General features: G+C 59.0%; 111 protein-coding genes, 1 tRNA gene and 3 pseudogenes (2 of these 115 running past the window's edge). 86 read left to right on the top strand and 29 right to left on the bottom strand.

The window, feature by feature from the left end; genetic code table 11:
* From recB to ACWJJK_RS18335, 6 genes are all read left to right on the top strand, one after another.
* Positions 1-2,307: the 3' portion of an exodeoxyribonuclease V subunit beta gene (gene recB / locus ACWJJK_RS18310; RefSeq protein WP_156879657.1), read on the top strand. It extends 1,359 nt beyond the left edge of the window; 2,307 of the gene's 3,666 nt are visible here — the last part of the coding sequence; its start codon lies off the left edge, out of view; the stop codon is at positions 2,305-2,307.
* Positions 2,308-2,421: 114 nt separating this feature from the next.
* The gene (gene recD / locus ACWJJK_RS18315; RefSeq protein WP_156879658.1) at positions 2,422-4,293 is read left to right on the top strand and encodes an exodeoxyribonuclease V subunit alpha; all 1,872 of its coding nucleotides are present in this window, start codon (positions 2,422-2,424) and stop codon (positions 4,291-4,293) included.
* A 140-nt stretch (positions 4,294-4,433) separates the two neighbouring features.
* Positions 4,434-5,048 carry a methylthioribulose 1-phosphate dehydratase gene (locus tag ACWJJK_RS18320; RefSeq protein ID WP_240506964.1) on the top strand — a complete coding sequence of 205 codons (615 nt, stop codon included), beginning with the start codon at positions 4,434-4,436 and terminating at the stop codon, positions 5,046-5,048.
* Entirely contained in the window at positions 5,045-5,605 is a 561-nt protein-coding gene (locus ACWJJK_RS18325) for a 1,2-dihydroxy-3-keto-5-methylthiopentene dioxygenase (protein WP_077730340.1), read from the top strand. The genes ACWJJK_RS18320 and ACWJJK_RS18325 overlap by 4 nt, the downstream gene beginning before the upstream one ends.
* On the top strand, positions 5,602-6,282 hold the full coding sequence (gene mtnC, locus ACWJJK_RS18330) for an acireductone synthase (RefSeq protein ID WP_086134257.1): 681 nt from the start codon (positions 5,602-5,604) through the stop codon (positions 6,280-6,282). Before ACWJJK_RS18325 ends, mtnC begins: the two co-directional genes overlap by 4 nt.
* 382 nt (positions 6,283-6,664) lie before the next feature.
* On the top strand, positions 6,665-7,168 hold the full coding sequence (locus ACWJJK_RS18335; protein ID WP_240502509.1) for a YcbK family protein: 504 nt from the start codon (positions 6,665-6,667) through the stop codon (positions 7,166-7,168).
* Positions 7,169-7,238: 70 nt separating this feature from the next.
* On the opposite strand, the gene ACWJJK_RS18340 is transcribed toward ACWJJK_RS18335, so the two are convergent.
* Positions 7,239-8,942, bottom strand: a complete 1,704-nt coding sequence (locus tag ACWJJK_RS18340) for a L,D-transpeptidase family protein (protein WP_454128348.1) — start codon at positions 8,940-8,942, stop codon at positions 7,239-7,241.
* Between the two features lie 222 nt (positions 8,943-9,164).
* Here ACWJJK_RS18340 and ACWJJK_RS18345 point away from each other — a divergent pair, with 222 nt between their 5' ends.
* The 9 genes from ACWJJK_RS18345 to lysS all read left to right on the top strand — a co-directional run bounded on the left by ACWJJK_RS18345 (position 9,165) and on the right by lysS (position 18,103).
* Entirely contained in the window at positions 9,165-9,626 is a 462-nt protein-coding gene (locus ACWJJK_RS18345) for an SUF system Fe-S cluster assembly regulator (protein WP_077730336.1), read from the top strand.
* Positions 9,627-9,644: 18 nt separating this feature from the next.
* Entirely contained in the window at positions 9,645-11,090 is a 1,446-nt protein-coding gene (gene sufB, locus ACWJJK_RS18350; protein WP_086134254.1) for a Fe-S cluster assembly protein SufB, read from the top strand.
* 47 nt (positions 11,091-11,137) lie between these two features.
* Positions 11,138-11,896 (top strand): Fe-S cluster assembly ATPase SufC, encoded by a 759-nt coding sequence (gene sufC / locus ACWJJK_RS18355; protein ID WP_156879660.1) that lies wholly within the window; start codon positions 11,138-11,140, stop codon positions 11,894-11,896.
* A 1-nt stretch (position 11,897) separates the two neighbouring features.
* Positions 11,898-13,217, top strand: a complete 1,320-nt coding sequence (gene sufD, locus ACWJJK_RS18360) for a Fe-S cluster assembly protein SufD (protein WP_077730333.1) — start codon at positions 11,898-11,900, stop codon at positions 13,215-13,217.
* A complete protein-coding gene (locus tag ACWJJK_RS18365) occupies positions 13,214-14,527 on the top strand; it encodes a SufS family cysteine desulfurase (RefSeq protein ID WP_434111596.1) in 1,314 nt (437 codons plus the stop codon). The genes sufD and ACWJJK_RS18365 overlap by 4 nt, the downstream gene beginning before the upstream one ends.
* Positions 14,527-14,982: a Fe-S cluster assembly sulfur transfer protein SufU gene (gene sufU / locus ACWJJK_RS18370; protein ID WP_077730332.1), complete on the top strand. Its 456-nt coding sequence runs from the start codon at positions 14,527-14,529 to the stop codon at positions 14,980-14,982. The genes ACWJJK_RS18365 and sufU overlap by 1 nt, the downstream gene beginning before the upstream one ends.
* Positions 14,983-14,997: 15 nt before the next feature.
* Complete coding sequence (locus ACWJJK_RS18375) at positions 14,998-15,318, top strand: non-heme iron oxygenase ferredoxin subunit (protein ID WP_156879661.1); 321 nt, start codon at positions 14,998-15,000, stop codon at positions 15,316-15,318.
* A gap of 94 nt (positions 15,319-15,412) precedes the next feature.
* Positions 15,413-16,511 (top strand): peptide chain release factor 2 gene (gene prfB / locus ACWJJK_RS18380; protein ID WP_156879662.1). Its coding sequence is split into 2 segments (ribosomal slippage): positions 15,413-15,487 and positions 15,489-16,511, totalling 1,098 coding nucleotides; the frame shifts between segments, so codons are not numbered across the junction.
* 101 nt (positions 16,512-16,612) lie between these two features.
* Positions 16,613-18,103, top strand: a complete 1,491-nt coding sequence (lysS, locus tag ACWJJK_RS18385; RefSeq protein WP_156879663.1) for a lysine--tRNA ligase — start codon at positions 16,613-16,615, stop codon at positions 18,101-18,103.
* A 74-nt stretch (positions 18,104-18,177) separates the two neighbouring features.
* On the opposite strand, the gene ACWJJK_RS18390 is transcribed toward lysS, so the two are convergent.
* From ACWJJK_RS18390 to ACWJJK_RS18405, 4 genes are all read right to left on the bottom strand, one after another.
* Positions 18,178-19,050 (bottom strand): substrate-binding domain-containing protein, encoded by an 873-nt coding sequence (locus tag ACWJJK_RS18390; RefSeq protein WP_077730328.1) that lies wholly within the window; start codon positions 19,048-19,050, stop codon positions 18,178-18,180.
* A 138-nt stretch (positions 19,051-19,188) separates the two neighbouring features.
* Entirely contained in the window at positions 19,189-21,054 is a 1,866-nt protein-coding gene (locus tag ACWJJK_RS18395; protein WP_077730327.1) for a methanol/ethanol family PQQ-dependent dehydrogenase, read from the bottom strand.
* A 295-nt stretch (positions 21,055-21,349) separates the two neighbouring features.
* A complete protein-coding gene (gene fdhF, locus ACWJJK_RS18400; protein WP_086134250.1) occupies positions 21,350-24,127 on the bottom strand; it encodes a formate dehydrogenase subunit alpha in 2,778 nt (925 codons plus the stop codon).
* A 27-nt stretch (positions 24,128-24,154) separates the two neighbouring features.
* A complete protein-coding gene (locus tag ACWJJK_RS18405) occupies positions 24,155-25,852 on the bottom strand; it encodes an NAD(P)H-dependent oxidoreductase subunit E (RefSeq protein ID WP_454128349.1) in 1,698 nt (565 codons plus the stop codon).
* A 202-nt stretch (positions 25,853-26,054) separates the two neighbouring features.
* Here ACWJJK_RS18405 and ACWJJK_RS18410 point away from each other — a divergent pair, with 202 nt between their 5' ends.
* From ACWJJK_RS18410 to ACWJJK_RS18420, 3 genes are read left to right on the top strand one after another with little or no spacing between them, the layout of a single operon-like run.
* Complete coding sequence (locus ACWJJK_RS18410; protein WP_077730325.1) at positions 26,055-26,960, top strand: LysR family transcriptional regulator; 906 nt, start codon at positions 26,055-26,057, stop codon at positions 26,958-26,960.
* Positions 26,960-27,889, top strand: a complete 930-nt coding sequence (locus tag ACWJJK_RS18415) for a quinoprotein relay system zinc metallohydrolase 2 (protein WP_077730324.1) — start codon at positions 26,960-26,962, stop codon at positions 27,887-27,889. Before ACWJJK_RS18410 ends, ACWJJK_RS18415 begins: the two co-directional genes overlap by 1 nt.
* A gap of 31 nt (positions 27,890-27,920) precedes the next feature.
* On the top strand, positions 27,921-28,739 hold the full coding sequence (locus tag ACWJJK_RS18420; RefSeq protein WP_077730323.1) for a quinoprotein dehydrogenase-associated SoxYZ-like carrier: 819 nt from the start codon (positions 27,921-27,923) through the stop codon (positions 28,737-28,739).
* A gap of 63 nt (positions 28,740-28,802) precedes the next feature.
* On the opposite strand, the gene glgX is transcribed toward ACWJJK_RS18420, so the two are convergent.
* The gene (glgX, locus tag ACWJJK_RS18425) at positions 28,803-30,974 is read right to left on the bottom strand and encodes a glycogen debranching protein GlgX (protein WP_434101832.1); all 2,172 of its coding nucleotides are present in this window, start codon (positions 30,972-30,974) and stop codon (positions 28,803-28,805) included.
* A gap of 281 nt (positions 30,975-31,255) precedes the next feature.
* Between glgX and ACWJJK_RS18430 the strand changes: the two genes are divergently transcribed.
* The 7 genes from ACWJJK_RS18430 to tadA all read left to right on the top strand — a co-directional run bounded on the left by ACWJJK_RS18430 (position 31,256) and on the right by tadA (position 40,082).
* Complete coding sequence (locus ACWJJK_RS18430; protein WP_139841078.1) at positions 31,256-31,486, top strand: hypothetical protein; 231 nt, start codon at positions 31,256-31,258, stop codon at positions 31,484-31,486.
* 294 nt (positions 31,487-31,780) lie between these two features.
* Entirely contained in the window at positions 31,781-32,560 is a 780-nt protein-coding gene (gene amoC, locus ACWJJK_RS18435; protein ID WP_156879665.1) for a bacterial ammonia monooxygenase, subunit AmoC, read from the top strand.
* Between the two features lie 709 nt (positions 32,561-33,269).
* Positions 33,270-35,417: a YgiQ family radical SAM protein gene (locus tag ACWJJK_RS18440; protein ID WP_454128350.1), complete on the top strand. Its 2,148-nt coding sequence runs from the start codon at positions 33,270-33,272 to the stop codon at positions 35,415-35,417.
* A gap of 31 nt (positions 35,418-35,448) precedes the next feature.
* On the top strand, positions 35,449-36,450 hold the full coding sequence (locus tag ACWJJK_RS18445) for a hypothetical protein (RefSeq protein WP_077730319.1): 1,002 nt from the start codon (positions 35,449-35,451) through the stop codon (positions 36,448-36,450).
* A gap of 107 nt (positions 36,451-36,557) precedes the next feature.
* The gene (guaB, locus tag ACWJJK_RS18450; RefSeq protein WP_086134245.1) at positions 36,558-38,021 is read left to right on the top strand and encodes an IMP dehydrogenase; all 1,464 of its coding nucleotides are present in this window, start codon (positions 36,558-36,560) and stop codon (positions 38,019-38,021) included.
* Positions 38,022-38,041: 20 nt separating this feature from the next.
* On the top strand, positions 38,042-39,619 hold the full coding sequence (gene guaA, locus ACWJJK_RS18455) for a glutamine-hydrolyzing GMP synthase (protein ID WP_454128351.1): 1,578 nt from the start codon (positions 38,042-38,044) through the stop codon (positions 39,617-39,619).
* Positions 39,620-39,629: 10 nt separating this feature from the next.
* Positions 39,630-40,082 (top strand): tRNA adenosine(34) deaminase TadA, encoded by a 453-nt coding sequence (gene tadA / locus ACWJJK_RS18460; protein WP_077730316.1) that lies wholly within the window; start codon positions 39,630-39,632, stop codon positions 40,080-40,082.
* Here tadA and mltF read toward each other — a convergent pair.
* A complete protein-coding gene (mltF, locus tag ACWJJK_RS18465; RefSeq protein ID WP_454129054.1) occupies positions 40,079-41,527 on the bottom strand; it encodes a membrane-bound lytic murein transglycosylase MltF in 1,449 nt (482 codons plus the stop codon). The genes tadA and mltF overlap by 4 nt on opposite strands.
* Before the next feature lie 154 nt (positions 41,528-41,681).
* Here mltF and ACWJJK_RS18470 point away from each other — a divergent pair.
* A tRNA-Ser gene (locus ACWJJK_RS18470) sits at positions 41,682-41,774 on the top strand.
* Positions 41,775-41,841: 67 nt separating this feature from the next.
* On the opposite strand, the gene ACWJJK_RS18475 is transcribed toward ACWJJK_RS18470, so the two are convergent.
* Both ACWJJK_RS18475 and ACWJJK_RS18480 read right to left on the bottom strand, forming a co-directional pair.
* Positions 41,842-42,108 (bottom strand): helix-turn-helix transcriptional regulator, encoded by a 267-nt coding sequence (locus ACWJJK_RS18475; protein WP_139841076.1) that lies wholly within the window; start codon positions 42,106-42,108, stop codon positions 41,842-41,844.
* Between the two features lie 412 nt (positions 42,109-42,520).
* On the bottom strand, positions 42,521-42,649 hold the full coding sequence (locus tag ACWJJK_RS18480) for a hypothetical protein (RefSeq protein ID WP_276205391.1): 129 nt from the start codon (positions 42,647-42,649) through the stop codon (positions 42,521-42,523).
* Positions 42,650-42,802: 153 nt separating this feature from the next.
* Between ACWJJK_RS18480 and ACWJJK_RS18485 the strand changes: the two genes are divergently transcribed.
* Both ACWJJK_RS18485 and ACWJJK_RS18490 read left to right on the top strand, forming a co-directional pair.
* Positions 42,803-43,093 (top strand): nucleotidyltransferase family protein, encoded by a 291-nt coding sequence (locus tag ACWJJK_RS18485; protein ID WP_077730313.1) that lies wholly within the window; start codon positions 42,803-42,805, stop codon positions 43,091-43,093.
* A complete protein-coding gene (locus tag ACWJJK_RS18490; protein ID WP_086134241.1) occupies positions 43,090-43,470 on the top strand; it encodes a HepT-like ribonuclease domain-containing protein in 381 nt (126 codons plus the stop codon). The genes ACWJJK_RS18485 and ACWJJK_RS18490 overlap by 4 nt, the downstream gene beginning before the upstream one ends.
* A gap of 159 nt (positions 43,471-43,629) precedes the next feature.
* Here ACWJJK_RS18490 and ACWJJK_RS18495 read toward each other — a convergent pair whose 3' ends face one another.
* Entirely contained in the window at positions 43,630-44,139 is a 510-nt protein-coding gene (locus ACWJJK_RS18495) for a GNAT family N-acetyltransferase (RefSeq protein ID WP_156879668.1), read from the bottom strand.
* Positions 44,126-44,419, bottom strand: a complete 294-nt coding sequence (locus tag ACWJJK_RS18500; protein ID WP_347258819.1) for a type II toxin-antitoxin system TacA family antitoxin — start codon at positions 44,417-44,419, stop codon at positions 44,126-44,128. The genes ACWJJK_RS18495 and ACWJJK_RS18500 overlap by 14 nt, the downstream gene beginning before the upstream one ends.
* Positions 44,420-44,675: 256 nt before the next feature.
* On the opposite strand from ACWJJK_RS18500, the gene ssb reads away from it, so the two are divergent.
* Genes ssb through ACWJJK_RS18520 form a run of 4 tightly spaced genes read left to right on the top strand, consistent with a single transcriptional unit; the run spans position 44,676 to position 46,810 of the window.
* Positions 44,676-45,083: a single-stranded DNA-binding protein gene (gene ssb / locus ACWJJK_RS18505; RefSeq protein WP_156879670.1), complete on the top strand. Its 408-nt coding sequence runs from the start codon at positions 44,676-44,678 to the stop codon at positions 45,081-45,083.
* 11 nt (positions 45,084-45,094) lie between these two features.
* The gene (locus ACWJJK_RS18510) at positions 45,095-45,877 is read left to right on the top strand and encodes a PH domain-containing protein (protein WP_156879671.1); all 783 of its coding nucleotides are present in this window, start codon (positions 45,095-45,097) and stop codon (positions 45,875-45,877) included.
* Positions 45,877-46,392 carry a hypothetical protein gene (locus ACWJJK_RS18515; protein WP_156879672.1) on the top strand — a complete coding sequence of 172 codons (516 nt, stop codon included), beginning with the start codon at positions 45,877-45,879 and terminating at the stop codon, positions 46,390-46,392. Before ACWJJK_RS18510 ends, ACWJJK_RS18515 begins: the two co-directional genes overlap by 1 nt.
* On the top strand, positions 46,370-46,810 hold the full coding sequence (locus ACWJJK_RS18520) for a hypothetical protein (protein ID WP_156879673.1): 441 nt from the start codon (positions 46,370-46,372) through the stop codon (positions 46,808-46,810). Before ACWJJK_RS18515 ends, ACWJJK_RS18520 begins: the two co-directional genes overlap by 23 nt.
* A 28-nt stretch (positions 46,811-46,838) precedes the next feature.
* On the opposite strand, the gene ACWJJK_RS18525 is transcribed toward ACWJJK_RS18520, so the two are convergent.
* Entirely contained in the window at positions 46,839-47,093 is a 255-nt protein-coding gene (locus ACWJJK_RS18525; protein WP_434132094.1) for a hypothetical protein, read from the bottom strand.
* A 25-nt stretch (positions 47,094-47,118) separates the two neighbouring features.
* Here ACWJJK_RS18525 and ACWJJK_RS18530 point away from each other — a divergent pair, with 25 nt between their 5' ends.
* The 3 genes from ACWJJK_RS18530 (at position 47,119) to ACWJJK_RS18540 (ending at position 48,897) form a co-directional block, all read left to right on the top strand.
* Positions 47,119-47,283, top strand: a complete 165-nt coding sequence (locus tag ACWJJK_RS18530) for a DUF3262 family protein (RefSeq protein ID WP_434132456.1) — start codon at positions 47,119-47,121, stop codon at positions 47,281-47,283.
* A gap of 392 nt (positions 47,284-47,675) precedes the next feature.
* Complete coding sequence (locus ACWJJK_RS18535) at positions 47,676-48,107, top strand: STY4534 family ICE replication protein (RefSeq protein WP_156879675.1); 432 nt, start codon at positions 47,676-47,678, stop codon at positions 48,105-48,107.
* Between the two features lie 76 nt (positions 48,108-48,183).
* Positions 48,184-48,897, top strand: coding sequence for a DUF3275 family protein (locus ACWJJK_RS18540; RefSeq protein ID WP_156879676.1), 714 nt, complete (start codon positions 48,184-48,186; stop codon positions 48,895-48,897).
* Between the two features lie 8 nt (positions 48,898-48,905).
* Here ACWJJK_RS18540 and ACWJJK_RS18545 read toward each other — a convergent pair whose 3' ends face one another.
* The 8 genes and pseudogenes from ACWJJK_RS18545 to ACWJJK_RS18580 form a co-directional block, all read right to left on the bottom strand.
* Positions 48,906-50,399, bottom strand: coding sequence for a hypothetical protein (locus ACWJJK_RS18545; RefSeq protein WP_077732649.1), 1,494 nt, complete (start codon positions 50,397-50,399; stop codon positions 48,906-48,908).
* 431 nt (positions 50,400-50,830) lie between these two features.
* Positions 50,831-51,096: pseudogene (locus ACWJJK_RS18550) on the bottom strand (integrase core domain-containing protein); the annotation flags it as partial.
* 220 nt (positions 51,097-51,316) lie between these two features.
* On the bottom strand, positions 51,317-51,892 hold the full coding sequence (locus ACWJJK_RS18555; protein ID WP_454128352.1) for a transposase: 576 nt from the start codon (positions 51,890-51,892) through the stop codon (positions 51,317-51,319).
* 62 nt (positions 51,893-51,954) lie between these two features.
* The gene (locus ACWJJK_RS18560) at positions 51,955-52,548 is read right to left on the bottom strand and encodes a GNAT family N-acetyltransferase (protein WP_086134234.1); all 594 of its coding nucleotides are present in this window, start codon (positions 52,546-52,548) and stop codon (positions 51,955-51,957) included.
* 37 nt (positions 52,549-52,585) lie between these two features.
* On the bottom strand, positions 52,586-53,248 hold the full coding sequence (locus ACWJJK_RS18565; RefSeq protein ID WP_077732647.1) for a DJ-1/PfpI family protein: 663 nt from the start codon (positions 53,246-53,248) through the stop codon (positions 52,586-52,588).
* Between the two features lie 191 nt (positions 53,249-53,439).
* A complete protein-coding gene (locus ACWJJK_RS18570; RefSeq protein WP_077732646.1) occupies positions 53,440-54,327 on the bottom strand; it encodes a DMT family transporter in 888 nt (295 codons plus the stop codon).
* Between the two features lie 84 nt (positions 54,328-54,411).
* The gene (locus ACWJJK_RS18575; protein WP_156879678.1) at positions 54,412-55,059 is read right to left on the bottom strand and encodes an HAD-IA family hydrolase; all 648 of its coding nucleotides are present in this window, start codon (positions 55,057-55,059) and stop codon (positions 54,412-54,414) included.
* Between the two features lie 11 nt (positions 55,060-55,070).
* Positions 55,071-55,583: a GNAT family N-acetyltransferase gene (locus tag ACWJJK_RS18580; RefSeq protein WP_156879679.1), complete on the bottom strand. Its 513-nt coding sequence runs from the start codon at positions 55,581-55,583 to the stop codon at positions 55,071-55,073.
* Between the two features lie 344 nt (positions 55,584-55,927).
* On the opposite strand from ACWJJK_RS18580, the gene ACWJJK_RS18585 reads away from it, so the two are divergent.
* The 3 genes from ACWJJK_RS18585 (at position 55,928) to ACWJJK_RS18595 (ending at position 57,236) form a co-directional block, all read left to right on the top strand.
* A complete protein-coding gene (locus ACWJJK_RS18585; RefSeq protein ID WP_454128353.1) occupies positions 55,928-56,077 on the top strand; it encodes a hypothetical protein in 150 nt (49 codons plus the stop codon).
* A gap of 594 nt (positions 56,078-56,671) precedes the next feature.
* On the top strand, positions 56,672-56,923 hold the full coding sequence (locus tag ACWJJK_RS18590; RefSeq protein ID WP_240502665.1) for a type II toxin -antitoxin system TacA 1-like antitoxin: 252 nt from the start codon (positions 56,672-56,674) through the stop codon (positions 56,921-56,923).
* 4 nt (positions 56,924-56,927) lie between these two features.
* On the top strand, positions 56,928-57,236 hold the full coding sequence (locus ACWJJK_RS18595) for a type II toxin-antitoxin system RelE/ParE family toxin (protein WP_454128354.1): 309 nt from the start codon (positions 56,928-56,930) through the stop codon (positions 57,234-57,236).
* A gap of 799 nt (positions 57,237-58,035) precedes the next feature.
* On the opposite strand, the gene ACWJJK_RS18600 is transcribed toward ACWJJK_RS18595, so the two are convergent.
* From ACWJJK_RS18600 to ACWJJK_RS18625, 6 genes are all read right to left on the bottom strand, one after another.
* The gene (locus ACWJJK_RS18600) at positions 58,036-59,478 is read right to left on the bottom strand and encodes an efflux transporter outer membrane subunit (protein WP_454128355.1); all 1,443 of its coding nucleotides are present in this window, start codon (positions 59,476-59,478) and stop codon (positions 58,036-58,038) included.
* Positions 59,479-59,544: 66 nt separating this feature from the next.
* Positions 59,545-60,666, bottom strand: a complete 1,122-nt coding sequence (locus ACWJJK_RS18605) for an ABC transporter permease (protein ID WP_454128356.1) — start codon at positions 60,664-60,666, stop codon at positions 59,545-59,547.
* Between the two features lie 7 nt (positions 60,667-60,673).
* Positions 60,674-61,195, bottom strand: a complete 522-nt coding sequence (locus tag ACWJJK_RS18610; RefSeq protein WP_454128357.1) for an ABC transporter permease — start codon at positions 61,193-61,195, stop codon at positions 60,674-60,676.
* Positions 61,189-61,791: an ABC transporter permease gene (locus ACWJJK_RS18615; RefSeq protein ID WP_454128358.1), complete on the bottom strand. Its 603-nt coding sequence runs from the start codon at positions 61,789-61,791 to the stop codon at positions 61,189-61,191. The genes ACWJJK_RS18610 and ACWJJK_RS18615 overlap by 7 nt, the downstream gene beginning before the upstream one ends.
* The gene (locus ACWJJK_RS18620; RefSeq protein ID WP_454128359.1) at positions 61,788-63,551 is read right to left on the bottom strand and encodes an ATP-binding cassette domain-containing protein; all 1,764 of its coding nucleotides are present in this window, start codon (positions 63,549-63,551) and stop codon (positions 61,788-61,790) included. The genes ACWJJK_RS18615 and ACWJJK_RS18620 overlap by 4 nt, the downstream gene beginning before the upstream one ends.
* Positions 63,548-64,567, bottom strand: coding sequence for an efflux RND transporter periplasmic adaptor subunit (locus ACWJJK_RS18625; protein WP_086134265.1), 1,020 nt, complete (start codon positions 64,565-64,567; stop codon positions 63,548-63,550). Before ACWJJK_RS18625 ends, ACWJJK_RS18620 begins: the two co-directional genes overlap by 4 nt.
* Positions 64,568-64,663: 96 nt before the next feature.
* Between ACWJJK_RS18625 and ACWJJK_RS18630 the strand changes: the two genes are divergently transcribed.
* A complete protein-coding gene (locus tag ACWJJK_RS18630; protein WP_156879684.1) occupies positions 64,664-65,404 on the top strand; it encodes a CerR family C-terminal domain-containing protein in 741 nt (246 codons plus the stop codon).
* Positions 65,405-65,454: 50 nt separating this feature from the next.
* On the opposite strand, the gene ACWJJK_RS18635 is transcribed toward ACWJJK_RS18630, so the two are convergent.
* A complete protein-coding gene (locus ACWJJK_RS18635) occupies positions 65,455-65,922 on the bottom strand; it encodes a hypothetical protein (protein ID WP_454128360.1) in 468 nt (155 codons plus the stop codon).
* Positions 65,923-66,566: 644 nt separating this feature from the next.
* Between ACWJJK_RS18635 and ACWJJK_RS18640 the strand changes: the two genes are divergently transcribed.
* The 9 genes from ACWJJK_RS18640 (at position 66,567) to ACWJJK_RS18680 (ending at position 76,489) form a co-directional block, all read left to right on the top strand.
* On the top strand, positions 66,567-67,022 hold the full coding sequence (locus tag ACWJJK_RS18640; protein WP_454128361.1) for an RHS repeat domain-containing protein: 456 nt from the start codon (positions 66,567-66,569) through the stop codon (positions 67,020-67,022).
* 1 nt (position 67,023) lies between these two features.
* Positions 67,024-72,612 carry an RHS repeat domain-containing protein gene (locus ACWJJK_RS18645; protein ID WP_156879686.1) on the top strand — a complete coding sequence of 1,863 codons (5,589 nt, stop codon included), beginning with the start codon at positions 67,024-67,026 and terminating at the stop codon, positions 72,610-72,612.
* 5 nt (positions 72,613-72,617) lie between these two features.
* Positions 72,618-73,301, top strand: coding sequence for a hypothetical protein (locus ACWJJK_RS18650; protein ID WP_454128362.1), 684 nt, complete (start codon positions 72,618-72,620; stop codon positions 73,299-73,301).
* A 181-nt stretch (positions 73,302-73,482) separates the two neighbouring features.
* A complete protein-coding gene (locus tag ACWJJK_RS18655; protein WP_086134223.1) occupies positions 73,483-73,914 on the top strand; it encodes an RHS repeat-associated core domain-containing protein in 432 nt (143 codons plus the stop codon).
* A gap of 49 nt (positions 73,915-73,963) precedes the next feature.
* On the top strand, positions 73,964-74,332 hold the full coding sequence (locus tag ACWJJK_RS18660; protein ID WP_139841072.1) for a hypothetical protein: 369 nt from the start codon (positions 73,964-73,966) through the stop codon (positions 74,330-74,332).
* Positions 74,329-74,571, top strand: a complete 243-nt coding sequence (locus ACWJJK_RS18665) for a hypothetical protein (protein WP_139841071.1) — start codon at positions 74,329-74,331, stop codon at positions 74,569-74,571. Before ACWJJK_RS18660 ends, ACWJJK_RS18665 begins: the two co-directional genes overlap by 4 nt.
* 33 nt (positions 74,572-74,604) lie before the next feature.
* Positions 74,605-75,120 carry a hypothetical protein gene (locus ACWJJK_RS18670; protein WP_454128363.1) on the top strand — a complete coding sequence of 172 codons (516 nt, stop codon included), beginning with the start codon at positions 74,605-74,607 and terminating at the stop codon, positions 75,118-75,120.
* Positions 75,121-75,378: 258 nt separating this feature from the next.
* Positions 75,379-75,882, top strand: a complete 504-nt coding sequence (gene xrtM / locus ACWJJK_RS18675) for an exosortase family protein XrtM (protein ID WP_454128364.1) — start codon at positions 75,379-75,381, stop codon at positions 75,880-75,882.
* On the top strand, positions 75,869-76,489 hold the full coding sequence (locus ACWJJK_RS18680; RefSeq protein WP_454128365.1) for a hypothetical protein: 621 nt from the start codon (positions 75,869-75,871) through the stop codon (positions 76,487-76,489). The genes xrtM and ACWJJK_RS18680 overlap by 14 nt, the downstream gene beginning before the upstream one ends.
* Positions 76,490-76,618: 129 nt before the next feature.
* Here ACWJJK_RS18680 and ACWJJK_RS18685 read toward each other — a convergent pair whose 3' ends face one another.
* Positions 76,619-76,921: a TOTE conflict system archaeo-eukaryotic primase domain-containing protein gene (locus ACWJJK_RS18685; protein WP_454128366.1), complete on the bottom strand. Its 303-nt coding sequence runs from the start codon at positions 76,919-76,921 to the stop codon at positions 76,619-76,621.
* A 49-nt stretch (positions 76,922-76,970) separates the two neighbouring features.
* Between ACWJJK_RS18685 and ACWJJK_RS18690 the strand changes: the two genes are divergently transcribed.
* The 3 genes from ACWJJK_RS18690 (at position 76,971) to ACWJJK_RS18700 (ending at position 82,716) form a co-directional block, all read left to right on the top strand.
* Positions 76,971-78,143 carry an ATP-binding protein gene (locus ACWJJK_RS18690; protein ID WP_077732626.1) on the top strand — a complete coding sequence of 391 codons (1,173 nt, stop codon included), beginning with the start codon at positions 76,971-76,973 and terminating at the stop codon, positions 78,141-78,143.
* Positions 78,144-78,721: 578 nt separating this feature from the next.
* A complete protein-coding gene (locus tag ACWJJK_RS18695) occupies positions 78,722-80,167 on the top strand; it encodes a 3' terminal RNA ribose 2'-O-methyltransferase Hen1 (protein ID WP_156879688.1) in 1,446 nt (481 codons plus the stop codon).
* Complete coding sequence (locus ACWJJK_RS18700) at positions 80,164-82,716, top strand: polynucleotide kinase-phosphatase (protein WP_156879689.1); 2,553 nt, start codon at positions 80,164-80,166, stop codon at positions 82,714-82,716. The genes ACWJJK_RS18695 and ACWJJK_RS18700 overlap by 4 nt, the downstream gene beginning before the upstream one ends.
* Positions 82,717-82,914: 198 nt before the next feature.
* On the opposite strand, the gene ACWJJK_RS18705 is transcribed toward ACWJJK_RS18700, so the two are convergent.
* Positions 82,915-83,121, bottom strand: a complete 207-nt coding sequence (locus tag ACWJJK_RS18705) for a ribbon-helix-helix protein, CopG family (protein WP_077732441.1) — start codon at positions 83,119-83,121, stop codon at positions 82,915-82,917.
* Between the two features lie 269 nt (positions 83,122-83,390).
* Between ACWJJK_RS18705 and pilL2 the strand changes: the two genes are divergently transcribed.
* From pilL2 to ACWJJK_RS18880, 35 genes and pseudogenes are all read left to right on the top strand, one after another.
* Positions 83,391-83,930, top strand: coding sequence for a PFGI-1 class ICE element type IV pilus protein PilL2 (gene pilL2 / locus ACWJJK_RS18710; RefSeq protein ID WP_454128367.1), 540 nt, complete (start codon positions 83,391-83,393; stop codon positions 83,928-83,930).
* A complete protein-coding gene (locus tag ACWJJK_RS18715) occupies positions 83,930-84,331 on the top strand; it encodes a cation diffusion facilitator family transporter (RefSeq protein WP_077732439.1) in 402 nt (133 codons plus the stop codon). The genes pilL2 and ACWJJK_RS18715 overlap by 1 nt, the downstream gene beginning before the upstream one ends.
* A 338-nt stretch (positions 84,332-84,669) precedes the next feature.
* Complete coding sequence (locus tag ACWJJK_RS18720; protein WP_454128368.1) at positions 84,670-85,125, top strand: GTP-binding protein; 456 nt, start codon at positions 84,670-84,672, stop codon at positions 85,123-85,125.
* Positions 85,122-85,904 carry a ZIP family metal transporter gene (locus ACWJJK_RS18725; protein WP_077732437.1) on the top strand — a complete coding sequence of 261 codons (783 nt, stop codon included), beginning with the start codon at positions 85,122-85,124 and terminating at the stop codon, positions 85,902-85,904. Before ACWJJK_RS18720 ends, ACWJJK_RS18725 begins: the two co-directional genes overlap by 4 nt.
* 9 nt (positions 85,905-85,913) lie before the next feature.
* Complete coding sequence (locus ACWJJK_RS18730) at positions 85,914-86,585, top strand: DUF1826 domain-containing protein (protein ID WP_077732436.1); 672 nt, start codon at positions 85,914-85,916, stop codon at positions 86,583-86,585.
* A 10-nt stretch (positions 86,586-86,595) separates the two neighbouring features.
* Positions 86,596-88,272, top strand: a complete 1,677-nt coding sequence (locus tag ACWJJK_RS18735; protein ID WP_077732435.1) for a formylmethanofuran dehydrogenase subunit A — start codon at positions 86,596-86,598, stop codon at positions 88,270-88,272.
* Positions 88,263-88,394, top strand: a pseudogene (locus tag ACWJJK_RS18740) (GTP-binding protein); the annotation flags it as partial. The gene ACWJJK_RS18735 and the pseudogene ACWJJK_RS18740, both read left to right, overlap by 10 nt.
* A 362-nt stretch (positions 88,395-88,756) precedes the next feature.
* Positions 88,757-89,542 (top strand): CobW family GTP-binding protein, encoded by a 786-nt coding sequence (locus ACWJJK_RS18745; RefSeq protein WP_276205420.1) that lies wholly within the window; start codon positions 88,757-88,759, stop codon positions 89,540-89,542.
* Positions 89,543-89,563: 21 nt separating this feature from the next.
* Positions 89,564-89,998 carry a 6-carboxytetrahydropterin synthase QueD gene (queD, locus tag ACWJJK_RS18750; RefSeq protein WP_454128369.1) on the top strand — a complete coding sequence of 145 codons (435 nt, stop codon included), beginning with the start codon at positions 89,564-89,566 and terminating at the stop codon, positions 89,996-89,998.
* A complete protein-coding gene (gene folE2, locus ACWJJK_RS18755) occupies positions 89,995-90,819 on the top strand; it encodes a GTP cyclohydrolase FolE2 (RefSeq protein ID WP_077732431.1) in 825 nt (274 codons plus the stop codon). Before queD ends, folE2 begins: the two co-directional genes overlap by 4 nt.
* Positions 90,816-92,165 carry a CobW family GTP-binding protein gene (locus tag ACWJJK_RS18760; protein WP_077732430.1) on the top strand — a complete coding sequence of 450 codons (1,350 nt, stop codon included), beginning with the start codon at positions 90,816-90,818 and terminating at the stop codon, positions 92,163-92,165. The genes folE2 and ACWJJK_RS18760 overlap by 4 nt, the downstream gene beginning before the upstream one ends.
* On the top strand, positions 92,153-93,184 hold the full coding sequence (locus ACWJJK_RS18765) for a WD40 domain-containing protein (protein ID WP_077732429.1): 1,032 nt from the start codon (positions 92,153-92,155) through the stop codon (positions 93,182-93,184). The genes ACWJJK_RS18760 and ACWJJK_RS18765 overlap by 13 nt, the downstream gene beginning before the upstream one ends.
* 304 nt (positions 93,185-93,488) lie before the next feature.
* Positions 93,489-93,881, top strand: coding sequence for a DUF3147 family protein (locus ACWJJK_RS18770; RefSeq protein WP_240502649.1), 393 nt, complete (start codon positions 93,489-93,491; stop codon positions 93,879-93,881).
* A gap of 74 nt (positions 93,882-93,955) precedes the next feature.
* Positions 93,956-94,891 (top strand): chromate resistance protein ChrB domain-containing protein, encoded by a 936-nt coding sequence (locus ACWJJK_RS18775; protein ID WP_077732428.1) that lies wholly within the window; start codon positions 93,956-93,958, stop codon positions 94,889-94,891.
* Complete coding sequence (locus tag ACWJJK_RS18780) at positions 94,888-96,168, top strand: chromate transporter (RefSeq protein ID WP_077732427.1); 1,281 nt, start codon at positions 94,888-94,890, stop codon at positions 96,166-96,168. The genes ACWJJK_RS18775 and ACWJJK_RS18780 overlap by 4 nt, the downstream gene beginning before the upstream one ends.
* Positions 96,165-96,356 (top strand): hypothetical protein, encoded by a 192-nt coding sequence (locus tag ACWJJK_RS18785; protein ID WP_077732426.1) that lies wholly within the window; start codon positions 96,165-96,167, stop codon positions 96,354-96,356. The genes ACWJJK_RS18780 and ACWJJK_RS18785 overlap by 4 nt, the downstream gene beginning before the upstream one ends.
* A gap of 12 nt (positions 96,357-96,368) precedes the next feature.
* A complete protein-coding gene (locus ACWJJK_RS18790; RefSeq protein WP_077732425.1) occupies positions 96,369-97,946 on the top strand; it encodes an ABC transporter permease in 1,578 nt (525 codons plus the stop codon).
* Positions 97,865-98,704, top strand: coding sequence for an ABC transporter ATP-binding protein (locus tag ACWJJK_RS18795; protein WP_240502648.1), 840 nt, complete (start codon positions 97,865-97,867; stop codon positions 98,702-98,704). The genes ACWJJK_RS18790 and ACWJJK_RS18795 overlap by 82 nt, the downstream gene beginning before the upstream one ends.
* Before the next feature lie 219 nt (positions 98,705-98,923).
* On the top strand, positions 98,924-99,361 hold the full coding sequence (locus tag ACWJJK_RS18800; protein ID WP_077732423.1) for a chromate resistance protein ChrB domain-containing protein: 438 nt from the start codon (positions 98,924-98,926) through the stop codon (positions 99,359-99,361).
* A gap of 20 nt (positions 99,362-99,381) precedes the next feature.
* Complete coding sequence (locus ACWJJK_RS18805) at positions 99,382-100,305, top strand: DUF1259 domain-containing protein (protein ID WP_454128370.1); 924 nt, start codon at positions 99,382-99,384, stop codon at positions 100,303-100,305.
* Positions 100,306-100,307: 2 nt separating this feature from the next.
* Complete coding sequence (locus tag ACWJJK_RS18810) at positions 100,308-100,994, top strand: family 16 glycoside hydrolase (protein ID WP_205780883.1); 687 nt, start codon at positions 100,308-100,310, stop codon at positions 100,992-100,994.
* Between the two features lie 3 nt (positions 100,995-100,997).
* Entirely contained in the window at positions 100,998-101,756 is a 759-nt protein-coding gene (locus ACWJJK_RS18815) for a transporter (protein WP_086134205.1), read from the top strand.
* 10 nt (positions 101,757-101,766) lie between these two features.
* Positions 101,767-102,768 carry an extracellular solute-binding protein gene (locus ACWJJK_RS18820; RefSeq protein ID WP_143735296.1) on the top strand — a complete coding sequence of 334 codons (1,002 nt, stop codon included), beginning with the start codon at positions 101,767-101,769 and terminating at the stop codon, positions 102,766-102,768.
* Between the two features lie 871 nt (positions 102,769-103,639).
* Positions 103,640-104,575: a type IV toxin-antitoxin system AbiEi family antitoxin gene (locus ACWJJK_RS18825; RefSeq protein ID WP_454128371.1), complete on the top strand. Its 936-nt coding sequence runs from the start codon at positions 103,640-103,642 to the stop codon at positions 104,573-104,575.
* The gene (locus ACWJJK_RS18830) at positions 104,553-105,242 is read left to right on the top strand and encodes a nucleotidyl transferase AbiEii/AbiGii toxin family protein (RefSeq protein ID WP_077732418.1); all 690 of its coding nucleotides are present in this window, start codon (positions 104,553-104,555) and stop codon (positions 105,240-105,242) included. The genes ACWJJK_RS18825 and ACWJJK_RS18830 overlap by 23 nt, the downstream gene beginning before the upstream one ends.
* A gap of 208 nt (positions 105,243-105,450) precedes the next feature.
* Positions 105,451-105,809 (top strand): annotated as a pseudogene (locus ACWJJK_RS18835) (transposase); the annotation flags it as partial.
* 681 nt (positions 105,810-106,490) lie between these two features.
* Positions 106,491-107,717 carry a methyl-accepting chemotaxis protein gene (locus ACWJJK_RS18840; protein ID WP_156879703.1) on the top strand — a complete coding sequence of 409 codons (1,227 nt, stop codon included), beginning with the start codon at positions 106,491-106,493 and terminating at the stop codon, positions 107,715-107,717.
* An 18-nt stretch (positions 107,718-107,735) separates the two neighbouring features.
* Positions 107,736-108,104, top strand: coding sequence for a response regulator (locus tag ACWJJK_RS18845; protein ID WP_086134199.1), 369 nt, complete (start codon positions 107,736-107,738; stop codon positions 108,102-108,104).
* 13 nt (positions 108,105-108,117) lie between these two features.
* Positions 108,118-108,453, top strand: a complete 336-nt coding sequence (locus ACWJJK_RS18850; RefSeq protein WP_086134198.1) for an STAS domain-containing protein — start codon at positions 108,118-108,120, stop codon at positions 108,451-108,453.
* A complete protein-coding gene (locus ACWJJK_RS18855) occupies positions 108,450-110,612 on the top strand; it encodes a chemotaxis protein CheA (protein WP_454128372.1) in 2,163 nt (720 codons plus the stop codon). The genes ACWJJK_RS18850 and ACWJJK_RS18855 overlap by 4 nt, the downstream gene beginning before the upstream one ends.
* Before the next feature lie 107 nt (positions 110,613-110,719).
* Positions 110,720-112,351 carry a methyl-accepting chemotaxis protein gene (locus ACWJJK_RS18860; protein WP_156879706.1) on the top strand — a complete coding sequence of 544 codons (1,632 nt, stop codon included), beginning with the start codon at positions 110,720-110,722 and terminating at the stop codon, positions 112,349-112,351.
* A 29-nt stretch (positions 112,352-112,380) separates the two neighbouring features.
* Entirely contained in the window at positions 112,381-112,923 is a 543-nt protein-coding gene (locus tag ACWJJK_RS18865; RefSeq protein WP_077732410.1) for a chemotaxis protein CheW, read from the top strand.
* A gap of 106 nt (positions 112,924-113,029) precedes the next feature.
* Complete coding sequence (locus tag ACWJJK_RS18870; RefSeq protein WP_454128373.1) at positions 113,030-113,836, top strand: CheR family methyltransferase; 807 nt, start codon at positions 113,030-113,032, stop codon at positions 113,834-113,836.
* A 41-nt stretch (positions 113,837-113,877) separates the two neighbouring features.
* Entirely contained in the window at positions 113,878-114,369 is a 492-nt protein-coding gene (locus ACWJJK_RS18875; protein WP_454128374.1) for a chemotaxis protein CheD, read from the top strand.
* A protein-coding gene (locus ACWJJK_RS18880; RefSeq protein WP_454128375.1) for a protein-glutamate methylesterase/protein-glutamine glutaminase crosses the window boundary here: on the top strand, positions 114,366-114,989 show its 5' portion. Its footprint extends 450 nt past the window's final position; only the first 624 of its 1,074 coding nucleotides appear in the window; the start codon lies at positions 114,366-114,368; the stop codon falls past the right edge of the window. Before ACWJJK_RS18875 ends, ACWJJK_RS18880 begins: the two co-directional genes overlap by 4 nt.

A 114,989-nucleotide genomic window follows, 5' to 3' on the forward strand; every position in this document is an offset into this window, starting at 1 on the left:
GCGCGGAGCAACGAAGGCATCACCCGCCGCACGCTGAAGACCAATCAGCGCTCCGAGCGCGATCTCATCGCCGCGGTCAATGCCTTGTTCGTCGGCCATCCGAAGCCTTTCCTGCTCGACGAGATCCCCTATCCGGAGGTAAGGCCCGCCGCACGGCAGCGTGCAGTATTGGATATCGAAGACGACGGCGAGGAGCCGTTCCGCTTTCTTTTGCTGCCGCCGGAGCAAGACGACAAAGGAAAGGAAAAGCCCTATTCGAAAGGCGCGGCAAGCCGGTTGACCGCCTCGGCGACCGCCTTCGAAATCGCCCGGCTGCTCAACGCCGCAAGCGAGGGCAAGGCGCGCCTGGGCGAGCGAAGCCTCGACGGGGGCGACATCGCTGTACTGGTCTCCACCCACGTCCAGGCGCGCTTGATCGAGGACGCGCTGTCGGCCTGCGGCATACCCAGCGTGCGCCAGGGGCAGGAGAACGTGTTCTCGACTCCCGAAGCGGCGGAACTCGAACGGATCTTGCAGGCGGTCGCCCAGCCCGGGCGGGAGCCGCTGATCAAGGCCGCGCTGGCGACGGAACTCATGAATCATACTGCCAACGCGATATTGGAACTGCAAAAGGACGAGAATGCTTGGGAAGCGATCTTCGACCGCTTCCAGACCTATCATCACGTCTGGCTGAGCGAAGGCTTCATGCCGATGTTCCGCCGCTGGTTCGAAGACGCCCGCATCACCGATCATTTGCCGCAATTCCGAGACGGCGAGCGGCGGCTGACCAATCTCCTGCACTTGGCCGAACTGCTGCAGGTAGAGAGCCGCAAAAAATCGAGTATCGATACGCTGCTGGGCTGGTTCGGCCGCGCTATCCGGAGTCCCTCTAAGAACGACGAAACTGCGCTGTTGCGACTGGAAAGCGACGCCAAGCGCGTGAAGATCGTGACCATACACACCAGCAAGGGGCTCGAATACCCGATCGTATTCTGTCCGTTTCTCTGGGACGGACGGCTGCGGCAGCGAAAGGCTCAGTCGGTGCTTCTGCACGCCGACGGCGAATCGGTACTGGACCTCGGCTCGGCGAAGCTGGAGGAAAACCGCCGTCAGGCCGTTCAGGAAGAAATGTCGGAAAATCTGCGTCTTCTTTACGTGGCGCTCACGCGCGCCGTTTACCGCTGCTATGTCGTCTGGGGCAATGTCCGGAACGGGCGGGACAAAAGCGAAGGCTTTCACTCGACCGCCATGGCCTGGCTGCTGCACGGCGGCTCGACGGCGCCGGAGGACGATCCGCTGGCGGCATTGGAGACAAGACTGCTGGAAGCCGATACCGGGTTTATCGCCGCCGACATCCGCGGCCTCGCGAAACGGGCGCCCGGCTGCGTTAGCCTAGGCTCCGTCGAAACCCGTCCGGTCCGCTACCGCGGCTCGGAACGGGAGGACGATTCAACCCTGGCCGTTCGCCCCTTCCGGCGTCCGCCGCTTTACCCGAACTGGCGCATGAGCAGCTTTTCGGCCCTGACCACCGGGCGGCACAGCGAAGCGCCGGATTACGACGTTCTGCCGGAATCCGAGTTACCGGAAGCGCCGGGCGATTCGATATTCGCCTTTCCGCGTGGCGCTCGGGCCGGATCTTGCCTGCACGCGATTCTGGAGGAGTGGGATTTTGCCTGCCGGGATTCCGAACGGCTAGCCGAACTCGTCCGCCGCAAATTGAAAGCTCACGGCATCGGAGATGGCTGGACGCCGACCGTACGGCAGACCATCGAAACCGCCCTCGAAACACCGCTCGACGACAGCGGGCTCAAGCTGTCCGATGTGCCGGAAGAAAAGCGCCTGGTCGAAATGGAATTCACTTATGCGTTGCGGGGGGGCGATTCCGAAGCTTTGCGGAAACTTCTCGCCGATCCGCGATTTCAACGCGACCGCCGCTATGCCGAAGCCGCCCGGCTGCTCGACTTCAAGCATATCGAAGGCTATATGAAAGGCTTTATCGATCTGGTGTTTGAAGCGTCCGGCCGCTATTACCTGCTCGACTGGAAATCCAACTGGCTCGGCAACACCCAGGCCGATTACGCTCCGGACCGCCTCGCCGCCGCCATGGCGCGCGAGCATTATTATCTCCAGTTCCTCATCTACACCGTCGCCCTGCACCGATATCTCAAGCAAAGGCTGCCGAGCTACGACTATGAAACCCATTTTGGCGGAGCGTATTACCTATTTCTGAGGGGTATTGGGCCGCAGAGAAAAACCGGAATCTTTTGGGACAGGCCGACTGAGGCATTGATCGAGGCTTTGGACAGCCTCTTGATGGGGACGTCGTAGCGCAAAACTGCGGCTCGACAACACCCCCGTCTAGTCGCTTGGCCAACGCCGATACTGTTCATAAAGAAAAATACGGCGAAAATAGGCCATCTCCCCATTTCGAATAATAAGGTCATGAACTCCGAAGCCCGCGCTGCCTCGTTGCGTTCTTCCGCACGTTCCTTACCGGCCGCACCGGCCTCGGCCGCCCAGAAACTCTTGAAGCTTTCGACGCTCGGAAAGCAGTTCGCCACTTACTTGGGCCGGCTCGACGGCAATCCCGACGAAGCGGTCATCTGGGCGGCACAGCTGGCTTACCAGGCCGTCGCGGAAGGTCATATCTGTATTCGTCTGTGCGACTATGCCGGCTCCGAGGTAGCCCCCGACGACGGCGAGGGCATCGTTACGCTGCCCGGTCTCGCCGATTGGCTGGCGCTGCTCCGAAAGTCCAAGCTGGTCGGGGCTCCCGGCAGCTTCGCGCCGCTCATCCTCGACGCGGACAACCGCCTCTATCTGACGCGTTACTGGCATTACGAGAAGACATTGGCGGACAACTTGATATCTCTCGCAGAGAGCCCATGCCCGGAAATCGATTTGGCCGAGCTTCGCGCCGAACTGGACCGGCTTTTCGCGCACAACACCGAGGTGCCCGATCGGCAGAAGCTGGCTGCGGCCGTGGCGACGTTGCGGCGGTTCTGCGTCATCTCCGGAGGCCCCGGAACGGGAAAGACCTCTACCGTGGTTCGCATACTCGCCGCACTCCAATCCCAGGCCGGAGAAAAGCCGCTGCGCATCGCGCTGAGCGCGCCCACCGGCAAAGCGGCGGCGCGGCTTCAGGAATCCATACGCGAACAGAAAGCGAAACTGCCGGTGCCGCAAGCCGTACTCGACGCTCTCCCCGAAACCGCCTCCACGTTGCATCGGCTGCTGGGCACCAAGCCCGACTCCGTTTACTTTCGCCATAACCGGAAAAATCCGCTGCCGCTGGACGTATTGGTGGTGGATGAGGCATCGATGATCGACCTGGCGCTGATGGCCAAGCTGATCGACGCCTTGCCGAAAGGCGCGCGGCTGATTTTGCTGGGGGACAAGGATCAATTGGCGTCGGTGGAACCCGGCGCGGTGTTCGGCGATCTGTGCGAATCGTCCGGCTACAGCCCGGCATTTTGCGATCAACTTTACGCAGCCTCGGGTGTCAAGATTCCGTCGGGCGATCTGTTCACACCGGCCCTGTCCGATTGTATCGCGCTCCTCACCCACAGCCATCGCTTCGGGTCGGAGAGCGGCATCGGCCAATTGGCGCGAATGATCAATGCCGGGCGCGCGAAAGAAGCGGTCGCGTTGCTCGCCGGCGGCCGCCACCCCGAGATTCATTGGGAGCGGACACGGGTCGGCGGAGTGGATTTGGTCCGAAGGATGGAAGGCGGCTATCGAGCTTTCTTCGAAGCCGTCGACTCGGGCGACGAAGCAAAGGACGTTCTGCGCCTTTTCGGCCGTTTTCGGGTACTGACCGCTCATCGGGAAGGCGATAGCGGAGCGGCGGGCATAAACCGCAGGTTCGAGGAACAACTTTACGTGCAACGGCGATTGCGCCGGGGAAGCCGATGGTATCCCGGTCGTCCGGTGATCGTGACCCGCAACGATTACGACCTCCGGCTGTTCAACGGCGATATCGGCATCGCGCTGGAAACCGGCGCAGGACTTCGGGTCTTTTTCGAGGATGCGGACGGCCACATCCGGGGATTTTCGCCGACACGCCTTCCCGAACACGAAACCGTGTACGCCATGACCGTTCACAAAAGCCAGGGTTCCGAATTCGACGAGATCGTGCTGGCGCTACCGGACCTTGAAAGCCCGGTACTGGACCGCCCGTTGATTTACACGGCCGTTACCCGAGCGCGGCATCGAGCGGAAATACACGGCTCGCAGAAAATTCTGGAAGACGCCATCAAGCGCGTTCCCGGACGATTCTCCGGACTTCGCGAGCGGCTTTGGACCTGTATTTAGCCCACATTTCTCATACCCCTTCGTCGCGAACTCGGGCTGCGAAGCAGATTTTCTCAACAATCTCTGAGAAATCTTCCGGATTGAGCCGGCCCATCGGGACGACTACAATGGCGAGCTTTGCTGCACGGCAGACATCATCCATGCACGACGAATTCCAGCAGCGCGCCAGCGAACTGATCGAAGCGGGGCGCTATATTCACGGCAGGGGGTGGGCCCCCGCAACCAGCGGAAACTTTTCCGCCCGGCTCGGCGACGGGCGCATCGCCATCACCGTATCCGGACGCCACAAAGGCGAACTGACCCCCGACGACATCATGCTGATCGATGCCGACGGCCGATCGCTGGACGGAAAAAAACCCTCCGCCGAAACCTTGCTGCATACCTCGATCTATCGCCGCTATCCGGATGTCGGTGCCGTGCTGCACCCGCATACGCCGAGCGCCACCTTGCTTTCGCGATTCTTTCGCGACGAACTGGTGCTGGAGAACTACGAACTGCTGAAAGCCCTGCCGGGAATCGACACGCATGAAACTCGAATCGTTATCCCGATATTCCCCAATGATCAGAACATTCCGCGGCTGGCGCTGAAAGTGGACGAATACATCGAACTCCATGGCAACATCTACGGTTATGTAATCGCAGGTCACGGATTTTATACCTGGGGAGCCTCGGTGAAGGACGCTCTGCGTCATGTCGACGCGCTGGAATTTTTATTTGATATCGAGAGTCGCTTACACGGAGTAAGAACGCCATGAGCTTACTGACCATTCATCCCGAAAATCGGCCGGAAAATGCCGAGGTGATCCGAGAACCGGAAACCATCGCCACGAAGCTTTGGGAAATCGGTGTGCTGTTCGAGCGCTGGACCGCCGACCAGGAACTGTCTCCCGACGCCGATCAGGAGTCCATTATCGCGGCCTATCGTCCATCCATCGATCGGCTGATCGACCGCTACGAATTTCGCTCGGTCGACGTCATCAGCGTACGCCCGGACCATCCGCAGAAGGCGGAACTGCGCACCAAGTTTCTCAGCGAACATACTCACGACGATTTCGAGGTGCGTTTCTTCGTCGATGGAAAAGGTCTCTTTTATCTGCATCCCAACGACAAGGTATACGTGCTGCTGTGCGAGCAAGGCGACCTCATCAGCGTCCCGGCGCATGTCAAGCACTGGTTCGACATGGGCGAGAATCCGAATCTGAAGGCAATCCGCTTATTCACTTCTCCAGAAGGCTGGGTCGCTCGATTCACCGGCGCCAATATTGCCGACACCTTTCCCAAACTCGAACAATTTTTGACCCAGTACGTATGATTAGCGCGATTTTGACTGACATCGAGGGAACTACATCATCGATATCCTTTGTCAAAGATGTATTGTTCCCCTACTCCCGCGAGCGTATGATGAGTTTCGTCGCTCATCATGCCGATAATCCGGATGTAGCGAAGCTGTTCGACGAGGTGCGTTCACTCTGCGGAATGGAGTTGAGCACGGTACAAGTCGCAGAACAGCTGATTCGCTGGATCGATGAGGATCGAAAGTCACCGCCCCTCAAAGCATTGCAGGGGATGATATGGGAAGAGGGATACCGCAAACGGGATTATTGCGGTCACATCTATGAGGACGCCGTGCGCAAGCTAAGGGAATGGAAAGCTCAGGGCATCGATCTCTATGTATTTTCCTCGGGATCCGTCCACGCCCAAAAACTCCTGTTCGGACACACCGAATACGGCGATTTGACGCCGCTGTTTTCCGGTTATTTCGACACTCGGATCGGCCCCAAGCAAGATGCCGATTCCTACCGGGAGATTGCTCGGCAGATTGGCTTGCCGCCCGCCTCCATCCTGTTCCTCTCGGACGTTGAAGGGGAATTGGACGCTGCAAAATCCGCCGGTTTTTTGACGTGCCAGTTGGTTCGTGAAAGCACTGATTCGGGTCGGACTGCCCATGATCGGGCAGCGGATTTTGATGCCATCAATATTTCTTTATGAGAAAAGAAGCATTTAACGACCAGACCGGGACAGTATCGACAGAGCCGCCGAGCTTTGAATCACAGGCACTTAGCGGCTACTCACGAATGGCGCGATTTATGCTTTAAATGAGGAGGTAGTTTTAAAGCTTGATTCCGTAAGGCACGAAAAGTAAAGTTCGCGTTTTTCGGTGGGCGGGTTGCCGTTCACCCGGGCATCGACGAGTTCCCCGCCTCCGCGCATTGGTGGCGGAGAAGGGACTACGGAGAATTCTTCGATGCCTATGCGAAGACCTTATTTAAAAAAGGGAACTTAGCATATGAGCACTAACACAAATTCTCATAATAGGCATCGAATATCCGACGCCAGCATATCCCGGCGAGCATTTTTGACGCGTGCCGGAATGGCTGCTGTCGGAGCTTTGCTTTTACCCTCGACCGATGCGCTTGCGAAAATCTTCAGTAAAGATCGCAAGCTCTCATTTCATAATTTAAATACCGGCGAAGAACTGACGCTCCTTTGTAGCCCGCAACAGTATTACGACCGCCGAACTTTGAGGCAGTTCAACTATTTTCTGCGGGACCATCGTACAGATAGCGTCCATCCGATGGATTCCGGCCTGATCGATTTGCTCTATGCGGTTTCGGTATTCACCGGGAGCCGCGGCACGTTTCAGGTGGTCTCGGGATACCGTTCTCCGGAAACGAACCGGATGCTGCGCAAGACCAGCCATGGCGTGGCCGAACACAGCCTGCACATGGAAGGCAAGGCGATCGATATTCGCATGAGCGATATCAGTACGCGCACGATCCAGAAGGCAGCGCTCGCCCTACAACAGGGCGGCGTCGGCTATTACCGCCGCTCCGATTTCGTTCATTTGGATACCGGCAGAGTTCGTTCCTGGTAGCCTTGCCCGATAATAGATTCAGCGCTCCAAATCCGATTTAGAGCGCTCTCTCCGCTCGCTCCCCTCCTCGTCATGAGGGGTAAGGGAAGCCCTTCGCTAGCAGGTCGCTGAGAATCAGGTCGTGGCCGTAGATGTCATCGTAAAAGCTCACGGTGCCTGACTCGTCCGCCAACACCGTCGAATAGAAGATGTAAACCGGTACGGCCTGCTTCAAGGTGACGGTTTTCGGCTTGTCTCTAGTCATGGCCGATTCGATCCGTTCGCGGGTCCATTCACCCTGGTCTGCCAGAATGAATTCCGCCAGAGCAACCGGATCTTCCACTCGGATACAGCCGTGGCTGAAATCGCGCCTGGCTTTCTTGAACAATCCCTTGGACGGTGTACTGTGCAGATAGATGTTATTGTGGTTAGGGAACGCGAACTTGACCAAACCCAAGGCGTTTTTAGGGCCCGGCTTCTGCCGCAACTTGAGAGTACCAGTCGTCAGCATCTCGATATTTCTGAAGCTTGGCTCATAAACGGGCGCATTCGGCGAGAAATTCGGGACCAGCTCCAGGCTGTTCTTCGCCAAGTATCCGGGGTTACTGAGAATTTGCGGCAGCATTTCCTTGACCGTGATCTTGTACGGCAGATTCCAGTACGGCCGAAAGACGATATACGTCATATCCGAGTGAAAGACGGGCGTATGACGTCCGTCGACGGACTCCCCGACGATGACGTTCATCTGAAGATCGGACGTTCCGAAAGCGGAGCCGTTTCGAAAACCGAACAGCTGGAATGACGGAATGTTGACGACAAGATAGTTGCCGCGGATTTGTTCGGGCAACCAGCGAAGACGCTCCAGCCCGAGCTGAATTTGCCGCAATCGGTCGGCCAGCGGGAAATTGAGCTGATTCAGCGTACCTTTTCCGATAATGCCGTCCGCCGTCAACCCGTGGCGCTGCTGAAAACTCTTGACCGCTTGCGCAAGCTCGGGTCCGTAAACCGGGGAGCCGGCGGAACCCTGTTTGATTTCGTTCAAATCCCCAAGAGCGAGCAACAAATGTCTCAGCGCCGGCACATCCTTATGGCGATCTCCCGGACTGAATTTCGCCGGAAAAGAAAACTGGACCGGGGTCATTTCCTTTGCTAACCGCTGATACTGAGGCAGCGCCGCCTTGAGCCGCTCATAGATAGGAAACTTGGGCTCCAAAGCATCGATCATCGCCGCCGGTTGCTGGCTCTGAGCGATTTTCTGAATCAGATTCGGCAGATCCACCCTCTTGGGCTCGACGTTGAGTCCGTAATCGATGTTATTCGGATTGATGCGCCCGACATACAGATTCGATACGTAACGCATGGCCACGAGGCTCAGAGCCACATCAAAGGAAGCGACTTCCCGCGGATTTGCGGCCGTCGTATCGAACTCGCTCAACCACTTGCCCAACAGCTCGGCGTCATAATCCGCAGCGTTCAACCCTTTGCTGTCCGCCTCCGCCAAGCTCGCCACCAGCGTCTCTGCCTGCGGCGTCGGCCTTCCTTCGTTCAGCCATAAAGGCGTAAGGCCGTTCTGGTAATACAACTGCTCCAGTTGCGCCTTGTAGTCGGGAAACTTGCCCCAGCGCAGCTTGGGATGCGTACCCTCCTTGAGAAGACTTTGTATGTGGACGGCGGGCGTATCCGGGATGAGCTCAGGAGCTTCGGCCTGAACGGCGGACGCAGCAACGGTGCCGAGAGCTAAAACGGTTACAGCAAACTGAAAAAAAATCCCCAAGGTTGGGCAAACTTTGTTCATCTCATTTTTTCCTTGCTGGCAATAAAAGTGCCTTAATGGCGCAATTACGTGCGGGTTCGCAACAGTATAACGCCGAATGATGGCGCCTTGAGCTCCAACATTGTGCAACCGCAATCTGTATATCCTTCGAGGTCCAGAAAACAGCCGGGTTCAACAAAAGCCTACTACTTTACTTGGGATTTATATAGGACTAAAATGGTCCTTAATTAGAAAGGTAGCGCCATGCTTCGCATCAGCAAACTAACCGATTACGCCATCATCGTTCTGGGACATATGGCCGGAGAACCCGAACGCACTTATGCCGCGACCGATTTGGCCGATTCGACCGGAGTCGCGATCCCGACGGTGAGCAAGATTCTGAAGAGTTTGACCAAGGCCGACATCCTCAAATCCACGCGCGGCGCCAAAGGCGGATATCAGTTGACCCGATCGCCGGACAAGACCAGCGTGGCGACTATCATTTACGCCCTCGAAGGACCGATCGCCTTGACAGAATGCGGCCTCGACCACGATCAGTGCCAGCAGTCGTCGTCATGCCAGATTCGTGGCCATTGGGGCGTCATCAACCGGGCGATCCGAACCGCCCTGGAGTCGGTCAGCCTGGCCGATATGGTCATGCCCTTGACTAAAGCGTCCGAGGAAATCCATATCCCGGTCAGCACCCTTCACTATCAGCCGAGATAAAGGCGCGGAGTAAACATCATGTCTGCGACAGCGAAAACCCTGGATAAACTCATCAAAAAGGACTATGCGCCGGGCTTCGTCACCGACCTGGAGGCGGATACCCTTCCACCCGGCCTCAACGAGGACGTGATACGCGCCATCTCGGCCAAAAAGAACGAGCCCGAGTTCATGCTCGAATGGCGGCTGGAAGCCTACCGTCACTGGCTGAACATGGAAGAGCCGACGTGGGCTTTCGTCCACTATGGACCGGTCGATTATCAGGCCATCAGCTACTACTCGGCGCCGAAGTCCCAGGAACAGCCGAAGAGCCTGGACGAGGTGGACCCGAAGCTGCTGGAAACCTACAACAAGCTCGGCATCCCGCTTTACGAGCAGGAAAGGCTGGCCGGCGTAGCCATCGACGCCGTGTTCGACAGCGTATCGGTGGCGACGACTTTCAAGGAAAAGCTGGCGGCAGCGGGCGTGATTTTCTGCTCCATGTCGGAAGCGATCCAGAATCATCCCGACCTGGTGCGCCAATACCTCGGCAGCGTAGTGCCGCCCGGCGACAACTTCTTCGCGGCGCTCAACTCGGCGGTGTTCTCCGACGGCTCATTCGTCTACATCCCGAAAGGCGTGCGCTGCCCGATGGAGCTGTCCACCTATTTCCGCATCAACGCCGCGAAAACGGGCCAGTTCGAACGCACCCTCATCATTGCCGAAGATAGCAGCTACGTCAGCTATCTCGAAGGCTGCACCGCCCCGATGCGGGATGAAAACCAGCTGCATGCCGCGGTGGTGGAATTGGTGGCCCTGGACAACGCGGAGATCAAATATTCGACCGTGCAGAACTGGTATCCCGGCGACGAGGAAGGCCGCGGCGGCATCTACAACTTCGTCACCAAGCGTGGCGACTGCCGGGGCCGCAAATCCAAGATTTCCTGGACCCAGGTCGAAACCGGCTCTGCCATCACCTGGAAATACCCGAGCTGCATCCTGCGCGGAGACGAATCGGTGGGCGAGTTCTATTCGGTTGCGGTAACCAATCATTGCCAGCAGGCCGACACCGGCACCAAGATGATCCATCTCGGCAAGAACACCAAGAGCACCATCATTTCCAAGGGGATTTCCGCCGGCCGCGCCCAGAACAGCTATCGCGGACTGGTGAAGATTCTGAAAAGCGCCGAGAATGCGCGCAATTACACCCAGTGCGACTCGCTGCTGATCGGCGATCGTTGCGGCGCGCATACCTTCCCCTACATCGAGGTCAAGCAACCCACGGCTCAGGTGGAACACGAAGCCAGCACCTCCAAGATCAGCGAGGACCAGCTGTTCTTCTGCATGCAGCGTGGCCTGTCCGCCGAGGACGCGGTATCGATGATCGTGAACGGCTTCTGCAAGCAAGTGTTCAAGGAGCTGCCCATGGAATTCGCCGTGGAAGCCCAGGCGCTCTTGGGAATCAGTTTGGAAGGCAGCGTAGGCTAGTATCCCGGTCGATCCATCCAACAGAATAAACCTCAGGTAAGTCAGTTATGCTCAAAATCGAGAATCTCCACGTCCGGGTCGACGACAAACCCATCCTCAAAGGCATCAGCCTGGACATCAGGCCCGGCGAGGTCCATGCCATCATGGGACCGAACGGCTCCGGCAAGAGCACGCTGTCCCACGTGCTGGCCGGTCGCGCGGGTTATGAAGTCACCGATGGAACCGTGAGCTATCTCGGTCGGAATCTTCTGGAGATGAAACCCGAGGAGCGCGCCCGTGAAGGCGTTTTTCTCGCCTTTCAATACCCGGTGGAAATCGCCGGCGTCAGCAATATTTATCTCTTGAAGGCCGCCCTGAACGCCATCCGCAAACATCGGGGCCTGAGCGAAGTCGACGCCATGGACTTCCTGAAACTGGTCAAGGAGAAGATCAAGGCAGTAAATCTGGACGAGCAGTTCCTATACCGCGGCGTCAACGAAGGCTTCTCCGGCGGCGAAAAGAAGCGCAACGAAATCCTCCAGATGGCGGTGCTCGAACCGAGCCTGTGCATTCTCGACGAAACCGACTCCGGGCTCGACATCGACGCGCTCAAGCTGGTGGCGGACGGCGTGAATGCCCTGCGTTCGGCGGATCGCTCCTTCATCCTGGTCACCCATTACCAGCGCCTGCTGAACTACATCAAGCCGGATCACGTTCACGTGCTCGCCCACGGCCGGATCATGAAATCGGGCGACGCCAGCCTGGCGCTGGAACTGGAAAAGAAAGGCTACGGCTGGGTCGATCAACTGACGTCTGCGGGTGCCTGACATGAGCGCAGCTCAGCACTACGTCGAACACTATCGCGAATTGGCATCGAAGCTGCCGGGCGAGCATCTGCCGTGGCTGCGCCGGCTGCGGGAAGAGGCCCAAAGCCGCTTCTCCGCCAGCGGCTTTCCCTCGCCGCGCGAGGAAGAGTGGAAGTACACCAATGTCGCCACCCTGGAGAAGAAGCTGTTCGTGCCGACTGTGGGCGCGCCCGCAGGCGCGACGGATACGAACGCTCTGGCGCGGCTCCGTCTGGAAGGTGCGTGGTTGCTGGTCTTCGTCGACGGCGTTTATTCCGCCGAACATTCCGTGACTGCCAACCTTCCCGAGGGCGTAATCGCGACATCTCTGGCCAACGCGCTGGAACAGTATCCCGATCTGATCGAGGGCTTACTCAACCAAGTGGTTCCGGAAGTAGCTCACGGCTTTATCGCCTTCACCACCGCGTATTTCAGAGACGGCGCATTCGTGCACATCCCGGCCGGCAAGGTTCTGGACAGACCCTTGCAGGTGATCCATTTCTCGACACGCCCGGACGGACTGTCTGTGACCCGCAATCTCGTCGCGCTGGAGCAGAATGCCGAAGCCAGCCTCGTTGAAACGTATGCGGGTATCGGAGACTCAAGCTATCTCACGGCCTCGGTCACCGAAATCTCGGTGGGCGAGAATGCGGGATTCGACCATTACAAGCTTCAGAGCGAGACCGCCAAGAGCTATCACTTCGGCGGCATTTACGCGCGAGAGGCGCGCTCGGCCCGACTCCGCCAGCATCATCTTGCTTTCGGCGGCCTTTTGGCTCGTACCGAGATTCACGCTCAATTGGGCCATGCGGCGGAGTGCGAACTGGACGGACTGTTCCTCGCGACCGGACGGCGGCATCTGGACACCCAGACCCTGATCCATCACCGGGCACCCTGCGGCACCAGCCGCGAAACCTACCGCGGCATCGCCGGGGATCGCGCGCGGGGCGTCTTTGCAGGGCGCATCGTCGTTCACCCGGAAGCCCAGAAAACCGACGCCGAAATGAGCAACCGCAACCTGCTCTTGTCGGAAGACGCCGAGATCGACAGCAAGCCGCAGCTGGAAATTCACGCGGACGACGTGAAATGCGCTCACGGCGTGACGGTAGGGCAACTCGATCCGGAGGCCATTTTTTACCTCGAATCGCGCGGCGTGGATGAACCGACGGCGCGCAATATGCTCACCTTCGCCTTTGCCAATGAAATGGTCGAAAAGATACGGTTAAGCAGTCTCAAAAGACTGGTTCAAAGCGAACTGTTGTCTTTTCTGCCGCAATCCGACATCCGAAAGGATTGGCTATGAACAAGGTTTCCGCTTCCCAAGCCGTTATGACACAGAATCCAGCACATTCCGCTCCAAGCGCGGCCAGCCTGAAAACTCGGCCGAACTCGGTCGGTTATAACGTCGCGAAACTTCGCGAGGACTTTCCGATTCTCCGCCAAACGGTGAACGGTAAACCGCTGGTCTATCTAGATAACGCCGCCACCACGCAAAAGCCCACAGCAGTTATCGATTGCATCCGCCGGGTTTACGAGAACGACTACTCCAATGTTCACCGCGGCGTGCATACCCTGAGCCAGCGCTCGACCGATCTCTTCGAAGGTGCGCGCGAGAAGCTACAGCAGTTTCTCAATGCCAAGCACAGCCACGAAATCGTGTTCGTGCGGGGCACCACCGAAGCCATCAATCTGGTTGCCCAAAGTTTCGGCCGCAGCACCTTGAAAGAAGGCGACGAAATCCTCATCACCGCCATGGAGCATCACTCCAACATCGTCCCCTGGCAGATGCTGTGCGAACAAACCGGCGCAAAGCTGAAGGTCGCTCCGATCGGCCGAACCGGCGAACTTCTGCTGGACGAATTCGAGCAACTCCTGTCGCCGCGCACCCGGCTGGTCTCGGTCTGCCACATGTCCAATGCGCTGGGAACGATCAACCCGGTCAAAGCCATCATCGAATTGGCCCATAGCCGGGACATTCCGGTGCTTCTCGACGGCGCGCAGGCGGCGCCTCACATGGCGGTGGACGTCCAGGACCTGGACTGCGACTTCTACGCCCTGTCCGGGCACAAGCTGTACGGTCCGACCGGCATCGGCATTCTCTACGGCAAGGAAAAATGGCTCGAGGCGATGCCGCCTTATCAGGGCGGCGGCGACATGATCCGCCGCGTCACTTTCGATAAAACCGAGTACAACACCCTGCCTTTCAAGTTCGAAGCGGGCACGCCGAACATCGTGGACGCGATCGCCCTGGGCACGGCGGTGGAATATCTCGAGACCATAGGCATGGATGCCATCGCCGAGTACGAGAACCGGCTGTTGCAATACGCCGCGGAACGGGCCCTCGAAATTCCGCAATTGACTATCGTCGGCACCGCAGAACGGAAAGGCGCCATCCTGTCGTTTACGCTGGAGCGCATACACCCCCACGACATCGGCACGATTCTGGATCACCTCGGCATCGCCATCCGGGCAGGACACCATTGCGCCATGCCGGTGATGGACTTCTTCGGCGTGCCCGCGACCGCCCGCGCCTCCTTCGGGCTCTACAATACCTTCGAGGAAATCGATATCCTGGTGGACGGTATTCGAAAAGTCATCGAGGTGTTCGGCTAATGCTGGATCAGATCAGGGATCTCTATCAGGAAGTCGTATTCGACCATAACCGCAACCCGCGCAATTTCCGGGTGATGGAAGACGCCAACCGCAAGATCGAGGGGTTCAACCCCTTGTGCGGCGACAAGATCACGCTTTACGTCAAAGTCAACGCCGGCGTAATCGAGGACGTGAGCTTCCAAGGCTCGGGCTGCGCCATTTCGACGGCCTCGGCCTCGCTCATGACCGAAATCGTCAAAGGCCACACCGAGGACGAGGCCCAGCACTTGTTCGATCTGTTCCATCGCATCACCACCGGCAAGAACGACGACGCCGTGAACCTGGAAGAAATCGGCAAACTGGCGGTCCTGTCGGGCGTACGCGCCTACCCGGCCCGGGTGAAATGCGCCACCCTGGCCTGGCATTCGTTGCAAGCGGCTCTCAAGAACGAAGCCGACACCGTCAGTACCGAATAAAGAGAGAGTCGTTTCATGTCCGACTGGATCGATGTCGCCCGTGAAGGCAGTCTTCAAAACGGCGAGCATGTCGTCGTGGATGTCGACGGAACCGACGTCGCCGTATTCATGATCGACGGCGAGTATTATGCCGTCGAGGATGTCTGTACCCACGATGGCGCCGAGATCGCGAGCGGCCGGCTGGAAGGCTGCGAAATCGTCTGCCCTCGCCATGGCGCCCGCTTCTGCCTAAAGACCGGCAAAGTCCTCAAGCCCCCGGCCTATGAGGACCTCCCGTGCTTTCCGGTCCGCATCGCAAACGGCATGATTCAGGTGCGAGACAAGCGCTGGGACTGATGCCGAGTTGAGCCGAACGCTTCCGCTCGTTTTTCTTCTCGCTCATCTGTAGTACTATCGCGGTTTTTTCGCCGGATACTGAAAACCATTCACCATGCGCGAACTCAATCCCCTCTACAACCAAATCAAAGACTTGAAGAGCCGCCAGGCAGCTCTTAGGGGGTATCTTTGACTTCGATACCAAACGGGAGCGGCTGGACGAAGTTTTAAAGGAACTGGAAGACCCGAAAATCTGGGATGATCCCGAAAGAGCCCAAAATCTGGGGCGCGAACGGACGCAACTCGAGTCGGTCGTCAATAACCTGGTCAGCATCGAACAAGGTGTGAACGACACCGAGGAACTCCTCGAACTGGCGGTGGAAGAAGACGACGAAGCGACCGTGGACACCGTGGCTACCGATCTCGAACGCTTCGAAAAGCTGGTAGCCGATCTCGAATTCCGCCGCATGTTCGCCGGCGAAATGGACCCGAACAATGCCTTCCTCGACATTCAGGCGGGGTCCGGCGGCACCGAGGCCCAGGACTGGGCGGAAATGCTGGAACGCATGTATCTTCGCTGGGGCGAACGCCGCGGCTTCAGGACCGAACTGATCGAAGAGTCGCCCGGTGACGTTGCCGGCATCAAGAGCGCCACCATCCGCTTCGAGGGCGAATATGCCTACGGCTGGCTGCGAACCGAAACCGGCGTCCACCGTCTGGTGCGAAAATCGCCGTTCGACTCCGGCAATCGTCGGCATACCTCGTTCTCCTCGGTATTCGTTTCGCCCGAAGTGGACGACACGATCGATATCGAAATCAATCCGGCCGATCTCCGCACCGACGTATACCGGGCCAGCGGCGCCGGCGGACAGCACGTCAACCGAACCGAATCCGCCGTGCGCATCACGCACGTTCCCAGCGGCATCGTGGTACAGTGCCAGACCGAACGGTCCCAGCACGCCAACCGCGACCGGTGCATGAAACAGCTTCGGGCGAAGCTCTACGAGATGGAGATGCTGAAGCGCAACGCGGAAAAGCAAAAACTGGAAGATTCCAAGTCCGACATCGGCTGGGGCAGCCAGATTCGCTCGTACGTACTGGACCAATCAAGGATCAAGGATTTGCGCACCGGGGTCGAAACCGGCAACCCGCAAGCCGTGCTGGACGGCGATCTGGACATGTTCATCGAAGCCAGCTTGAAAAGCGGCCTGTGAGGCTTAAAGGCGGTCGGAGTATGCCCGGCCCGCCGCAAACAGCCTGGTTTACTCCGCTCAAGCGGAGCTTTCCCTGAAACATTTTCGTAACAAGAAACGGTATGACCGAACAACTCGACGAAAACAAACTCATCGCTCAGAGGCGGGAAAAACTGACTGAATTGCGTCGGAGCGGCATTGCCTTCCCCAACGATTTCCGGCGCAACACACTGGTACAGGCACTTCATGACCAATACGGGGACGAGGATGGCGCCATCCTCGAAACGCGCAACATCCGGGTGAAAGCCGCCGGGCGACTGATGGGCAAGCGACTGATGGGCAAGGCGAGCTTTGCCCATATTCAGGACATGTCCGGCCGCATTCAGATTTTCCTGCAGAAGGATGCCCTGCCGGAAGGCGAATATGAAGCCTTCAAGCACTGGGACATCGGCGATATCATCGGCGTCGAGGGAACGGCGTTTCGAACCAAGACCGGCGAGCTGTCCATACGAGCCACGGGCATTCGCCTTCTTACCAAATCACTGCGCCCCTTGCCGGAGAAATTTCACGGCCTAACGGACGAAGAAACCCGCCACCGGCAGCGCTATGTCGACCTCGTCATGAATGAGGATTCGCGGCGAGTGTTCAAGATGCGCAGCACCATCGTTCAGTTTATTCGGCAGTTTCTGCTCGAGCGGGACTTTCTCGAAGTGGAAACCCCGATGATGCAAGTGATTCCGGGAGGAGCTCGGGCCAAGCCGTTCATCACCCATCACAACGCACTCGATATGGATTTGTATCTTCGTATCGCGCCGGAGCTTTACCTGAAGCGCCTCGTCGTCGGCGGGTTCGAAAAGGTTTTCGAGATCAACCGCAGCTTCCGCAACGAAGGATTGTCCACCAAGCACAATCCGGAGTTCACGATGCTGGAGTTCTATCAGGCCTATGCAGACTACCGGGACTTGATGGACTTGTCCGAGGAAATGCTGCGCGGCCTAGCCGTTAAGCTCTTCGGAAGCGCCACCGTCGTACACGAGAGTCAAAGTTACGATTTGGCGCAGCCGTTCGAACGGCTGACCGTACTCGAATCGATTCTTCGCTACAATCCGGACCTGACGGCTGAGGATCTCGCCGATCGCGATCGGGCGGCCCAAGTTGCGGAGCGCCTGGGTTATCTCGTCACCCCGGGCGATGGTCTAGGCAAACTCCAGACCGAGATTTTCGAGAAAACCGTAGAGCATCGACTGATGGGTCCGGTATTCATCACGGAATATCCCACCGAAACATCGCCCCTCGCCCGCCGCAACGATCAGAATGCATTCGTGACCGATCGATTCGAGCTGTTCATCGGAGGACGGGAAATCGCCAATGGCTTCTCGGAGCTGAACGACCCGGAAGATCAAGCGGAGCGGTTCAAAAAACAGGTTGCAGACAAGGATGCCGGGGACGAAGAAGCGATGCACTACGATGCGGACTATATCCGCGCTTTGGAATACGGGCTGCCGCCGACCGCGGGCGAGGGCATCGGCATAGACCGGTTAGTAATGTTCTTCACCGATTCGCCCTCGATCCGCGACGTCATTCTCTTCCCGCACATGCGGCGAGAAAGCTGAAAAACCCCGGTTTACCGGAACCGCCATAACGAGGCAGGGGCAAGGCTCCACCGCCCTGCCCCTCCCGCCATATCTTATTTTTTTCTTTTATTTGCCGCTTCGATCAGGTTTCCATTCTGATCGACCAAGGGCACGCGATACTCGTGTAGTAACGCTTCGATCTTCTTCGCGTTTCGTTCGATCAAAGAGTTCAACTCCTCTTTCCGCTCCTTGTCGGGAAAGCGGACGGCCATCGAGATAGGGAAGTCGAATTTGACCGACTCTTCCGACTTCATGGGTATCATCCCGAAAGCCCCGGGTTTCCCTTGAGTGACGAGGTAACCGGCGATCGGCCCCCAAACGATGACCATATCGATTTTCCCTTCAGAGAAATCCTTCGCAAGAATCTGAGCGGTATTGACCGACGCATCTCCCGACATGCTTTGATAAGGTATCCCTTGATCGGCGAGTTGATGATTGAATAGCCAGGTTGTGCCTGGCGCTCCATCGAACATGGCGATGCGCAGCTTGCTCTTCCGTTCGTCCGGAAGACGTTCAAGATCTTCGGGCGATTTGATGTCGTCCCAGCCGCGATTTTTCCGGTAAACCAAGGCATACGTCGAACGGTAATAAGGCTTGGTGGTCGCGGCGAGCTCATATCCGGTAGGCACGCCCATCACCACGTCGCACTTGTATTCGTCGGAGTCCGGCAATTGCGCTTTTAAAGTATTCCGAATGAAGCCGATCCGCTGCGGGAACCAGGTGTATTCGACTTTTTTTCCCAACTCCTTAGCGAACAGCTCGGCAATTTTGTTCTCGAAACCATGACCGTTCTTATCTGAGAAAGGTGGATTGTTCGGGTCTGCGCAAACCTTGAAAGCATCTTTATCCGCTTGAGCCACGGAAAAAGGCATCAACAATGACGCCAAAAGCACCACTGCCCGACGGGTATCGCACCTAACGGTCATGAAGGACTCCTTTATAGCTTGAACAAACGTCTTTAAGACCAAGAGTAAACGTAAAAATTCGGCATTCAAAACCACTACAAAAAGAACGCCCCGGCTGACGAATCAGCCAGGGCGTACTATACAACTAACGCTTTAGATTTATTTGTTAGGCAGAGCGAATACGGTGAATACGCCGCCCAGTTTGGTGTAGTTACTGAGGCTACGGTATGCGCCTACAGCACCCAACCCTTCGCTTTCGCCTTCGAGGCCAGCGGCCATACCGATACCGGCCCAGCCACCGAGACCCGACATAACGCCGACATACTGCTTGCCTTTGTAGCTCCAGGTGTTGACGTTGCCGATGATGCCCGACGGGGTCTTGAACTTGTAAAGTTCTTGGCCGGTCTTGGCGTCAACCGCTTTCAAGTAGCCTTCCAAGGTGCCGTAGAACACGACATCGCCAGCGGTTGCAACCGCGCCACTCCATACGGAGAACGGTTCGTCCTTAGCCCAAACGATCTTGCCGGTCGTCGGATCCCAGGCGGTGAATACGCCGAGGTTATGCGAACCGTTCTTCTCGCCGGTCTTGGCGTCAACACCGGCCGGGAACATGGTGAGAGTCGCGCCGACATACGGCTGACCTGCCGTGTACTCGACTTCGAAAGGCTCGTAGTTCATGCACACGTGGTTGCCCGGAATATAGACCAAATTGGTCCGGGGCGAGAACGCGATCGGCTGCTGGTCCTTGCTACCCAGAGCGGCCGGGCAGATCCCTGTGGTGTTGTGGTCGGGACCGCCCTTGTGCGTGCTGTATTGGTCGACCACCTGCGGACGGCCGGTCTTCATGTCGACGTGGCTGGCCCAGTTGACGGCCTTGTCGAATTTCTCGGCAACCAGAAGCTCGCCGGTTTCACGGTCGAGCGTATAGCCGAAACCGTTACGATCGAAGTGGACGATCAACTTGTCGTGCTCCTTGCCGTTCTTGTCGGTCATTTTCAGATCGATCAAGGGCGTCTCATTGATGCCGTCATAGTCCCATTCGTCGTGCGGGGTCATCTGATAAACCCACTTGGCCACGCCGGTATCCGCATCGCGAGCCCAGAGGGTCATCGACCATTTGTTGTCGCCGGGACGCTGACTCGGATTCCAGGTACCGGGGTTGCCGGAGCCGTAGTAGACCAGATTGAGTTTCGGATCGTAGCTGTACCAGCCCCAGGTGGTGCCACCGCCGAGCTTCCACTGATCGCCTTCCCAGGTTTTCACGCTGGAGTCCTTGCCGACCGGCGCCATTTTGCCGTCGGTCCAGGTCATGGTCTTTTCCGGATCGACCTTGATGTCGGAATCCGGACCCATGCTGTAGGCTTTCCAAGCCAAGGTACCGTCTTTGATGTTGTAAGCCGCGAGGAAACCGCGCACACCAAACTCGCCGCCGGCGATACCGGTGATGACCTTATCCTTTACCACCAGCGGAGCGTTGGTGCTGGTCATGCCGAGCTTGGGTTCGCCGTTCTTGGTCTTCCACACCACTTTGCCGGTCTTGGCGTCCAAGGCAACCAGCGTAGCGTCACCCTGAGCCAGGAAGATCTTGCCGTCGCCGTACGCGAGACCACGGTTTACCACGTCGCAGCACATGACCGAGATAACCTGGTTGGGATCGACATCCTTATCGGGTGAGTAAGAGTACTCCCAGATTACGGACTGAGTGCCTTGATCCAGCGCATAAACCTTGTGCGGGTAAGGCGTCTGAATATAGATCACATCATTGATGACGAGAGGGCCACCTTCGTGACCACGCAGCATGCCGGTCGAGAAAGTCCAGACAGGCTGAAGATCCTTTACGTTCTTATTATTGATCTGGTCCAGCGCGCTGTAGCGCATGCCATAGTAATCCCCGCCCCAACTCGCGAAGTTCTTGGGGTCCTTCGTGAGGGCTTCGACTTCGGTATTGGCTTGGGAAATCCCCGGGGCTGCCAGCAACGATGCGACCGACGTTGCGACCAGCCAACTTTTCACGGGTTTTTTCATCTCTTTTCCTCCTCGTATTCTGTATACACAGAGTACGTTTTGTTAACGATAAGTTACCCTAAAAACAATAGGACGGATTTTATGTTGCGTAAGGAAACATTCCCTAAGGTACTCGTGGAAATTCCCCGACAAGCCCGTCTGCGTGCGTAAGTTGAAGTATTTCGGATTAAAAGTCAATAATGCAAGAACTGCTGCGAAGCCCGGCACAGCACGGTTAGACGGGTTTTTTGGGCAACACGCAAGAAAGCCCTGACGACAAATCCGCCGTCAGGGCTGCCCTAGATCAATCTATCGATTAACTGATCCGTTCGGACAACTTGCCGCCGGGTGTAACTTTGACGGCGCAGAACTTGAATTCAGGTATTTTACCGTAGGGATCCAACGCCTCGTTGGTGATCAGATTGGCCGAGGCTTCGTTGTAACAGAAGGCCATGAATAAGCTTCCCGGCTGCAACCCAGTATCGACCCTCGCATAGGCGGAGATCTTGCCGCGCCTCGATTCGATGGTAATCAATTCGCCTGGCTTGCCGCCCAAGGCTTCCAAGTCGAGCGGATGAATCGAGACAACCGGATCGGGCTCGATCGCATCCAGAACGCTCGCATGCCGGGTCATACTGCCGGTATGCCAGTGCTCGAGCTGCCGGCCGGTAATGAAGACAAACGGATAGTCATTGTCGGGCAGTTCGTTCGCGCGGCTGAATACCGCAGGAACGAACAATCCCTTGCCGCCCTTGCGCGGAAACTCATCCACAAAAATGACCGGTTCACCGGGATCACCCTCTTGCTCGCACGGGTAGATGACGGAGTCGTCCCGCTCCAGCCGGTCCCAGGTAATACCGGCGATGCTGCCCATCGCCTGGCGCATTTCGTTGAACACATCCTTAGGGCCGGAGTAATTCCAGTCCAACCCCATACGCCGCGCGATTTCCTGAATGATCCACCAGTCCTGTCGAGCGTCGCCCGGCGGGTCGATGGCTTGCCGTCCCAACTGAACACGGCGATCCGTATTGGTAAAGGTCCCGGTCTTTTCTGGGAAAGCCGAGGCCGGCAGAATCACGTCGGCGAAGCCGGCCGTTTCGGTCAGGAAGATGTCCTGCACCACGCAGTGCTCCAGCATCGCCAAGGCTTCGCGGGCGTGGTTCTGATTGGGATCGGACATGGCCGGGTTTTCACCCTCGATATAGAGACCGTTCAGCTTGCCATCATGGATGGCATGGATGATTTCGACCACGGTAAGGCCTGGCTTGGGGTCGAGTTGAGTACTCCACAGCTTTTCGAACTTTGCGCGGACTTCGGCATCGCCGACCGGCTGATAATCCGGATAGACCATGGGGATAAGCCCCACATCGGACGCACCCTGCACGTTGTTTTGTCCGCGCAGCGGATGCAAACCGGTGCCCGGACGGCCGATCTGGCCGGTCATCAGAGCGAGAGAGATCAAGCAACGGGCATTGTCGGTACCGTGGACGTGCTGGGACACCCCCATTCCCCAGAGGATCATCGCCGCCTTGGACTTGGCATAAAGACGAGCCACCTCCTTGATGGTTTCCGCTGGGATGCCGCACACGGGAGCCATCAGGTCAGGATTGTAGTCCTTCAGGTGCTCTCTCAGCTGTTCGAAGCCTTCGGTGTGCTTTCGGATGTATTCCTCGTTGTATAGGCCTTCCGCAACGATGGTATGCATGATCGCGTTGAGCAAGGCCACGTCGGTATCCGGACGGAACTGCAGCGAATAGGTCGCGAAGCGACAAATTTCCGTGCGGATCGGATCCATCACGATGAGCTTGGTGCCGTTCCGCACTGCATTCTTGAACCACGTGGCCGCAACCGGGTGATTGACCGTGGGATTGGACCCGATGAGGACGATGACCTCGGCCTTCGCGACATCTTCCACCGGATTCGATACCGCGCCGGAACCGATGCACTCCAGCAAAGCCGCAACCGACGAGGCATGACACAAGCGGGTGCAATGATCGACGTTATTGGTGCCGAAGCCGGTACGCACCAGTTTCTGGAACAAATAAGCCTCTTCGTTGCTGCCTTTGGCCGAGCCAAAGCCGGCCAAAGCTTGGGGGCCCTTCTCGTCACGAATCTTGCGGAGTCCGGAAGCGGCGAAATCCAGTGCTTCCTCCCAGGTCGCCTCACGGAAGACCTGCTCGATGTCCTTAGGATCGAGCAGTTCCGTGGTCTTCGCCACGCCTTCCTTGCGGATCAGAGGCTTGGTCAGGCGCAAGGGATTGTGGACGTAATCGAAACCGAACCGACCCTTGACGCAGAGACGGCTGTGATTGGTATCGCCGTCGCGTCCATCGACGTAAAGGATCTTGTTGTCCTTGACGTTGAAGGTCAGAAGACACCCGACGCCGCAGTAAGGGCAGGTGGAATCGATCTTCTTGTCGGGTTCGACCAGGCCGACATTCTTGGACGGCATCAAGGCACCGGTCGGGCACGCCTGCACGCATTCACCGCAGGCCACGCAGGTACTCTCGCCCATCGGGTCGTCCTGATCGAAAACGATCTTGGAGTGATGCCCGCGGAACGCGTAGCCGATCACGTCATTCATCTGCTCTTCGCGGCAGGCCCGCACGCAACGCGTGCACTGGATGCAGGCGTCCAGATTCACGGCGATGGCGGGGTGCGAAAAATCGGGAGCCGGCTGCCCTCGACCGGGGAATCGAGGGTTCCCGACCTCCAGCTTGTCTGCCCAGAAATCCAGCTCGGAATGAGGGTTATAAGGCGATTTGCCTTGCTCCGGCATATCGGAGAGCAGAAGCTCCAGCACCAGCTTTTGAGAAGTGCGAGCCCTCTCGCTCGTGCTCGATACATCCATCCCTTCCTGCGGATAACGGCAACAGGACGGCGCCAGGACACGTTCGCCCTTGATCTCCACCACGCAGGCGCGACAATTGCCGTCCGGCCGGTAGCCGTCTTTGTAACACAGATGCGGGATCTCCTTACCCTGCCGCTTGGCCGCCTGAAGGATAGTTTCGCCTTCGAAAGCCTGAATGTCTTCGCCGTCGAGCTTGAATCCGACGGTCTTCGCTGTCTTTAAATCTTTGGGATTGGCAACCATATCTCGTTCCTACGGATTTCAGCTCGCTTACTTTTCAAGCTCTTGGGGGAAATACTTGAACACGCACTGCAAGGGATTTGCCGCCGCCTGACCAAGGCCGCAGATGGATGCATCGGTCATCACCTTGGAGATGTCGTCCAGCAAGGGCTTGTCCCATTGGTCCTTTTGCATGAGCCTGACCGCCTTGCCGGTACCGACCCGGCAAGGCGTGCATTGACCGCACGATTCTTCCTCGAAAAACTTCATGGCGTTGATCGCCATCGCCTTGGCGCTGTCCTGGTTGGACAGGATGACGACGGCAGCGGAGCCGATAAAACAGCCGTACTGATTCAAGGTGTCGAAATCCAGCGGAATATCGCCCATGGATGCCGGCAGAATTCCGCCGGAAGCGCCGCCGGGGAAGTAGCCGTAGAACTCGTGTCCCGGCAGCATGCCGCCGCAGTATTCGTCGATCAGCTCGCGCACGGTGATACCGGCGGGGGCCAGATGAACTCCCGGTTTCTGCACGCGCCCGCTGACCGAGAACGAACGCAATCCTTTACGGCCGTGCCGCCCGAACGAAGAGAACCACTCGGGTCCCTTCTCCAGAATGTCGCGCACCCAGAACACCGTCTCCATGTTGTGCTCCAGCGTGGGACGGCCGAACAAACCGACTTCGGCAACGAAGGGAGGACGGAGCCGCGGCATGCCGCGCTTGCCCTCGATGGATTCGATCATTGCCGACTCCTCGCCACAGATGTAGGCGCCGGCCCCCCGCCGTAGATGAATCGGCGGAATCAGGTGTGTTGCGGAAGGCGGATTGCTCTGCAGCTTGGCCAGTTCTTCGGTAAGAATCTTGCGGCAGGCGGCATACTCGTCGCGAAGATAGATATAGATCTCGCTGATGTCGACCGCCCACGCGGCGATCAGCATACCTTCGAGAAAACGGTGAGGATCGCTTTCCAGGTAATGGCGATCCTTGAAAGTGCCCGGCTCGCCCTCGTCGATGTTCACTGCCATGAGCCTCGGCCCCGGATAGCTACTGACGATCCGCCACTTGCGTCCCGCCGGAAAACCGGCGCCGCCAAGACCGCGCAAACCGGAATGCTCCATGGCATTAATCGCCCACTCGCGGTTGCGCTTGCCTTCGATGCATGCCTTCAGGGTTTGGTATCCGCCCTGAGCGATATACTGGGAATAATCGATGTAAGCCGGGACCTCGGCTTCGACCGCCCTGCTGACAACCGCCTGCTGTACTGTTTCTTCGTTGGCATTATCGATCGGATTTTGCCCCACCACGGCAACCGGCGCATGCTGGCAACGTCCGACGCATGGTGCCGGAATCACGCGGACCCCTTCTCCCAGCCCTTTTTGAAGTGCTTCCAGCAACGGCTTGGCACCGGCCATTTCACAGGAAACCGACTCGCAAACGCGCACCGTCAAGGGCGGCGGAGGCGTCTCGTTCTCTTTGACCACATCGAAATGATGGTAGAAGGTAGCGACCTCATACACCTCGGCTGGAGAAAGCTTCATCTCATGGGCCAAGGCAACGACATGTTTTGCGGAAATATACTTGTAGGCATCCTGAATCTTATGCAGATGCTCGATCAGCAAATCCCGGCGACGCGGCGCTTCGCCGAGCAAGGCACGAATCTCCTCCAAGGCCTTGAGGTCGATCAGGCGCCCCTTGGGCGCCATCCTCTTATTTTTCTTGACTTTCTTAAAAGCAACCGGAGCTGTGGTCATACGGTGCATACCTTTAATATAGTGCTTCGGAAACAGCCGTTCTCGGGCCCAGCGCCCTCAACATCGGCAGAAACAACGCGTTCTAGCGGGTAGTCGAATCGGTGTACGCGACTGTAGCGGATGGGTCCATCAAATTCAAATCGATATTCATGAATTTTCCATTACTTTTCATGATGTTACGCATATTTATGCAGAATCATGTATGAACTTGCAGTCTCTCCTGACCTTTGCGATCGTGGCAAAGCTGAAAAGCATCACTCGAGCCGCTGAACAGCTGAATCTAGGCCAACCGGCCGTCTCCGGGCAGCTGAAGTTACTTCAGGATGCCGTCGGAGAACCGCTGTACGAGCGAGTCGGCCATCAAATCGTTTTGACACCGGCAGGCCAAGGTCTACTCGAATACGCCGAACGCATGGAACGCGACTATCGCGAGGCGAAGGACTACATCCGCCGCTTACAGCAGGTCAACGTCGGAACCTTGCGCATCGGCTCGACGATGACCATCGCCAGCTATTACCTACCCGAATACGTCGTGAGACTCCAAACCGACTACCCCGGCGTGCATGTGTATATCAATACCGGCAATACCCAAGAAATCGTGCAAAATCTTCCGGAGTTGGATTTGGCTTTCATCGAAGGCCCGGTCGCGACCGAGCAGTTATCCGCGCCATTCCGCATGCTGCCGTGGAAAGAGGACGAAATCGTGCTGATCGTCCCCCAGAATCATGAAATCGCGGAAATTTATCCGGAGGCCGTTCCTCTCGATGTTTTTACCCGCTACCAAATCATCTGGCGCGAACCGGGATCGGGTGCGAGGCAAGTCGTCGAAACCGCGTTGGCCGAAGCGCATATTACGGCGCCGGTCAATATCGAGGTGATGGGCGTCGCGGGCGTGAAAGAGTCTGTCCGGGCCGGACTCGGTATCGGTTTTGCATCCATTCAGGCCATGCGCCATGAAAATAACAGCTTGGTATCACGGCGGATCAACCCGCCCGATGGCCTCCGCTGGCAGTTGAACATCATCGCGCCCGAAGCGAAAATGCGGTCGCGGGCCAGCCGCGCTTTGCTCGATCTATTGATCGCCAACGAAAAAGACACAAGACCTTAATGAAAGTTCCAGTTATTGCGCTCATCCTGTCGCTCACCGCGCTAAACGCCCCCGCCCAGACCGACATCCCCAAACTCTCGCTTCAGCAGGTCGCGCCGGGCATTTACGTTCACCAGGGCGTCCACGAACTGCCGGATAGCCACAACCGCGGCGAGATCGCAAATATCGGCTTCATAGTCGGCCAGCGTTGCGTGGCGGTGATTGATACCGGGGGCAGCCCGGAGCAAGGCCATGCCTTGAGAAGCGCCATCGAATCCATCACCACGACTCCGATCTGCTACGTCATCAACACCCACGTCCATCCGGATCACATCTACGGCAATATCGCATTCAAACAGCCCGGCGTCAGTTTCATCGGCCATCACAAGCTTGCCGAAGCCATGGCGATGCGCGCGCCCTTTTATCAAGAAAAGGCCGAGCGCGATCTCGGCTTCAGTTTAAAGATCGAGAACTTCGTGCCGCCCGATCATTCGGTTCGGGACACGCTCGTGCTAGAGCTCGGCGCCAGAACGCTGCTTTTGAGGGCACACAAGACATCCCACACCGACAACGATCTCAGCATTTACGACGCTCAAACCAAGACCCTTTGGCTTGCCGATCTCCTGTTCATGGGGCATTTACCCGTGGTTGACGGAAGCCTCAATGGCTGGCTCGCGACGATCGAGCAACTCAAAACGATCGATGCCAAGCTGGCAATACCGGGACACGGCCCGGTTTCGGCCGATTGGCCTGGAGCATTGGAGCCCGAGGAGCGCTATCTCAAGACTTTGCAGTCCGAGATCAGAGCGTTCATCAAAGATGACAAAACCATGGAGGATGCCATGGAGAACGTCGATTTATCGGTCCGCGATGACTGGCAACTGTTCGACGAGTTCCATAAGAGGAATATTTCCACTGCATTCGCCGAACTGGAGTGGGAAGACGACTAAATCCCCGAACACTTACCCGGAGAGTAACTCAATGAAACAATTGATAGCGTTAAACAAAGGTCTATGGTTAGCCTTGGCCTACTTACTAGCAGTAACCGGCTCCGCGTTCGCCGCCGGCGAGGAAGAAGCGGCCTGGAACGGCGGACTCAGACAAAAATTTTTCGGCGACCGCGCAATCGAAGAGGGCAACCAAATCATCGAATTGACCGCCCCTTATCGCGCAGAAGATCCGGCCTTGGTACCGATCCAGATCAACAGCAAGATTCCGCAGACCAAGGATCGATACATCAAGACCGTGACCTTGATCATCGACAACAACCCGGTTCCATTCTCCGCCAACTTCCACTTCACACCGGAAAGCGGAAAAGCCGACCTGGCCATGCGGGTACGCGTCAACGCCTACACCCATATTCGCGCCATCGCCGAGACCAACGACGGCAAGCTCCATATGAACAAAGTGTTCGTCAAAGCGAGCGGCGGCTGCTCGGCCCCCATAGGCACCGATCTTGAGGCAGCCATGGCACGCATGGGCAAGATGAAGTTCAAGCTGGACAATGAAAAAGCAGCCTTGCAACAGCCGAATTTGGCTCAACTGCTCATCAGTCATCCGAACATCACCGGCCTGCAGATGGATCAATTGACCCGGATGATCAAGCCGGCTCACTTCGTGGAAGAACTAAAAGTCAGCTTCAACGACAAACCGGTTCTCACGGCACAGACCGATATCGCCATCAGCGCCGACCCGAATTTCCGCTTCTATTTCGTGCCGGAAACGGCCGGAGAGTTGAAAGCCGAAATTCGAGACAATAAAGGAAATCAGTTTTCGGCCACTCAAACGGTAACGCCGTGAATGTTTCGTACATGTCTTAGAAACGCAAGACGGCCGGGACAGCCGGCCGTTTTCATTTTCAGACTAGCGATTACGCTCCGCAAGCAACACGATCATACTGCGCTCCTCGATCCGAATGGATGAGTTTCCGCCGAACGGGATGCCGTCGCCCGGCCGGCAAATATCGAAAGGCGGCGCGGCACTGGTATCGATCACCCTAAGCCAAGCCGAATCGTGCGGCAGATCCGGCAGTACGAAGTTTGTCGCATAGGTCAGCGGATTGAAGAGCAGACAAAGGTCTTGCCCTCCTTCTTTTTCCGCATAAATCCGACATCCCACCGCGCTCTCCGAATGCCAGTCGGGAACCTGCCCGGACGGATTGAACCAGCTCACGTCTTCTGGCCTATAGAACCTTTCCGACGACAGAACCGGGTGACGCGCGCGAAAGGCAATCATATTCCGCACGAATTCGAAGAATTCTTGATTCCGCGCCAGCAACCTCCAGTCGTACCAGGAAATCTCGTTGTCCTGGCAATAAGCGTTGTTGTTGCCTAGTTGAGTGCGACAGAACTCATCTCCGCCCAAAATCATCGGCACCCCGCGGGAAACGAAAAGCGTGGCGATGAAGTTCTTCATCTGCCTGAGCCGAATTCGATTGATGATCGGATCGTCGGTCGGACCTTCCACGCCGTAGTTGGCGCTGTGATTATCGTTCGAACCGTCCCGATTCTCTTCGCCATTGGCCAGATTGTGTTTGTACTCGTAGCTCACCAGATCGTTCAGCGTAAACCCGTCGTGACAGGTCACGAAGTTGATGCTGTTAACCGTCGCCTTCCCGCTATGCTCGTAAAGATCGGCGCTGCCGCATAATCGGCTGGCAAAAGCTCCGGCCGTGCCGAGATCGCCGCGCCAGTAGCGCCGCACGTCGTCACGATATTGGCCGTTCCACTCCGACCAGCGCTCTCCGGGAAAACGTCCGACCAAGTAGGCGCCGCCCGCATCCCAAGCCTCGGCGATCAGCTTTACGTCGCGCAGAATCGGGTCCTCGGCAATCTGCTCCAAGAGCGGCGCGTTGGCCACCAGATGGCCGTTGCGGTCTCGCCCCAAAATAGAGGCCAGATCGAAGCGGAAACCGTCCACGTGCATCTCCACGACCCAATACCGCAGACAGTCGAGAATGTAGTTGCGAACCACGGGATGGTTGCAGTTCATGGTATTGCCGCAACCGGAGAAATTCTTGTAGCGACTTTTATCGTCTTCCAGCAAGTAATAAATGCTGTTGTCCAGACCGCGGAAGTTGAGCGTCGGTCCGGTTTCATCGCCTTCCGCCGTGTGGTTGAACACAACATCGAGCAGCACCTCGATTCCGGCTTTGTGCAGGGCTTTGACCATCGTCTTGAATTCGTCGACCTGACAGCCGGGATACAGACGACTGCCATACCCCTCGAAAGGCGCGAAAAAAGCGATAGTGTTGTAGCCCCAGTAATTGCGGAGCCTCTCTCGGGTCAGAGGATTAACCGCGGTAACCTCATTAGGATTGAACTCCTGCAAAGGCATTAGCTCAACGGCCGTGATCCCGATCCGTTTGAAGTACGAAATTTTTTCGATAAGACCAAGATAACTGCCCGGCGACCTGACGCCGGACGATGGGTGCACCGTCAAACCGCGTACATGCGTTTCGTAAATCACCAGGCTAGACCATGGATGATAAAGTGGTCGATCGTCCTCCCAGTCAAAGCCGTTGCCGGTAACAAGATTTTTGGCGGCCACCGGGTTTTCTCGCTCGGAATCAGCGAGCGCAGTTGGTTTGGCATGAGGAGAAAAACCGGCAAAATTCCACTGTAGCGGCGTGGCAAGCGCCGTCGCGTATGGATCCAGCAGCATTTTCGTCGAATCGAAACGATGTCCTTGTTCAGGTGCAAAAGGCCCATCGACGCGAAAGGCGTAAACTAGATTCCTTCCTGCCCCCAGGACACAGATATGCCACATGTCGCCGGTCTTATGATGTTGCGAATCGAGCTCGATGACTTGAAACGGCTTGCTGGCATGCACATCTTCGAACAAAAGCAACCAAACGCGGGTCGCATGCCGACTAAACAGGGAGAAATTCACCCCGCCTTTGTGCAAATGAACTCCATGCGGAATAGGAGATCCCGCCGAATAGGAATAACGGGGCTTCATAGAGGGAATAACTGTGGTCGCATGATTGACGGATTTCATAAAACACGGATCGACGGTCTTGCGGTGGACTTGCATCAGTACCAATAGCTGCGCCGGTACTACCGCCTCGCCGATCAAGCGCCTCCCTTCTCATGGCTGGCTTATGAATGAGCCACAAACAATCCGCTTTACATTAGGCCGATCTTATCATCCTGATCACGGAACGAAAAACCCGCCCACTTCCGCATAATGGACAAACCGAATACGCAAAGTACACGAGTCGAGCCCGTCGCCACGCTGGCAGATCACCTCTTTTAGCTTGTTTTTCAAACGGTACTTGGATTTACGAACTTGCGGAAGATGGCGACGGCACCGTATTGACCATCACTGAACGAGAAAACATCCATAGCCCGCTGGCTCGATTCTTCGAACGCTTCGTGATCAGCTACTACGGTGTCATGGACGTCTATCTGATTGCCGCTGGTGATAAAGCTGGGCGACCCAGCCAGACCCCGCAACATCTCAGCGTAAAAATCGACGATCCGAGCCTGTCAGCCCGATCCGATCGGCACCAAATCCTGCCATCAACTTCGTCGAAAAATAATTGACACATCCTAGTTGACATCACTTATAAGCCGAGCATACAGTATTGACTCGATACCATTGGCTGCGGTTGGGCGTTCCGACAAACCTGCCGTACGCCGAAAAGTATCGGGATAGGCCCTGTATTTAGGGTTTCGAAGGGCTTCTCCGTATTTTCAACGCAGAAGCCGCACAGTTAAAAATTTCTTCCTACGGATCGGAATTTTTTTGTGCAGCTTTACTCTAAATCGGGGTCAGAGATGTCACGTACGTACTCTGGCATTCATTGGTAATTAACAACAAGCAATGGAGGTAAAACTATGGCTGCTACAACAGCAGGTGGCGTGGAAGCAAAAGAGCAACCCTTACTTAACGTAAAGTGGCTGACTTTTGCGTTCATGCTGTACACGGTCTTTTATTTTTGGGTTCGGTGGTATGAAGGGGTCTACGGCTGGTCTGCCGGTCTGGATTCGTTCGCACCGGAATTCGAGACGTACTGGATGAACTTCCTGTACACCGAAATCGTACTGGAAGTGGTCACCGCCTCGATTCTGTGGGGCTACCTGTGGAAGACCCGTGACCGCAACCTGGCGGCACTGGCGCCGCGGGAAGAACTGCGCCGGAACATGACGCACCTGATTTGGCTGTTTGCGTATGCATGGGCCATTTACTGGGGTGCGAGCTACTTCACCGAGCAGGACGGCACCTGGCACCAGACGATTGTTCGCGACACCGACTTCACGCCGTCGCACATCATCGAGTTCTACCTGAGCTATCCGATCTACATCATCACGGGTGGTGGCGCGTTCCTGTATGCGCATACCCGCCTGCCGCACTTCTCGACGTCGAAAGGCTTGTCGCTGGCGTACCTGATTCTGTGGACCGGTCCGTTCATGATTCTGCCGAACGTCGGCTTGAACGAATGGGGTCACACCTTCTGGTTTATGGAAGAGTTGTTCGTAGCGCCCTTGCACTACGGCTTCGTGATCTTCGGCTGGCTGGCATTGGCCATCATGGGCGTGTTGCTGCAGGTGTTTGCGAGCATCTCGAACCTGATCGGCAAAGACCTCTGCCCGGATATACCACCGGCACAACGCTAACGGCGTCTTAGCTTAGTTTTCTAAGCACTGTTTGCGTCTACAGCCACTGCCTGGAGCCACGCTCTCAGGCAGTGGCTTTTTAATGCGTGAAGGAAATAAGCATTGATTACGTATTCTTAACAATTTATTTGCTTATATTAAATTCGCTTGCTAGGATTTTCTTGAGCACGCATTCAGTAGGCGTTTTGCGGATCTCTACTTTACCGCCACTCTACCGATCGATGCCGCATGGTACACTGCCCCCGCTTGCTGGATGCCATCTATCTATGAGCAAATTGCAAAATACATCTAAGCGTCTTCTTCGAGTCGTCGTCGGTGGACGTTGGGGTGTGTTTGCTTGGAGCCTATCCGGAGCAAGCGCGCTAGCCGTTGTTCTTTGGGGGCTCAAAGCCGTCGCTATTCCTTTATTGATGCTTAAAACGGCATCATGGGGCATCTGGGGACTGGGCGTTATCCGCGAATCCAAGGCACGCGCGCCATTAAGACCTTAGCCTCTTCCTTAGAAACCATTCGATTTTCGTTACAGGCTTCGCCCATCTTTCGTTCTTGGATTTTTGTGAACGAAAAGCCGGCCGATCGGCTTTTTAGCGCCTAAGGCGGGATTTTCGCGTTAGAATCCCCAGTTGAATTCTCAGGTACTGTACGGGGAGTCGTGCTCTCGATTCTCTCCTGTTCGATTCCTTTCATTTGTCTTCTTCGCTAGTTCGCGATGAACATTACTCCCGATCTTTTTTCTTACCGAAAATACTGGGCCAAGCGCTTCGGAACAGCACCGCAACTCCCCATGAGCCGCGGCGACATGGACGCCTTGGGCTGGGACTCGTGCGACATCATTATTGTAACGGGCGATGCTTACGTGGATCACCCAAGCTTCGGCATGGCGATCATCGGCCGGCTGCTGGAGGCTCAGGGCTTTCGAGTCGGCATTATCGCGCAGCCGGATTGGACATCCGCCGACGATTTTCGAGAACTCGGCAAGCCCAACCTGTTTTTCGGCGTCACCGGCGGCAACATGGATTCCATGGTCAATCGCTACACGTCGGACCGCCGCGTCCGTTCGAACGACGCTTACACACCCGACGGAGCCCCCGACAGACGCCCGGACCGTTGTGTCACTGTCTATTCGCAGCGGTGCCGAGAAGCCTTCAAGGATGTGCCGATCGTTTTGGGCGGGATCGAGGCGAGCCTCCGCCGGATCGCCCATTACGATTATTGGTCCGACACAGTGCGCCGCTCGGTTTTGCTCGATGCCAAGGGGGATCTTCTCGTATACGGCAACGGCGAACGCCAGGTGGTGGAGATCGCCCACAGGCTTGCAGCGGGAGAATCCATCGACCAATTGACCGATATTCGCGGAACCGCGTTCATCCGCAAACAGACACCCGCAGGATGGACCGAGCTCGACTCCACATCCGTGGATGCGCCTGGAAATCAGGCTCCCAAACTGAATCCTTATCACGGGGAATCACCCGGATGTACGAAGGAAACTTCCGGCAGTAAGTCCGAAGCGCTGATCCGCCTGACCAAACGCCGAACTTCCGGCGATCGATTGGTCATCCGCCTGCCGGCATATGAAGCGGTCAAAGCCGATCCCGTCCTCTATGCTCATGCCTCGCGCGTTTTGCACCAGGAGACCAATCCCGGTAACGCTCGGGCGCTCGTGCAGCGACACGGGGACCGCGACGTCTGGATCAACCCGCCGCCCATTCCGCTCGGCACCAAGGAGATGGACGGCGTCTACGGCCTGCCCTATTCGCGCCTTCCCCACAAGTCTTACGGAACCGGCAAGATTCCCGCGTTCGAGATGATCCAGCATTCGGTGACCATCATGCGCGGCTGTTTCGGCGGCTGCACCTTCTGCTCGATCACGGAACACGAAGGGCGCATTATTCAAAGCCGTTCGGAAGACTCGATCATCCGGGAAATAGAGACCATTCGCGATACCTCGCCGGCCTTTACCGGAGTCATCTCCGATATTGGCGGACCGACCGCGAACATGTACCGGCTCGCCTGCAAGGACAAAGCGATCGAAGCTGCCTGCCGCCGGCCGTCCTGCGTATACCCCGGCATCTGTAAAAACCTGAATACCGACCACACGGCGCTAATCCGGCTTTACCGCCGCGCCCGAGCACTGCCGGGCATCAAGAAGATCTTGATTGCCTCGGGATTGCGATATGACCTCGCCGTGACTTCGCCTGAATATGTCAAAGAACTCGCAGCCCATCATGTCGGCGGTTATTTGAAGATCGCGCCGGAGCACACCGAACCGGGCCCCTTGTCCAAGATGCTGAAACCGGGCATCGGCACTTACGACCGGTTCAAGGCTTTGTTCGACAAATACTCGAAGGAGGCCGGAAAGGAGCAATACTTGATCCCCTACTTCATCGCCGCCCATCCGGGTACCACCGACGAAGACATGCTGAATCTCGCACTTTGGCTCAAGCGCAATGGATTTCGGGCCGATCAGGTTCAGGCCTTCCTCCCCTCCCCCATGGCCACCGCAACCGCCATGTATCATTCCGGAAAGAACCCGCTGCACCGCGTCACACGCACCAGCGAAACGGTGTTTGTTCCCAAGAATCTTAAGCAAAGGCGCCTGCACAAGGCTTTCCTCCGATACCACGACCCCAACAACTGGCCGATGCTCCGGGAAGCCCTGAAACGCATGGGACGCGCAGACCTGATCGGAAACGGCAAGCATCATCTGGTACCGACATGGCAGCCCGAAGGCATCGGAAATCAACATGAAGGCACTCGAATCGCCCGCAAGGCGCTGCCGTTCCGAACCCAGCACACCGACCTGCCGACGACCAAGACAAAGACACCGCGCAAATCGAGACGGATGAGCAAATCTTAACGAATCACCGATACAACTGGACTTTTACTTTATGGAAAAACAACCCCGTTTTTCCTTAAGATTCGAACTACTTGACCTGCCCGAGAAAACTCAAAAATCAAAAACCACCTTGGAGGAAGAGATGCCGGACCTCAATTTGCTGGCCGCGACGCGGACCATTGAAAAATCAATGCCGTTCGTCCTTTATCGACTGCTGGCATGCTTAGCGATAGCGTTTGCCTATGTCTTTATGACGGCGGCCGGTGCCGGTACCGCTATCGGTCTGGGTTCCTTGAGCCAGAATCCAACCGCATTCGCTTCGGCCGGGGCCGTCGCCGGATTCATCGGATGTGCGTTTTTAATGTATAAGCTTCGCGCAACCTTTCTTTATCACATCAAGGCGGGAAATCTGGCTTTGTTGGCCGAGCAGTCCAAGGGACAATCCATTCCGGAAGGCAAAGCCCAGATCGATTATGCGAAACAGCTCGTAGCACGGCGCTTTCCCAGCGCTTCCGGATTGATGGAACTGGATCTCTCCGTTAAGGAAACCCTGCAAAAACTTCCGGAAACCTATTTAGGTCCCGCTCTAGACAAGATGAACAATCCGAGACTCTCCCAAGCGTTAACCTGGATCGCGGGTCGGATTTTTTCCGCCAACGATCTAGCGATTTTGGCTTGGCTTTTCTTCACGAATACGGCCGATCCTTGGCGCTCGGCTCGAAATGCGCTGGCGGCTCACATTCAGCACTTTTCGGCACTGTTCAAGAACCGTCTTTACTTGAGCCTTTTTGAGCTCTTGGGCTTTGCAGTCGCTTTTGCGGTACTTTTGATCCCGATCAAGAACATCGCCGGCGCGCTGCCCGTATCCGTCGGCCTGTGGCAATACGTGTTTACCGCCGCGTTCGCCTGGACTCTGAAAGCCGCATTTTTTGAGCCCATAGCACAGGCTGCCATGGCACAGACCGTTTTCGCGTTGATTGGACAGGGAATCGATCCCGATTCGGAAATGGAGCTCAACCGAAGAGCCCCTGTGTTTTCGCAACACTCACATTAGAACCACACCGCGAGGTATTCGAGCTCCATCTTCAAACCTAGACCTGATATTGCAACATATAGATATCTACAATAGAATCTGTAAATTTTAGTTGGCGGGAGCAAACCATGCATGTCGTTCAAGAAGCGCTCACATTCGACGATGTCCTCCTTATTCCTGCTCACTCGGCCGTACTGCCGCGCGACGTCAGCTTAAAAACCCAACTTACCCGCAATATCAGCCTCAATATTCCTCTGCTATCCGCGGCCATGGACACGGTAACCGAATCCCGCCTGGCCATTACCATGGCCCAAGAGGGCGGAATCGGCATCATCCATAAGAACATGACGGTCGACCGTCAAGCCTATGAGGTTCAAAGCGTCAAGAAGTACGAAAGCGGGGTAATCAAAGAGCCGATCACGGTTTCTCCGAATACCACTATTCGCGAAGTCATGGAATTGACCCGCTCGAGAAGAATTTCCGGCGTGCCCGTTGTGGACGGTGAAAATCTCGTGGGCATCGTCACCAGCCGCGACCTGCGGTTCGAAACCCGCTACGACGAGCCGGTCACCAAGGCCATGACGCCAAAGGAAAAGCTGGTCACGGTGCAGGAAGGCGCCAGCAAGGAGGAAGCCATCCACCTCCTCCATAAACACCGGATCGAAAAAGTGCTGGTCGTTAACAACGACTTTCAGCTTCGGGGACTGATTACTGTCAAAGATATCCAAAAGGCCAAAGACTATCCGCAGGCGTGTAAAGACGAGCAGGAGCGCCTTCGTGTTGGCGCCGCCGTCGGCACCGGTCCCGGCACCGAAGAGCGAGTAGCCGCGCTGGTCGAAGCCGGCGTCGACGTCATAGTAGTCGACACGGCTCACGGACACTCCCAAGGCGTTTTGGACCGCGTGCGCTGGGTCAAGCAGAACTTCAAGCAAGTGCAGGTGATCGGCGGAAACATCGCCACCGGCGAAGCGGCAAGAGATTTGGTCAAGGCGGGAGCGGATGCGGTAAAAGTAGGCATCGGCCCCGGTTCCATCTGCACCACCCGCATCGTGGCCGGCGTAGGCATCCCGCAGGTAACGGCCGTGGCCAATGTCGCGGAAGCGCTCAAGGGATCCGGGATTCCTCTCATTGCTGACGGCGGTATCCGTTATTCCGGCGATGTAGCCAAGGCATTGGCCGCGGGCGCCTACTCGATCATGATCGGTGGACTGTTCGCCGGCACCGAAGAAGCCCCCGGCGAAGTGGAGCTGTACCAGGGGCGGTCATATAAATCCTATCGAGGAATGGGCTCGTTAGGCGCCATGGCCCAGCAGCAGGGTTCGAGCGATCGCTACTTCCAGGAAAGCACCGATGCCGAAAAGCTCGTCCCCGAGGGCATCGAAGGCCGTGTCCCCTATAAAGGCAGCCTGATCGCCATCATTCACCAACTGATCGGGGGCGTACGTTCGGCCATGGGCTACACGGGTTGCGACACCATCGAAGCCATGCGCAACAATGCCCGCTTCGTTCGAGTCACTACCGCCGGGGTTCGGGAAAGCCACGTACACGACGTGACGATTACCAAGGAAGCACCCAATTACTGGCTCGATTAGAAAGGCAAACGTACCTGTCCATGGCATTAAATATCCATTCCCAAAAAGTTTTAATTCTCGATTTCGGATCGCAATACACACAATTGATCGCACGCCGCATCCGGGAGATCGGCGTGTATTGCGAGATTCATCCGTACGATTGCAGCGAGCAATTCATTCGCGAGTATCAGCCTCAGGGCATCGTTCTCTCGGGAGGGCCGGAAACCGTCACACTGGCGGACACTCCCCGCGCCCCCGCCATCGTGTTCGATCTGGGCGTGCCGGTACTCGGCATCTGCTACGGCATGCAAACCATGGCCGAGCAGCTGGGCGGCCGAGTGGAAGCCTGCACCCACCGCGAGTTCGGTTATGCGCAGATTCGCGCCCACGGCCACTCCCGCCTGTTATACGACATCGAAGACCACACGACGCCGGAAGGTTACGGTCTGCTCGATGTTTGGATGAGCCATGGCGATCAGGTAACGGCATTACCGGCCGGCTTCAAACTTATCGCCTCTACCGAAAGCGCCCCCATTGCGGGCATGGCCGACGACGCACGCGGCTACTACGGCCTCCAGTTTCATCCGGAAGTGACCCATACCCGGCAGGGGAAGCGCATCCTCGAACGTTTTCTGCTGGATATTTGCGGCTGCGAAGCCCTATGGACGCCGCGTAATATCATCGAGGACAGTTTGCAGAACATTCGCGCCAAAGTAGGGAGCGACCGGGTGGTTCTCGGGCTTTCCGGCGGCGTGGACTCCTCGGTTGTCGCGGCACTCCTGCACAAAGCCATCGGCGATCGCCTCACCTGCGTATTCGTCGATACCGGACTCCTGCGCCTCGACGAAGGCGACCAAGTCATGACCACCTTTGCTCAGCATATGGGCGTCCAAGTCATTCGGGTTGATGCCGAGGACAGATTCCTGCAAGGGCTCGAAGGCGTCGACGATCCGGAACAAAAGCGAAAAATTATTGGAAGACTGTTTGTCGAAATCTTCGACGAAGAGGCAGGCAAAATCACCGATGCCCGCTGGCTGGCACAGGGCACGATTTACCCGGACGTCATCGAATCCGCCGGCTCCAAGACCGGAAAAGCCCACGTCATCAAATCCCATCACAACGTAGGCGGCCTGCCGGAAAACATGAATCTCAAGCTGGTCGAACCGTTGCGGGAATTGTTCAAGGACGAGGTCCGACAGATCGGATTGGAACTCGGCCTGCCCTATGAAATGGTCTATCGCCACCCGTTTCCCGGCCCCGGCCTGGGTGTGCGCATTCTGGGTGAAGTCAAGAAGGACTATGCCGATTTGCTGCGCCGCGCCGATGCCATCTTTATCGAAGAGCTTCGCCGGCACGAACTGTATGACAAGGTCAGCCAGGCCTTCGCAGTATTTCTGCCGGTCAAATCGGTCGGCGTCATGGGCGACGGACGCCGCTACGATTTCGTCGTCGCGCTGCGCGCCGTTGAAACGATAGACTTTATGACCGCCCGCTGGGCGCATCTGCCTTACGACTTTCTCGATCTCGTCTCTCGCCGGATCATCAACGAAGTACCCGGTATATCAAGGGTAACCTACGACATCTCGGGCAAACCGCCGGCCACCATTGAGTGGGAATGATCCCCTGTCCATGGCTCCCAGCGACGAAGACTGGATGCGCCATGCCCTGGCGCTTGCCGAACAGGCCGGCGACATGGGCGAAGTGCCGGTGGGCGCAGTGCTGGTCAAGGACAATGCATTGATCGCCGAAGGCCGGAACTGCCCGATCGGCACGAACGATCCTACCGCTCACGCCGAGATCATGGCGCTTCGGGCGGCCGGCGCGAATCTTGGTAACTATCGGCTGGTCGATACCGTTCTTTATGTGACGCTGGAGCCTTGCGTGATGTGCATGGGCGCCATCATTCACGCCCGGGTGAAACGGATTGTGTTCGGCGCCCCGGATCCCACGCGAGGCGCCGTTTGCAGCGCGTTGCAGCTAGCCGATACCGAGTTCCTCAATCATAAGGTCGCATATCAGGGCGGCGTCTTGAAGGAGGAGTGCGGCACCCTCCTCAAGCGCTTTTTTCAGGAACGACGCTAAACGCCCTCGGCCCGGGACTTTTCCGGTCCCATCGCCATCTTGCCGGTTGCATTTTCCTCGGTGAGCCAAACCAGCAGATCGTAGTACCGGCGTATGCTGTTCACATAATGAACGGCCACGGCGCCACGCGCTTTACCGTACTTGGTTTTGCGATACCAATTCGGTTTCCCGAGCAGAGGCAACACTTTCTTGATTTCGATCCATTTGTCGGGATCGCCACCGCGCCGCGCAACCAGATTCCGGGCATCCTCGATGTGGCCATAACCCAGGTTATAGGCCGCCAAGGCAAACCAGGTACGATCCGGGTCTTCGATCTGCGACGGAATGTTAGCCAAAGTCTGCCGAAGATAAGACGCGCCGCCCAAAATGCTTTGGACCGGATTAAATCGATCAGTTACTTTCAGCTCCTTGGCGGTGACGCCGGTCAACATCATCATGCCGCGCACACCTTCGGCGGAGACGGCCGTGCTGCGCCATTTCGATTCCTGATAAGCAATGGCCGCCAAAAGGCGCCAATCGATGTCATAACGTCTGCCCGCCTGCACGAACCATCGCTTGAATTTGGGCAGACGGGTCAAATAATCGCGACGTAGAGAACTGTCCAAAGCCACGTCGAATGCTTCCGCGTGGCCGTAATAACGATCGATCAACTGATCCAGTGTCTTGTTTTCCTTGATCTCCCGAAAAAACCGAACGGTCTCGTCATATAGGCTGGAATCTTCGGACATGGGCAAAGCCCAGGCTAGCTCCCGGGTTTTGCCGATATCGAAGGCGACTTGCAGCTTCGGATAATAGCGCCGCATGATCAGTGCTTGATCCGAATTGGCGACGGTGTAATCGACCAACCCTTCACTGACGAGAAACAGAAGTTCGTGAACGTCCTGATCGAAATTGATTTGCCAATTAAGGTCTCGATAGTTGCGCTTCAGCGCTTTGAGAGTGTTGACATGGCTGGTACCCGCCGAAACCTCCAACACGCCTCCGGCCAAATCGGCGATGCTGTTCGGGCGCGGACGGCCGTCACTGTACAAGACTTGTTCGGTAAGAACGCGGTAAGGCGGTGCAAAGCGTAGTTTCTTTTTCCTTACCACATCGATAAGCAGCCCTGCTGCCGCTATATCCGCGCCTCCGTCATCAAGAGTCTGGATTGCCTGCTTAGCCGAATCCGACACTATAAATTTCACTTTGACATCGAGGCGCCTGGCGAATAGCTCGGCCAAGTCATGCTCCAGACCAACCGCTCCATTGACACTTTCATAGTAAGTGGAAGGCCCGTACCGGGTTACGACCCGCAGTTCACCGGATTGCTTGATCCGTTCCAACTGGGTTAAAGGCCGGGATGTTTCTTGAGTACACCCCGAGAAAGAAGCCGTGAAGAAGAGATAAGCGAGGAAACGGAAAACGTTGGATTGCTTTAATGCTGATTTTTTTTGTCGCCCCCTTATGAATTTGTTTTTATCGTCTACATTTTTCGCATGATCTAAACTTCGGCCCAAGGTGTCTTTCAGGTTTAGGCCGAAGGGCATGACTTCAGACAAATTCATGTCCCCCACCATTTAGTTCTCAACAAGAGTGTCGTATCATATCAGCCTTTTCCGGGGAGAGGTACCGAAGCGGTCATAACGGCGCCGACTCGAAATCGGATGGTCGGGGAAACCCGGCACGAGGGTTCGAATCCCTCCCTCTCCGCCAAATCAATAAGTTACGACTAGTTTCGTAGCCCACCGCAGTTCTCATCCCATCGCCGTAGTGCATGACGTTACACGCCTTGGGAGGCTCTCGAAGCTATCCATGCCTCCACTTCCGCCCGGTTCAGGCGCACGCAACGAGGCCCCAAACGGATCATTCTGGGGAATCGACACCCTAAATAGCCTCGAATCGCTTGCGGTACGTCTTCCTTGGACTTCTTTCCTTGTGCAATTTGCTGATCATAATCGCCGGCCTGAATCATTCTGTAGACCGTTGCGCGACTCACGGAGATGATCTTTGCGGCATCTGTAATGGTTACCAATGCTTTTTCGCTCATTACGGTCCTCTCAAATTCGTCCAAACGATAATGGAAGTCAGACTTGATTGAACGCAGTTTCCTGATTTATGAAATTCAGCCTGCCTACATTGCACAACGCTTCAAAAACAGTGGCGACGGGAAAGGTTGTCAAATTTGCGATCAACTTGCGCTTTCTTTAATGCAGCATACCGGGACTCCTAAGGGGATGGGCATACATTCGAATCGTATCCGGGGCGCCAATTGAATTATTAATCAGGCCCGTAAATACCCTCCTGGTATTTCGGGCCGCCGCCCAGGTCGGTTACACGCCCGGCCTGGGCTCACGCGGCTTGTCGCCGCGCCGGGGCATCCCTGCCCCGGATTAACCCGGCCTATAAATATAGGCCGGGTTAATAACCCCTCGCGTCCACACTTAATTCGATGTGCCGGTTCACAGTTTGGCGATGGCTGCCGTGGGTAACCACAAGGTGAGCGGGGCATCGGGGAATCGTTCGAATTCGAAACGCTCATAATAGCGCCTGGCGTGCTCGTGCTTGGCATCGACCACAACGCCGACCATGCCGATTTCCTCCGAGAGACGGAGACACCGGGACAGCGCGTCGGCCAATAGCAGTTCGCCCGAGTCCCGCTTTGCTGTTCTCGAAAATCGTTCTTGAAATGCTATTATCGGTTTCTTACCGTCTCAACGAGTTGAGATAAGGAAAGGTGTCACATGCGACCATCCGTTGCGCTCAACCTCAAACGAAGCGCCATCCGCGAAGCGGCGAGCCGCTTCCGCGCGGCGAACCCGCGCGTCTTCGGCTCGGTACTGCACGGCACCGACCGGGACGGCAGCGACCTCGATCTGTTGGTGGATGCATTACCCGGCGCGACGTTGTTCGATCTGGGCGGTTTGCAGGACGAGCTGGAAGCGCTGCTCGGCGTCCATGTTGATCTCTTGACCCCGGCCGACCTGCCGCCGAAGGTCCGAGCCAAGGTGCTCGCGGAAGCCCAGCCGGTATGAGCGAGAGCCGCCTGCCCGACTACCTCGACCACATGCGGCAGGCCGCGACGGATGCGTGCAGCTTCGTCGAAGGCTTGAGTAAAGATGACTTTCTGGCGGACAAGCGCACCCAGCAGGCCGTCATCATGAGCCTCATCATCATCGGTGAAGCCGCTACGAAGGTAATGGACGGCTACGCCGAGTTTGCGAACACGCACGCCGAGGTGCCTTGGCGCAGCATGCGCGGCATGCGTAACCGCATCGCCCACGGCTACTTCGACATCAACCTCGACATGGTGTGGGACACGGTGCAAACGGCGCTGCCGGGGCTGCTGAAGCAACTATCCGCCGTGCGCCAGGATGCCGACGACGAAAACCGCTATGGGATCGAACCATGACGGACACCATGAACACATCCAGTATCGAGGCGTTGGCCAGCGCCTGGGCGCGGATCGCCAATGAGCACGGATGAGATCATGCCCTAACCCGCGGCGAAGATTGACAGGGTATAGGTCGATACTAACCCCTCGCGTCCACACTTAATTCGATGTGCCGGTTCACAGTTTGGCAATGGCTGCCGTGGGTAACCACAAGGTGAGCGGGGCATCGGGGAATCGTTCGAATTCGAAACGCTCATAATAGCGCCTGGCGTGCTCATGCTTGGCATCGACCACAACGCCGACCATGCCGATTTCCTCCGAGAGACGGAGACACCGGGACAGCGCGTCGGCCAATAGCAGTTCGCCCAAGCCCCGATTTTGATAGCGATGGTCGACCGCCAGCCGGGCCAAACGAGCTACTGGCAATGGGTAATTCGGAAAGCGGGATTGATACCGGGACGGCAACTGATCCTTGCGAATGCCCGATAGGGCCAGACTGTAATAACCGAGAATCGCAGCACCGTTGACGGCGACGTAGGTTCGGCTGACCTTGGTTTCGGCATGTTGACGCGCAAAGCGTTTGAGATAGCCGTCCAGTTCCGGGTCGCCGCAGGTAAAGCTTCGCCGATCATGATGGACGTGAAGCGCCTCGATCGCTTCCGGTAGAAAACCGTCACGAGGATTCACGTTCGGATTGCCATTCACGATGCCGTTGCATGGCGGCCGACAATTTCGGGCGGGGCTTGTCGGTATGGTCCAGAGCCGTAAAGAAAGCCTCCCAGTCACGCGGCGACAGCGTCATCAATTCCGCCTCGCTGAGAACTTGTTTGGCGCGCTCCTGCGCGGCGCCCAGTAGAAAGGCACTCACGGAAACGCCGGCCGTGGCTGCGGCGCGAACGATCAGTGCCTTGATTTCGGGCGAGGTCCTGAGGTCAATGCGCTCGTAGGGTGTGGTCGCAGTAGGCATGGCGGTCTCAATCATTGATACGGAAATTATACGGATCGAGTTTATATGACCTCGGAACTTCCAACAAGGTTCCGTACAGATGCCGTATTGGCACATATCGCTTTCAACCTCCTTCACGACCGCCTTGATACATTGAAACCGGCTCAAGAAGCGGAAACCGGTCACCGGCGAATGATCGGTTTTGGGTGGTCATCGGGCGAAAAATCGGGCATCTATGGCTCATTGCAAACAGCGGCATTTCTCAGGAGTCCAGGGCATGAGCAATCAGTTCTCCGGCGTCGGCAACCTCGGTCAGGCACCCGTGCTTCGCACCGTCCAAGTCGATGGCGAGGACCGGTCGGTGGCGGATCTGCGCGTCTACTTCGATCGCAGCGTTCCGCAAGACGATGGTTCCTTCGAGGACGAGGGCGGATTCTGGCTCAGCGTCAGCGTGTGGGGAGCCCGTGCAGAATCGGCGGTCAAAGTGCTCCGCAAAGGCGCCCGGATTCAGGTCGATGGCCAGCTGCGGGAGGAATCCTGGGAGGACGCCGAGGGCGCCGAGCATCGCGAATTACGGCTGACGGCCAGTCGCATCGGCATCGACCCGGTATGCATCGAATCCATCACGTATCGGCCGCGTACCGGTGCGCCCACCGAGATGCCCAGTGATCCCGGCGAAGAGTAACGGGAATCCCGATGCGGATCGGCGACGCCATCTACAACCTCGACGGCCTGCCGTTCCGTTCATTCGGCCTCGCGACCCGCATGCGCGAATTGCTGTCGGGCGAATCGGGAAGGTGCTATGCGGTGGAAAGTTGTCCTGACGGCGGTTTCATTCTTCGGCGCGAGCCGGAGTTTCCGCGTGCCGAAGCCGTTTCGGCACGCCGATCAAACGAACCGACGGCGCAAGCCGCGCGTCCTGGCGGGTTGTTGCAGCGAACCGAGAGGCACTCGATGAAGGTGGGTTCGGAAAAAAGAGCCACACGAGTATTCCGACCCGCCGTGGTGCGAGCGAATGCCGCTTGGCTGCCGGTATTGGGCATCGGCGTGCTGCTGGCGTTTATGCCGCACCGCCTGCTGAGTTCCCTCCTGGCCTTATTGCCGATCGATCCTTCGGTGCTGAACACCGGGCTGACTTGGACGCTCAACGGCTTGACACTCATGGGTGGTTTCCTGTCCGGCGCCCTGCTCTTCTGGCTGTGGACCGAATGGCTGTCGGCCGCCTATGTGGTTTCCGAGACCGGGGTCGAAGCCCGCGAAGGCCTGGTTGCCCGCGATACCGTGGGCTTACGGTTTCAGGACATCCGCTCGATCACCCTCAGACAATCCTGGTTCGAGCGTCTGGTGAACATCGGCACCTTGGAATTGACTTCGGCGGGCACCGACGGCAGACCCGTGCGGTTCGTCGATATCGCGTGGCCGGGACGCGTGAAGGTCTTGATCCAAAATCGCATGAACCGCGTTGAAGGAGATGATTGATGAGGATTCGGCACATCGAATGGCTGTTCGCATTGGTTTCCCTGTCCAACGCGGCGATGGCCAATGCGGCGGTGGATGAGCGCGTGAACCTGCTGCCGACCGAACAGGAATTGGCCCGGCGCGACGCCTGTCCAGGGGGCGGCGTCTTGCGCTACGCCGGGGATCCGCCGTATGCCGGTTTGCCCTGGCACCTGATCGAGTCGGTCCCCGCGATCGGCCGACAACACGCCGTGCTCACCCGGAACGAGGCACCGTGGATCCGAAAGCTCAGCGGTCCCTCGCGTCCGGTACGCATTTTCGAACATGACGGGGTAAACGTTGTCCTGTTCGATCTGTGCAGGCCGCACCGCTGCGACGCCGAATCCCTGTACGGCGTCATTGTCTTGCCGTCCCTGGATTACGGGCTGGTTCTCAGTGAACAGGGCCGCTCGCGTCGGTTGGGATCGCATAGGCCGGTCACCGATGCGGCTCTGGCCTGCGCGAAATCGATCGATGAGCGTCGCCGAGGGCCGTGACGTGGGCGTAAACCGCCATCTTTGTCCGAAAGTCTGGCGCACGGCGTTGGTCACATTAGCGGTTATGTCAGGCATCGTTTTGGCGGCAGGGAACTATGCCGATTATCTGGGCCACCTGGCGAGGGTGGAGTCCGGAAACAACCCCGGTGCCCGCAATGATTACGGGTATTTGGGTCTCTACCAGATGGGCGAGCAGGCCTTGGCAGAAGCCGGCTATTACCGGCCCGACGGCACCGCGAGGAACGACTGGCGGGGAAGCTGGACCGGGAAGGACGGCGTCCGGAATACGGCCGATTTCCTGAGCCGCCCTTCGGTGCAGACTCAGGCGGTGACCGCCTACAGAGTGCCGCCCAGTGGTCGCAGATCAAGAACCTGGATCTCGACGGCTATCTGGGACAAACGGTCGGCGGCGTCCTGATCACACCATCAGGCCTGCTCGCCGGCGCTCACCTGGTCGGCGTCGGCGGGCTGCGCCGCTTCCTGAGTTCGGGCGGAACCGGCTCGGTCCGGGATGGCAACGGAACATCGATCGCCACGTATCTTTCGGCTTTGGGCGGATTCGATGTCTCGGTGGTCACAGGCGTGTCCGGCGGACCATCCACCGGCTCGGCCACACCCGCACCGGGGGCTACGATCGGGATAACCCCGTCGACCCACGCACCGCTTTCGCCCTCGGCGGCATTCTCCAGCGGTTCCGGCATCGGCCTCGGAGCGGTAAAGGCCTTGGTGCTACAGACGCTGGCCGTGGGCTTGTTGCTGTGCACCGCCTGGGTGAGTCTGATGCAATACATCGGCTGGCGCCGCGAGCGGCTGTCGCTGATGCAGGTCCAGACCCATATCGTCAAGGCGACGGTATTAATGATGCTCGTATTGTTCGTGGCCTTGGCCTAGAAGCTGGTAAAAACCGTCACGAGCGCCGGCAGGACAAGGCGCGAAGGGCGAAAAACCGGAGTGTACATAGAGTACATGACTACTTCTCCGGGAGAGAAGTAGGACGCGCGAAAGCGCGCCTGTTCGGGTGAAAAACAAGGAAGTTTTTCATCAGCATTTTGAGCCCTGGAGCAACGCAGTCATGGCGGCGCGCAGTAGGTTTTCGGCAGCTTCTGGAGGAGTTTCAACCGTGGCGACTGCGGCTTAGTCGCACCCTTCACCATCGCGGGCCTGCTCGAACGATGGTCGTTCCTTCGGGAGCGCCGCAGGCATCTTCTACCTTCTCCGGGGGAACCCATACCCCGGTCGGGTCGGGATTTCTCCGGTTCATTCATGCCAATAGGAGAAACACCATGAACCCACCTGACGAGAAATACTTCGACCTTCATATCACCGGCGTCGGCTATCTGAACCGCGTGCGCGAGGTACCGATCAGACGCGGCCAGCCGTTTCTGGCGGTCGAGGTATCCGCTATGCACGGCGCGGCGGATGCCGTCGAATATACCCACTTCGATTGCCGGGTGAACGGCCAGGACGCACAAGCAGTCGTCTGCCAATTGATGCCGGCCATCCAGGCGCGCCAGGCTGTGCTGGTCGGTTTCAGGCTGGGCGATCTCTATGCCGAGACCTTTACCTACGAGAAAGGCGAGAAGGCCGGCCAGACCGGCGTCAGCCTGAAGGCCCGGCTGCTCTATATCGCCTGGGCCAAGGTCGACGGTCAGCCGGTCTATCAGGCGCCCGTCAGGAGCCAAGCGTCCGCTCACTCCGAGCCGACGGCAGCGTAAGCCGTTTTCATCCACCCGACGGGGGCAGTCCGTCGCGGGGCTGCCTCCGTTTTTCATTCAACCGGAGGCTATCCCCATGATCAAACTCAGCGGAACCCTGTACATTCGCGCCATCCATGGCCGTAACGGCACCTTTTCCGTCGGACGGCTGGTGACCGAGATCGGCGAATTCGCCGTCAAGGATACCTTGCTGGACCAGTACGACGAGGGCCGCTACGAAGGTGAGTTCGGCGTCTCCCGGATCTATCCGACCAATTATCTGGCCGGCGGACGGCTGGTCGTCGAGGTCCGTGCCACGCTGGCAACCATGGCCCTGGCGGCCATCGACGAATTGCCGGCCGAGCAGCAATCGCCCCTGCCGGAGCCCGATCCCATCGATCTGGAACCGCGGGCCGAAGCCACCGCGACGAGCTTTCGCGTGCCGGTGGAAGAAACATGTGCATCGGGCGCGAGCGCTGATGAAACCTTGGATAGCCCGGATTCGCCGCCTGATCAGGAGGCGGACGAACGGCTGTTCGGCGTTCTTTGGCCGCTCGGCGCGACGGTGAAACTCGATACCACGGTCGACGTGCCCGGTTTCGGCAACAGAAGGACGGGGCAGGACCACAGACTACTTCCCAAAAAGCCAGCGTCGGGGCGTCGGGTTGATGCCGTTGTTAGGCGCAGTCGTGGCTGTGGCGATGTACTCCGCCCAAGAACTCTGGAAAAGTCGCCGCTGGAGCCGCATGGACACTTGCGTTGCAGGAACAAGCTGTTGAGTGAGGGCAAATCCCTAGCTCGCTCTGGGTAGCATGGCTTTCATGGCCCTGTCGCTTTCTGGCTGGCCGCCCCTGTTCCGGCCGTGGGCGGCTTAGCGCCGGGGCACAAAATCGTCTGTGGTCCGCGCAGCGTGGTGGGATCGAGCAGCAGGTCGACGGAGGCGTCGAGCCCCGCGACGACCTCCGGCGTGGGTTGAATCCGCTTCAGCTCCGCATCGACCGCCTTCGTGCTCGACGGCACCTTGAGTCCCGCGACGGCCTTCGGGTCCCCGACCGCGGCGAGCAGGGCCGACAGCTTCTTCGCCAGTGGCGGGATCTTCGGATCCGCCTTGCCGTAGTGCCGCACAATCTGGTCGAACAGCGATTTCTGTTGATACATGCCGAACGCGCTGGCGAAGAACTCGTCCGCGTTGTCCCAAGGATGTCCGCCGCCGCCAGCCCACAGGGTGTCGGCGACCATCACCAGCCCCGCCGGATGGGTCGTGGTCTTGCCGTCGTCCTTCAGCGGAGGCAGGTGCTTCGCATCGAACGGTGCGCTGGGGAGCGAAACCGGCGCGGTGTTCTGCAGCTCGAGGAAGAGCTCGGCCACTCCCTTGGCCAGCAGGTCGGGCGCGCCCTTGGGGACGCGGTCGCCAAGGTGGAAGGCGAAGATCCCGTGCGAGCCCTCGTGGGCAATGGTTCCCTCCCAGGAATCCTCCTGCTTGATCACCAGCACGCCCTGGCCTCCGAACACGCGGAATGCGCTGTTCGCGCCCTTCGAGATGGCGATCACGCTGGTCCTCAGCGAGTAGGTGCTGTCCGTGATCTTGCCGTTGAGCACGGCGGCCTGCTTTGCGGCGGCTCGCATCCGCTTGACCAGCGTCGGGATCGGCGCCGGATCGTGCTTGCCGCAGTGGTAGGTCTGCGATTCCGGCGCCTTCGTGATCCCGAGGTCCTTGTAGCTCAGGAAGATGCGCGCGGCGACCCCTCCCTCCGTCACTTCGCCGATGATGGCGTCGTTGCCGATCCAGACCCTGTCCCACGGCGTATACTTCTGCGGCGGGAAGGCCAGCAGCGCGGGCGCGGGTGGCAACGCAACGGGAAGCAGCGCCGCGCCCGTCTCCGCTTGGGTCGCGAGCCGCTCGGCCCGCAGGCGCGCCTCCGGTGCATCGCTGACGGGCGCGATGCGCTGATGCAGCCGGTGGAAGGCTTCGTGACGCAGCATCCGGAGTTGCTCCCGCGGCGGCATGAACAGACCGGCGGGACCGAGGTTTATTTCGCCGTTCCTTGTCCATGCGGGTGTCGCGGCGGGCAAGGTGGTGGGTATGCGCGCGCTGATGCGGAGGGGTGGGTGGTCCAGTTCCCCGGGAGCAGTGCCGATGCCGGAATGCACCCGCAGCCTTGAAAAGCCGTAGCCGAAGCGCTGGATACCTGGTGGCGCGCCGATAACGACGGAGTGCGCTGCCGTTGCCATCACCCGATCGGCAATCCGGTCCGCTTCCTGGTCGTATACGTCTTCTGGAGTCTTAACCGTCAGTTTTGTCTGTGTCTTCATGGGCACTTTAGCGTATACGGGTATCCGGCTGAAATCGTGACCGAAGCGGGCAATTTTGGTAGTAGTCGAGTCTCCTTCGACATTCACCGTATTTGGTTCTAACCGCCGCTGTACGGCTTGATTCCCGATCGCGCGCTGCAGAAGGAGGATATGATGCTCATGATGATGCGGCCCAAGTATTGTCTTCCGAGGCCGGGCAAGGCTTGAGGATGCCGGCTTTTGAGCTTGATTCTGTTTTTGTGCAAAGGCTCGCATACTTCACCTTCTCTTCAGTTGCAGCCTGCAGTCTAACGAAGCTGTGGAAAAACCTGCTTTTTGTTGCCTTATGAGCCCGGCTTCGATTTTTTGAAATGATGGGCTCGAACTGGAAATCAGCGGTGGCCCCGGTTTTCTGGACAGAATTTTCCCGATCCTAAGTGGGCTTCTGCGGTTTAGGCTGCCTGTTGAATGGGCAGCGGATCGAAGTACACGCTATCGGGGGTCTTGCCGTCAAGCGATGAATGGGTCGACGTTCGTTGTAGAACTTGAAATACCGCTGCAAGCCTTCTCGTGCCTGGGAAACCGTGTCGTAAGCATGCAAGCGGACCTCCTCATATTTCACGCTTTTCCACAGCCGTTCGACGAACACGTTGTCGACCCAGCGGCCTTTGCCACCCATGCTGATCCGAATGCCGTGGTCTTGGATGAGATCGACGAACTCCGCATTCCCGAGCGATGGCTTTCATCGCATAATCGCCGGTGAGATAGGCCAGCGCCATGCCGGTGCGCGGATCGTCGGCCTATTCCGTTCGATAATGCGCCAAGGGCTTCGCCAACGGCCGCCGTTGCATGCGGGGGATTTCATCCAGCGGCTGATCCGGCGCAAATCTGGATTGCATGCGCTCGATGGATTCAGGGCTACCCCGATAAATCTGGCCTTACAGATGATCCCAAATGCTCGGCAAGCCAACGCCAGCCCGCACAAAATCAATATACCCCGCGATTGCACGCTTGCGTTGCCGGCCAAACTGGCCCAGTAGCCAATGGGTTTGCAACCAGGCGGGCGAGGGCGCCAAGCCGACCATGGCCGCATAACTGCTCCACGGCCAATCCCCGACATCGCCGACCATCCCGGCACGCACGGGATTCAGCACGACATAACGCGCCAACGCCAGCAGATAGCTGTTCTTCTCCACCAGAATCGCCTGGTATCGCCCCTGAAAAACATGCCCGACGCGCCCGTGCGTTCGGTTTACCGTTTGCGTATAAACCCCGTTGAGCTGGCGCATGCCTCGGGCGAGATTGCCCTCCGGCGTTTCAATCACCAGATGATAGTGATTGGACATCAGGCAATAAGCATGACAAACCCCGTTGAACCGCGCGCAAACCTGCCCCAGCAACGCCAGCCAAGCCTCGCGGTCGATATCGGAAAAATAAATGTCCTCGCGCCTATCGCCACGGGACGTGATGTGATGGAGGCCGCCGGATAACTCGATGCGGAGAGGTCTTGCCATGGGGGGAGATGACAGGGTGTGGGCGTGGAAGACCTGACCCCGGTGGTGCCCGAAAGCGGTAGTTAGGCTCTTTTGCCTTTCTCTTCAATTTCTTGCCTGCTGGCGGCCTTCCTGAAGCACGCAGCGTGAAGCCTGTACAGTACATGGGGCCTGAGCATGCTGTCATCATGCATGTCCGGATGCTCGAATTCGCGGCTATACTGCATGCCAAGACGCTCCATGACCCGGCGAGACCGCCGATTGCCCACGGTGGTGAAGGCAACAACCTCGGGCAGGCCGAGCCTCAGGAATGCTATCTGCAGCGCACCATGGGCGGCCTCGGATGCGTACCCTCGGCCCCAGTGGGTTACTGAAAGCCGCCAACCAACTTCTACACACGGCGAGAATGGCAATGCCGGGGCTGGCACATGCAGTCCGACGAAGCCGATAAAAGGTTCACCGCCTTTAACCTCGACAGCCCAGAATCCCCAGCCACGCAGTTCAATGAGCGAGCGGATCTTATCCGCCATCTCGTCACTCTCCCGACGCTCCAAAGGTTTGGGAAAGAACTTCATCACTTGCGGATCGGCATTGATGGCGGCAAAAGGTTCAAGATCACTTTCCCGCCACTGCCGCAAACGAAGCCGCTTAGTCTCGAATTCGATCAGTTCCGCCATGACAGGGGCCAAACCTTCTTGGTGCCTAACGCCAAGCTCAGCCGCGGAAGGCTGCGTCGCGCCCTGACGCCGGCTGGAGCATTGTGTTATGCGATTCGCTTACCTTCGCAGCCTCAATGGATGACTTAATGAGCTCCTCAAAAATGCGGGCCTGCCCTGCCGGAACGAGCTGCCTATGTATCTCGCGCCGCTTGGATTCATCACACAAACGTTCAGCCAACCACCCGGTCAGATATAGCGCCGATAAGCACCCGCCCGCCGTAGCAATATTGCCTTCCACTACCAGCGCTTTGTCTTGAACATCGACACCCATAGCCACAAGACCCGGCTTAGCATCTGGATGCGTTGTCGCTTTGATACCTTTCAATAAACCAAGTCGGGATAAAATGAACGAACCTGCGCAGACCGAGCCGATGAGTTGTTTTTGTGGATTCAATTTGAAGGAAGACACAAATTCTTCATCTTCCAATGCGGCTGGCACACCCTTATAACCACTAACAAACAAAACCACGTCAGAGGCATTTGCCTCTGATACATGGCCATCGGTTTTTACCGTCATACCCAGCGTAGACGTGTGGGTGCTTTTTGTTCCAAGAACTCTTACCTTCCAGTCTGTTCTTGTCCGTCCCAGGATGTCTCTCATTAAGAAAAAATCGATATCCGTAAACTCATCAAAGATGACAATCGAAATTTGATACACAATTCATCCCTCCTCCTGATGATGAATTTCCAATTAATTCCTGTAGCACTGTAGATCAATCACTTGCGCTGATCTGTGCTTGCTGAAAATCGCCTTTTAATTACCGAAGCAATAATGCCAACGTAAGCCGCAAGGCCCGAACGGCGTAGCCATAGAGGGCTTGTCGGCTTGACGCACTCGTTAGAGCAAAATCAGGCTCGTGGTTGCGGAATGGGCTCTAGCGGCTTAATTTTCTTCCGCTCCCGATGCAGGTTGATAAAGTTGCCTGCCAGTATCAAGCCCGCGCCCAAAACCAAATACTCATCTACACGCTCACCGTAAAGCGCGTAGCCAACCAGAGCTATGAGTGGTAAGCGCAGGAAATCTAAGGGCACCACTACCGAGGCATCCGCCAGGGAAAGTGCCCGCACCATGCAGTAGTGCGCACTGAGCCCGGTAATGCCGACCACGATGAGCCAAGGCCAATGTGCTGCTGCAGGGGTAACCCAAGTAAACACCGCTGGCACCAAACCTAGAGGCAACTGAATCAACATCATGTAAAAGAGAATGCACAGCGGTGTATCTCGCCCCGCCAGCTTCTTGGTCAGCGTATGAGACAGTCCATACGCAAAGGCGCCGGCCAGCATTACAAGCGCCGCCGGATGAACGACCGACCAGCCGGGACGAAGGATAACCAAAACACCGGCGATGCCTAGAACAACCGCCAGCCCCCGACTCGGGGAGATACGCTCACCCAGCAGTAGTGCCGCGAATACCACCGTCCAGAGCGGCACGGTGAACTCAATGGCAAACACCGCCGCCAGCGGAACAAACGCAATGGCATAGAACCAACCGAACTGCCCACAAAAGTGAACGAAGTTCCGCCCGAGATGTATTCTAACGTTCCGAAACGAGACCTGCGTCCAACCGACTCTAGTGAGTATGGCCGAGATAACAGCCAAGCCGATGAGGCTGCGGATGGCAAGAAGTTGGAACGTGCCAAAGTTCGCGGAAAGTTCGCGTACCGCAACGGCCATCGCGGAAAATGAGAGTAAAGCGCCAACCATCCAGGTGGCAGCAACAACTACTGGGTGGCGCATAGGCGTAACTCCTCCTTTCCGGCTGTAAACCGAAGTTTAGCGGGCACGCCGGCGCCAGCCGCTGTGTTCCGCTCGAACCCCAGGTTAGACGCCCTGCGATGCAGCATCGATGAGCCTAGGAAGGTCAGCCATACGGCCAACGACTGCATGAGACTGTCCGAACATTTCGCTGTATTGTGACCCAGGCAAGTAGTGGATCGCCGTCATTCCAGCGGCTGCCGCAGCTTGTAGGCCGACAGGGCTGTCTTCGACGACGATGCACTGATTGGGAGAGTATCCCATTGACCGTGCTGCGTGGAGAAACAGCCCCGGATCCGGTTTCCACGAACCCACCTCATAGGAACTGAACACATGGTCGCCGAAGTATCTCGAAAGGCCGCTTGAAAGCAGGGCTTCGGCGATTTTGGTCGGAGGGCCGCTGGACGCAACGCACTTGGGATAGCTGAGCGTCTCAAGCATCTCGATAGTGCCGGGTGTAGGGCGCAGGTCGATCCGGAAAAGCTCGCTGACTCGAGCGCGATAGGTCGCCTCGAAATTCGGAGGTAGCGGTCGACCGATGCGAGCCCCAAGATCAGCGAGTATCAGCGCCAGTTTCGTCCCCCGGTATCGTTCGACCATTGACTCGAGGGTTTCACCGATCTCAGGCAGCAGATCCAAGAACGCTTGATTACACAGGCCCTCGCTATCCACCAGCGTGCCGTCAAGGTCAAAAATGATGCAAAGGCGAGACATCTTTCTGGCGCCTATCGCCCCGCTTCAGCCGCCGACGTCGGCTGCAAGCGGTTGTTGGGCGAGATATCCTTAATCATAGGGATGCAGTCTAGTGATATACCTCGTGGAGAGACATAGGTAGCAATCTCATCTCCTTTAAAACCGCATGCTCGATAAAACGCCGCGGCGTTTAACGTCGACTCCAAATTTAACGTCTCCAACCCATGGCTTAAGGCGATCTCCTCAAGGAATGTGACAATCCCCCTTCCTATGCCCTTTCTCATGTGGTTTGGATGGACAAATACGGCGTCAATTTTTCCGGTATCGATATTGATCATGCCCGTGCCAACCACTTGGTGGTGATACTTCGCCACGTAGAAATGTTTCTCGACGTGATCTATGAAATCCTCCGTTAACATACCACCAGTCCACACTTTTAGGGCATCGCCGGAATAGTGGCCAGCACATTGATTGAGGATGGCAGTATTCCTTATCTCCCAGGCCGCCCGAGCATCCTCCCGTTTTGCCTTCTCGATGCTTAACATCGGTCTCTCCTTTATGCCCACCAAACAATTAAACGGTTTTTGTTTATCATCCGTTACGGTGTACCACACGTCCCCTGCCTGACAAAGTATCCTTTATTTTCTTGATCTATCCTTCTGTCTATCTTCCTATTCGGCAATATAGGCTGACCTGGTCAAGTAGCAGCGGACACCCCACTCAACAACCACCTTTCCGAATCATGCTGCCGGTCATGCCATACGCCTGTAGCAGGCCCCGAAACACCCGGCTGGCATATTGCACGCCCGGTTGGGAATGATGCAGCAGTTGGCCGCGCGGCGGTTGCCGGCGCCACAGCGCCATCCGAAGCGCGTCAGCGGGCATGGCGATGCAACGCAGTGCCCGCGAGCGATTGGCCATCCTCGTGGGAGTCAGTCTCTTAGCCGACGATGTGGGAGGGGCTGCGGCCACAGTGATGACCACCTGCCTCAAAGATCCGGTCACCCACGCGCGAGCGCAGACTATAGAACAGGGGTAAAGCATGGCGAAAAAGCCAGGCCTGAACAGGGCGAACGTTGTCCCGTTTCGGTCGGGAACGGCGCGCCGCGCACGGGCGCCGCTGAAGGGTCCACGCCTGGTCTGGCCCACGCGCACCGATGCGATCGCGGCGGTCGCGCCTATCGCTCGGGCGGGGCGGATGACGTGAACCGGCGCTCGCGCGGTCGCTTGGGTCCTCTCTCTGCCGTATCACGCCGTCATGCTCGTGTAGGTCGGCATCCTCCGGGTGATCGAGTTCTTCGGCGCGATGATCTTTGTCACGGTGATCTTGATGCTCGGCTGGCTGTTGATTCAAATGGTCCGCGATTACCTGGCCGGCACTTAAGGCCTGCGGTCTCTCATCGCTCGCGATCGGGAAACTTGTCGCATGCTAAATTCAGTGCTGGCGTAGAGGCGTATTGGGTCTCGATGTGTGCCGGCAAGCGGCTTAAGAGGCCCTCGATAGGCACCTGGCGCGGATCCGCCGGAAAACGGGCGGCGGATTGCTCAGGAATAATCTAAACAACAAATGTTCATTTGTGCTAATGTTGTTTATCACGCTAAGCTAGACAGTGCCTTAATCCAGCAGGAGGACATGATGCGTTTATCGATTGAAGTGACCCCGGAACAACATCAACGGCTCAAGGCTGTGGCGGCTTTGCGCGGTCAGAGCATCAAGGATTATGTTCTGGAGCGCGTGTTACCGGATATCGCGGCAGCGGATGAAGACGAAGCGCTTCGCCAGTTGGAAGCCTTCCTGGAACCACGGATCAAGGCTGCGAAAGACGCCGCCGTCCACAAATCGGTCGAACAGATCTTCGAGGAAATCCATCGGGAAGCGCGGTAAGGGAATGCTCCCTTATGAATTAACCGCCCCCGCTGAGGAAGACCTCAGGGAGATTGCCCATTACACGCTAGAGCAATGGGGTCGAGGACAAGCCCTACGCTATGCCGGGCTGCTGGACAAGCATCTTCGGGAGATCGCCGCCCGGACCGTGCCTTCGCGCAGCTTTTCCGAGCGGTATCCCCAGGTCAGGGTGAGCCGCTGTGAACACCACTATATTTTTTATATCCATCCGGAAGAAAAACCACCGCGCATTATTGCCGTCCTGCATGAGCGGATGGAGATGCTGACCCGGCTTAAAAGCCGGCTGGGATGATCGTCCCTTAACTGAAATCGCGCGGATTGCAGTCCCAGCGCTTTATGGGGCCGGTGCAGAAAACGGAAAAACCTGTACGCCAAGGGTCAATGCCGTTAAGTTAAGCCGTCATTCCAATCGCAAACGGTCGTTCTGGGAGCGCCAGAACGCCCCTTCCGGCAGGGATTGCTCACCCCATCCCTGGGGTTCGTCCTACGGACCGTGCTCCGCACGTCCAAATTTGCTCCTGGCAAATTTGTGCCGGACAAATCGGCAGGGCGAGGCGCAATGCGGCGAGCGGGCAGGCCAGGGAAGGACTGCCCAGGACTCGCGAGCGAAGCGGGACGGCGTAGCGCGGCGAGGCCGATTTGCACGCGAAGCGCCCGTAGGGTGCCGCACAGGGACTGTGCGGCATGAATCCAGTGCACAAGGACGTGAGAGGCCTTTGCCGTCCTTGGCGTCTGGACCCCGGCAATCCAATCGCAAACGGTGTCTTCGGGAAGGGCGTGGCCGGCGCTCCCGGCCAGGCCGTTTGCGATTGGAGCACCGAAGCCACCCTTCCCTGCCGGGGTGACGTCATTCGTCTTAACTTAACGGCATTGACGCCAAGGGTACGGGGTGTCAGGTTGAAGCTTAGAGCACACGTCGGGCATATCAGAAAAGGCTTAAATCGACTCTACTCTGACGCATCTAAGCCGGCTGGTCTGACGCCAGGTTGAGGTTAAGCTCAGCCGGACATGCCGAGCTGATAAAGAACCACCGGCCAGCAAAATGCGTTACCCTACCCCTCTCGAGCCAGGCGCGCCGATGACTCACAAACTCATGATTTCTTGCCGTCGGCAGCAACCAGCGGCGGCGTGGCGTTAGCCCCGCCTCCCAGAGATTTGTACAGAGAAATCAGATTAACGGCAGTGAGGGCTCGTGAATTAGCGAGTTCACTTTCCACCGCATACAGGGCGCGTTGTGCAACCAGCACGTCCAGCAGGGAAATGACGCCGGCTTCGAAGCGCAGTTGGGATAAACGCACCGCCTCTTGCTGGTCCTCCACCGCGCGTGCCAGCGTTTGACGTCGGATCTCTTCCTTGAGATAGCGGGTCAGCGCGGTTTCGGTTTCCTTGAGCGCCTCCAGCACACCCTTTTCGTAAGCAAAATAGGCTTCCCGTTGTTTGGCCTCGGCCAGCTTGATTCCTGCCTTGATGCGGCCAAAGTTGAGCAAGGGCTGCACAAGGTTGGCGGCGTTGCCATGGGAAAACGCCGCGGACTTGAACAAACTTTCGATATCGGTATTTCGCAATCCCAGAAACGCCGACAGCGAGATTTTCGGAAACAGCTCCGCGATAGCCGCCCCCTGCATCGCCGTAGCGGCCGCCAACTGGCGCTCGGCGGCGCGCAGGTCAGGCCGATGGCGGATGGTATCGGCGGGCGAAGCGAGCATGGCTTGCCCCGGTGCTTCGGGAAAGGGACCGGGCGCATCCAGCTCGGCGGCCAGCGCACCGGGCTGCTGGCCCGCCAGCGCTTCCAATTGACGCAGGGCAGCGGTCTTGCCGGCTTCCAGGGTGGGAATCTGCGCCTCGGTGGTCTCCGCTTGGGCTTTGGCGCGCACCACATCATGGCGGGTTCCGATGCCCTCTTGCAGCAGCCTTTCGGTCTGCGCCAGGGTCTGCCGCATACTGTCCAGGTTCGATCGGGTGATGGCCAGCAGGGCCTGAGCGTTGCGGTAGTCGATGTAACTACGCGCCAGCTCGGAGCTTAACGTCACCAGGGATTGAGCGTATTGGTCACCGGCCGCTTCCAGCTCCGCCGAGGCCGCCTCGAGGCGCCTTTGCTGGCGTCCGAACAGATCGATTTCCCACAAGGCATCGAAGCCGATCTCGAACAGGTTGTAGCGTATGCCCGGCCTCAGGCCGGGCATCGGGTTATCTTGGCGCTGCACGCCCCCCGTCACATCGACCGACGGAAACAGTTCTGCGCGGGTGCTGCTCCGTTCGGCTCGGGCCTGTTCGATTCGGGCCAGTGCGATTTTCACGTCGAGATTGCGCGCCAAAGCTCGATCCATGAGGCGATCCAGTTCGTAATCGCCGAAGGCTCGCCACCATGCCTTCAAATTTTCCGGTTTGGCCCATAGCAGATCGGCGCCGATCTTCTCATCTGCGTGCCATCGATCCGGAACGGCCGGAACAGGCGCCCGATAATCTGGACCTACCGTGCATGCCGCCAGGCTCATTGCGAATAGTGACAGTGAAAATTGGAGCTTGGTGTTCAATGTCGTTGTGTATCTGTTGTGCGTTTTTTCATCCAGACCATCGCCTGCCGTTCTACTGTGTCCGCACTAAGCCAGCTTGTTGCGGAACATCCAGGCGGCGATGGGCAGCGTCACGGCCGCAATCATCAGAAGTGCCAGCATTTCGGGCAGCAGCTGGACGATGCCGGCACCCTCCAGATAGATCTGGCGCGTCATGCTGATGGCATAACGGAGCGGGTTCACGGCGGTAAGGTATTGGAGTGCGTCCGGCATGGTCATCACCGGCGTGGTCAAGCCGGACAGCAGCATGAACGGCATCATCACCACGAGCGTACCGATCATGGCCTGCTGCATGTTTCGGGCGATGGAGGAGAGGAACAAGCCGATCCCGACCGATGCCGCCAGGAACTCGGCAAGGCTCAGGTAAAGCACGAAGTAGGAGCCCGCAAAGGGAATTTGGAACCATAGCTGGGCGACCAGCAGGATCGAGGTGGCCTGAATCAGCCCGACGATCATCGACGGCAATGCCTTGCCGACCATGATCTCGTAGGGACGGAAAGGCGTCACCAGCAATTGCTCGAAAGTGCCTGCCTCCCGTTCGCGAGCCACCGACATGGCGGTCAGGCTCATCGTCATCATCATGGTGATCGTCCCGATCAACGAGGGAATCATGATCCACTGTGTCTCAAGGTTGGGGTTATACCACGCCCGGGGCGTCACCTTGATGCCGGGCGGCGGCGTAACGCCGTTCTCCTGGCGCCACCTCTGCACGAAGTTCGCGGCCAGGGTGCTCACATACCCTTGCGCGGTTCCGGCGGTGTTGGTGTTGCGCCCGTCGGCGATCGCCTGGACCTTGGCGGTACCATCCGCCATCAATTGGCGCTCGAAGTCCCGGTCGATGATCACCGCGAGGACAGCGCGGCGATCCGTGATCGGGTCGGCAATGTCGGAAGCGTTTTGCAGCGTGGCGATACGATCGAAAGTGCCCGAACCATCGAGGGTGGCGATGAAGGCCCGCGACGCCGCACTGTGATCGCGATCGAGCAACACATAGGGGCCATGGTTCAGATCGTAACTGGCGGCGTAGCCAAAAATCAGGCACTGCAAAATGGGCGGCACGAACACCGTGACCCGGCTCTTGCGATCTTTCAGGATCGCCAGAAGCTCCTTGCGGATGAGGGCGAGGATGCGAAATAAGGAGTCGGTCATGGCAACCTCAGTCGATGCGCTTGCGGGTCGCCTTGGCGGCCATGCCGGCGAGGACGAGCGCGTTGGGCAGGATGATGGGCCACACGTCCCCGGCCAGAAACAGGGTCTGCAGCGAACTGACGAAATAGCGGGCCGGAAAGATGCTGGTCACGATCTGGGCGCCCCAGGGCATGCTGCGGATGTCGAAGATGAAGCCCGACAGCAGGGTCGCTGGCAGGAAGGTCACCAGAAAGGTGATCTGGCTGGCGAGAAATTGGCTCTTGGTCGCCGACGAAATCACCAGTCCCATACCGAGCGCCACCAGCAGGTAGAGCGAGGAGACCAGCGCCAGCAGCCAAAGCGACCCACGCAAGGGGACGGCGAACAAAAACTGGCTGCCGGCAACCGCAAGGGCGAGCCCGAACATGCCCATGACGAAATAGGGCACGGTTTTGCTCAGCAGGATTTCGACGGGACGAACGGGGGTCGCGAACAGCGCCTCGAAGGTGCCGCGCTCCCATTCCCGGGCGATGACCAGAGAGGTCAGCAAGGCTCCGTGATCAGGACGATCAGGCCCGGAACCAGGAACCAGGAACTCTCGTTGGCCTCGTTGAACCACAGCCGGCCCTCGATGGCGATAGCAGAGCCGCCTGCAGCGGCGCGGCCTTCGGCGATCTCGCGAGCCAGCCAGGTCGCTACCGCGCCCCTTGCGTAACTGATCGCGATGCGGGCGGTGTTGGCGTCCGTCGCGTTGACCGCCACCAACAGATCGGCTTCGCCGCGCGCCACATCCCGTGCGAAATGGGGCGGAAAGCGAACGACGGCGCTGACTTGATGCTCGGTCATCAGCCTCGCCGCCTCGGCCATGGTATTGACCGGGTGTACCCGGAAATAGCTCGAAAGGCTCAGCGCCGCGCTGACGGCGGAGGTCTCTTCGGAAGCGTGCTCGACGACGACTGCGACGGGGAGATGCTTGAGATCGAAGGAAAGCCCGTAGCCGAACAGGATCAACATCACGATCGGCAGGACGACGCCGATGGCGATGGCGATGGCGCTGGGGTCCCGGAGGATCTGCCAGGTTTCCTTGCGGATCAATGCCCATACCCGCCGGGCACGGCTTCGCGCCATCAGCTCCTGGCCGGTCATTGCGCCGCCTTCCCTACGCTGTGCCGGGATTGCTCGACGATGGCAATAAAGGCATCCTCCATGGTGGGCAGCTGCCCACTTCGGGGCTCCCCCTGGGCGCGGATCGCCGCCGGCGAGCCTTCCGCCAGGGCGATGCCGCCATCCATGATGATCACACGGTCGCAATATTCGGCCTCTTCCATGAAGTGGGTCGTGACGACGACGGTCACCCCCTGTTCCGACAGGGCCGTGATCCGGCCCCAAAACTCGCGGCGAGCCAGAGGATCGGCACCGCTGGTCGCCTCATCCAGAAACAGGATTTCCGGTTCATGCAGCAGCGCCGTGGCCATCGCCAGCCGCTGTTTGTACCCCCCCGGCAGCTTTCCGCTCGGCAAGGCCGACATCGGGCCGAGATCGAACTGGTCTTTCGCCCAGGCGATGCGGTCGCGTTTTCTGGAACCGCGCAGACCATAGGCGCTCGCGAAGAAATCCAGGTTCTCATCCACGGAAAGGTCGCCGTAGAGCGAGAATTTCTGAGCGACGTAGCCCAGTTTCGCCCGTGCCTCGGCACGGGCGGTCCTCAAATCGGCCCCCGCTACCCGGAGGCGCCCGCCAGTGGCCGGGATCAGCCCGCATAGCATGCGGAAGGTGGTGCTCTTGCCCGCCCCGTTCGGCCCCAACAGTCCGTAGATTTCCCCGCGCCGTACCTGAAAGGACACATGGTTCACGGCGACGAAGTCGCCGAAGGTCCGAACCAGATCGAGAACTTCCACGGAAGGAACGCCGACCGCCTCGCTGGGACGGCGGCCCAGCGTGATGGATGGGGAATGGATCTCGCCGACCGCGGCTCGGAACAGCGCCATGAAGCCGTCTTCGAAGCGCGGGGCTGCGGGTTCAAACTCGAGGCCGCCCTCTCCGCCATCATCTTGAGGGGCGCGCGACGAGCGGGTAACGACCCGAACCTTCCCCGCCTCGGGTACGGCGTCCGCCACACCTGGATGCTTGAACAGGCGTGCCTGCAGAGAGCGGGCCGTGGAGCCCTCGGAGGAGGTGGCGAAAAACACGCGCCCTTCCGCCCGAGAGGTGATCTCCTCCGGTGTCCCTTCCGCGAGCACTTTGCCTTGATGCAGGACCACGGCATGGTCGCAGAACGCGGCCTCGTCGAGATAGGAAGTGCTGACGATGACCGTCAACGCCTCCTCACGCACCAGACGCCGCACGATTTCCCACAACTCTCGGCGGGACAACGGGTCGACGCCCACGGTCGGTTCGTCCAGCAACAACAGGTCGGGCGGACGGACCAAAGTGCAGGCGAGGCCCAGTTTCTGTTTCATGCCGCCGGAGAGCGCTCCCGCCAAGCGACCGGTGAACGGGCCGAGGGCGGTCATCTGCAGCAGGCGGGGATAGACCGCCATGCGCGCCGCTGGGCTGATGCCGTGCAGTTCGGCATACAGATCCAGATTTTGCTGGACGGTCAGATCTTCGTAGAGGCCGAACCGCTGGGGCATATAGCCGATGCGGTCCTGTATGGCCTGCGGGTCGGACGAGGCGTCGATGCCCCGAACCCGTACCGTTCCACTGTCGGCGAAAACCAGGCCGGCGAGCATCCGCAGGAGGGTCGTCTTGCCGCCTCCGTCGGGACCGACCAGCGCAGTGAGGGTCTTATGCCGTGCCGCAAAGGAAACGTCGTCGATGGCCTTGACGGTCTCGCCCGTTTCACGCTGGAATGTCTTGTGAACCCCGCGAATTTCCACCGGATGCATCAGGCCTTGCAGGCTCATTGCCGTGCCCGGTCGCGGGCAGGTCCGTCTGCATCCGGCGGAATCTTCACTGTTGCCGGCATGCCCAGGCGCAACACGTTCTGGGGATCTTCGACGAACACCCGGATTTCGTAAACCAGGCTGGCGCGCAGGTCTTCGGTCTGCACCGTTTTCGGCGTGAACTCCGCGACCGGCGAGATGAAGCCGACCCAACCCTCGAGCGGATGATCGGGAAGACTGTCGACCAGGATTTTCGCGCGGGATCCGGAATGCACACGCCCGAGCTCCGGCTCGGGAACGTACGCCCGCACCCATTTTGTCCCGATGGTGGCCAACGAGAACACCGGTTTCGTCGGGGACGCCATCTCTCCCGGCTCCATCAGCCGCGACTGGATCACGGCGTCGAAGGGCGCCCGCAACTCGGCGTCGGCCAATTGCCGGCGAATCAGTGCCAGCTGCGCCTCGTAGCCCTTGAGCTGGGCTTCGGCCTGGGCGATGTCTTCCAGGCGTGGTCCGATGACCGCGAGCCTGAGTGCCTTCTCAGTAACCTCCACCTTCGCGGCCGCCACATCGGCGGCCGACTTTGCCGCATCGAAATCCTGCTTGCTGATGGCCGCACTCGACACCAGATTTTTCCGCCGCCGGTAGAGAGCCTTGGCGTTGTCGGCGTCTGCCTTGGCGGATACCAGGTTCGCCCGAGCCTGTTCGATCTCCTCCGGCCTGCTGCCGTTTCGGAGGCGCTCCACGACCGCTTTCTGAGCATCTACCGCGGACTCGATCTGGATCGATTGGGGCACCAGCCGGCTGGTATCCATGCGGGCCAGCACCTGCCCTTTGCGGACCACATCGCCTTCTTCCGCTAGGATCTCGGTGATTCGCTCGGTTCCATTAAACGGTACGGAGGCTTGGCGAAAGTCGATGTTGCCGTACACGGTCAGCAAGCCCTCTGCGGAAGGGCGATGGATATGCCACCATCCGCCGCCTAGAGTTACCAGGATGAGAGCTGTCGGAATGATGATGCGAGCTTTCGTGTTCATGGCATAAGAATGGGTGCAGCCACCACTTTTGTCAAATTCGAATTTGAAATTTAAATTTACGTTCATAAGACATGCTTTTCCCGGTATGCTCTTTCCATGAAACAAGAGAAGCGAAATCGAAAATTGCCCGGTCACCGGGACGATGGCGTAGCCACAAGGTGGCAGATCCTCGAGGCTGCAGGCGAGGTATTTGCCGAAAAAGGGGTTGCCTACGCCACCGGCAAGGAAATCGCCGAACGAGCAGGAGTCAATTCGGCAGCGGTGAATTACTACTTCCGCGGCATAGATGGCCTTTACGCCGAAGTCCTAGTGGAGGCCCATCACCGGTTGATGGATTTGGAGTTCCTGAAGAAGATCTCCGAAGCCCCGGGGCGTCCGGAAGACAAGCTGAGCGTCTTCATCGACGGCATGCTACGGGCGGTTCTTGGTCCGATGTCTTCCAACTGGGCCCTGCGCGTGCTGGGTCGGGAAATACTCCACCCCTCCACCGCGTTTCCAATCCTCCTGGAGAGGGAACTCCTCCCCAAAATGCAAATCGCCACCGCGTTCATCAGCGAGATTCTAGGGGTACCTCCCGACCACCCTGCGGTCGCGCGCAGCAGACTCGCCATCATCGCGCCGTTCGCCCTGCTTCTGCTCGGGAGCTCAAAAATGCTGGAACACGCGGCACCACAAGAGGCTATCGCCAATCAACCGGACGCTGCCATTGAGCACTTCAAACGATTCTTCATGGGCGGGCTGGCCCAAATAGCCTCCGACCTTGCGCGTGAGAAGGCAGGAAACGGTGATGATGTAGCCAAGCGACCTCAGGGGGCGCCGGGACGTTCGGCGCACTGATCCAGGTCAACTACCAACATCCCCCGCTGAGTAAGCGTTGTTCGTCTCCCTCAGCCTTGTAGGGCCGGCATCACCACCTGCTGCACGATCGCGCTCCCTTCGGGGGTGCTCCAGTTGCCCGCAAGTTCCGCGATCACCTGGTTCGTGCTGGACAGCGTGACGCCGTTCTTCTCCATGCGGCGCAGAGCCATGTCGTCGCCGATCTGGCTCGGCGAACCGCCGGCATCGGCGATGACCTGAACCTCATAGCCCTCGCGTACCAGGCTCAATGCCGGGAAGACCGTGCACACATCGTTGTGACGCCGGCGATGATGAATTTCTTGCGTCCGGTCGCCTTGACGGCCGCCGCGAAGTTTTCGTCGTCCATCGCGTTGACGATGCCGACGCGCTTGATGCGGGCGGCGAATTCGGCCGGCAGAATCGACTCTAACTGTAGTGACCTGCAATGGAAAACCCGAGAACCTGCAATCCATCCGGCTGGCCTGCAATCCTTCGCCGCGGACCGGGATTATTTGCAAATATGATTGCCTCGACTGGCGGACACAATCATCAAAAGATGGGAGTGGTAACGGCCACGACCAGCCCGTGGGCCATCAGATACACAGGCTACTTCTAGGAAAGAGCGACGTATTCCCATGTGCGGAAGCCAAAACGCCTGGGAAAAATCAGTGAACTATGTCACAGCAATGGATGTGAATATTCACCATCCACTGACACAACCCTGTAACGCGGCGACTTTTAAGATCGCCTTTAGCGGTGAATTTGGCGCAATTGCGGGTGACGGACGCAACCGAACGGTGGGAACCGTACGAGCGCCGTCCGCCGCGGTTCAACGGACAAGGGGTATCGGCCGGAGGGGTCAACCCCGGTAACGATATCGCCGCCTTCGTCGACCGGCGATTCACACAAAACTTAAACGATGCGTTTTATGGGGGGTTGGGCCTAGTCGCCCTTGTTTTGCCATGGCGCCTCGAAATACCGGTTCAAAAACTTAAGGTAAGGCGTTATGGAACGAGACACGCGCGCAACGCGTCACTCCTCTTCAGGGCCCGAACGGCGATCTCACCGAATCGTCCTGGCCTTCAATCCCCAGTGCCGGTCCACGGATCGCCACCGGAACCTTCGGTTAGCGCTGTGCGCGGGTCTCCTGTCAGGGCTGGCCTTGCCGAGCGTTCGTGCCGTCGAAATCAACTATGCCTATGACGACCTCAACCGGCTCGTGAGCGCAACCCGGTCCGACGGCCCGGCGCTGGCCTTCCAGTACGACGAGGCCGGCAACTTTACCAGCCAGGGGGTCAGCAACAGCCCGGACACCGACGGCGATCTGATCGCCAACTTCGCCGACCCGGACGACGACGGCGACGGCATGCCCGACGCCTGGGAAGCGCAGTACGGTTTCAACCCGCTCGATCCCGCCGATGCGGCGCAGGATGCCGACGGCGACGGGATCACCAACCTGGCTGAATATCAGGGCAATACCGATCCCTTGCAAAACCAGCAAAACTCGGGCACCGCCCATGCGAGCGTGCCCGCGGTGCCGGCCGAGGGTTTGCTCCTGATGGCCGTGGCGCTGTGGCGCATCGCCGCCCGACTGAACCAGAAAAACCGGGGCCTTTGACATGAAGCCGGAAACAAGAAGAAGCGGGGTGGCCCCGATGGCCCTCTGGGTGCCGTTCGTGGCGTTCGTCACATTGGCTGGGCTGGTCTCGGCAGAGCCTTTCGCCGCGCCCGAGGGCTGGATCGACCAGCGCGCCAAGCTCGTCTCGCCGGAATCGGCCGAACGCGTGGTCGCAAAACGCGAACAGACCCTGGCGCAGGAGCGCGACCGGCAGGCTGAGCGGCAACACCTATTGGGCGCGACCGCCGCGCCCCGCGCGGCCGCGGAGATCACCGCGGCGGCGGAGGGCCTGGTGCCGGCCGCCACCGAGTTCAGCCAGCTGGCGGCGGCCCTGGACAACGATCCGCGCCGCATTTACCAGTTCGTCCGCAATCATTTCGCCTACGTGCCGTATTACGGCGCGCTGAAAGGCCCCTACCTCACGCTGAAGGAACGCAGCGGCAACGATTTCGACCAGGCCGCCCTGCTGGTGGCGCTGCTCCGGGCCGCCGGGTTCACCGCCCAGTTCCAGTACGGCAGCATGACCATCCCGGTGTCGGCCGCCGATGGCCTGGACCTGGCCCATTGGCTGGGCACCGAGGCCAATGCCGGTGTGATCGGCACGATGATCGCCACCGGCGGCATTCCGGCCGTCAACCACGGGACCAGCTTCACGCTGGATCGGGTCTGGGTGGTGGCGACGATCAACGGCAACACGGTCGCCCTGGACCCGGCGTTCAAACCGAGCGACAAGCTGGCGGGCATCGATCTGGCGGCCGCCATGGGCTACGACCCGGCGGCGTTACTGAGCGCGGCCGGCGGCATCACCGGCAGCCATTCCATCCAGAGCCTCGATGCCGGCGCCCTCGACAACGCGCTGAATACGCTGACCACGCAACTGGCCGCGCAGCTCCAGCAAAACTACCCTAATGCGCGGGTCCGCGACATCGCCGGCGGTTTGGGCATCCTCCCGGACGACAGCGCCAGCCTGCCGGCTGCGCTGCCGTTTCCCGGCACCCCGACTCAAGCCGCCTGGACCGACATTCCCTCCGGCTACATCCACACCGTCCGCCTGCAACACGGCGGCCTCGATACGACGCTGAACATCCCCGAGATCGCCGGGAAAAAACTGAGTCTCAGCTATGCCGGCGACAGTGCCACGATCGATCCGCCGCCGGCCGGCGCGACCGATTTCGGCACGGTGGCGCCGGGCCAGGACGGGCCGACGTTTACCTGGACGCCCGGCAATCCCAATTCGGTGGTCATCCAGGTCACCAGCACGATCACCGGCACCGGCGCCGGCGCCTTCCAATTCGTTTCGGGCGGCGGCACGCAGAACATTCCGGCCAACGGCAGCGTCCAGGTCAAGGTCAAGTTCACCGGCGTCGGCCAGAGCGCGGGCCGCAAGAATGCCAGCCTGACCTTCAACTATACCTACCAGGGGAATTCCATCGGCTCGCAGACCGTGGCCTTGACCGGCGCCGTGGTCAGTACCCCCGTGGCCGAGCTGTATCTCGACGACACCCTGCTGCTGTCCGAGGGCACGCCCTCCGGCGACCTGACCCATCTGACCCTGACCGTCGACCACCCCTACAGCGCCAGCGTCAGCAACCCGTGCTTCACGGGTGCCCGTTTCGCGGACCAATGCGCGACCTTCACGTTGAAACGGACCGGCGCCTACGTGCTGGCCTCGGCCTTCGGCGGCGACCGCGACAGCAGCCTTTTGGCCGAGCGGCAACGCTACCTCGACCAGCTCACCCTGCACGGGGCGGCGAACGGCTCGCGCGAGGTGCTCTCGGAAACCCTCAACGTCATCGGCCTCGGCTGGATGCAGCAGACCCAGCTGGCGTCCGATCTGCTCGGCGCCGTGAGCGACCACCGGATCCTTCAGCATCACCGCTTCGGCATCGTCGGCCAGGAGGACGGCTACTTCATAGACGTCAAGGCCCAGTTCTCCCCGGTCCTGCCGCAAAGCAGCACCGCCGTATCGGGCGCCTTCCAGGCATCCGGCCTGATCGCCAGCGCGCTGGAACACGGCGTGCTGGAGCAATCGCAGGGCGCCGCGCAGGCGGCCCTGTCCACGGTCAAGATCTTCGCCCTCAACAACCAGAGCGGGCAGAAGTTCTTTCTGGCCAACAGCGGCAATTTCGGCAGTATTCAAGGCCAACTGAGCGGCTACAGCGCCAACGATCTCGCCGACCTGCAAACGGCCGTCAACGCCGGCGCCACGCTGATTCTGCCGCAAAACGGCCAGGTGGCGCTCAACGCCTGGCACGGCAAGGGCTACATCGATTACCGCGTGAGTGGCAGCCAGCGGAGCCTCGGGATGATCATCGGCGGCGGCCTGCAGGGCGGCTACGGCTCCTTTCTGGGGCCCGTGAGCACGCCGGCGGCGCAGGCGAGTTACGCCCCGGTGCAGGTGCCGCCGGGGAACGTCCCGACCCCCAAGGGCGCCGATCCGGTCGATCTGGGCTCGGGCGCCTACCTCAACCAGGCCGCGGATCTCCGCCTGGGCGGTGCAGGCGCGCGCGGCCTGAGCCTGGCCCGCTACTACAACAGCCAGCAGGTCAATCAGGCGAGCGCCGGCCTCGGCCGTGGCTGGACCCACGGCTATCATCTCCGCCTCAGCCGGCACAGCGACGTCAAGACTGCCCTGGGCCTCAGGAGCCCCCGGGATGCCGCCGCCCTCATCGTCGCCGCGGTTGTGACCCGCGACCTGATGGCGCCCACCCAGCCGAGTCTTCAAGCCTGGACCGTTGGCGCCCTGGTCGCGCAGTGGGCCACCGATCAACTCTTGGACACCAGCGTCAGCGTGCGTCTCGGCGACCGATCCTTGAGCTACCGGCAGCTGCCGGACGGCAGCTACGTGGCGCCGCCGGGCGTCACCACCCAGCTGGTCCAGCTGGCCGACGGCACCTTTGAACTCAGGGAGCGCTTCGGCACCGTGCTGGCCTTCGACGCTCAAAACCGAATCCAGCGGCTGACCGACGTCGACGGCAATACCTTAAGCTTCACCTATGACGGCAACGATCGGCTGACCCAGGTCAAGGACGCTTACAACCGCACCTTGACCCTGACCTACACGAACGGCCGGCTCACCCAGGTGGCCGACAACCAGGGCCGGAGCGTCAGCTACAGCTACACCGGCGACGACCTGACCCAATTCCGCGATGCCGAGAACCAGCTGTGGCAATACGGCTATGACGCCAATCACCAGATTGTGACGGTGACCGATCCGGTCAACAGCGTCATCGTCAGCAACGTCTACGACGACCACCACCGGGTCATCCAGCAGACCTCTCCGCGGCAGACCGGCTCCGCGCTGTACAAACTCCACTACACCGGCCTGTCATCGTCGGAGGAAGACCCCGAGGGCCATCGCACCACCTACACCTACGACGACACCGGCCGCACGATCGCCGTCGAAAACGCCCTGGGCCAGATCGCGAGGACCCAATACGACGGCCAGGCTCACGTCGTCCAACAGACCGATCCCCTGGGCCAGGTCACCCAGCACGGCTACGACGGCCAGCACAACCGGGTCCAGTCCGTCAACGCCCTGAACCAGGCCACCGGCTTCACCTACGATGCCCAGCAGCGCCTGATCCGGGTCACCGACGCCCTGGGCCACGCGGCCGAGATCGACTATGACGCCGAGCACCACCCCATCGCCGCGCGCAACGCCTTGGGCCAAGAGACTACTACGGCCTATACCGCGGCCGGCTTGGTACAAAGCCGCACCGACGCCAAGAACGCCGTCACCCACTACACCTACGACGGCAACGGCCATCCGGCCACCGCGAAGACCGGCACGCATCCTGCTGTCGCCACCCAGTACGACGCCATCGGCCGGCTCTTAAGCCTCACCGACCCGGCCGGGGCCGTCACCCAATTCCAGTACGACAAACGGAGTCTGCTCATCCAGCGCACCGATCCCTTAGGGAAGCTCAACACCTCGGGGTACGACAACGCCGGGCGTCTCAATAGCCACACCGACCGCAACGGCGATACCGTCACGACGAGCTACACCCCAAGCGGCCAGCTCGCCCAGATCGTCTACCCCGGCAACCAGACGGTCAGCTTCACCTATGACGCGCTGGACCGCCTGACCGGCATGACCGATCCGAGCGGGACGACCAGCAACACCTATGATGCCGCCGGCCGCCTCACCGCCCACACCGATCCCAACGGCTTCGAGGTCCGGTACGGTTACGACGACGCCGGCAACCTCACCCGGCTCACCTATCCCGGCAACCAGACCGTGAGCTACACCTACGATGCCCTGAACCGGCTGCAGACCGTCACCCTCGACGGGCTCAACCAGACCGAAAGCTACACCTACGATGCCGCCGGCCGGCTGACCCAAGTCAGCCGTTTCAACGGCAGCCAGACGACCTACGGCTACGACGCTGCCGACCGCCTGACCCAGCTGACCCACACCGCCAACGGCCAGACCCTGGCTCAATACCAATACACCCTCGACGCCAACGGCAACCGCACGAAGGCCCTGGTGACCGAACCCAGGCTCCCGGAACAGCTCATCAATCTCACCCGGACCTACAGCTACAACACGCCGAAGACCCGGCTGACCGGCACCCAGCTCGACGGCGCCGCCACCCCCTACAGCTACGACTTTGAGGGCCAGCTGCAAAGCAACGGCGCGACCACCTTCAGCTTCGACCCCGCCCAGCGCCTGACCGGCCGCGGCACCACGAGCTACACCTACGACGGGGTCGGCAACCGGATCCGGGCGACGCGGAACGGCACCGTCACGAAATACGTCTACGACGCCGCGGGCAATCTCCTCGCCGAAGCCGACCAAAGCAACACCATCAAACGGTACTACATCCACGGCCTGGGGCTCGCCGCGCTGGTCGACGCCCAAACCAACGCCCTTTACGTCTATCACTTCGACGGCACCGGGCACACGGTGGCGCTGACCAACGCCAGCCAACAGACGGTCAACACCTATGCCTACGATCCTTACGGCCGCTTGATGGCGACGACCGAGACCGTTCCTCAGCCGTTCCAGTACGCGGGGCAGGTCGGGGTGATGGCCGAGGGCCAGAACCTGTACTACATGCGGGCGCGGTATTACGATGCCAGTGTTGGGCGGTTTATCTCGGAAGACCCCATCGGCTTCGACGGCGGACTCAACCTGTATGCCTATGTCGGGGGGAATCCGATCAGCCTGGTGGATCCGACTGGGCTTGTCACAGTTGACAATACTTTCGAGGCTCTTAGTTACTACCTAACTGGAAACGGAGCCCCGGCCGATTTAGGGCAGAATACCCAAACGCTAATAAAAAATAGCCCTGAGCAACTTTACCGTTTGAACAGGATACAAACAGGAGCAACTTCTAGTTTATCTGGGAACTATCAGGTTGATATGACATGGTCGGTATATCACGTAGGAAAAACGCCCGTAGATTATAATACCGTATGTAGCGGCAATTCCTGCACCACAACTTTTACAGCGGGCGTTAGAGATGGTTTTTGGGATCCTACGCAATTCTCATCCGATGGAGCTGGTCCTCGTGGGGAGTTTGGAACCCCATACGCCTATGTCCCGTTTTCCTGGCAGGATACCTACAAAAATCCATATAAGTAGAGACGATGATAATTTTCTATCTAGTAATCGCAATCATAATCAGCTTTGCACTGTTCGGTTGCGTTTTTTTTTCAGGAAAGATTGCAAGATTTTATTTTATAGGCATTATTGCGCTACTTGGCTATATCGTCTCGCTAGAAAATCGGGCGGCATATTGTGGTTTAACGTGGTCATATTCGCCCGTGCCGGCGCTACCATATGGCGTTAAACCTGATTGGGAAAACGGGGTTATTTGGCTTGTAGATTCTGACGGCTTTGGATTGCTTACTCCATATTTAGGATTGTCTCCGCGGGATCCACGACTGCCCTCTCCATCTGAGTATAAGTTGAAAACTCTAAACGGGGAGGAAGTAAGAGTGAACAGAATTCTGGCATATAGCTATGATCCCGCCAGGGTTTATGTCAAAGTCGCGACAAGTCATCCTTCAGTTGAATACGCCATAATAGATCAGCCGAATCCAACTAGAAATAAGATTAGGTTATTTAGTGAAAGCGAACTTACCGAGTACTTGGACGGCTTCTTCCCTAATGATATATCTTGGATTTTTGTTGGCACTAAGGATTGTGGGTCTGTCAATTTTCAGAGATTTATTGCCTATTTTGCCGTAGTAGCTTTTGGTTTATATGGCTTGCAAACAATTAGGCCAAAGACCAAAAATACAGCCCCTAAAAACGACCGCATGCCGTAGCCAACGCGTTATACAGAACTAACCACAACCCCGAGATGATCATCGGCGGCGGCTTACAGGACAGCTACGGCTTTTACCACCTGATCGGCCCGAGGTACCACAAGCTTACACCTACGACGGGATCGGCAATCGGATCAAGGCAACAAGGAATGGCACCGTCACGAAATACGTCTACGACGCGGTGGGCAATCTTTTGGCCGAAGCCAACGCCAGCAACCAGATCACCCGGTATTACATCTATGGGCTGGGTCTGACGGCGCTGATCGAGGCCCAAACCAACGCCCTTTACGTCTACCACTTCGACGGCACCGGGCACACCGTGGCGCTCACCGACGCCAGCCAAGAGACGGTCAACACCTACGCCTACGACCCCTACGGCCGGCTGATGGCGCAGACCGAAACGGTTCCACAGCCGTTCCAATACGCCGGCCAGGTCGGGGTGATGGCCGAGGGCCAGAACCTGTACTACATGCGGGCGCGGTATTACGATGCCAGTGTCGGGCGGTTCATCTCGGAAGACCCCATCGGCTTCGAGGGCGGACTGAACCTGTATGCCTATGTCGGGGGGGAATCCGATTACCTTGGTGGATCCGAGCGGACTCAGTCCCACTGAAGGAGCGCGCATATCGCAAGCCCAAATCGTTCAGTTTCAACAGGAGGCGTTGGACATTGCGATTGGCTTTGCCTTACCGACAAGTAAGGTTGGCAATTTACTTAACGGGCTGGCAAAGGGGATAGTAGCTAAGACTGGATTGAAGGTAGAGGGCTTTACAGGACATGGGGTTGATCGTGCAATAGGAAATGGTAGTGACCGAGCAGGGGTTTCGCCACAGGGAATCTTGGATGCATTGAAAAACCCATTGAAGATCGGTGATGTGAAAATCGATCAACTAGGTCGGCAAAGTCAACGGTTTATAGGTGAGATGGGTGAAGTTGTTGTCAACCCACAGACAGGAAAAATAATATCTGTTAATCCAACATCTACGAGCAAAGCTGCTCGACTAAGAAGTCAGTTAGAGAGTTCCCCATGATTTCGCTAAGCTGCGAAGATGTTCGATATATGCTTGCAACGCTCGAACTAACACCTGAATTGCGTCAAGTATTAGAGCAACTGTCGGTGGAAGGAGGGGCAGTAAGTGAGGAGCAAGCAGACGAATTAAGGGATAGATGTAACGATAAGCTTGATGTCTGCGGTTACGATGAGAACTACGATCTGAATCAAGACGGTAAAAAGCTTGAGGCTTTGGTAGATAAGCTCTACGTTGGTTAAGAACGCGGGCATAACCCCTGCTGGAGCACTCCGATGACTTTGTCTAAAGCACTAGAGGCGGATCGGAACGGGCAGATTGAACGAGCTGCGGATGAATACGAAAGCGCGTTAGCTCACGATGCCAATGATTTAGTCGCAATAGTAAATCTTTTAGTGCTTTATTGGCAGTCAACCGACTATGGGTTTTCTTTGGCTCATCGGCTGTCTCAGCCCTTCATTGCAAATGCGGGCACTCGCCTGGCTCAGCTTCTAAACATAGCAAGGGAGCGATTCCCCGAGCGCCCCGAGGTGTTATTTTGGACGAGGTATATTGCCTGGGCTGATCGGGGTGATGCATTTGAGCTGGACGAATGTCGAGTATTGCTCAAGCGATATCCAGATTACCTTGAACCAGCAATGGCGCTTTTTTCGTTAAGCCAAGGCAAAGAAGCAGCTGATATGGCAATCGAACTGTTAAACCGGTGCCGTGCTGATAATACAACCCGATCTAGCTACGTTGTATCGGTTATCGAGGGTGTATTAAAGCGGAGGAAATTCACGCAGGTGTGAGTTCGATAGCGTCCATCGCCGTATTAAAGCAACTAACCGGACGGCGTTAACCTTGAGCCATCGGACGAGCCTCTACAACACTCTGTTCTGGGCAATCCCGATGTGGATCCAGCATTTGCTGGCTTTACGCAACCGCATCGATGATTCCACCCCTGCGGAGTGCCAGTTCGCCGGTGACATCTGCGACGCCATTCAGGCTCCCGATCCATTTCTTCTTAGAGTCTTGCCATGACAACGCTTCGGTCTCACGAACGTTCAATGTATACGCCCGGGTGGCTTCAACTGTTGCTCTTCCTCGGATGGTATGGAGCATTTCACTATGCCTATTTCCAGATACCCGATGACGTGTTCAGAGAGTTGTATCACCGGGGGTTGGGTACGCTTTGCGCGGACCTGATCAATCTGCTCGCGCCCATGGAACGGGTGTCGGCGGTTCAGAATCGGCTGGTGTCACCACAGGCCGACCTGGAAATCGTCCGCGGCTGCGACGGCGCGGGCGCGTTGTTTCTGCTGATCTCGGCCATATTGGCTTTCCCTTCGACGATCACGCGCAAATGGATCGGGATCGGCTTGGGCGTTTCGTTGATGTACGCCCTCAACCTGATCCGGATCAGCGGGCTGTATTTCGTCATCGCCCATTATCGCGACTGGTTCCAGTTGATCCACACCTATCTCGCGCCGACCTTGATCATCGTGATCGGTTGCCTGTTCTTCGCCGGGTGGGCAGCGGGCGCCTTGCGATCCGCCGATGCACCGCGCTGATTGGCTCAAGCTCTCCGCGAAAGCCGTGGCGGCCTGGCTCGGATTGTCGGCCTTGGGAATCTACGTCAGCGCACCCTTGGCGGAACTGATGTTGCCGCTGTTCCGGTTCGTCATCCTGTCGGTTGCCCCCGAATACGCGCCGTCGCTCAAACTGGTCGCGGACAATTACGATGTTCTCATCCAGCTCGAGGCCTGGCTGTTGCAGCCGCTGCCTCTGGGAGGCGGCCAGCAGATTCCGGCGGGCTTAGAGCTGACGACGGGAACCCATCTGATGCATACCCTGGTCCCGGTGGTCATCGAAGGGTCCATTCTGATGGCCTGGCCCACGCGGCGCTGGGTCGAACGCGCAGTGTTGCTGGTATTGGGCGTGCCGACATCGATATTCGTCGTCGGCCTCACGGGCCCTTTTGTATTGCTGGGAACGCTGGAAATCCAGCTTCAGGACATGGCGCAGCAGGCCCATGTGGTGCGCAATGAACCCCTGACGTTGACGTGGATGATCTTTAACGAAATGGGTGGACGTTGGATGCTAGCCATAACCGCGGCCATCTTGTGCCTACAAGTACAAAGGGGACTATTCGGCAAAGTTGGGCACTCCACAGCGTAAGCGGCGGGTTTCCCTTTAATTTCCGGTCCATACACGGTCTCTCAAGAAATTTACTCGACTGTATCCTAAGGGCGCGTACTGCTCGCTCGAGTTTGAAGGAAGGGGACATTCGTGAACGACCGGTATCGGTCAAGACGAATGGTCGTTGAGGCCAAATTTCAGACGGTGAGAGCAACCTCTGTTTCTGGCCGTATAGGGCACTTCGGTGGCTATCGGAAATCCATCTGAACTCATGCTTGGCTCTATCGAGGCGGGCGCCGACGCGATTTTCAGTTCATTGCGATGCACCAGGATCGAGGTATTGTTGCCGAAGCCGCCTTTCGGCATGGTGTCCCGGTTGGGAAAGAACCGGTCGTAGGAGGCGAGTTTGAGTTGTTGGGGACTAGAAAGCGGCTTCGATCCAACTGATCTCGTCAGATCATGGCTCGCCAATAATTTATCAATCCTTGTATATCATCCACATGATGGATAATATGCAAGGATGATTGCTCGCCGTATTCTGCCCATCGTAAGAGAAGCCCTGAGCGACCAGGCCGCCGTCGCCTTGATAGGCCCCCGCCAGGTCGGCAAGACCACCTTGGCCTTGACCCTGGCGCAGGAGCGTCCTTCCGTCTACCTGGATCTGGAGTCACGGGAAGACCGCGCCAAACTGACCGATCCGGAATTATTCCTGCGAAACGTCCGGGACCGCATGGTTGTTCTGGACGAGATCCATCGAATGCCGGATTTGTTCCAGAGCCTGCGCGGACTGATCGATGAGGGACGCCGCAGCGGCTATCGAACCGGGCGCTTCCTGATTCTGGGGTCTGCCTCCCTGAGCTTGCTCCGCCAATCCGGCGAGAGCTTGGCGGGCCGGATCGCTTACGTCAATATGGGGCCATTCGATATTCTGGAAACCTCGGCCGGCAATGGCGAAGACGTCGCTCGGTTATGGGTGCGGGGTGGATTTCCCAACAGCTTTCTCGCGGCGGACGATCGGAAAAGCTTGCGTTGGCGCAGGGATTTCATCCGTTCCTATCTGGAGCGGGAAATTCCGCTATTCGGTCCACGGGTACCGGCGGAGACCCTCGAGCGCCTGTGGACGATGTTGGCCTATGAGCAGGGCGACCTGTTGAATGCCTCGCGCCTTGCCACCTCCCTGATGATCAGCGCGCAAACCGTAACACGCTACATCGATTTACTGGTCGATCTGTTACTGATCCGCCGCCTGCGGCCGTTCCACGCCAATCTCGGCAAACGCCTGGTCAAGTCCCCAAAGGTGTATCTTCGAGACAGCGGCATAGCCCATGCCCTGCTGGGGTTGACGGACTATAACGCGCTCAGTGGCCATCCCGCTGTTGGCGCGAGTTGGGAAGGTTTTGTCATCGAAAATCTGCTCGCGGCTGCACCGGAGCAAACACTGCCAAGCTTTTACCGCACCGCCGTCGGCGCCGAGATCGATCTGCTACTGGAGATGCCGGGCCAAGGCCTGTGGGCTATCGAAATCAAGCGAGGTCTGTCTCCAAAGTTGGAAAAAGGCTTCCAGATCGCCTGCGATGATCTGCGGCCGGATCGACGTATTGTCGTGTATGGAGGTAGCGACCGCTATCCCATCAAGGCGGATGTTGAAGTGATCGGGCTCAGAGCTTTGGTGGAAATGCTCGCGGCACTTTGAGGCTCACGGCCCACGTCCCTGCCAATTTGCGCCGAACGCTCGCTTTCGGCCGAGGACTTGCCCAATGGTGCGCGGATACCTATGACCGCTCGGAAGCCGCCATTGGGTCCACGTATCGTCGAACCGCAGGGGTTGGCACGAAGCACTCGCTCGGCCTCAAAGGAAGCGGACGCTCATGAATAAGCGGTATTGAGCGAGCCGAATGGCTGCTTCGGCCGAACTGCCGCCGGACAGATATATAGCGCGCCCAATGATTGCTTAACGGCCATTTCTACCGTTCGCGTTTGAGCATCAGCCAGCTAGAATGTCGACTTCATGAAGCCCTGTTCGAATTGTAAATTTGGTCAAGGTCGGACCTCAACGATCCAAATCTGAGTGACAGTTGTAAAAGGCATACCTGCCTTTCAAGTGGCCCTTAATCTGTCGCCCCCCCCGTGAAACCTCGTTCTGCACTTTCGCGTGCTAAACTCAAATCGCTGACTCCATCGTTACACGGATGATACGGTCGATTTTGGCGTCGACGTTTTCTGCTTCCGCCCTGATGGATGTGATCATGCCCCTCACCATGGAAGCTCTTCATGCTCCTGACCCTCACCAACACCCAGTCGCCCGCAACGGATCTGGGATTTCTGCTGCATAAGCATCCGGACAGGGTGCAGACGTTTTCCCTCAGCTTCGGCGAGGCCCACGTGTTTTATCCAGAGGCATCACCCGACCGCTGCACCGCGTGCTTGTTGGTGGCGGTCGATCCGGTGGAGCTGGTGCGGGGCAAGACGCAGGCAAGCCGCGGGCTGCTGGACCAATACGTCAACGATCGCCCCTATACCGCTTCTTCATTCCTGTCGGTGGCCATCGGCGAGGTGTATTCCTCGGCCTTGCAGGGCCGCTGCAATGCCCGGCCGAACCTGGTGGAGCAACGGTTATCGCTGAATGTAAAGCTGCCTGCCGTATCGGTCCGGGGAGAAACCGGATTGATTCACGCTCTATTCGAGCCGCTCGGCTATGAGGCGGAAGCGACCCGATTGCCCCTCGACGAACATTTCCCGGAGTGGGGGGACAGTCCTTATGTGGCGCTGACCCTTGCCGCCTGCACGACCGTCAAGAACGTCCTGTCGCATTTGTATGTGCTGCTGCCGGTCCTGGACGACACGAAGCATTACTGGGTCGGTCAGGATGAGCTGGAAAAACTGCTGCGCCATGGTGCAAGCTGGCTGGCCACGCACCCGGAGAAGGAACTGATCGCCCGCCGCTATCTGCGTCACCAGCGCAGCCTGGCTCTGGAAGCCCTTTCCCGACTCGATGTGCCCGAAGAGGACGACGGCATCGAACCGAATGGTCCGGTCACGGAGGTTGGAAATATGGCGGTGAACGATATGGCCTTCATCACTTCGGAAGAGGCGGCGGTCGAGTCCCCCCTGTCCCTCAATGAGGCTCGTATTCGCGCCGTGTTGGAGGTTCTGCATGCTGCCGAAGCAGAGTCCGTGGTCGATTTGGGATGTGGCGAGGCGAAGTTGCTATCCCGGTTGTTGAAGGACAGTCGCATCGGCCGACTGGTCGGCCTCGACGTGTCGATCCGCGCGTTGGAAATCGCCGCGAAGCGTCTGAACCTGGACCGGTTGCCGCCGCGGGTACGGGATCGGATTACGCTGCTTCACGGCGGGCTGACTTACCGAGATGCGCGCATCGAAGGGTTCGATGCCGCCTTGGCCATCGAAGTGATCGAGCACTTGGACTTGGGGCGTCTGGCAGCTTTCGAGAAAGTGCTGTTCGGCTGTGCCCGGCCGCGCATCGCCATCGTGACCACGCCTAACGTGGAATACAACATCCGCTACGAAACCCTCCCGGCGGGACGATTGCGCCATCACGACCATCGGTTCGAGTGGACGCCGACGGAGTTCCAGTCCTGGGGCCGGCGCGTGGCCGACCATCATGGCTATCAAGTGCGTTTCCAACCTATCGGCGAGATCGACCCCGAGTTGGGTGCACCGACGCAAATGGCTGTGTTCGAGCGGGAGGCGGCATGAAGATCACGCTTCCCGAATTGTCCCTGGTGGTGTTGATCGGTCCAAGCGGATCCGGCAAATCCACCTTCGCCCGGAAGCATTTTCTGTCCACCGAGGTGATTTCATCGGATTACTGCCGGGGTTTGGTGGCCGACGATGAAAACGACCAGTCGGCGACCGGCGATGCCTTCGACATCCTTCATTACGTGGTCGGCAAACGCCTGAAAAGGGGACGTCTCGCGGTCGTGGACGCCACCAACGTCCGGGCCGAGGATCGCAAGCCCCTGGTGGTGCTCGCTAGGGAATACCACTGCTTGCCCGTGGCCATCGTCATGGACATGCAGGAGCATGTCTGCCATGAGCGCAACGCCGAACGGCCGGACCGGTCGTTCGGTCCCCACGTCGTCCGCAATCAGGCCGCCGCCCTGAACCGCTCGCTGCGCGGATTGGAACGGGAAGGCTTCCGCTACGTGTACCGGCTGCGCACTCCGGAAGAGGCCGACAGCGTGGAGATTCACCGTCAACCCCTGTGGAACAACCGCAAGACCGAGACGGGACCGTTCGACATCATCGGCGACGTGCATGGCTGTTACGACGAACTGGTGCAGCTGCTCACCCGCTTGGGTTACGAAGTGCGCCGCGACGGCGACAATATCGCCGTATTTCATCCGCAAGGACGCAAGCTGGTTTTTGTCGGAGATCTGGTGGATCGCGGCCCCAACATCCCCGACGTATTGCGGTTGGCGATGGGGGCGGTGGAAAACGGCAACGGCTACTGCGTAGTCGGCAATCACGACTTGAAGCTGGCCAGGGCGTTGCGCGGCCGTCAGGTCCAGAAGACCCATGGCCTGGCTGAATCGCTGGCACAACTGGAAAGCGAAACTCCGGAATTCCGGGACACGGTCGCAAAATTCCTGGACGGCCTGGTCAGCCATTACGTATTTGACGGGGGCAAGCTGGCGGTTGCCCACGCCGGTCTTCCCGAAACCATGCACGGCCGTGGGTCCGGCAAGGTTCGCGAGTTCGCCCTGTACGGCGAGACCACCGGCGAAACCGACGAATATGGACTACCCGTCCGTTACAACTGGGCAGCCGATTACCGCGGACGTGCCGCCGTGGTGTACGGGCATACACCGGTACCGCGCGCCGAATGGTTCAACAACACCTTGTGCCTGGACACCGGGTGCGTGTTCGGCGGCGAACTGACGGCGCTGCGCTGGCCGGAAAACGAACTGGTCGCCGCGCCGGCGATGGCCACCTACTACGAACCGGTTCGCCCGCTGCTTTCGGCTCAGACCGAAACACTTTCACTGCAACAGGCGGCTGACGATTTGCTCGATTACGCCGACGTGTCCGGCAAACGCATTCTCCATCCGCGGTTAGGACATACCGTTACGATTCGCCCCGAAAACGCCGCGGCGGCGTTGGAAGTCATGACCCGCTTCGCGGCGGACCCGCGTTGGCTGGTCTATCTGCCGCCCACCATGTCTCCCTCGGAGACCAGCGAACTCGACGGCTTCCTGGAACATCCGCGCGAGGCATTGGACTATTATCGTAAGGCCGGTGTCGGTTCCGTCGTGTGCGAGGAGAAGCACATGGGTTCCCGTGCTGTCGTCGCGATTGCCCGGGATGAAGCGGCGGTCTTGCGCCGTTTCGGAGTGGCCGGCGAAGGCCGGGGTATCGTTTACACCCGCACCGGGCGGCGCTTCTTCAACGAGCCCGACTTGGAAAAGAGGGTACTCGATCGTCTGGGCGAAGCCTTGAGCGCTGCAGGATTCTGGGAAGAGTTCCAGACCGACTGGTTCATTCTCGATTGCGAACTGATGCCGTGGTCGCTCAAAGCCAAGGAATTGCTGACCCGGCAATACGGTGCCGTAGGGGCCGCCAGTAAGGCGATGTTGCGTCCGGCCCAGGAATGGATCGCCGCCGCCGAAACGCGGGGCCTCGACATTTCGGCGTTACGAGACCGCTATACCGAACGAGCCCGCGATGCCCAGCGTTTCGTCGATGCCTACCGGCGCTGCTGCTGGCATGCCCATTCGCTGGACGACATTCGCCTCGCGCCCTTCCATCTGCTCGCCTCCGAAGGCAAAGTACACGCCGACCGCACCCATGTCTGGCACATGGAAACTTTACATCGCCTCTCCCGGCATGGCGACGGCTTCCTGCTCGCCACGCCGTTCCGGATCATCGATCTGAGCGACGACGCTGCCCGTGCAGGTCTGGAGGACTGGTGGCTCGGACTCACCGATGAAGGGGGCGAAGGCATCGTCGTCAAACCGGTGGACTTCATACCGAAGCTTTCCGGCAAACCGGTTCAGCCGGCACTGAAATGCCGCAGCCGGGATTACCTGCGCATTATCTATGGTCCGGAATATACCCAACCGGCCAATCTCCAGCGGCTACGCAGACGCGCCCTGTCCGGCAAACGGGCGCTGGCCGTCCGGGAGTTTGCATTGGGGCTGGAGGCTTTAGAACGCTTCGTCGCAGGAGAGCCGCTAAGGCGGGTACACGAATGCGTGTTCGGCGTGCTGGCGCTGGAGTCGGAACCGGTCGATCCGAGGCTTTAACTGGATCCCGTTGACTCTCGCGAAGGCTTTTTAGCGATTCTTCAAATGTGGCACCGAAAAGAATTTCAATGTGGGGACAGATGTTGTGCGACCACAAGTTGCCGATAACCAGTCATTCCTGAAAACGCGCTTCGCTCACCGCAAAAGGTACACTGGCGGACCGGCATCAATCAGAACGCTTCGCGCGCAACTTGGCCTTCACTTTGGCTGAGACGTCTTCCGACACGCTGGAACGCCCGTCGGAGTGCCGCTCCTGACCTGTTGCAACAGGCTTGCCGGGCTCTTGAGCCCTAAAACCCGCTCAAGCGCATCCTTGACGAATTCCGACTTGGTGACGCCGAGGCGCCGGACTTCCTGATCCAGCCGCGCCTCCAACGCCGGATCGAGTCTGACCGAAATAGGCATAGGCTTCACCCATCTTGAAAATACAATCACACCTTACCGACCAATAGGATGTTCGACAAAACAAACGGTAAAGAGCCAAAAGGTCCGGAAAAGAAGGGAAAAAGGACCGGACAGGGCTTGAATGGAAAGGGTACCCGTCCTCCAACAAATGGAATTGGAATATGGAAACGCCTGTAGCCAAACCGCCCACAAATCGATGAACGGTTTCCGTTTGAGTCCACCGGATAATGCTTGCACCATCGGCGCCACATCATCGATACGGACCGCCGATGCGACAGCTCCCCTACCCCATACTGCTTCCGATCCTGGCGCTCATCCTGATGTTATCCGGCTGTGCCGGACACACGAAGCGTCCGTCCGGACCACCTGCAAAACCGGTAGCGAATCGTTCTGACACCCAAGTGAATCCGGCAGTCTCCGGGAACCGTCCGGTGAAGACCCTCGAACCGATCCGGGTCCAAACCGGGCGCTACTCGGTGGTGACGGCGAGGCCCAGCGCCGAACAGGTCAATCCGCTTCTCATGGTCATCGATGTCCGCCTCCCGCGGGACATTTTTACGGTCAGGGACGCGGCGGAGTATCTGTTGCGGCATTCCGGGTATCGGCTTGCCGATCCCGATGAACACGGCCCAAAGGCGCAGGTTCTGCTGAATCTGACGGTTCCCGATGTCCAGCGCCATCTCGGACCGCTCACCGTGCAGGACGCCTTGCGGGTCCTCGGTGGGCCGGCCTTTCGCCTCCAGGTGGATCCGGTCCACCGGGTCGTCAGCTACGAACTCCTCCCGAACGATGAGACGGGAGGTCTCTGATGAACGCATCACTGAAGGGCCGGGTCCCCATCTCAGCGTGGATCGTATGGGTCGGAACGGCGATGCTAGCGGTCGCCTGCGGCCAAAAACCCGAGGAGCCCACCCGTCCGGTGCTCGATGGCGAAATGGACGCCCCGGTGACGGCGGAAATCCGCGCGATCATAGAAGCAAGCCCGATCCAGGCCGAAATTTGCGATCTTCACATTTGGCGCGTCGGCAAAGGCAAGTTCGCTTGCATCGGCAACCTGGCCATGGAAGAGGATATTCACCCGGAGTACTTCAGAGGGCTATTACGCGTTCACCAGGAGCTGGTTCATGTCACGGTCGAGGCCAGCAGTGACTCCTGGCCCAGGCTACTCAAGAATGCAGAGGCCCTCCTCGGCGGAGTCATCCGAGGATGACATCCGCCTTGACGCCGGCCAGTAGCCGCAACATAGATCCATGAGCTTGCGGCCCAGATAAGTTATGTTATATAGTCACATCATTGATCTGGGCAGGACGTGATCGATCCATGATGTCAACCCCTGTTTCGCCGCCCATGGAACTGTTTCATCCTCCCATACCTACCACGCTGGCTGTCGCAACCGGGCCATCCCCGCCGAACAGCTGCGTGGAAAGCGGCGATCGTTTCAGCTGTTGACGCAAACAAGCCCTTAAGTCCCGGAACCAACGGAGTAACGTGCGCCTCATTTCCAAATAATGTAACGCTATAACATTTTATATGACTCTTCAGTCGTCGATGCGTACAGCCAACTCGGATCACTTGCCGCGCAAACTGCTCGTTACCGTATCGTCGGGTTTCGCTCGACCTGGCAAGACAACCCTGCTCAATCACCTTCTGTCCAATCGGGAAAAGCGCCTGGTGGCGGTGATCGTCAACGACCGACGCGAGGTCGGACGACTGCCGCACGAGAGGCGCTTCGGCTACCCGGCGATCGACAAATTCGCCCGGAGCGAATTCGGGGGCATGGAGGCCCGCAGAATGAAACACAAGAATGCGTGTGATCGGTCCGCAGGTATCGCAGGACCGTTGCCCACCGACGCGGCATTCACCTTTCGCGGCGAGGACGGCGCAAGCCTCTCCGCCATGGCGCGATCCGCTACGCTGGTCACGGTGGCTGACGTCGGCTCCGAGGTCTGGCGAGCCTGCGAAGACCGTTTCCCGGCGTGGCCTCAGGACGAGGCGGACGCGTGAACGACTGGGTCACCGCAATCTATGCCTTGGCCGCGGGACTAACGGTCAGCCTGGTCTCGTTCAGCGGGTTGTTCGTCCTGTGGATAAAGCCGGAACGGCTGGCGGCCATAGTGCCCAATCTGGTCTCCCTGGCGGTGGGCGTATTGCTGGGCGATGCCTTCATCCATCTGATTCCCGATGCGGCCGCGCGCCACGGCTCGGTGTCGACGGTCTGCATGACCGCCCTCGTCGGCGTATTCGTCTTTTTCCTGCTGGAGAAAGCGGTGCGCTGGCGCCATGACCATCGTTTCGCGCTCGATACCGGCTCCGAAGATATTCGGCCCCTGGCCAGAATGAACCTGATCGGCGATGCCATCCACAACTTCGTCGACGGCATCCTGATTGCCGGCAGCTTCCTGGCCGATCCGATCCTCGGCTTCACCACCACCTTCGCCATCGTGGCCCATGAAGTCCCCCAGGAATTAGGCGACGTGGGCGCCTTGGTCTACGGCGGCTACACTCCGCGGCAGGCCGTGCTCTACAACTTTTATTGCTCGCTGACGGTAATGGCTGGCGTCGTTTTCACCCTGGCCCTGGGTCAGGCGGCCGAGTCCTCCCTGATCCTGCTGCTGCCCCTCGCCGCCGGCGGTTTCATCTATATCGCCGGCTCCGACCTGATTCCCGCCCTGCACGAAATTCCCACCCTGCCCGGCCTGGTCGGACAAGCGACCACCTTCGGCCTCGGGATCGGCTTCATGCAAGGCATCGTCGTTTTCGAAAACCTGTTGTTACCCGGATAAGGAGGTTCCATGACCGCATCCGCCCACCGGATCGAACCCGCTCAAAACGTTTCTTTCGCCGTCCAGTCGAACGATCTGGCCGACCTCGCCCGCATCTACGAGCCCGGGGTGAGCCTGTGCCTGATTCACCGGCAACCCGAGGAGCCGCTTCGGAGGTTTGTTACCGAACTCCTGCGAAGCCCGATTGAAATCGAACTGGCCGAAGAAATTCGTTTCGAGCATTTCGATTTCGGCTCGCTGTTGCCGGAGTGCAAGCACATTTCGGGGCATGACGACTGGTGGCGCGATGTCGCCCGCTTGACCGGCGCCTATTGCGACTTGTTCGAATCCGAGCGGGCGGGCCTCCGCCTTCGCACCCTGGCCAGGCCCATGTGTCCGCGCTTCCACGTCGATCATGTGCCCGCTCGTCTGGTCTGCACCTACGGCGGCGTCGGCACCCAGTGGCTGCCGGATGACTGCGTGGACCGGACCAAGCTGGGACCCGGTGCGCAAGGGTTGCCCGACGAGGAGTCCGGGCTGATTCTGGATGAAACCGCGATCCACGCCATGCCGCCCTATGCGGTCGGGCTGATGAAAGGCGGCAAGTGGGAGGGCAACAAGGGCCACGGGCTGGTGCACCGCTCGCCCAAGCCGACGCCGGCGGAACCGCGCCGTCTCCTATTGACCCTGGATCTGCTGTGAGCGCCGAACCATGCTGATCAAATTGGCGGGCGGCGAGATCTACGACCCAACCCAAGGGCTCGCGGGAGAAATCCGCGACTTGTTCGTGCGGGACGGCCTTATCGTCTCCGACCCCGGTCCCGGCGCGCGAGTCGACACGGTTCACGACATCTCCGGACATATCGTCATGGCCGGGGCCATCGACATCCACAGCCACATTGCGGGCGGCAACGTCAACACCGCCCGCGTGCTGCTGCCGGAACAGCACCGCAATGTCATGGCCCGACGGTTCGGCCACCCGTTCAGCACGGCTAAATGGTCGAGCACGGACACCGGCTACCGCTACGCCCGAATGGGCTACACCACCGTGGTCGAACCGGCGGTGTTGCCGGCCAACGCCCTGGATGCCCACTTACAAATGGCGGATATTCCGATCATCGACACGGCCGGCCTGGCCATCCTCGGCAGCGACGATTTCCTGTTGCGGCTGCTGCGCGACAAGGCCAGCCAGGCGCAAGTCGACGATTACGTGGCCTGGACCTTGAACGCCACCCGCTGCCTGGGCCTGAAGGTCATCAACGCCGGCGGGGCCAATGCCTTCAAATGGAATGTGCGGTGTTTTGATCTGGATGATGTGGTGCCGTTCTACGGCGTGAGTTCCCGGCATATCCTGCAAGCCCTGCAGCGTGCGGTGTGCGATCTGGGCATTCCGCATCCCGTCCATGTCCACTGCAACAACCTGGGGATGCCGGGCAACGTGGACACCGCCGTCGCCACCATGGAAGCCGCGCAAGGCTTGCCCATGCACTTGGCGCACATCCAGTTCTACGGCTACGGACAGGAGGGCGCCAAAGGCTTTTCCTCGGGCGCGGCGCGCCTGATGGAAGCCTTCCGCCGCCATCCGAATATCACGATGGACGTCGGCCAGGTACTGTTCGGCCGGACCGTGACGATTTCCGGTGATGTCACCGCTCAATACAGCCGCCGGGACGATGCCAGCCCCGGCAAATGGGTGATGTGGGACGCCGAATGTGACGGTGCGGGCGGCATCGTGCCCTACCGCTACCGGGAAAAAAGCTTCGTCAACACCTTACAGTGGGCCATCGGCCTGGAAATCTTCCTGCTGGCGGAAGATCCCTGGCGGGTGTTCTTCACCACCGATCATCCCAACGGCGCGCCCTTCACCGCCTATCCGGAACTGATCCGCCTGCTCATGGACGCCGACTATCGCCAGTCCTGCATGGCACGGCTTAATCAGGAAGCCTTGGCGCTGACCCTCTTGCCGGAGCTGAAGCGGGAGTTTTCGCTCCCTGAAATCGCGATCATGACCCGTGCCGCCCCGGCACGTTTGCTGGGTCTTGGCGACCGCGGCCATCTCGCCCCCGGCGCCGTCGCCGACATCGCCGTTTATCGGCCGCAACCCGACCGGCGCGCCATGTTCGCCGACGCCGCGCTGGTGTTGAAAAACGGGCGCGTGGTGGTGCGGGACGGCGAAGTGGTCGAGCGCGTCCACGGGACGGCGCAGGTGATTCAACCCGGATACGACCGCCGCATCGAGCGATCCGTCAAAGTTCATTTCGACCGCTTCCACAGCCTGTCCCTCGATCACTTCAAAGTGAACGACGTGGACTTCGCCCTCAAGGATGCGGAACGTTTTCGGGCGGTTCCCGTTTCGAACCGGCCAGCACCGGTGCAAACATGTCGCTAAGCCCCAAAACCCCGCTTCCCGTCATCGTTCTGACGGGCTTTCTCGGCAGCGGCAAGACCACGCTGCTGAATCGTTTGCTGGATCAGGGACCGCGTACGGCGGTGCTGATCAACGAGTTCGGCTCCACCCCGGTGGACCAGGCCCTGATCGAGCGTCAGGACATCCCGCTCATGACCCTCGCTGCGAGACATGGAGCGATGCGAATGCGAGCGAGTCGAGTAGTCCCCGGAAGCCCGAGCGCCGGGTGGATGGCCGAAGGTCGTTGCGTTAGCAACGGTCGTAGGCCATCCACAAGGCATCGCGACCGGGCGTCGAGCCATTGTGGAGCCAGGTTCCGACCCCTTGTCGGGTCGGGACCGGTCGAACGCAGGGCGTCCGGGGCGCCGCAGGCAATAACTTGTCGCCAAGTTTTTGCTCCTTTTGGTGACTCGGAAGTCCCAAAAGGTTTTGCAAAAAATGGCGACACAATCGGTCCGGCGGTTGTTTGTGCTGCCAGATGCGGGGCGCCTTGGCGCCGGTGCTCAAAAACCTCCGGCTGGCCTGGGAGAATCCCCGCTCGCCGCGGTTCGACCGGATCGTCATCGAGGCGAGCGGCGTCGCCAGCCCCGAACCCGTTCTGGACACGCTGCTGCGGGACCGCTGGCTGGCATCCCGCTACCATCTGCAAGCGGTGATCGCGATGGTGTCAGTACCGGCAGCCGAAGAACAATTGGGCCGTTTTCCCGAAGCCCGCGCCCAGGTGGCTTGGGCGGATGTCCTGGTGCTCACCCACACCGATCAGGCAAACGCGGAGGAGATGGTGCGCTTGGCTGTCCGGCTGGACGAACTCGCGCCGGCCACGCCCAGGCTGGTCGCAGTACAGGGAGTCATCGATCCGGAAACCGTTCTGGCGCCGGTGGCTCCCGATAATCGCCGACTGCCACAGGGCCAGGAGTTGCCCGATCACGGTTTCCGCAGCGTGTCCCTCTACCTGAGCGCGCCGATTCCCTGGCCGCGCCTGCAAACCGTGCTGGAAGACCTTTTGGCCCAGCATCGTTCCCGTCTGGTGCGGGTGAAGGGAGTGGTTCGCCTGTCCGACCGGTCCGAGCCCGTCATCGTGCAAGCCGCGACGGGCCGGTTGTATCCGCCGGTTCCCTTGCCGGCCCGAGCATCCGACGACGGGCTCGGACGCCTGGTCTTCATCGCCGCAGGCGCCGTTCACGAACTCGCCGAGGAACTGATGGCGGCCGTGGGTGGCATCGCGGTTCCGGATGCGATCCGCCTGCATTGACTAACGATCCTATCGCAACCCATGGACATCCATAGCAACGACTCGTCCCTCGCCGCGGCCGCCTCAGGCAAACGCAGCCTTTATAGGCTTCGCGTGCAGGTCCAGTTCTCGTCCGCGCACTCGCTCCGCGATTATCCCGGCGATCGCCGCCGCCTGCACGGGCATAACTGGAAGCTGGAGGTGGAGGTCTCCGCGCGCATCCTGGACGCGCTGGGCATCGCCCTGGATTTCAAGACCATCAAGGCGGAAGCCCGAACGCTTGCCGACAGCCTGGACCACCGCTATCTCAACGAGATCGAGCCGTTCGACCGGATCAATCCGACGGCGGAGAACCTGGCCGGCTGGTTTTACCGCCGGCTCGCCGAACGGATCGACGGGGAATTCGCCCGGGTCAGCGCCGTGACCTTGTGGGAAACCGACACGTCGTGCGTCCGCTATACGGAGGAGGATCGATGAGCGCTCCGATCGGCATCGAAGACGTGCAGGGCCGGGCCGACTCCCGCCGCATCGCCATCGACAGGGTCGGGATCAAGGACATCCTGCATCCGGTGCGGGTCCGGGACCTCAGCCAGGGCGAGCAGCACACCATCGCCCGCTTCGACATGTACGTGAACCTGCCCCACGGCTTCAAGGGCACCCACATGTCCCGCTTCGTGGAGATACTCAACGGTTACGAACGCGAAATCGGCGTGGAGTCCTTCGGCGACATGCTGGCCGAGATGATTCGGCGACTGGAAGCCCAGTCCGGCTACATCGAAATGCGGTTTCCGTATTTCGTCGAAAAGGCGGCGCCGGTCACCGGCGTGCGCAGCTTGATGGACTACGAAGTGGCCCTGGTCGGCGAAATCGCCGAAGGCGAAGTCACGACCCGAATCCGGGTCGCGGTGCCGGTCACCAGCCTCTGTCCCTGTTCCAAGACGATTGCCGAACGGGGCGCCCACAATCAGCGCTCTCACGTCACCGTGACCGTGACGACCGCTGATTTCGTGTGGATCGAAGAATTGATCGAGTGGGTGGAGGCCGAAGCCTCCTCCCCGATCTTCGGACTGCTCAAGCGTCCCGACGAGAAGTATGTCACCGAATACGCCTACGACCATCCCAAGTTCGTCGAGGACATGGTGCGCGACGTGGCCGCCCGGATGGACGCGGAGCCCCGCATCCTGGCCTACACGGTCGAAGCGGAGAACTTCGAATCCATCCACAACCATTCTGCCTATGCGCGGATCGATCGCGATCTACACCACTCATCTCCCCAACAAAACGGAGCCATGACATGACCGCCATCACTTCGAACCGCATCCCCGTCACCGTGCTGACAGGTTTCCTGGGTGCAGGCAAAACGACCCTCTTGAACCGAATCCTGAGCGAAAACCACGGCAAACGCATCGCCGTGATCGAAAACGAGTTCGGCGAAATCGGCATCGACAATGCCCTGGTCATCGATGCCGATGAAGAAATTTTCGAGATGAATAATGGTTGTATCTGTTGTACGGTCCGGGGCGACCTGATCCGCATCCTCGGCAATCTGATGCGGAGGCGCGACAAGTTCGACGCCATCCTGATCGAGACCACGGGGATTGCCGACCCCGCCCCGGTGGCCCAGACCTTCTTCGTCGACGAGGAAATCGCCTCGCAGCTCCGGCTGGACGGCGTGATCACCGTGGTGGACGCCAAACATGTGCACTTGCATATCGAAGACAGCGAGGAGATCAAGGAACAAATCGCCTTCGCCGACGTGATTCTCCTCAACAAGGCCGACCTGGTCTCGGAACCGGAGCTGGCCGCCCTGGAAAAGCGGGTGCGGGGCATGAATGCCATGGCCCGAATCCATCGTACGGTGAACGGCCAGGTGGATCTGGCCGAGGTACTGGACGTCGGCGGGTTCGACCTCGATCGGGCGCTGACGGTCAAGCCCGGTTTCCTGGATCCGGAATATCCCTTCGAATGGGCCGGGCTGTTCCATCTCGCCGCCGGGGATTACCGCTGGATTATCCAAGACGGCCCCGATCCCGCCATCCGCTTGATTTGGCTGCCGGTGGCCGATGCCAGCGACAGTTGCCTCATGGGTCTGCAAGAGCGCATGGTCCGGTTGTTCTCGGACCCTCCCAAGCGGCTCGCGCCCGATGCCGGCCTAACGGAGGAATGCCTGCACGAGCTGGATCTGAGCGCCGGCGGCATAAAGCAAATTCGGGTTTCGGTCGAGCGGGACGGGCATTACGCCTGCTTCACCCAGCATCATCCCGATGAGTTCGGCATGACCTTCCTGCGCGGGGATCGAGGGGTCGAACCGGTGATGACCCGTGAATGGGAGGCCGGGCACACACATGACGATGACGTGACGTCGGTGGGCATCAGCGAGCCCGGCGATCTGGACTACAGCCGCTTCAACAACTGGATCGGCGAGCTGCTCCGGGAAAAAGGGGCGGATATCTTCCGCACCAAAGGCATCGTCAGCCTGAAAGGCATGGAAAAGAAGCTGGTGTTCCATGCCGTGCATATGCTGTTCAACATGCAGGCCGATAAACCCTGGGGCGACGAGCCGCGCCGCAACCAGCTGGTGTTCATCGGCCGCAATCTGGACCGGCACGCTTTGAACGAGGGATTTCGGCAATGTCTGGCTTGAATGAGAAAGCACCGTTCGAGCTGATCGAGCCGCAATGGCGGGTCGTGGGCGACGATTACATCACCGCTCTGGCCTGGTCGCCTGATGGATCTACGCTGGCAGCGGCATCGGCCGGCGGTCCGATCCTGCTGCTCGTGGGAGAAACCGGCGGGGTCGTTCATGAACTGCCCGGTCACGGCCTGGGAACGCTGGCGCTGGACTGGTCCTGCGACGGACGTTGGCTCGCCAGCGGCGGACAGGACGGCAAGGCGCGGGTGTGGGATGCCGGTACCGGTGCAGAGGCCATGGTACTGGATGGCGGCAGCGGCTGGGTGGAACACGTGGCCTGGTCGCCGCGCGGCGATCTCCTCTCCTCGGCGGCCGGCAAGTTCGTGAAGCTGTGGAAGAATGACGGCGAATTGTGTCGAGTCTACGGCGATCATGCCAGCACGGTGACGGGCTTGGCCTGGCTGCGCGACGGACGCCGATTGGCCACCGCGTGTTACGGCGGGGTCAAGCTGTGGCGGATAGACGCCGTGCAAGCGAAAAAGCATTTCCAGTGGAAAGGCTCGTTTCTCTCCCTGAGCCTTTCGCCGAACGACGAACACCTCGCTGCCGGCTGCCAGGATGCCAGCCTGTTGGTTTGGAATGTAAAGACCGCCAAGAACGTCGGCATGTCGGGCTATCCCGGCAAGATCAGCCTATTGAACTGGGATGCCTCATCCCGATATCTGGCCAGCGGCGCGGACCGTGAGGCGGTGCTGTGGAATTTCTCGGGACCGGGTCCGGCCAATCGGGAGCCCTTTGTGCTCAGCCGCCACATCGACCGCATCGCCGACCTCAGGTTTCATCCGAAGCGGGATGTTCTCGCCACGGTCGGGCAGGATGGAATGTTGATCCTGTGGAATATCCCCGAAGGCATAATGAAGGATCTTTGTATCCTGAAAAATCCGCTGACCCGGCTGGCCTGGAGTCCTCAGGGCAACATGCTGGCCGTCGGTTCGGCAGAGGGCGAGGTCTGCCTGTTAAGCGTACGGTAGATGGACTGAACTCCGAGCGGTCGATTACCACGGATAGCATGAGCAGACTCGCCCTGAAAGTCCGCTCAGTGTAAGCCCTCGTATGTTCGGAGAGAGCAGAGCCTATTCTCATGACATGCGTCCCCTTTCATATTCCCATGGTGATTGGGCCAACGACTTCGAATGCGCTACGGTCTATTGATAGGCATGAATAAAGCACGCCCGCTCCGAGACGTCTGATTTATTCTGAAAGATTCAGAAGGACTTGAATGCAGACGAGTCGGTATGAACACCTACGAGCGTAAGCGCAAACCATAACGAGAAAATGGGTACGATCTTGGCGTACCAACCTCCGCTGCAAGCCGGCAAGCAAATAACACAAACGGCCATGTACCTCAAAGTGTTGATATCCGCGCTGTTGATCGCAGTAATTTCCGAAACGGCGAAACGTAGCAGCCTGGTTGCCGCCCTCATCGCATCACTGCCGATCACATCGATTCTGGCCTTCATCTGGCTCTATGTCGACACCGGGGACACCGAACTGATAACTGAGCTTTCGCGGCAAATCGTCTGGCTGGTGATACCTTCACTGGCCTTCTTTTGGATCTTGCCCCTGCTGCTGGAACGGTCGCTGAATTTCTGGCTGGCACTCGGCCTCGCGGCGATAGCTACCAGCGTGTGCTATGGCTTGGTCTTATTGCTGAGAAACCTGTTTTAAAAGGCGTTTACGCAACTTGAAGCCCTTCAGCTTAATGAGTAGCATAATCTACATTACTGTAGAGAATGCTACACATGTCTTGGCTTTTGCTCATACTGACTCTGCCGACGGAGAACGCCACGGCCCGAATGCGGGCCTGGCGAGCGCTCAAAGCCTCGGGCGCCGCGGTGCTCCGGGATGGCGTCTATTTGCTGCCCGAACAGGACGGCTGTCGAGAGATTCTGGCCGAGGTCGCCGACGATCTCCGTGAGAACGGCGGCACGGCCTATTTGCTGACGGCTGAAGGAAAAGGTGAAGACGGTTTTTCGGGTCTGTTTGACCGTTCATCCGAATTCGGCGAATTGCTGGCGGAGATTGCCCAATGCGGCTCTCAGCTGACGAGCGAAACCGCGCCGGCGACACTGAAACAAGCCAGAAAGCTCCGCAAGACATTTGGACAACTGGCCGCCATCGACTTTTTCCCGGGGGAAGCCCAGAAACAAGCCGATGCCGCCTTGCAGGAGCTGGAAAGTTCGGTCAGCCGCTGCCTGTCCCCCGACGAACCGCATGCGGCGGCCGGTGCGATCCCACGCTTGGATATTGCCGACTATCGCGGCCGCGTGTGGGCGACTCGTGCCCGCCCCTGGGTGGATCGACTCGCGAGCGCCTGGCTGATTCGCCGCTTCATCGACCCGGACGCCCGCATTCTCTGGTTGGCTTCACCCGCCGACTGCCCGGAGGACGCGTTGGGGTTCGACTTCGACGGTGCCGCCTTTTCCCATGTGGGCGGCAAGGTGACCTTCGAGACCCTCCTCGCCGGATTCGGCCTGGAGTCGCCACCGCTCGCGCGACTCGCCGGCATCGTGCACTTCCTCGACGTCGGCGGCATCCAACCTCCGGAGGCCCAAGGCATTGAGCGCGTATTGGCGGGCCTGCGTGAAACCAGCGCCAATGACGATCAACTGTTCACGGCCGCCAGCGTTCTGTTTGACGGGCTACTGGCCGCATTTGAAAAGGATTCCGCGCCATGAGCGAAACTTCCCACGTCACCGCACCCACTAAGAACAATGTTCGCCCGGTCGCCGTAGGTTTTTGGGCCGCCTTCCTGCACGCACTCAACTACTGCATGCTCCTGCCGGGGCCGGAGGCGCAGCAACTGGCGACCTATATCGGCTGGCTGATGCACCGCACCTGGGGCGGGATCATCGCGGGAGGGCTGTTCGTGTTGCCTTCGCTCTTGATCTTGATCGGACTGGGCTTGATTTACCTGGCGTTCGGCCAGGTGCCCGCCGTGGCCGGCGTGCTGTACGGCATCAAGCCGGCGGTGACCGCCATCGTTTTGTTCGCAGCCTGGCGCATCGGCTCGCGGGCGCTGAAAAATTGGGTGCTGTGGGCCATGGCAGCCTCGGCGTTCGTGGCCATTTTTGCTTTCAAAGCGCCGTTTCCCTTGATCGTGCTGGTAGCGGCGATTCTGGGCGGCATCGGCGGCAAGTTTGCACCCGGCAAATTTGTGGTCGGAGGCCATGGTGCGGCCAAGCAAAGCTACGGTCCGGCGCTGATCGACGACGATACGCCGGTTCCCGCCCATGCCCGCTTCACCTGGGCCAGCTTGCTCAAGATCATTCTAGCGGGCCTGATCCTATGGAGTGGCGCGATCGGCTTCCTATACGCGCAGTATGGTTGGCACGGCGCGCTCACGCAGATGGGCTGGTTCTTCACCAAGGCGGCCCTGCTCACCTTCGGCGGTGCCTACGCGGTGCTGCCCTACGTCTATCAGGGCGCGGTCGAGCATTTCCACTGGCTCGCTCCGCATCAAATGATCGACGGCCTGACCTTGGGCGAAACGACGCCGGGGCCGCTCATCATGGTGGTGACCTTCGTCGGTTTCGTCGCCGGCTGGGCCAAGCAACTGTTCGGACCGGATCAGCTTTTTCTGGCAGGCACCGCAGCCGCGGCCGTGGTGACCTGGTTCACCTTCCTGCCCAGTTTCCTGTTCATCCTGGCGGGCGGCCCCCTGGTCGAAACCACCCACGGCAATCTCAAGTTCACCGCGCCCCTGACCGGCATTACCGCCGCCGTGGTGGGTGTCATCCTCAACCTCGCTGTGTTTTTCGCCTACCACGTATTTTGGCCGCAGGGCTTCTCTGGGCGCTTCGATGGCGTTTCGGCTCTGGTAGGCCTGGGTGCGCTGCTGATCCTGTTCCGTTGCCGGGTCGGCGTCATCCCGGTCATCGGCGTCTGCGGCCTGGTCGGTTTCTTGTTCACCTTCCTCAAACCCTGGTTGGCCCAGGCGGGAGTGCTGTTATGAACCGCATCGTCTTTCCGAGGATTACGCTAGGAACTTTCCTTTTCCTGATGTGCGCCATGTTGCCGGCCCGCGCGGAAGCACCGCCGCCTTTCGACCCGGTTCAGGGGGTGATCGACGCCAAGCGGGACGAGGCGGTGAAGACCATTCCCTTCTCCAAAATGCCTGAAGGTATTGCCGTCAGGCATTAAACCACCGGTTCCATGGGTTCGAGACGCCTCACCCTGACCCTTGCGGCAACCTTGTTTCTGGGGCTGGGATTGGCGCCGCTCGTGGTCATGTTCGCATCGAGTCTCACCGTGGACGGAATGTTCGGCCTGGATCGCTATCGGGACCTGTGGGCATCGCCCCGCCTGCCTCGGCTCTTCGGTCGGAGCGTGCTGCTCGCGGGACTGGCCACCCTGGGCGCGCTGGGACTCGGCGTGCCGCTCGGCCTGCTGCTCGGCAAGACCGATCTGCCGGGGCGGCGCCTGTTCGCCGCGGGGTTCATCCTGCCCCTGCTGCTCCCGCCCTATTTCCTCGCGCTCGGCTGGTTCGCCCTGCTGGGGCGGGAGGGTTGGCTCGCCCGCCTGCTGCCCGCTTCAGTGGCCGGAACTCTCTCAGAATGGCTGTTCGGACTGCCGGGCTGTGCCGTAACGCTGGCCACGGTGTTTCTGCCCCTGATCGTGCTACTCACGGCGACCCTCCTCCATAGCGTCAATCCCCGCCTGGAGGAGGCTGCGAGGCTGTACGCCGCCTGGCCGAAAGTGCTTGGCCGCATCACCCTGCCGGCCGTTGGGCCGGGCGTTCTATTCGGCGCTGTCCTGGTGTTTCTGCTGGTCCTGGGCGAACTCACCGTGCCCATGTTCCTGCGCTATGACGTGTACCCGGTGGAAATCCTGACCCAGTTCGCGGCCTTCTACGATTTCGACGCGGCCATCGCGGCAGCGGCTCCGCTGGCGCTGGTCGTGGGCTTGCCGCTGGCGGCGGAATGGCGCTCGCGGCGCTTCGCGGCACCCGATCTTCGGCCGGCGGGAACCTCGCTTTCCATCCGCCTGGGCGCTTGCAAATGGCTATGGACGGTCGGCGTATCCAGTCTGCTTTTGATGCTCGTGGTGTTGCCGCTCGGCGCACTACTGCTTCAAGCCGCCCCGGCGGACTTCGGCGACGCGTGGCGTCGGGCGGGCGATGCCCTCGGGCGCAGCCTGTTGTACGCTGCGCTCGGGGCGAGCCTTTTGACGGCCTTCGGATTTTTTCTGGGGCTTTTGTGGCGCGAGCGGACGCGCGGCGCAGGCCTCACCGAATTCGCCGCCCTGCTGCTCCTGATCCTGCCCAGCTCAGTTGTAGGCATCGGCCTGATCGGACTGTGGAACCAACCTGCGACTGCCGGCTTCTACGCCTCGCCGGGTCTCCTGCTGTTGGGGTATCTCATCCAGTATGGAGCATTGTCCGGGGGCATCGCCCACAGCGCTCTGGCGCGCCTCCCGCCGTCCCTGGAGCAGGCGGCGGCCGTGGCCGGGGCTGGCTGGTGGCGGCGGATCCTGTTCATCGCGCTGCCCCTGAGCCGGCGAGGACTCCTGACCGCCTGGCTGGTCGCTTACCTCTTTTGCCTGCGCGATACCGGACTCGCCCTGCTGGTGTACCCGCCCGGCGGGGACACCCTGCCGGTGCGCATCTTCACCGTGATGGCCAACAGCCCGTTCGGGTTGGTGGCGGCGCTGTGCGCCTTGTTGGTGGCCGCGGCACTGCCGCCGCTCATCCTGACTGGACTTGGCCTTCGCAGAGAGGCGCACTCGCCATGAGCGCCGTCGAGTTCCGGCAGGTTTGGGCGTCCTATCGGGGCAAGCCGGCGGTGCGGGATTTTTCCCTGGACGTGGAAGCCGGCGAGCGGGTCGTGCTGCTCGGCCCTTCCGGCTGCGGCAAGACCACGGTGCTGCGCCTCGCCGCCGGTTTCCGCGTGCCCGAGCGGGGCGCCGTACTGCTGGACGGGGCGGTCGCGGCGGAAGCCGGCCGCCTTGACCTGGAACCCGAACAGCGGGGTCTCGGCATGGTGTTTCAGGACCTGGCCCTGTGGCCGCATCTCACGGTGCGCGGGAATCTGGAATTCGGCCTGAAGGCGCAGGGCGTTGCCAGGGCGGAGCGGGAACGGCGCATCCGGGAAACCCTGCGGTTGGTGCGCCTGGAATCGCGGCCGGACGCGCGCCCCGGCGAACTTTCGGGCGGCGAGCAGCAGCGTGTCGCCCTGGCCCGTGCCCTCGTCACCCAACCCCGCCTGCTGCTCATGGACGAACCCCTGTCCAGCCTGGACTTTGAACTGGCCCTCGAACTGCGCCGCGAGATTCTGGCGCTCCAGGAAGCACTCGGATTCACCCTGCTCTACGTCACCCACAATCTGGACGAGGCGTTCGCCATCGCCCAGCGGATCGTGGTGATGCGCGCGGGCGCCATCGTCCGCCAGGGGTCGGTGGAGGAAATCCGCGCCCACTTCGACCAGGTTCGCCGGGGACTCCTCGCCTCGGGTACTGACGGGACGGCGGAATCGGCCGGTGTAAAGGGATAAGACGGAATGGCATCGGTCAACGGGATAGCGCGCGTGGCGAAGTGGTTAGAACTCAAGAGGTGGACGAACCCGTCCGCAAGGTCCTCATCGTGGATCTCTTGGATGCCATGGGCGCGTGCTACCTGTTTACGCGGCCTTCGCCGCGGCAGGCGTGCTCACGCATACCGAGAAAGGCGCCGATAAAAAACTGCTTCCATAACTCACTGGAGGTCAAACATCATGAAGTGGATCACGCGCGAGAACGTTAAGGTGGACCGGGTGGCCTGCCCCTGGCTCATCAAAAAGTTCATTGACCCTGAGGCCGAGTTCTTGTTCGTTCCGGCCGACCAGGTCCTGGCGGTGGCCGAGCGACACGGCGCTATTCCTTTCGATGTCCCCGGCGTGGAACTCGGGCACCACGAGGGCCGGTGCAGTTTCGAGGCGGTCGTGGCCAAGTACCGGATCGACGATCCCGCCGTGGCCCTGCTCGCGAGAATCGTGCACGGCGCGGACGTGAAACAGGACCTCTACGGGCGGCCGGAAGCCGCGGGGCTCAAGGCCATCGCCGAGGGATTTCAGCACCTGGGACTGAAGGATGATGGGGAGATTCTGGAAAAGGAATTCATCGTCTACGAGGCCCTTTATGCCTATTGCCGGCAAACGGTGAACACACTGTGAGACCGATCGAGGTATTCTCCATGAACAGAGATACGATTTACCGCTTGACCGCCATCTTCATGATAACGCTCTTGAACCTCTTGCCCGGCCCGGCTGCGGCGGAGGCCCCCAGCGGCGGGCAAGGGCTCGATACGGCAAGAATCGAGCGGCTGACCGGCGTCAAAGGGAAACTGGACGAAAAGGAGGGCGTATTCAAAGTCAGCCAGCCACGCGCCGATCTCCGGGTGACCGCGGCGGGCGTCAAAATGACACCGCCCCTGGGGCTGACCTCGTGGGCCGCGTTCATGAAGGCGGGGGGCCGAACCCTGGTCATGGGCGACATGGTCCTGCTCGAAGATCAAGTGAATCCGGTCATGAGCGTGGCCCTCGACAACGGCCTCGAAATCACCGCCCTGCACAACCATTTCTTCTGGGATTCCCCCAAGGTGATGTTCATGCACATCGGCGGCACGGGGGATGAAGAAAAGCTGGCGGCCGCCGTGGGCGAGGTATTCGCCAAAGTCGAGGAGACCCGCGGCGGCCGAGGCGAGGTACCCTTCGCTGCCATCGACCCCGCCCAAACCTCGCTCGATCCCAAGAAAATCGAGGCGGTCATCGGCGCCAAAGGCGAGTTGGCCGGAGGCGTCTTCAAGATCACCCTCGGGCGAACCACGACCATGGAAGGTAACACCCTCGGCAGCACGATGGGCGTCAACACCTGGGCCGCGTTCGCAGGCAGCGACGAGCAAGCGGTCGTCGACGGTGACTTCGTCATGTGCGAGGACGAACTGCAGCCGGTGCTCAAAGCGCTGCGCCGCACCGGCATCCAGATCGTAGCGATCCACAGCCACATGACCATGGAATCGCCACGAACGGTCTTCCTGCACTACTGGGGCGTCGGCCCCACGGTCGATTTGGCGCGGGCGCTCCAATCCGCCTTGGAAACCCAGAGGAGAAACCCTTGATCATGGCGACAAAACAACTCATCCATTTGGCTGTGTGCCTCGGGCTGTGCACATTCACCGGTCTGGTCTCGGCCGAGGAGAAAGCGGCTACGAGTCCCGCGGTATCCCGGCTGAGCTTCGATGAACTGACGCCGGGCGGCATTCCGCCCGGCTGGACCATCGCGGCCACGAATCCCGGCGGTCCCCCGGCGGAGTGGCAAGTCAAGGCCGATCCCAAGGCGCCGAGCGCGCCCCATGTTCTGGCGATCACGAAGATTCACGACGATTCCGGGGATGTTTTTAACTTGTGCTGGACGAACGCGGTGAAATTCCGGGACGGCGCCATCGAAGTCAGCCTCCGCGCCGACGGCGGCAAGGAAGATCAGGGGGGTGGTCTCATCTGGCGGGTGCAGGACGCCAATAACTATTACGTCGCCCGCTATAACCCCCTGGAAGACAACATCCGCCTGTACTTCGTGAAGGACGGGCGGCGCAAGCAACTGGACAGCGCGAACATCTCCGGCGTGAAATCCGGCGAATGGTTCCGGTTGAAGATCGTTCAGCAGGGAGACAAGATCGAAGCCTATTTGAACGACCGGAAATATCTGGAGACTACCGATAGAACCTTTATGAAGGCGGGCGGGATCGGCTTTTGGAGCAAGGCGGATGCGGCCAGTTCGTTCGACGATCTGGTGGTGACCGCCCGATAATCGATGGGCCGTGGCACGCCGGCGTCCACTCGGTGGGTCTTCTCTTTGGTTTTGGCCGGATCGGCCTCCGCCTTCGGCGGCCCGCCCTTCTTCACCAACGATCCCGACCCGCCGGAACCGGGCCAGTGGGAGATCAACCTGCCCTGGTTCATGGAACGCAGCCGGGATGGTTCGGCGATCGGCGAATTCGTGCGCGTGGACGTCAATTACGGCTACGACCCTTACACCCAGCTCAGCATCGAGCTGCCCGCGCCCTACAGGCTCCCCGCCGAAGGCGGATTGCGCTCCGGCGTGGGCGATGTGCTGTTCGAGTACAAGCGGCGCTTCGGCCTCGACGCCGAAGCGGGGTATTTCGGCATCAACCCCCAGCTCACCCTGCCCACGGGAGACGAGAAAAGGGGCCTCGGTGCCGGGCGCGCGACCCTGCAATTGCCGCTGCTCTATCAGAAGCAGTGGGGCGACACCGTGATCTACGGCGATGCGCGTTACAAGCTGTGGGCCGGGGCCGAGGGCAAAAGTTACTGGTTTTTCGGTTTGGCCTTGGAGCACGCCGTGGGCAAGCGGCTCAAGCTCGGCGGCGAGGTGTTCGCCATTACGTCCCCATCCCCCGGCGGCGAGCCCAACGCCGGCTTCAACCTGGGCGGAAAGTGGGTCATGGCCCCCGGCCGGGTGTTGATGGTGTCCGCCGGCCGCTCGTTCCGGGACGAGCCGGAACTGACTTTGTTCATCGGCCTGAAACTGCTGTTTTCGCCAAACCCTTAAGGAGGCAACGATGACAATGCAATCCTACAGATGGCTATCGCTGCTGCTGAGCCTGGCGCTCGTCCGGACTGCCGTGGGCGCGGAAGCCACGGTCGTGGTTTATGCCAGCGAGGATCAAGTTTTCTCGGAACCGATCCTCAGGGATTTCGAGCGGGATACCGGCATCCGCGTCAAAGCGGTGTACGACACCGAGGAAACCAAGGGTACCGGCGTCATGAACCGGCTGCTCGCCGAGAAGAACAACCCGCAGGCGGACGTCTATTGGGCGAACGAACCGATCCGGGCGGAAGTCCTGAAGCAGCGGGGTGTTTCGGCGCCTTACCGGTCCCCCAATGGCGAAGGCATCCCTAAGGTCTTCAAGGACCCCGAAGGGTACTGGACCGGCTTTTCCGCAAGGGCGCGGGTGTTTATCGTCCACCACAAGGCCCGCCTCAAGCCGCAAAGCCTCGCCGCCTATACCGATCCCAAGTGGGCGGGCAAAGGCGTTATTGCCAATCCCTTGTTCGGCACGACCGCCACCCATGTGGCGGCCCTGTTCACGCTGTGGGGCGATGAGCGGACCAAAGGGTTTATGGACGCCCTAAAAAGGAACGGCACCAAGATTTCCACCAGCAATGGCGAAAGCGCGGACCTGGTGGCCGCCGGGGAATTCGAGTTCAGTTTGGTGGACAGCGATGACGCGGTCAACCGCATGCGCCAGGGCAAACCCGTCGAGATGATCTGCCCGGACCAGGGCGAGGGCGAACCGGGTTGCCTGATCCTGCCCAACGCCGTCGTGCCGATCCGGGGCGCGCAGCACCCGGAGGCCGCCCGCAAGCTCGTCGATTACCTCCTGTCTCCGGACACCGAGCGCAAGCTGGCTTTCGCCGACTGCGCCCAAATTCCACTGCACCCTGGCGTGGAAACCCCGCCCGACGTGCCGAAGCTCGACCAGCTCAGAACCATGCCCGTCGATTACGGGGTGGTGGCCCGAAAGCTACAAGCCATCCAGCCCTGGTTAAAGCGGTGGTGAAGACGCCTCCACAATCACTGGGTCACTATGCCTAGTGCCGCATTGCCAGAGTGAGGCGCACAACTGGCTGCCCGGACTGTAGGCGCCGTCCAATCTTCTCGCTAGATCCAGTAAGCCGCCCCCGCCACGCCCTATTTGTCCACCATAGAAAGGAAAGGCTGCTGGGCGTGAGCAATGTAAGGTTGAGGCGCGTCGGTCGAGCGGAGGCCGGCCCGTGAAAAAGACTGAACGGCGAAAGTGACACCCCCTCGTGCAGCGCGTCATCATTGCGCTAGCTTTGGACGGTTTCCTGTCACAACCAAACATCCGCTTTGTCTCGGTTTGCTACTGTTCGGAGTCCCTGGCCGAGTGGCTCATTCGGGCACGTGCTGCTCGCTCGACGTTGAGGAAAGCAGTCGTTCGTGACCGACAGGTATTGGACAGACTGAATGGCCGCAAATGGCCGAATTTCAGACAATGAGAGCAGCCTCTATTTCTGGCCATATAGGGCTCTTCCGTGGCTATCGGAAATCTATCTGAACTCATGCTTGGCTCTATCGAGGCGGGCGCCGACGCGATTTTCAGTTCATAGATACTCCGTCTTCTGATTGCCCGCGACGTTCACGTAATGATCATGTTCATGCATCGTGAACATGATCATTACGTGAACATTTCGCTTGATCTTGTGTTCGCTGTTTTATAATGTTCACGTTACGTGAACAAATGATTAAATGTGAACATGCCGCTTCGCTATCGAGAAGAATCTCTGCATCACCAAGAGCAAGCCCTCCTGGAGCGTGCCTTAGCCGCGCTGCAGGAAACCACTGGCTTGACTGGGAAAATCATCGCCGCGGAACCCTTATTGGAACGGGGAGTAAGAGTCGATGCAGCCGTGGAAATCGACGTAGCCGGTCAGCCGCATCGTTATATGACTGAAATCAAACGAATCGATCGCTTTACCGCGATCGGCCAAGTCAGGAACCGATTCGATTCATTTCAGCAGCCCGGCTTACTTGTGGCCCCGCGGATCACCGCTGAAATGGCCGACAAATGCCGTGAACTGGACGTGCAGTTCATCGATGCCAACGGCAACGCCTATCTTCATGACCTAGGCCTGTTTATCTTCGTGAAAGGACTGCGCCCTCGAGCCAAGGAGGGGATGGATATCACAACTGCGGAACCACCTCGTGCAGGTACTGCAACTGCCCTTAGAGTGATATTCGTCCTGCTATGCCGTCCCGAGTTGGTCAATGCACCTTATCGCGAGATCAATCGAGCGGCCGGCGTTGCGCTGGGGACGGTGGGAGAGGTTTTTTTAGATCTGAATAACAGGGGTTACGCCATAATCGGCAAGGGAATGGGCGAGCGACGCATTCTGGAGCGCAAGCGATTGATTGACGAATGGGTGACCAACTACCCCATCAAGCTCCGTCCGAAGTTAAACCCAAGACGGTTTCATGCTCCGACTCCGGACTGGTGGCGGCAAGTCGATGTCACCCGGTACGGAGCCCAATGGGGCGGCGAAGTCGCGGCCGACAAGCTGACCGGCTATTTGAGGCCCAACACCTTCACTCTGTATTTCCGACCCGAAAACGTTCGTCAAAATCTCACGAAGCTAGTGGTCGAAAACAAGCTGCGTGCTGATCCTAAAGGTGAGATCGAGGTATTGGATGCCTTCTGGAATTTTCCAGCCGATGACACCCTGTCCGAAACCGTGCCACCGATCCTCGTCTACGCGGACCTTCTCGCCACCCTCGATCCGCGGAATCTTGAAACGGCGCACATGATCTACGAGCAGAGCATCGATGGTTCTGGCACCCAGGGCTGAGCGCCCGATCGACCCCATTACCCTCGCGGTCCTGAGAGAAATTCAGAATGCATCAGTTGCTCTGGGTCTGGAAGCCTTCCTGGTAGGAGCAACCGCCAGAATCATCTTGCTTGAGCACGTATTCGGGCTGCAGGCTGAACGTGCTACCCGCGATATCGATTTTGCTTTTGCGGTTGAAAACTGGGACCAGTTTAAGGCAATCAAGAGATATCTTGTCACCGGCTCCGGTTTTCAAGAAATGGAGCGGGTAATGCAGCGGCTGCTTTACCAACCAGCAGGCTGTAGGCGTAAATTCGTCGTGGATTTAATCCCGTTTGGTGGGCTCGAAGTCGAAAAAAATACCATCGCTTGGCCGCCGGACATGAGTATCCTAATGAACGTCGCCGGCTACCGAGATGCCTTGGTATCCGCGGTGCCAGTTGAAGTTGAACCTAGACTTATCGTATCGGTAGCTTCCATCGCTGGGATTGTCATCCTCAAACTCTTTGCTTGGGTTGACCGTGGCCGAGAAGATCCCAAGGACGCCATCGATCTGCTCACACTACTCCGTCGGTATCACGAGGCGGGTAACCAGGACCGAATCTACGAAGACGCATCGACCGTGCTGGAATCAGCCTACCCCAGTTATTCTCACGTCCATTCGCCCAGACTTCGCACAACCATTTGACATAAAAAAGTGAGGAAGGCAAGAGCCTCGGAATGCATCCGTTTATCCACAGTTCGGGTGGAAAAGTCCGTGGATAAGATTGTGAAAGAAACGTTACAGCCCGCGGCTTTCCTGATTTGCGTGCTTATTGTCGAATAATGTGTCAGTTTCCTGTCTGACACTCCAGAGCGTGTTATGAACTTTTTGCTGTGGGCAAGGTACTGCAGGGATGCTTACTCGAAAACCTTACCCCAGCGATGTTTCAGACGACGAATGGACGTTCGCGGTCCCTTATTTAACCTTGATGAAGGCGGCCGCGCCCCAACGCCAGCACGATCTGCGCGAAATCGTCAATTGCTTGCGTTGGTTGGTGCGGACCGGTGAGCCCTGCGGATGATGTTGCCGCATGACTTGCCGCCGTGGGGAGCCGTCTATCGGCAGACCCGGCGTTGGCTCGCGGCGGGCTGCTTCGACGCGATCGTGCACGATCTCCGCGAAGGTTTGCGCCTGGCTCAGGGGCGAAAACCGCAGCCGAAGGCTGCGATTTTGGATGGACGCACGCTGCAATCCAGTTGTGAGAGTGAACCGGAGTTCACCCTCGGAATTTACACCACCTTGACGGACTCACCCCCTCTCTCCCTCCCTTAGCCTGCACGCTTTGGCGAACCATACCTTCGAGACGGCAAGCATCCGACACCCCTACATCTAATTCCGTTTTTCCTACAAAAAAATCAGAATTTTCTTACTTTCATTCTGTGATATCCGTACCAGACTTACATTCGCTGGAAAAATGCTCGGGAAAGTTTCAATTGCTAATGGCTACGACCGCCTGGTCTGATTAGTTTGAATATAGCCCCGGAATCGTCACGGAAATCAAGGCTGCGGCCGCAAGTCGATGTACCGGGAAAATTTTCGAACAGCAGCCCCAGCACGGGCCATCTTGGACTCTTCCCGCCGACACAAACGGCTGTGCTCAGCGTCATAGACAATCGTGTCATATGCACGCATGGCCACATATCCGACTCGATAAGGAGTGCCGATAGTGTCGACCTTTAGGGATACATAGTGGCAGTTTGCCGCGAATCCTCTTATCCCCAGCACTGAAATAACAACCTTACCCAAATAACGCCCTCTTTAACCGCTATGCAGTTACCGAGGGTGCGAGCTTTATTTTGACTAATGAAAACGGTTCTAGGACGTGACAAGAGCCGGCATGTAACACGGACACGGTAATTCGGAAATCGAAAACCACCAGGAGTGAAAACACAGATGCACAGTGAAAAGGAGTTATACGCCACCCGCGAATTCTCCACCTCCGACCATTTACCGAACAAAGCCTTATGGTGTTATGCGGGTTGCCTTGGGATGGGCGGTTTTCTCATAACGACGCTGATAGGAAATTGGAGCGCCGGCAGCCTGATCGGAGGCGGCATCTTGCTACTCATGGCGCTGCTGCCGGTTCGTCTGCTCGCCGCGCAATCCGAGCGAGGGTTAGCGGCGGCGATAAGCGAAAGCAATGCCATTCTGTTGGCCGAACAGAAAGAGCAGCGCGAACACATCCACAGTCTGGACAAATTATGTACGGCCGTATTGCCCGTGTGGTCCGGCCAGATCGAGATGGGGCGGTCGCAGATGGAAGAGGCCATAGTCATACTCAGCGACCGCTTTGCCGATATTGCGCACGACCTACAAACCACGGTGATCGCTTCGCAAGAAGCGGCCTTGGATATCGGTGGACAAGCGGGCGACAGCGGCATGGTTTCGCTTCTAACGCAGAGCCAAAACGAATTGAACTCAGTTCTCGCCTCTTTAAAGACCGCTCTCGACATGAGGCGGATGGCGATGCAGGAAATCCTGCAACTGTCCCACTTCACGGAAGAGTTGAAACAGATGGCAGCGGAAGTCGCCAATGTCGCCGGGCAGACCAACTTGCTGGCCCTTAACGCGGCCATCGAAGCCGCACGCGCGGGGGAGGCCGGAAGAGGATTTGCGGTCGTCGCGGATGAAGTACGGAAATTGTCGACGTTTTCCGGAGAAACCGGAAAACGGATCAGCGAACGGGTGAATGTCATCAACGAGGCCATCACCTCGGCATTGGAGCTTTCCGAAAAAACTGCCAATCAAGACGTGAAATTGCTGACCGATTCCGAGACCGCGATCAACCGTGTTCTCGACCAATTCAGCAAGGCGGGCGGCGCTTTGTGCCAATCCGCCGAGATCCTTCAAGGAAAAAGCGTAGAGATCAAGAACGAGCTATCGGACATTCTGGTTTCGCTGCAATTCCAAGACCGGGTTAGCCAAATTCTGGGGCACGTGCGCGACGATTTGGAAAAGCTCCATGCATGTATTTCCGAAGCATCCGGAAAAGAAACGATCGATGCCAAGCTTTGGCTCAAGGAATTGGCGCAAACCTATACCACCGAAGAGCAACGCCGGCACCACCCCGGCGTACAGCCTGTCAGTTCCGATCGATCCGCAAACATTACCTTCTTTTAATCCATAAGGAGTTGCTCCGTGGCCAAAACCATTCTCATCGTCGACGATTCGGCTTCGCTTCGCCAGGTCGTGAGCATCGCCCTGAAAGGAGCGGGCTATGACGTCATCGAAGCCCGCGACGGCCAAGATGCCCTGACCAAGCTGAACGGGCAACGAATCCACCTGATCATCAGCGATGTCAACATGCCCAATATGGACGGAATAAGCTTCGTCAGAGAAGCGAAACAGCTCCCAGCTTACAAGTTCACTCCGGTGATCATGCTCACCACCGAGTCTCAAGAAAGCAAGATGGCCGAGGGTAAGGCGGCCGGCGCCAAGGCTTGGGTCGTCAAGCCATTCCAGCCTGCCCAAATGCTGGATGCCGTATCGAAATTGATCGCCCCCTAAGAGAGCGTTAGCCATGGCCATCGAATTCACAGAAGACGGCGGGGCATTGCGTCTCTCTGGCGAACTGACCATCTATCATGCCGCGGAGATCAAACAGCCACTCCTGACGATGCTGCAAGCCGGAAACGAACTGGAAATCGACTTATCCGGCATCAGCGAAATCGACACAGCGGGATTTCAACTCCTCATGCTGGCCAAGAGGGAAACCGATCGTACCGGCGGCAATCTTCGCCTGACCTCGCACAGCCCAGCTGTTCTGGAATTGATCGAGCTGTATAACCTGGCGGGGTTCTTCGGCGATCCGCTGGTCATCACCGCCGCGCACGGTACGGGAGGACGGTCGTCATGAACCTGGATCAAGCACTACCGGTCTTCATCGAAGAAGGTCGCGCCCTACTCCAAGAAATGGAAGAAGGGCTCCTGGGGCTGGAACAGACGCCGGACGATCCGGACATCCTGAACGCGATTTTTCGCGCTGCCCATACCATCAAAGGTTCGGCAGGCTTGTTCGGTCTTGACGGCATCGTCTCCTTCACCCATGTCGTGGAAAACGTGCTGGATCGGATGCGCGCCGGCGAAATCCTGACTCAGCCGGATTTGACCAATCTCTTACTCCAATCGTGCGACGAAATCTCGGTGCTCATCGAGGCTGCAGCGGCGGGCTCCGAATCGGACGTCGACCCAACGTCCAACGGCGTCGGGCTGCTCCATCGATTACGCGCCTATCTTGAGACATCCGATGCTAGCAGCGATGCCGGTCACCTGCCGGCCAAAGCGCCCCCACCGGTAGAGGTTTGCGGCGAAGCTGCCGTGACCGGCGACTGCTGGCGCATCGTCGTGGATTTCGGCGAAAACGTCCTGCGCAACGGCTTCGACCCGGCATCGTTTATACGCTACCTCTGCAATCTCGGGGAAATCGTTCATCTCGCAACCAAGACGGAACGGCTTCCGCCCGCCGAGCTCATGGATCCGGAGAGCTGTTACCTCGGTTTCGAAATCGACTTCAGAAGCGCTGCGGACAAACAAACCATCGAAAACGTCTTCGAGTTCGTACGGGAGGATTGCCATATCCGCATCACCCCGCCGCCCGCTTTCGCCGAAGTCGCCATAGAACGCATCGAAGCTCTCAAAGCAGAAGCGGACAAGGTGGGCGAGATCCTGATCGAAGCCGATGCCGTCACCCCTCGGGAAATCGAAGAAGCGCTGGCCCTGCAAAACGAGATTGACGCCAGAACTCAAAGACATCCGCCTATGGGCGAAATACTGGTGCAGGAAGGCATGCTGCAACAACCGGTCGTCGAAGCGGCTCTTGAAAAACAAAAGAAAATCCGCGACGCAAAAATCGGCGAATCCCGATTCATCCGTGTCGATTCCGGAAAGCTGGACCAACTCATCAATCAGGTGGGCGAATTGGTCATTGCCGGCGCGACGGCATCCCTGCTGGCGCAGAGAACGAACGACAGCGAACTGCAAGAAGCGCTTTCCACCATTCTGCGCCTGGTCGAGGAAGTCCGCGGCGGCGCCCTTCAGTTGCGCATGGTGCAGATTGGCGAAACCTTCAACCGCTTCAATCGCATTGTCCGGGATGTTTCCAAAGAACTCGGCAAAGACATCGAACTCCAGATCAGCGGCGCTGAAACCGAACTGGACAAAACCGTGGTGGAAAAGATCGGCGATCCCCTCACTCATCTGGTGCGCAACGCGATCGACCACGGAATCGAGTCTACCGATAGGCGTGTCGCTGCCGGCAAGCCGGCAAAGGGTACGGTTCGGCTCAACGCCTATCACGAGTCCAGCAGCATCGTCATCGAAGTGACCGATGACGGCGGAGGATTGAATCGCGACAAAATATTGAGCAAGGCAATAGAGCGGGGACTGGTGAACGCCGGCCAAAACCTGAGCGAGCAAGAGATTTACAACTTGATCTTCGAGCCCGGTTTTTCCACCGCCGACACGATCAGCAACCTGTCCGGACGCGGCGTCGGCATGGACGTCGTGCGGCGCAATATCGAAGCGCTCCGCGGCATGGTGGAAATCAACAGTCGTCAGGGCCAAGGCTCGACCGTACGCATTCGCCTGCCTTTGACCCTGGCGATTATCGACGGCTTCCTGGTGAGCGTCGCCGGCTGCTCCTATGTGATTCCCCTGGAAGTAGTATCGGAATGCGTAGAGCTTGATGAACGGGAACAGCGCCACGGCTGCTATGTGAATCTTAGGGGTGAGGTATTGCCCATCCTCAACCTGCGCGAACACTTCAAGATACACGGCCAAACCTCCCGCCGTCAGAACATCGTCGTGACGCACTTCGGCGGGCAAAAGGCGGGGCTTTTGGTAGACGAACTAATGGGCGAGTTCCAGACCGTGATCAAGCCGCTCGGCAAGCTGTTCGGCAAGGTGCGCGGCGTCAGCGGCTTCACCATCCTGGGCTCCGGCGAAGTGGCGCTGATTCTGGATGTGCTTTCGCTGATCCAGTATGCCGCCGGTCTGGAAGCTCAAAAAGCAGCCTGAAAGCGAACCCTTCTCTAGCCAACGGCAAACGACAGCTCAGAAGCACGAGAAGGCAATACGCAAACACACAACGATCACTTCCCACACGACAAAAAGGAAGAACAAAAATGACTGCATTCCATCGATTCACCGTCAGAACCCGGTTACTCGGACTGGTTTTCCTGCTCTGCGCCTTTCAGATCATGATCGGCTGGAACGGTTTGTCCGGCATGAAGCAAAGCAACGCCGGGCTCCATACCGTCTATAACGACCGCGTCGTGCCTCTCAGAAAGCTGAAGAGGATTTCCGACGCTTATGCCGTCCACATCATAGATGCGGTCAACAAGGCCAATGCCGGATTGATTACCGCAGAAGACGCCCGGCAGCGGATACGCAGTGCCAACGAACGCATCCGGACGGAATGGAACGCCTACGCCGCTACCCGCATGACCGAAGAGGAGAGCAGACTGGTCAGCGCGGTCAAGTCGATGTTTAGCGAGTCCGACCGAAAGATCGATCGTCTGCTCGAGGTACTGGATGCCAAGACCGGAAATATCGTGGGACAACTCGGCGAATTCGATGGCCCGCTCTACGCTGTGATCGATCCGGTCACCGATAAGATCGCCGATCTGTCCAATCTGCAATTGACCGTCGCCGAACAGGAGTTCGACAAAGCGCAAGAAAGCTATCGCGTCGTCTTCAGTTTTGCCATCGGTACGATCGTCGCGAGCATTCTCATCGGCTCCCTGGTCGGCTTGTGGCTCGTCAACAACCTCGCCAAGCAACTTGGCGGCGAGCCCGGCTATGTCGCGGAGGTGGCGCGCCGGGTGGCGGGTGGTGATCTTACCGCCACCGTCGAGACCCGGCACGGCGATACCACCAGCGTGGTTGCCGCCATGAAGTTCATGGTGGATAAGCTCTCGGCCATCATCACCGATGTGCGCGGCGCGGCGGGCCAGTTGTCGAGCGCCTCGGAAGAAGTCTCGGCAACCGCCCAGAGCCTGTCCCAAGCCTCCAGCGAACAAGCGGCCAGCGTCGAGGAAACCAGCGCCGCCGTCGAAGAGATGTCCGCCTCCATCAACCAGAACGCCGAGAACGCTCGGGTCACCGACGGCATGGCCGGCAAAGCCTCCACCGAGGCCAAGGAAGGCGGCGAGGCGGTTCAGTCCACGGTCGAAGCGATGCGCCAGATCGCCCAGAGGATCGGCATCATCGACGACATCGCCTACCAAACCAATCTCCTAGCTCTGAACGCCGCTATCGAAGCCGCCCGCGCCGGCGATCACGGCAAGGGCTTCGCCGTGGTGGCGGCGGAAGTGCGGAAATTGGCCGAACGCTCCCAAGTCGCCGCCCAGGAGATCGGGGAATTGGCCGACAGCAGCGTGAAACTGGCAGAGAAAGCCGGCAAGCTCTTGGATGATATCGTGCCCTCCATCGCCAAGACCTCCGATCTGGTGCAGGAGATCGCTGCGGCTTCCAACGAACAATCCGCCGGCGTGAACCAGATCGCCACGGCGATGATGCAGCTCAACCAGATCACGCAGCAGAACGCCTCGTCCTCGGAAGAGCTTGCCGCCACCGCCGAGGAAATGAGCAGCCAAGCCGAGCAATTGCAACAGCTCATGGAATTCTTCAGGCTGGCACAAGGCGAGAACCGGGACGCGCCGGCCAAGCCCTCCGTTCGTCAACCCAAACCCGCCCAAGCGCCACGTCTCTTGGAAACCTACGCCATGAGCCAGCACGAATTCGAAAAATTTTGAGACAAGCATCCGAATAACGAGGAGCCGCTATGGCGAATATCATTGCGCACCAAAAGTCGTCGCCGCAGATCGACCACGAATCGGACAGCGCACAGCAATACCTGACTTTTCAACTGGGCGGAGAGCTGTTCGCCCTAGATATTCTTCACGTCAAGGAAATCCTCGAGTACGGCCACGTCACGCCGGTACCCATGACGCCGACCTTTATCCGCGGCGTCATCAATCTGCGCGGCGCGGTGGTGCCGGTCATCGATCTCCATGCGCGCTTCGGCCGCGGCCTGGCCGAGGTGACCCGGCGAAGCTGTATCGTCATCGTGGAGGTGCAACACGAGGAAGAACGCCACGACATCGGGGTGACCGTCGATGCCGTGAACGAGGTCGTTGAGCTTCCGCCGGCCGAAATCGAGCCGGCGCCGGCCTTCGGCGCCAAGATCCGCACCGATTTCATCGCCGGTATGGGCAAACTCGACGGCCGCTTCGTCATCTTGCTGGATCTCGCCAAGGTGCTGTCCGTGGACGAGATGGCTCTGCTCGCCGAGATGGGGCAAGGAGACCATGGAAACGGGGAATAGGCGGCAAGACGGCCCGGTCGGTCCGGATCGGCCATCGAACTTCCCGGCGGCAGGAGCGAGCCGCAAAACCAAAATCGTCTATCCGAAAAACGACCGTTCTTGAACCATGGACGCTTTGACCCTCAGCGATCATGAATTCCGCCAATACCAAAAGCTCCTCTACGACATCGCCGGCATCCATCTGTCGCCGGCGAAAAAAGCCCTAGTATGCGGACGATTGGCCCGGCGTCTCGCCCAGCACGGATTGACCAGTTACGGGGACTATTTTCGCCTCTTGACCGACCGACGGGAGGCGGAGGAGCTTCAGCACGCGCTCGACCTACTGACCACCAATGAGACCTATTTCTTTCGCGAACCGGGGCATTTCGATTTTTTGCAGAACCACATCCTCGGCTCCCACCGCCGGGCTCAAACCTTCCGGGTCTGGAGTGCGGCCTGTTCCAGCGGCGAAGAGCCTTACAGCATCGCCATGGTGCTGGCCGATCGATTGGGTAGCGGTCCCTGGGAAGTATTGGGCTCCGACATCAGTCGGCGCGTCCTCGAAAAAGCCCGGCTCGGCCATTATCCCATGGAGCGGGCCAGACACATCCCCAAGGATCATTTGACCCGCTATTGCCTCAAGGGAGTCGGCTCTCAGAAAGGCACTTTTCTCATCGACACCCCGCTGAAGAGCCGCATGCGATTCATTCACATCAATCTGAACGGACCGCTCCCCAAGATCGGCGAGTTTGACGCCATCTTTCTGCGCAATGTCATGATCTATTTCGACCTGGCGGCAAAACGACGGATAGTGGCCCGTCTGATCCAGACGTTGAAACCCGGCGGCCATTTTATCGTCGGCCATGCGGAAACCCTGAACGGTGTCGATGAAACTCTGAAACCCGTCGCCCCTACCATTTACCGCAAACCATGATATGCAGCGCCGTTTCGCCCCCCGGATTTCAGGAAATCCATTTGCGTCCGGGCGACTTCTACTTCGGGCAAGGAGCAGTGCGCCTGGTTACCCTGCTCGGTTCCTGCGTGGCCGTGATTCTATGGCATCCGCGCCTCTGCCTCGGCGGCATGTGCCATTACATGTTGCCGGCCCGCGGCCACGGGCGGGCGTCGGAACCGGACGGACGCTATGCCGACGAGGCTATGGAACTCTTCCGCCGGGAAATCTTGCGCGCCGGAGCGCCGTCGTCCGAATACCGCGCTCGATTGTTCGGCGGCGGAAACATGTTTTCGAACCGTTCCGCACCCGCCGTCCTGAACGTGAGTGCACGCAACGTGGAAGCCGCGAGATGTCTCGCAACTCGCCTCGGTTCCCGGATCGACGAGGAACACTTGGGCGGCGTGGGGTATCGGAGGCTGGCATTCGAACTTTGGAGCGGCGAGACCCGCCTCGAACATCGCCAGGAGCTCATCGAATTTTCCACGGCGAGAAGAAAGAGCGAATCTCAATGAAAAAAATAGGCGTCATGCTCGTGGACGACTCGGCCGTAGTGCGCCAGGTCATCAGTGGTATCTTGAGCCAGGATCCCGCCCTGGAAGTCATCGGCGCGGCTTCCGATCCCCTCTTCGCCATGGAGCGAATGAAACGGCGGTGGCCGGACGTCATCGTCCTGGATGTGGAAATGCCCCGCATGGACGGAATCACCTTTTTGAAGAAGCTCATGATGGAACACCCGACCCCGGTCGTGATTTGTTCCTCGCTCACGGAGAAAGGCGCAGAAACCTCCTTGCAAGCCTTGTCCGCTGGCGCGGTGGGTGTCGTCGCCAAAGCCAAGCTGGGAATCAAGCAACATCTGCAGAGCGTCGCCGCAGAACTGATCCACGCCGTCAAGTCCGCGGCCCTGGCCGATCTCAAGCGGCTGACGCTCGCGGGCCTGCCGCACAAGGCCGAACCCAAGCATACAGCCGATGCCGTGCTGTCCTATTCTCATCGCCCTCTCACGCAGACAACCGACAAAGTGGTCGCCCTGGGCGCCTCCACCGGCGGCACGCAGGCTCTGGAAGCGGTGCTCACGGCTCTGCCTCGGGTCTGTCCCGGCATCGTCGTCGTTCAGCACATGCCGGAAAAATTC

This window comes from Methylocaldum gracile, assembly GCF_053646815.1.

Bases quoted from the DNA above. Each gene is read 5' to 3' on its own strand.
- ACWJJK_RS18575 (WP_156879678.1), bottom strand. From the start codon at position 55,059: ATGTCTCGCCTTTGCATCATTTTTGACCTTGACGGCACGCTGGTGGAT.
- ACWJJK_RS18705 (WP_077732441.1), bottom strand. From the start codon at position 83,121: ATGCCTATTTCGGTCAGACTCGATCCGGCGTTGGAGGCGCGGCTGGAT.
- ACWJJK_RS18345 (WP_077730336.1), top strand. From the start codon at position 9,165: ATGCTTCGCATCAGCAAACTAACCGATTACGCCATCATCGTTCTGGGA.
- glgX (WP_434101832.1), bottom strand. From the start codon at position 30,974: ATGCAAGTCCACCGCAAGACCGTCGATCCGTGTTTTATGAAATCCGTC.
- ACWJJK_RS18720 (WP_454128368.1), top strand. From the start codon at position 84,670: ATGCGTACAGCCAACTCGGATCACTTGCCGCGCAAACTGCTCGTTACC.
- ACWJJK_RS18535 (WP_156879675.1), top strand. From the start codon at position 47,676: ATGAACCCACCTGACGAGAAATACTTCGACCTTCATATCACCGGCGTC.
- ACWJJK_RS18815 (WP_086134205.1), top strand. From the start codon at position 100,998: ATGGGCCGTGGCACGCCGGCGTCCACTCGGTGGGTCTTCTCTTTGGTT.
- ACWJJK_RS18860 (WP_156879706.1), top strand. From the start codon at position 110,720: ATGACTGCATTCCATCGATTCACCGTCAGAACCCGGTTACTCGGACTG.
- ACWJJK_RS18760 (WP_077732430.1), top strand. From the start codon at position 90,816: ATGACCGCCATCACTTCGAACCGCATCCCCGTCACCGTGCTGACAGGT.
- ACWJJK_RS18775 (WP_077732428.1), top strand. From the start codon at position 93,956: ATGTCTTGGCTTTTGCTCATACTGACTCTGCCGACGGAGAACGCCACG.
- ACWJJK_RS18390 (WP_077730328.1), bottom strand. From the start codon at position 19,050: ATGACCGTTAGGTGCGATACCCGTCGGGCAGTGGTGCTTTTGGCGTCA.
- ACWJJK_RS18620 (WP_454128359.1), bottom strand. From the start codon at position 63,551: ATGAGCCTGCAAGGCCTGATGCATCCGGTGGAAATTCGCGGGGTTCAC.
- ACWJJK_RS18770 (WP_240502649.1), top strand. From the start codon at position 93,489: ATGGGTACGATCTTGGCGTACCAACCTCCGCTGCAAGCCGGCAAGCAA.
- sufU (WP_077730332.1), top strand. From the start codon at position 14,527: ATGCTGGATCAGATCAGGGATCTCTATCAGGAAGTCGTATTCGACCAT.
- ACWJJK_RS18365 (WP_434111596.1), top strand. From the start codon at position 13,214: ATGAACAAGGTTTCCGCTTCCCAAGCCGTTATGACACAGAATCCAGCA.
- ACWJJK_RS18605 (WP_454128356.1), bottom strand. From the start codon at position 60,666: ATGACCGACTCCTTATTTCGCATCCTCGCCCTCATCCGCAAGGAGCTT.
- ACWJJK_RS18840 (WP_156879703.1), top strand. From the start codon at position 106,491: ATGCACAGTGAAAAGGAGTTATACGCCACCCGCGAATTCTCCACCTCC.
- ACWJJK_RS18730 (WP_077732436.1), top strand. From the start codon at position 85,914: ATGACCGCATCCGCCCACCGGATCGAACCCGCTCAAAACGTTTCTTTC.
- ACWJJK_RS18735 (WP_077732435.1), top strand. From the start codon at position 86,596: ATGCTGATCAAATTGGCGGGCGGCGAGATCTACGACCCAACCCAAGGG.
- mtnC (WP_086134257.1), top strand. From the start codon at position 5,602: ATGATTAGCGCGATTTTGACTGACATCGAGGGAACTACATCATCGATA.
- ACWJJK_RS18540 (WP_156879676.1), top strand. From the start codon at position 48,184: ATGATCAAACTCAGCGGAACCCTGTACATTCGCGCCATCCATGGCCGT.
- fdhF (WP_086134250.1), bottom strand. From the start codon at position 24,127: ATGGTTGCCAATCCCAAAGATTTAAAGACAGCGAAGACCGTCGGATTC.
- ACWJJK_RS18485 (WP_077730313.1), top strand. From the start codon at position 42,803: ATGCGACCATCCGTTGCGCTCAACCTCAAACGAAGCGCCATCCGCGAA.
- ACWJJK_RS18395 (WP_077730327.1), bottom strand. From the start codon at position 21,054: ATGAAAAAACCCGTGAAAAGTTGGCTGGTCGCAACGTCGGTCGCATCG.
- guaA (WP_454128351.1), top strand. From the start codon at position 38,042: ATGGCATTAAATATCCATTCCCAAAAAGTTTTAATTCTCGATTTCGGA.
- sufB (WP_086134254.1), top strand. From the start codon at position 9,645: ATGTCTGCGACAGCGAAAACCCTGGATAAACTCATCAAAAAGGACTAT.
- ACWJJK_RS18790 (WP_077732425.1), top strand. From the start codon at position 96,369: ATGGGTTCGAGACGCCTCACCCTGACCCTTGCGGCAACCTTGTTTCTG.
- pilL2 (WP_454128367.1), top strand. From the start codon at position 83,391: ATGCGACAGCTCCCCTACCCCATACTGCTTCCGATCCTGGCGCTCATC.
- ACWJJK_RS18645 (WP_156879686.1), top strand. From the start codon at position 67,024: ATGAAGCCGGAAACAAGAAGAAGCGGGGTGGCCCCGATGGCCCTCTGG.
- sufC (WP_156879660.1), top strand. From the start codon at position 11,138: ATGCTCAAAATCGAGAATCTCCACGTCCGGGTCGACGACAAACCCATC.
- ACWJJK_RS18500 (WP_347258819.1), bottom strand. From the start codon at position 44,419: ATGCCTACTGCGACCACACCCTACGAGCGCATTGACCTCAGGACCTCG.
- ACWJJK_RS18490 (WP_086134241.1), top strand. From the start codon at position 43,090: ATGAGCGAGAGCCGCCTGCCCGACTACCTCGACCACATGCGGCAGGCC.
- ACWJJK_RS18780 (WP_077732427.1), top strand. From the start codon at position 94,888: ATGAGCGAAACTTCCCACGTCACCGCACCCACTAAGAACAATGTTCGC.
- ACWJJK_RS18700 (WP_156879689.1), top strand. From the start codon at position 80,164: ATGAAGATCACGCTTCCCGAATTGTCCCTGGTGGTGTTGATCGGTCCA.
- ACWJJK_RS18560 (WP_086134234.1), bottom strand. From the start codon at position 52,548: ATGGCGGAACTGATCGAATTCGAGACTAAGCGGCTTCGTTTGCGGCAG.
- ACWJJK_RS18325 (WP_077730340.1), top strand. From the start codon at position 5,045: ATGAGCTTACTGACCATTCATCCCGAAAATCGGCCGGAAAATGCCGAG.
- ACWJJK_RS18440 (WP_454128350.1), top strand. From the start codon at position 33,270: ATGAACATTACTCCCGATCTTTTTTCTTACCGAAAATACTGGGCCAAG.
- ACWJJK_RS18335 (WP_240502509.1), top strand. From the start codon at position 6,665: ATGGCTGCTGTCGGAGCTTTGCTTTTACCCTCGACCGATGCGCTTGCG.
- ACWJJK_RS18870 (WP_454128373.1), top strand. From the start codon at position 113,030: ATGGACGCTTTGACCCTCAGCGATCATGAATTCCGCCAATACCAAAAG.
- ACWJJK_RS18525 (WP_434132094.1), bottom strand. From the start codon at position 47,093: ATGCCGGAACCGCTGGAGAATGCCGCCGAGGGCGAAAGCGGTGCGTGG.
- ACWJJK_RS18630 (WP_156879684.1), top strand. From the start codon at position 64,664: ATGAAACAAGAGAAGCGAAATCGAAAATTGCCCGGTCACCGGGACGAT.
- ACWJJK_RS18810 (WP_205780883.1), top strand. From the start codon at position 100,308: ATGGCGACAAAACAACTCATCCATTTGGCTGTGTGCCTCGGGCTGTGC.
- ACWJJK_RS18820 (WP_143735296.1), top strand. From the start codon at position 101,767: ATGACAATGCAATCCTACAGATGGCTATCGCTGCTGCTGAGCCTGGCG.
- ssb (WP_156879670.1), top strand. From the start codon at position 44,676: ATGAGCAATCAGTTCTCCGGCGTCGGCAACCTCGGTCAGGCACCCGTG.
- ACWJJK_RS18690 (WP_077732626.1), top strand. From the start codon at position 76,971: ATGATTGCTCGCCGTATTCTGCCCATCGTAAGAGAAGCCCTGAGCGAC.
- ACWJJK_RS18665 (WP_139841071.1), top strand. From the start codon at position 74,329: ATGATTTCGCTAAGCTGCGAAGATGTTCGATATATGCTTGCAACGCTC.
- ACWJJK_RS18670 (WP_454128363.1), top strand. From the start codon at position 74,605: ATGACTTTGTCTAAAGCACTAGAGGCGGATCGGAACGGGCAGATTGAA.
- ACWJJK_RS18830 (WP_077732418.1), top strand. From the start codon at position 104,553: ATGGTTCTGGCACCCAGGGCTGAGCGCCCGATCGACCCCATTACCCTC.
- ACWJJK_RS18805 (WP_454128370.1), top strand. From the start codon at position 99,382: ATGAACAGAGATACGATTTACCGCTTGACCGCCATCTTCATGATAACG.
- ACWJJK_RS18545 (WP_077732649.1), bottom strand. From the start codon at position 50,399: ATGAAGACACAGACAAAACTGACGGTTAAGACTCCAGAAGACGTATAC.
- guaB (WP_086134245.1), top strand. From the start codon at position 36,558: ATGCATGTCGTTCAAGAAGCGCTCACATTCGACGATGTCCTCCTTATT.
- ACWJJK_RS18555 (WP_454128352.1), bottom strand. From the start codon at position 51,892: ATGGCAAGACCTCTCCGCATCGAGTTATCCGGCGGCCTCCATCACATC.
- ACWJJK_RS18520 (WP_156879673.1), top strand. From the start codon at position 46,370: ATGAGCGTCGCCGAGGGCCGTGACGTGGGCGTAAACCGCCATCTTTGT.
- ACWJJK_RS18515 (WP_156879672.1), top strand. From the start codon at position 45,877: ATGAGGATTCGGCACATCGAATGGCTGTTCGCATTGGTTTCCCTGTCC.
- ACWJJK_RS18590 (WP_240502665.1), top strand. From the start codon at position 56,672: ATGATGCGTTTATCGATTGAAGTGACCCCGGAACAACATCAACGGCTC.
- ACWJJK_RS18585 (WP_454128353.1), top strand. From the start codon at position 55,928: ATGCAACGCAGTGCCCGCGAGCGATTGGCCATCCTCGTGGGAGTCAGT.
- ACWJJK_RS18680 (WP_454128365.1), top strand. From the start codon at position 75,869: ATGCACCGCGCTGATTGGCTCAAGCTCTCCGCGAAAGCCGTGGCGGCC.
- ACWJJK_RS18715 (WP_077732439.1), top strand. From the start codon at position 83,930: ATGAACGCATCACTGAAGGGCCGGGTCCCCATCTCAGCGTGGATCGTA.
- ACWJJK_RS18850 (WP_086134198.1), top strand. From the start codon at position 108,118: ATGGCCATCGAATTCACAGAAGACGGCGGGGCATTGCGTCTCTCTGGC.
- ACWJJK_RS18375 (WP_156879661.1), top strand. From the start codon at position 14,998: ATGTCCGACTGGATCGATGTCGCCCGTGAAGGCAGTCTTCAAAACGGC.
- queD (WP_454128369.1), top strand. From the start codon at position 89,564: ATGGACATCCATAGCAACGACTCGTCCCTCGCCGCGGCCGCCTCAGGC.
- ACWJJK_RS18475 (WP_139841076.1), bottom strand. From the start codon at position 42,108: ATGAGCGAAAAAGCATTGGTAACCATTACAGATGCCGCAAAGATCATC.
- ACWJJK_RS18480 (WP_276205391.1), bottom strand. From the start codon at position 42,649: ATGGTCGGCGTTGTGGTCGATGCCAAGCACGAGCACGCCAGGCGCTAT.
- ACWJJK_RS18615 (WP_454128358.1), bottom strand. From the start codon at position 61,791: ATGACCGGCCAGGAGCTGATGGCGCGAAGCCGTGCCCGGCGGGTATGG.
- ACWJJK_RS18800 (WP_077732423.1), top strand. From the start codon at position 98,924: ATGAAGTGGATCACGCGCGAGAACGTTAAGGTGGACCGGGTGGCCTGC.
- ACWJJK_RS18765 (WP_077732429.1), top strand. From the start codon at position 92,153: ATGTCTGGCTTGAATGAGAAAGCACCGTTCGAGCTGATCGAGCCGCAA.
- xrtM (WP_454128364.1), top strand. From the start codon at position 75,379: ATGTATACGCCCGGGTGGCTTCAACTGTTGCTCTTCCTCGGATGGTAT.
- tadA (WP_077730316.1), top strand. From the start codon at position 39,630: ATGGCTCCCAGCGACGAAGACTGGATGCGCCATGCCCTGGCGCTTGCC.
- ACWJJK_RS18340 (WP_454128348.1), bottom strand. From the start codon at position 8,942: ATGAACAAAGTTTGCCCAACCTTGGGGATTTTTTTTCAGTTTGCTGTA.
- ACWJJK_RS18595 (WP_454128354.1), top strand. From the start codon at position 56,928: ATGCTCCCTTATGAATTAACCGCCCCCGCTGAGGAAGACCTCAGGGAG.
- ACWJJK_RS18580 (WP_156879679.1), bottom strand. From the start codon at position 55,583: ATGTTAAGCATCGAGAAGGCAAAACGGGAGGATGCTCGGGCGGCCTGG.
- ACWJJK_RS18510 (WP_156879671.1), top strand. From the start codon at position 45,095: ATGCGGATCGGCGACGCCATCTACAACCTCGACGGCCTGCCGTTCCGT.
- sufD (WP_077730333.1), top strand. From the start codon at position 11,898: ATGAGCGCAGCTCAGCACTACGTCGAACACTATCGCGAATTGGCATCG.
- ACWJJK_RS18320 (WP_240506964.1), top strand. From the start codon at position 4,434: ATGCACGACGAATTCCAGCAGCGCGCCAGCGAACTGATCGAAGCGGGG.
- ACWJJK_RS18570 (WP_077732646.1), bottom strand. From the start codon at position 54,327: ATGCGCCACCCAGTAGTTGTTGCTGCCACCTGGATGGTTGGCGCTTTA.
- ACWJJK_RS18415 (WP_077730324.1), top strand. From the start codon at position 26,960: ATGAAAGTTCCAGTTATTGCGCTCATCCTGTCGCTCACCGCGCTAAAC.
- recD (WP_156879658.1), top strand. From the start codon at position 2,422: ATGAACTCCGAAGCCCGCGCTGCCTCGTTGCGTTCTTCCGCACGTTCC.
- ACWJJK_RS18410 (WP_077730325.1), top strand. From the start codon at position 26,055: ATGAACTTGCAGTCTCTCCTGACCTTTGCGATCGTGGCAAAGCTGAAA.
- ACWJJK_RS18650 (WP_454128362.1), top strand. From the start codon at position 72,618: ATGATAATTTTCTATCTAGTAATCGCAATCATAATCAGCTTTGCACTG.
- ACWJJK_RS18420 (WP_077730323.1), top strand. From the start codon at position 27,921: ATGAAACAATTGATAGCGTTAAACAAAGGTCTATGGTTAGCCTTGGCC.
- ACWJJK_RS18855 (WP_454128372.1), top strand. From the start codon at position 108,450: ATGAACCTGGATCAAGCACTACCGGTCTTCATCGAAGAAGGTCGCGCC.
- ACWJJK_RS18695 (WP_156879688.1), top strand. From the start codon at position 78,722: ATGCTCCTGACCCTCACCAACACCCAGTCGCCCGCAACGGATCTGGGA.
- ACWJJK_RS18865 (WP_077732410.1), top strand. From the start codon at position 112,381: ATGGCGAATATCATTGCGCACCAAAAGTCGTCGCCGCAGATCGACCAC.
- ACWJJK_RS18405 (WP_454128349.1), bottom strand. From the start codon at position 25,852: ATGACCACAGCTCCGGTTGCTTTTAAGAAAGTCAAGAAAAATAAGAGG.
- folE2 (WP_077732431.1), top strand. From the start codon at position 89,995: ATGAGCGCTCCGATCGGCATCGAAGACGTGCAGGGCCGGGCCGACTCC.
- lysS (WP_156879663.1), top strand. From the start codon at position 16,613: ATGACCGAACAACTCGACGAAAACAAACTCATCGCTCAGAGGCGGGAA.
- ACWJJK_RS18445 (WP_077730319.1), top strand. From the start codon at position 35,449: ATGGAAAAACAACCCCGTTTTTCCTTAAGATTCGAACTACTTGACCTG.
- amoC (WP_156879665.1), top strand. From the start codon at position 31,781: ATGGCTGCTACAACAGCAGGTGGCGTGGAAGCAAAAGAGCAACCCTTA.
- ACWJJK_RS18625 (WP_086134265.1), bottom strand. From the start codon at position 64,567: ATGAACACGAAAGCTCGCATCATCATTCCGACAGCTCTCATCCTGGTA.
- ACWJJK_RS18785 (WP_077732426.1), top strand. From the start codon at position 96,165: ATGAACCGCATCGTCTTTCCGAGGATTACGCTAGGAACTTTCCTTTTC.